Origin of the sequence: Streptomyces sp. M2CJ-2 (genome assembly GCF_016757295.1) — a bacterium.
In the GTDB taxonomy this organism is placed as follows: Bacteria; Actinomycetota; Actinomycetes; order Streptomycetales; family Streptomycetaceae; genus Streptomyces.
The window spans coordinates 112,642-204,210 of sequence record NZ_JAESIF010000006.1 but is presented as its reverse complement, the minus strand read 5'-3'; the positions used below and the strand labels follow the sequence as shown (position 1 = coordinate 204,210).

General features: G+C 72.2%; 81 protein-coding genes, 1 pseudogene and 1 riboswitch (1 of these 83 only partly in view). Of the genes and pseudogenes, 15 read left to right on the top strand and 67 right to left on the bottom strand.

The window, feature by feature from the left end:
- The 8 genes and pseudogenes from JL475_RS08635 to JL475_RS08600 all read right to left on the bottom strand — a co-directional run.
- Window positions 1-1,771, bottom strand: a pseudogene (locus JL475_RS08635) (hypothetical protein); the annotation flags it as partial.
- Window positions 1,772-1,865: 94 nt separating this feature from the next.
- Window positions 1,866-2,747: a hypothetical protein gene (locus JL475_RS08630; protein WP_202276836.1), complete on the bottom strand. Its 882-nt coding sequence runs from the start codon at window positions 2,745-2,747 to the stop codon at window positions 1,866-1,868.
- A gap of 115 nt (window positions 2,748-2,862) precedes the next feature.
- Window positions 2,863-4,389 (bottom strand): hypothetical protein, encoded by a 1,527-nt coding sequence (locus tag JL475_RS08625; RefSeq protein ID WP_202276835.1) that lies wholly within the window; start codon window positions 4,387-4,389, stop codon window positions 2,863-2,865.
- Between the two features lie 206 nt (window positions 4,390-4,595).
- The gene (locus tag JL475_RS08620) at window positions 4,596-5,459 is read right to left on the bottom strand and encodes an SGNH/GDSL hydrolase family protein (RefSeq protein ID WP_202276834.1); all 864 of its coding nucleotides are present in this window, start codon (window positions 5,457-5,459) and stop codon (window positions 4,596-4,598) included.
- Window positions 5,456-6,646, bottom strand: coding sequence for a glycosyltransferase (locus tag JL475_RS08615; protein WP_202276852.1), 1,191 nt, complete (start codon window positions 6,644-6,646; stop codon window positions 5,456-5,458). Before JL475_RS08615 ends, JL475_RS08620 begins: the two co-directional genes overlap by 4 nt.
- A gap of 80 nt (window positions 6,647-6,726) precedes the next feature.
- Entirely contained in the window at window positions 6,727-7,860 is a 1,134-nt protein-coding gene (locus JL475_RS08610; RefSeq protein ID WP_202276833.1) for a glycosyltransferase family 1 protein, read from the bottom strand.
- A gap of 162 nt (window positions 7,861-8,022) precedes the next feature.
- Window positions 8,023-9,441 carry a HEAT repeat domain-containing protein gene (locus JL475_RS08605; protein WP_202276832.1) on the bottom strand — a complete coding sequence of 473 codons (1,419 nt, stop codon included), beginning with the start codon at window positions 9,439-9,441 and terminating at the stop codon, window positions 8,023-8,025.
- 407 nt (window positions 9,442-9,848) lie between these two features.
- Window positions 9,849-10,241, bottom strand: coding sequence for an ankyrin repeat domain-containing protein (locus JL475_RS08600; RefSeq protein ID WP_202276831.1), 393 nt, complete (start codon window positions 10,239-10,241; stop codon window positions 9,849-9,851).
- Between the two features lie 332 nt (window positions 10,242-10,573).
- Between JL475_RS08600 and JL475_RS08595 the strand changes: the two genes are divergently transcribed.
- Both JL475_RS08595 and JL475_RS08590 read left to right on the top strand, forming a co-directional pair.
- On the top strand, window positions 10,574-10,768 hold the full coding sequence (locus JL475_RS08595) for a hypothetical protein (RefSeq protein ID WP_202276830.1): 195 nt from the start codon (window positions 10,574-10,576) through the stop codon (window positions 10,766-10,768).
- A 56-nt stretch (window positions 10,769-10,824) separates the two neighbouring features.
- Complete coding sequence (locus JL475_RS08590; RefSeq protein ID WP_202276829.1) at window positions 10,825-12,498, top strand: hypothetical protein; 1,674 nt, start codon at window positions 10,825-10,827, stop codon at window positions 12,496-12,498.
- A 65-nt stretch (window positions 12,499-12,563) separates the two neighbouring features.
- Here JL475_RS08590 and JL475_RS08585 read toward each other — a convergent pair whose 3' ends face one another.
- Window positions 12,564-14,063 (bottom strand): PLP-dependent aminotransferase family protein, encoded by a 1,500-nt coding sequence (locus tag JL475_RS08585; protein WP_202276828.1) that lies wholly within the window; start codon window positions 14,061-14,063, stop codon window positions 12,564-12,566.
- 99 nt (window positions 14,064-14,162) lie between these two features.
- Here JL475_RS08585 and JL475_RS08580 point away from each other — a divergent pair, with 99 nt between their 5' ends.
- From JL475_RS08580 to JL475_RS08565, 4 genes are all read left to right on the top strand, one after another.
- On the top strand, window positions 14,163-14,828 hold the full coding sequence (locus tag JL475_RS08580) for a YitT family protein (protein WP_202276827.1): 666 nt from the start codon (window positions 14,163-14,165) through the stop codon (window positions 14,826-14,828).
- Window positions 14,825-15,592 (top strand): glycerophosphodiester phosphodiesterase, encoded by a 768-nt coding sequence (locus tag JL475_RS08575; protein WP_202276826.1) that lies wholly within the window; start codon window positions 14,825-14,827, stop codon window positions 15,590-15,592. Before JL475_RS08580 ends, JL475_RS08575 begins: the two co-directional genes overlap by 4 nt.
- Window positions 15,593-15,639: 47 nt before the next feature.
- Window positions 15,640-16,992 (top strand): MFS transporter, encoded by a 1,353-nt coding sequence (locus tag JL475_RS08570; RefSeq protein ID WP_202276825.1) that lies wholly within the window; start codon window positions 15,640-15,642, stop codon window positions 16,990-16,992.
- A 266-nt stretch (window positions 16,993-17,258) separates the two neighbouring features.
- Window positions 17,259-17,633, top strand: a complete 375-nt coding sequence (locus tag JL475_RS08565; protein ID WP_003977404.1) for an RNA polymerase-binding protein RbpA — start codon at window positions 17,259-17,261, stop codon at window positions 17,631-17,633.
- A 108-nt stretch (window positions 17,634-17,741) separates the two neighbouring features.
- Here JL475_RS08565 and fxsA read toward each other — a convergent pair whose 3' ends face one another.
- The 4 genes from fxsA to JL475_RS08545 form a co-directional block, all read right to left on the bottom strand.
- The gene (gene fxsA / locus JL475_RS08560) at window positions 17,742-18,323 is read right to left on the bottom strand and encodes an FxsA family membrane protein (RefSeq protein WP_202276824.1); all 582 of its coding nucleotides are present in this window, start codon (window positions 18,321-18,323) and stop codon (window positions 17,742-17,744) included.
- Window positions 18,324-18,436: 113 nt separating this feature from the next.
- On the bottom strand, window positions 18,437-19,276 hold the full coding sequence (locus tag JL475_RS08555; RefSeq protein ID WP_202276823.1) for a polyprenol monophosphomannose synthase: 840 nt from the start codon (window positions 19,274-19,276) through the stop codon (window positions 18,437-18,439).
- A gap of 550 nt (window positions 19,277-19,826) precedes the next feature.
- Window positions 19,827-21,443, bottom strand: a complete 1,617-nt coding sequence (locus JL475_RS08550) for an amidohydrolase (protein ID WP_202276822.1) — start codon at window positions 21,441-21,443, stop codon at window positions 19,827-19,829.
- A gap of 137 nt (window positions 21,444-21,580) precedes the next feature.
- Window positions 21,581-22,021, bottom strand: coding sequence for an Lrp/AsnC family transcriptional regulator (locus JL475_RS08545; protein ID WP_109379411.1), 441 nt, complete (start codon window positions 22,019-22,021; stop codon window positions 21,581-21,583).
- Between the two features lie 267 nt (window positions 22,022-22,288).
- Here JL475_RS08545 and JL475_RS08540 point away from each other — a divergent pair, with 267 nt between their 5' ends.
- Window positions 22,289-22,723, top strand: a complete 435-nt coding sequence (locus JL475_RS08540) for a hypothetical protein (protein ID WP_202276821.1) — start codon at window positions 22,289-22,291, stop codon at window positions 22,721-22,723.
- Between the two features lie 378 nt (window positions 22,724-23,101).
- On the opposite strand, the gene JL475_RS08535 is transcribed toward JL475_RS08540, so the two are convergent.
- The 4 genes from JL475_RS08535 to JL475_RS08520 all read right to left on the bottom strand — a co-directional run bounded on the left by JL475_RS08535 (window position 23,102) and on the right by JL475_RS08520 (window position 27,101).
- The gene (locus tag JL475_RS08535; RefSeq protein WP_202276820.1) at window positions 23,102-24,277 is read right to left on the bottom strand and encodes an acyl-CoA dehydrogenase family protein; all 1,176 of its coding nucleotides are present in this window, start codon (window positions 24,275-24,277) and stop codon (window positions 23,102-23,104) included.
- A 399-nt stretch (window positions 24,278-24,676) separates the two neighbouring features.
- On the bottom strand, window positions 24,677-25,333 hold the full coding sequence (locus tag JL475_RS08530) for a TetR/AcrR family transcriptional regulator (protein ID WP_202276819.1): 657 nt from the start codon (window positions 25,331-25,333) through the stop codon (window positions 24,677-24,679).
- A gap of 64 nt (window positions 25,334-25,397) precedes the next feature.
- Entirely contained in the window at window positions 25,398-25,556 is a 159-nt protein-coding gene (locus JL475_RS08525; protein ID WP_202276818.1) for an SCO1431 family membrane protein, read from the bottom strand.
- 153 nt (window positions 25,557-25,709) lie between these two features.
- Window positions 25,710-27,101 carry a peptidase C39 family protein gene (locus tag JL475_RS08520; RefSeq protein WP_202276817.1) on the bottom strand — a complete coding sequence of 464 codons (1,392 nt, stop codon included), beginning with the start codon at window positions 27,099-27,101 and terminating at the stop codon, window positions 25,710-25,712.
- A gap of 257 nt (window positions 27,102-27,358) precedes the next feature.
- Between JL475_RS08520 and JL475_RS08515 the strand changes: the two genes are divergently transcribed.
- Window positions 27,359-28,039, top strand: a complete 681-nt coding sequence (locus JL475_RS08515; RefSeq protein ID WP_202276816.1) for a uridine kinase — start codon at window positions 27,359-27,361, stop codon at window positions 28,037-28,039.
- A gap of 432 nt (window positions 28,040-28,471) precedes the next feature.
- The gene (locus JL475_RS08510; RefSeq protein ID WP_202276815.1) at window positions 28,472-30,343 is read left to right on the top strand and encodes an AAA family ATPase; all 1,872 of its coding nucleotides are present in this window, start codon (window positions 28,472-28,474) and stop codon (window positions 30,341-30,343) included.
- Window positions 30,344-30,370: 27 nt separating this feature from the next.
- On the opposite strand, the gene JL475_RS08505 is transcribed toward JL475_RS08510, so the two are convergent.
- The 9 genes from JL475_RS08505 to JL475_RS08465 form a co-directional block, all read right to left on the bottom strand.
- The gene (locus JL475_RS08505) at window positions 30,371-31,513 is read right to left on the bottom strand and encodes a hemolysin family protein (RefSeq protein ID WP_202276814.1); all 1,143 of its coding nucleotides are present in this window, start codon (window positions 31,511-31,513) and stop codon (window positions 30,371-30,373) included.
- On the bottom strand, window positions 31,510-32,856 hold the full coding sequence (locus JL475_RS08500) for a hemolysin family protein (RefSeq protein WP_202276813.1): 1,347 nt from the start codon (window positions 32,854-32,856) through the stop codon (window positions 31,510-31,512). Before JL475_RS08500 ends, JL475_RS08505 begins: the two co-directional genes overlap by 4 nt.
- A 259-nt stretch (window positions 32,857-33,115) precedes the next feature.
- Window positions 33,116-33,595 (bottom strand): PH domain-containing protein, encoded by a 480-nt coding sequence (locus JL475_RS08495; RefSeq protein WP_202276812.1) that lies wholly within the window; start codon window positions 33,593-33,595, stop codon window positions 33,116-33,118.
- 25 nt (window positions 33,596-33,620) lie between these two features.
- Window positions 33,621-34,484 (bottom strand): ATP phosphoribosyltransferase, encoded by an 864-nt coding sequence (hisG, locus tag JL475_RS08490; RefSeq protein ID WP_202276811.1) that lies wholly within the window; start codon window positions 34,482-34,484, stop codon window positions 33,621-33,623.
- A gap of 49 nt (window positions 34,485-34,533) precedes the next feature.
- Window positions 34,534-34,806, bottom strand: coding sequence for a phosphoribosyl-ATP diphosphatase (locus tag JL475_RS08485; RefSeq protein WP_010046365.1), 273 nt, complete (start codon window positions 34,804-34,806; stop codon window positions 34,534-34,536).
- 34 nt (window positions 34,807-34,840) lie between these two features.
- Window positions 34,841-35,326, bottom strand: a complete 486-nt coding sequence (gene ribH, locus JL475_RS08480) for a 6,7-dimethyl-8-ribityllumazine synthase (RefSeq protein ID WP_202276810.1) — start codon at window positions 35,324-35,326, stop codon at window positions 34,841-34,843.
- 58 nt (window positions 35,327-35,384) lie between these two features.
- Entirely contained in the window at window positions 35,385-36,749 is a 1,365-nt protein-coding gene (locus JL475_RS08475) for a bifunctional 3,4-dihydroxy-2-butanone-4-phosphate synthase/GTP cyclohydrolase II (protein ID WP_202276809.1), read from the bottom strand.
- Window positions 36,746-37,390: a nicotinamide mononucleotide transporter family protein gene (locus JL475_RS08470; RefSeq protein WP_202276808.1), complete on the bottom strand. Its 645-nt coding sequence runs from the start codon at window positions 37,388-37,390 to the stop codon at window positions 36,746-36,748. The genes JL475_RS08475 and JL475_RS08470 overlap by 4 nt, the downstream gene beginning before the upstream one ends.
- Window positions 37,387-38,001: a riboflavin synthase gene (locus tag JL475_RS08465; protein WP_202276807.1), complete on the bottom strand. Its 615-nt coding sequence runs from the start codon at window positions 37,999-38,001 to the stop codon at window positions 37,387-37,389. The genes JL475_RS08470 and JL475_RS08465 overlap by 4 nt, the downstream gene beginning before the upstream one ends.
- Window positions 38,002-38,145: 144 nt before the next feature.
- Window positions 38,146-38,276, bottom strand: a riboswitch (FMN riboswitch).
- A 435-nt stretch (window positions 38,277-38,711) separates the two neighbouring features.
- Between JL475_RS08465 and JL475_RS08460 the strand changes: the two genes are divergently transcribed.
- Window positions 38,712-39,470 carry an SDR family oxidoreductase gene (locus JL475_RS08460; RefSeq protein WP_202276806.1) on the top strand — a complete coding sequence of 253 codons (759 nt, stop codon included), beginning with the start codon at window positions 38,712-38,714 and terminating at the stop codon, window positions 39,468-39,470.
- A gap of 37 nt (window positions 39,471-39,507) precedes the next feature.
- On the opposite strand, the gene JL475_RS08455 is transcribed toward JL475_RS08460, so the two are convergent.
- Complete coding sequence (locus tag JL475_RS08455) at window positions 39,508-40,707, bottom strand: ROK family transcriptional regulator (protein ID WP_202276805.1); 1,200 nt, start codon at window positions 40,705-40,707, stop codon at window positions 39,508-39,510.
- A 167-nt stretch (window positions 40,708-40,874) separates the two neighbouring features.
- On the opposite strand from JL475_RS08455, the gene JL475_RS08450 reads away from it, so the two are divergent.
- A complete protein-coding gene (locus JL475_RS08450; protein WP_202276804.1) occupies window positions 40,875-42,080 on the top strand; it encodes an MFS transporter in 1,206 nt (401 codons plus the stop codon).
- Here JL475_RS08450 and JL475_RS08445 read toward each other — a convergent pair.
- A complete protein-coding gene (locus tag JL475_RS08445; protein WP_202276803.1) occupies window positions 42,040-42,498 on the bottom strand; it encodes a thioesterase family protein in 459 nt (152 codons plus the stop codon). The genes JL475_RS08450 and JL475_RS08445 overlap by 41 nt on opposite strands.
- Before the next feature lie 175 nt (window positions 42,499-42,673).
- Here JL475_RS08445 and JL475_RS08440 point away from each other — a divergent pair, with 175 nt between their 5' ends.
- Complete coding sequence (locus tag JL475_RS08440) at window positions 42,674-44,104, top strand: uracil-xanthine permease family protein (RefSeq protein ID WP_202276802.1); 1,431 nt, start codon at window positions 42,674-42,676, stop codon at window positions 44,102-44,104.
- On the opposite strand, the gene JL475_RS08435 is transcribed toward JL475_RS08440, so the two are convergent.
- Window positions 44,086-45,216 (bottom strand): glycoside hydrolase family 6 protein, encoded by a 1,131-nt coding sequence (locus JL475_RS08435; RefSeq protein ID WP_202276851.1) that lies wholly within the window; start codon window positions 45,214-45,216, stop codon window positions 44,086-44,088. The two genes, JL475_RS08440 and JL475_RS08435, sit on opposite strands and share 19 nt — an antisense overlap.
- Window positions 45,217-45,389: 173 nt before the next feature.
- Between JL475_RS08435 and JL475_RS08430 the strand changes: the two genes are divergently transcribed.
- The gene (locus JL475_RS08430; RefSeq protein WP_202276801.1) at window positions 45,390-46,085 is read left to right on the top strand and encodes a DUF5995 family protein; all 696 of its coding nucleotides are present in this window, start codon (window positions 45,390-45,392) and stop codon (window positions 46,083-46,085) included.
- Between the two features lie 69 nt (window positions 46,086-46,154).
- On the opposite strand, the gene JL475_RS08425 is transcribed toward JL475_RS08430, so the two are convergent.
- The 9 genes from JL475_RS08425 to fmt all read right to left on the bottom strand — a co-directional run bounded on the left by JL475_RS08425 (window position 46,155) and on the right by fmt (window position 57,266).
- The gene (locus tag JL475_RS08425; RefSeq protein ID WP_202276800.1) at window positions 46,155-47,867 is read right to left on the bottom strand and encodes an NAD(P)/FAD-dependent oxidoreductase; all 1,713 of its coding nucleotides are present in this window, start codon (window positions 47,865-47,867) and stop codon (window positions 46,155-46,157) included.
- 53 nt (window positions 47,868-47,920) lie between these two features.
- On the bottom strand, window positions 47,921-48,709 hold the full coding sequence (locus tag JL475_RS08420) for a carbon-nitrogen hydrolase family protein (RefSeq protein WP_202276799.1): 789 nt from the start codon (window positions 48,707-48,709) through the stop codon (window positions 47,921-47,923).
- 426 nt (window positions 48,710-49,135) lie between these two features.
- A complete protein-coding gene (locus JL475_RS08415; protein WP_202276798.1) occupies window positions 49,136-50,338 on the bottom strand; it encodes an MFS transporter in 1,203 nt (400 codons plus the stop codon).
- Between the two features lie 344 nt (window positions 50,339-50,682).
- The gene (locus tag JL475_RS08410; protein ID WP_202276797.1) at window positions 50,683-51,135 is read right to left on the bottom strand and encodes an Lrp/AsnC family transcriptional regulator; all 453 of its coding nucleotides are present in this window, start codon (window positions 51,133-51,135) and stop codon (window positions 50,683-50,685) included.
- Window positions 51,136-51,222: 87 nt separating this feature from the next.
- The gene (locus JL475_RS08405) at window positions 51,223-52,665 is read right to left on the bottom strand and encodes a GuaB1 family IMP dehydrogenase-related protein (protein ID WP_202276850.1); all 1,443 of its coding nucleotides are present in this window, start codon (window positions 52,663-52,665) and stop codon (window positions 51,223-51,225) included.
- 271 nt (window positions 52,666-52,936) lie between these two features.
- Window positions 52,937-53,983: a sugar-binding transcriptional regulator gene (locus JL475_RS08400; protein ID WP_109379439.1), complete on the bottom strand. Its 1,047-nt coding sequence runs from the start codon at window positions 53,981-53,983 to the stop codon at window positions 52,937-52,939.
- Window positions 53,984-54,061: 78 nt separating this feature from the next.
- Window positions 54,062-54,748: a ribulose-phosphate 3-epimerase gene (rpe, locus tag JL475_RS08395; RefSeq protein ID WP_202276796.1), complete on the bottom strand. Its 687-nt coding sequence runs from the start codon at window positions 54,746-54,748 to the stop codon at window positions 54,062-54,064.
- A gap of 91 nt (window positions 54,749-54,839) precedes the next feature.
- The gene (locus JL475_RS08390; protein ID WP_202276795.1) at window positions 54,840-56,258 is read right to left on the bottom strand and encodes an RsmB/NOP family class I SAM-dependent RNA methyltransferase; all 1,419 of its coding nucleotides are present in this window, start codon (window positions 56,256-56,258) and stop codon (window positions 54,840-54,842) included.
- A gap of 75 nt (window positions 56,259-56,333) precedes the next feature.
- Window positions 56,334-57,266, bottom strand: a complete 933-nt coding sequence (gene fmt, locus JL475_RS08385; RefSeq protein WP_202276794.1) for a methionyl-tRNA formyltransferase — start codon at window positions 57,264-57,266, stop codon at window positions 56,334-56,336.
- Between the two features lie 233 nt (window positions 57,267-57,499).
- Between fmt and JL475_RS08380 the strand changes: the two genes are divergently transcribed.
- Window positions 57,500-58,069 (top strand): hypothetical protein, encoded by a 570-nt coding sequence (locus JL475_RS08380; RefSeq protein ID WP_202276793.1) that lies wholly within the window; start codon window positions 57,500-57,502, stop codon window positions 58,067-58,069.
- A 21-nt stretch (window positions 58,070-58,090) separates the two neighbouring features.
- Here the strand turns inward: JL475_RS08380 and JL475_RS08375 are convergent, their stop codons facing one another.
- The 14 genes from JL475_RS08375 to pyrR form a co-directional block, all read right to left on the bottom strand.
- A complete protein-coding gene (locus JL475_RS08375) occupies window positions 58,091-60,238 on the bottom strand; it encodes a primosomal protein N' (protein WP_202276792.1) in 2,148 nt (715 codons plus the stop codon).
- Window positions 60,239-60,365: 127 nt separating this feature from the next.
- Window positions 60,366-61,589: a methionine adenosyltransferase gene (gene metK / locus JL475_RS08370; protein WP_202276791.1), complete on the bottom strand. Its 1,224-nt coding sequence runs from the start codon at window positions 61,587-61,589 to the stop codon at window positions 60,366-60,368.
- A gap of 236 nt (window positions 61,590-61,825) precedes the next feature.
- On the bottom strand, window positions 61,826-63,028 hold the full coding sequence (gene coaBC, locus JL475_RS08365; protein ID WP_202276790.1) for a bifunctional phosphopantothenoylcysteine decarboxylase/phosphopantothenate--cysteine ligase CoaBC: 1,203 nt from the start codon (window positions 63,026-63,028) through the stop codon (window positions 61,826-61,828).
- Between the two features lie 232 nt (window positions 63,029-63,260).
- Complete coding sequence (gene rpoZ / locus JL475_RS08360; protein ID WP_006382157.1) at window positions 63,261-63,533, bottom strand: DNA-directed RNA polymerase subunit omega; 273 nt, start codon at window positions 63,531-63,533, stop codon at window positions 63,261-63,263.
- Between the two features lie 83 nt (window positions 63,534-63,616).
- Entirely contained in the window at window positions 63,617-64,210 is a 594-nt protein-coding gene (gmk, locus tag JL475_RS08355) for a guanylate kinase (protein WP_202276789.1), read from the bottom strand.
- 60 nt (window positions 64,211-64,270) lie between these two features.
- Entirely contained in the window at window positions 64,271-64,594 is a 324-nt protein-coding gene (locus JL475_RS08350; RefSeq protein ID WP_003977346.1) for an integration host factor, read from the bottom strand.
- A 257-nt stretch (window positions 64,595-64,851) separates the two neighbouring features.
- Entirely contained in the window at window positions 64,852-65,697 is an 846-nt protein-coding gene (gene pyrF / locus JL475_RS08345) for an orotidine-5'-phosphate decarboxylase (protein WP_202276788.1), read from the bottom strand.
- Window positions 65,694-66,800 (bottom strand): quinone-dependent dihydroorotate dehydrogenase, encoded by a 1,107-nt coding sequence (locus JL475_RS08340; RefSeq protein WP_202276787.1) that lies wholly within the window; start codon window positions 66,798-66,800, stop codon window positions 65,694-65,696. Before JL475_RS08340 ends, pyrF begins: the two co-directional genes overlap by 4 nt.
- A gap of 74 nt (window positions 66,801-66,874) precedes the next feature.
- Window positions 66,875-70,183, bottom strand: a complete 3,309-nt coding sequence (carB, locus tag JL475_RS08335) for a carbamoyl-phosphate synthase large subunit (RefSeq protein ID WP_202276786.1) — start codon at window positions 70,181-70,183, stop codon at window positions 66,875-66,877.
- Entirely contained in the window at window positions 70,176-71,357 is a 1,182-nt protein-coding gene (gene carA / locus JL475_RS08330; RefSeq protein ID WP_202276785.1) for a glutamine-hydrolyzing carbamoyl-phosphate synthase small subunit, read from the bottom strand. The genes carB and carA overlap by 8 nt, the downstream gene beginning before the upstream one ends.
- Window positions 71,354-71,926: a hypothetical protein gene (locus JL475_RS08325; RefSeq protein ID WP_202276784.1), complete on the bottom strand. Its 573-nt coding sequence runs from the start codon at window positions 71,924-71,926 to the stop codon at window positions 71,354-71,356. Before JL475_RS08325 ends, carA begins: the two co-directional genes overlap by 4 nt.
- Window positions 71,923-73,218 (bottom strand): dihydroorotase, encoded by a 1,296-nt coding sequence (locus tag JL475_RS08320; RefSeq protein ID WP_202276783.1) that lies wholly within the window; start codon window positions 73,216-73,218, stop codon window positions 71,923-71,925. The genes JL475_RS08325 and JL475_RS08320 overlap by 4 nt, the downstream gene beginning before the upstream one ends.
- A gap of 4 nt (window positions 73,219-73,222) precedes the next feature.
- The gene (locus tag JL475_RS08315) at window positions 73,223-74,197 is read right to left on the bottom strand and encodes an aspartate carbamoyltransferase catalytic subunit (RefSeq protein WP_202276782.1); all 975 of its coding nucleotides are present in this window, start codon (window positions 74,195-74,197) and stop codon (window positions 73,223-73,225) included.
- 108 nt (window positions 74,198-74,305) lie between these two features.
- Window positions 74,306-74,863 (bottom strand): bifunctional pyr operon transcriptional regulator/uracil phosphoribosyltransferase PyrR, encoded by a 558-nt coding sequence (gene pyrR / locus JL475_RS08310; protein ID WP_202276781.1) that lies wholly within the window; start codon window positions 74,861-74,863, stop codon window positions 74,306-74,308.
- A gap of 274 nt (window positions 74,864-75,137) precedes the next feature.
- Here pyrR and bldD point away from each other — a divergent pair, with 274 nt between their 5' ends.
- Complete coding sequence (gene bldD / locus JL475_RS08305) at window positions 75,138-75,641, top strand: transcriptional regulator BldD (RefSeq protein ID WP_202276780.1); 504 nt, start codon at window positions 75,138-75,140, stop codon at window positions 75,639-75,641.
- Between the two features lie 268 nt (window positions 75,642-75,909).
- Here bldD and nusB read toward each other — a convergent pair whose 3' ends face one another.
- The 15 genes from nusB to JL475_RS08230 all read right to left on the bottom strand — a co-directional run.
- On the bottom strand, window positions 75,910-76,344 hold the full coding sequence (gene nusB, locus JL475_RS08300; protein WP_202276779.1) for a transcription antitermination factor NusB: 435 nt from the start codon (window positions 76,342-76,344) through the stop codon (window positions 75,910-75,912).
- A 2-nt stretch (window positions 76,345-76,346) separates the two neighbouring features.
- A complete protein-coding gene (gene efp, locus JL475_RS08295; protein WP_202276778.1) occupies window positions 76,347-76,913 on the bottom strand; it encodes an elongation factor P in 567 nt (188 codons plus the stop codon).
- A 57-nt stretch (window positions 76,914-76,970) separates the two neighbouring features.
- Window positions 76,971-78,077: an aminopeptidase P family protein gene (locus JL475_RS08290; protein ID WP_202276777.1), complete on the bottom strand. Its 1,107-nt coding sequence runs from the start codon at window positions 78,075-78,077 to the stop codon at window positions 76,971-76,973.
- A 92-nt stretch (window positions 78,078-78,169) separates the two neighbouring features.
- On the bottom strand, window positions 78,170-79,084 hold the full coding sequence (locus JL475_RS08285) for a Pro-rich N-terminal domain-containing protein (RefSeq protein ID WP_202276776.1): 915 nt from the start codon (window positions 79,082-79,084) through the stop codon (window positions 78,170-78,172).
- A 241-nt stretch (window positions 79,085-79,325) separates the two neighbouring features.
- Window positions 79,326-80,420 (bottom strand): 3-dehydroquinate synthase, encoded by a 1,095-nt coding sequence (aroB, locus tag JL475_RS08280; protein ID WP_202276775.1) that lies wholly within the window; start codon window positions 80,418-80,420, stop codon window positions 79,326-79,328.
- On the bottom strand, window positions 80,417-80,899 hold the full coding sequence (locus JL475_RS08275) for a shikimate kinase (protein ID WP_202276849.1): 483 nt from the start codon (window positions 80,897-80,899) through the stop codon (window positions 80,417-80,419). The genes aroB and JL475_RS08275 overlap by 4 nt, the downstream gene beginning before the upstream one ends.
- Window positions 80,900-80,925: 26 nt before the next feature.
- Window positions 80,926-82,110, bottom strand: a complete 1,185-nt coding sequence (gene aroC, locus JL475_RS08270) for a chorismate synthase (RefSeq protein ID WP_202276774.1) — start codon at window positions 82,108-82,110, stop codon at window positions 80,926-80,928.
- A gap of 266 nt (window positions 82,111-82,376) precedes the next feature.
- The gene (locus tag JL475_RS08265; RefSeq protein WP_202276773.1) at window positions 82,377-83,216 is read right to left on the bottom strand and encodes a shikimate dehydrogenase; all 840 of its coding nucleotides are present in this window, start codon (window positions 83,214-83,216) and stop codon (window positions 82,377-82,379) included.
- Complete coding sequence (gene mltG, locus JL475_RS08260) at window positions 83,206-84,936, bottom strand: endolytic transglycosylase MltG (protein ID WP_202276772.1); 1,731 nt, start codon at window positions 84,934-84,936, stop codon at window positions 83,206-83,208. The genes JL475_RS08265 and mltG overlap by 11 nt, the downstream gene beginning before the upstream one ends.
- 124 nt (window positions 84,937-85,060) lie before the next feature.
- The gene (ruvX, locus tag JL475_RS08255; protein WP_202276848.1) at window positions 85,061-85,525 is read right to left on the bottom strand and encodes a Holliday junction resolvase RuvX; all 465 of its coding nucleotides are present in this window, start codon (window positions 85,523-85,525) and stop codon (window positions 85,061-85,063) included.
- Window positions 85,526-85,569: 44 nt separating this feature from the next.
- Window positions 85,570-88,239 (bottom strand): alanine--tRNA ligase, encoded by a 2,670-nt coding sequence (gene alaS / locus JL475_RS08250; RefSeq protein WP_202276771.1) that lies wholly within the window; start codon window positions 88,237-88,239, stop codon window positions 85,570-85,572.
- Window positions 88,239-88,610, bottom strand: coding sequence for a hypothetical protein (locus JL475_RS08245; protein WP_202276770.1), 372 nt, complete (start codon window positions 88,608-88,610; stop codon window positions 88,239-88,241). Before JL475_RS08245 ends, alaS begins: the two co-directional genes overlap by 1 nt.
- Before the next feature lie 7 nt (window positions 88,611-88,617).
- Window positions 88,618-89,061, bottom strand: coding sequence for a DUF948 domain-containing protein (locus JL475_RS08240; protein ID WP_202276769.1), 444 nt, complete (start codon window positions 89,059-89,061; stop codon window positions 88,618-88,620).
- A gap of 295 nt (window positions 89,062-89,356) precedes the next feature.
- Window positions 89,357-89,971, bottom strand: a complete 615-nt coding sequence (rpsD, locus tag JL475_RS08235; protein WP_109379468.1) for a 30S ribosomal protein S4 — start codon at window positions 89,969-89,971, stop codon at window positions 89,357-89,359.
- Between the two features lie 338 nt (window positions 89,972-90,309).
- Window positions 90,310-91,569, bottom strand: the 3' portion of a protein-coding gene (locus tag JL475_RS08230; RefSeq protein WP_202276768.1) for a replication-associated recombination protein A. 96 nt of this gene lie beyond the right edge of the window; only the last 1,260 of its 1,356 coding nucleotides appear in the window; its start codon lies off the right edge, out of view — the gene reads right to left on this strand; the stop codon is at window positions 90,310-90,312.

Sequence of the window (91,569 nt, the reverse complement as noted above, 5' to 3'; positions counted from 1 at the left end):
GGGCGCGGTCGGCCGCCGTGGCCGCGTCCGCCGCGCGGGCGGCGGCGACCGCCGGGCGGTCCAGGGCGGCGGCGGCCTCGCGCGCGTGCTCGGTCGCCCGGCGGGCCGCCTCGCGGGCCGAGTCCCAGGCGGCGACCGCGGTCTTCTCCGCGTCGCTGGCCGCGAGGGCGGCGCGGGCCGGGTCGGCGTCGGGGGTGCTGTCGTCGAGCCAACCGGCCCGGACGGCTTCGGTGGTCTCCTGCTCGACCTCGGTGAGGCGCTGCCTGAGGTGGCCGATCTCGCTGCGGGCCCGCTGTGCCTCGGTGGCGGCGGCGGTGGCGTCGCGGTGGGCGGCGTCGCTGACCTCCTGGAGGGCGGCGGACCGCTCCTCCTCCTCGTTGGCGAGGTTCTCGGCGTTCTGCGCGGCGGTGTGCAGGGCTCGTACGAGGTCGACGGCGGCCTGCGCTCGGGCGGCCAGCGCGGGTGCCGCGTCCCGCTCGGCCTCCTGGATCGCGGCCGAGACCCTGGCTGCCCGGTCGGCGGCGGCGCGGTGGCGCAGCGCCGCCTCGGCGGCCTGCCATGCCGAGTACAGGGTGCGCGCGTCGGCGAGTTCCCGTTTCTGGGCGGCGGCGGACTTCTCTGCCACGGTGAGCGCCAGGGAGGCGTGCCGGTAGGCGATCTCCGCCGAGATCAGTGCGCTGTGTTCACGTGCCGTTCCGGCCTGGGTGACGGCGTGGGCGGCGGCGGTGACGCGCTGCGCGAGGTCGGCGGCGCGGACGCGTTCCTGGTTGCCGCGCGCGGAGAGCCTGCGGGCCAGGGTGCGGGTGCGGCGTTCGGCCGCGGTGTGGATCTCCCGCGCCTGGGTACGGGCACCGGCCGCTTCGACGATCCTGCCGAGCAGTTCGACGGAACCGGCGGTGAAGTCCCGTTCGGCGATCAGCTCGGCGCGTCGGCCCAGCTTGTTGCCGAAGCCGCCGACCAGGTCGGCGAGTCCGTCGGTGTCACGGGTGTCCGTGACGGCCCGCAGCAGCAGATCGGTGAAGTCCGAGTCCTTCTTGACCGCGAAGAGGCCGGCTGCCTCGCCCTCGTCGGCGTTCATTTCCCGCTGGTAGCGGAAGAGTTCGGGGTCAAGGCCCAGGTCGCCGAGGTGCTCGGTCCAGCGCTCGTGGGTCTCCTCCCAGTGCACCTCCAGGTGCGGATACGTCCTGCCCGCCTCCGTGAGGGCGTCCCGGAAGCCCTTCATGGTGCGGCGGCGGCCCTTCGCTCCGGACTGGCCGTCGGCGGGCGGCCGTACGGCGGTGGCCTCGGCGACGGGAAGGTTGTCCAGGCTGAGTCCCGGGCCTGGCCGCAGCGAGTACCAGGCCTCGGCGAACTTCCTCGGGTCGTTGGAGACCTGGCGGCCACGCCATTCACTGGCCTTGCCGACGACGACGCACTCGCCGGTCAGTACGTGCTGCCACTCCAGCGCCACGTGTCCGCAGTCGTCGGCCAACAGGAACTTGCGCAGCACGCCGGAGCTCGCGCCGCCGAGGGTGTTGCGGTGGCCCGGGAGCATCACGGAGAAGATCAGCTTCAGCAGGACGGACTTGCCGCCGCCGTTCTCCAGGAAGAGCACCCCGGCGGGCGCGGGCCGACGGGGCGGGCCCACCGGCTCCTCCGCGAAGAACTCCGCCTGCGTCGGCGCGGGTTCGGGCACGGTCTCGCCGACACCGCGCAGGTCGAGCACGGTGTCGGCGTAGCGCGCGCCGGCGGGCCCGATGGAGTAGAGGCGGACCCGGGACAGCTCGTACATGGCGGACTCTCGAAGTCTTCGGCAGGTCGGGGTGGTTCGGGGACAGGAACGTGGGTGGAGACGGAGACGGGAACGTGCGGTGGCGGGGGACGGCTCAGGCGGAATGGAACGGCAGACCGGCGCCGGCCACCAGTTCCAGGTCCTCACCGCTGTCCGCGGGCAGCAGGGTCGGGGTGCCGTCGGTGACCGGGACGATGCCCAGCTCCAGCAGTTCGGCCATGGCCGCACCGCCTGCCAGGTCGCGCACCTGGAGCTGGTAGCGGGCCGTCGTGCGGTAGGTGCCGCCGTGGTCGTCGCCGGTGCGCTGCAGGAACCCGGAGTCGGTGAGGAACGTGACGGCCTTGGCGACGATGCCGGTGGTCGAACCCGCGAGCCGACGTGCGTCCTTGGTCGCGCCGGTCGCGCTGCGTCTCGCCCAGATCCGCCAGGCCGTCTCCAGCCCCGGGGCGTCGCTGGCCGGGTCGGTGTTCTCGCCCTGTTCCGCGGCCCGCTCCTCCAGCCGGTGGCAGGCCTGGCGTACGAAGGCGTCGACGCCGTTGACGGTGACCCGCCCGATGTAGGCGTCGTCGGCGAGGTCCTCGGGACGCGGGAACGCCATGACGGCGACGGCGAGGTGTGCGAGCCCGTGCAGGAACCGGTCGCCGCCGTCGGCGGAGGTCCGCCGCGCGTAGTCGCCCATACGGACGGCGAACACCGAGTCCTCGGCGGCGGTCACGGCCATCCCCGCGCGCGGGGACACCTCGAGCACGATCAGGCCGAGGCCGGTGGCCACGGCGTCGGCGAGGCGCGCGAACGGCGGGTCCTCGCGGTAGCGGCGCAGCAGGTCCGCGTACTCCTGGTCGCGGGCCGGCTGCAGCTTGGGCTGGAGGCCGAAGGCGACGAGCCGCGCCGCGTCGGCGGCGTCGGCGGGTGTGACGGCGGCGCCGGCCGGTGCGGTGGAAGGCTCCGCCTCGCTCCACTCGGCATGCTCGCTCACGGACACGGTTCCTCCTCGCGCTGGCGAACGACGGTGACGGCGGCAACGACGGTACCGGCGGCCGGCCCGGAGCCTGCGGCCACCGCCGACTCCCCGAGGTCCGGCGGAACGCCCATCAGGCCGCCTCCGTCCGGTCCGCCGCCATCCCCGCCGCGTCCAGCAGAGCCGTACCGACGATGAGATCGGCACCGCCGAACTCGGGGTCGTCCAGTTCCACACCGTCGTCCACCGCGAAGAGCAGGCGCCGCTCGCCCTGGCGGTAGGCGGTGCCGACCGGCGGGCTGGCCGCGTGGACCGCCAGCAGGGCCACCAGGTACGGAAGTTCGGAGTCCTGGCCGCGGGCCTCGGCGAGCAGTCCGGACAGCCGTCGGGGCGCGTCGGCCGGCAGTTCCAGCAGGGTGGTCGCGGCCGCCAGCTGCTCCTCGCTGAAGCGGCTGTCGTCGGGGGTGGCGATCAGGTCGGGTTCCGGCATCTCGGCGCCCAGGTGCTCCCGCTCCACCGCCGGGGTCAGCAGGATGTCGACGAGGTCGGCGACACGGACGGACACCGGTGTACGCAGCCCGGTGCCGCGGGCGAAGAAGGCGTCGGTGACCCGGACCGCCTGCTCCAGGGGCAGCGGGAGCAGGGGGGAGAGGAGGTGTCCGTAGAGGTCCGTGCCCGAGGTCGAAGCCGGCGTGGCGAAGGCCTGCCTGTCCTGTTCGGCCCGGAACAGCGGGCCGGCCTCCAGCAACCGGGACTGCAACTGGGTGTGCCGACGGATGCAGTCCTTGACGATGTCCACCAGCTCGGCGGCCCTGCGTTTGTGCTCGGGGTCCTCCGATTCGTCACGGGCCTTGCGGATGTTGGTGAGGATCGCGTTCTCGTGGCGGTACCGGTCCGCGACGTGGTCCAGGGCCTCGGCGATCATGTCGGGAACGGCGCTCAGCCAGTCCACCGCGCGTACGTTGCGCCGGGTGGCGTCCAGGGCGCGGCGCAGCGATTCGGAGTACTGCACGGTCCGGTAGCGGGCCTGTTCGGCGGCGAGCTGGGCGTCGGCGAGCCTGCCCCGGCTGATCAGCACCTCGAGTTTGACCTCGGCGGCGATCTGGGCACTGGTGACATCGGTGTCCAGGGCGCCGACCAGGACGTTGACCGCCTCGTCCGTGGTCCGCAGGTAGACGGTGCCGCCGGGGCCGGGGACCTCCTCGATCAGCTTGAAGTCGTAGTCGCGGCGGACATAGCTGCCGTCCGCGCCGAACACCCCGTACACCGCGCGGAAGCCGCGGTCGACACTGCCGACGTTGATCAGGTTCTCCAGGACCCAGCGGGCCACCCGCTCGTGCTCGGCGGCCGGTCGGCTGGGTGCCTGGGCGGCGATGCGCGGGACGAGCCGGGCGACTATCTGGTCGTGGTCGGCACCGGTGTCGAAGTCCATGTTCAGTGTGACCAGGTCGATGGCCGCCAGGGCGACCTCCGCCATGCCGTACACCGAGTACTCGCCGGCCAGATTGACCTTGCGGGCGTCCAGGTCGTGCAGCGGCGCGGTGCAGGCGAGTGCGCGCAGCCGCCGGGCCAGCCCCTCGTCGGCCGCCGGGCCCGGCGCGGGCCGCGGGCCCGCGCTGAGCTGGGGCGGAGCACTGTCCGTCGATGCAGGTGAAGTCACGGTGCACAGACTAGGTCCTCGGTCTGACAACGACCCAAACGACGCAGATGCGCCCCGGTGTCACGGTTGTCACACCGCTTCGAACCCACGGGGACCGCCGGGGCCCGCTGACGACCGGTTCGCTCCGGACGCGGTACGCGTCGGGCCGCACACGGCCGGACCCGCACCGGAAGGGCCCGGCCCACCTCATCGCCGTACGGCGCCCCTCACCGCCGTGCGGCGCCCCTGAAGCCCGGGGGCTCCTCCGCCGTCAGCGCGGCCAGTGCCGCCGACACCGCGGCGGAGGTCCGCAGGTCGAGCCGGACGCTCGTCCCCCGCGCGCGGTGCCGCAGGTCGTCGGCGGCGAGCGCGAGGAGCTGGGGCAGCAAATCGGTGCACCGACGGGCCACCCATCCGGTGCCGGCGGTGGCCAGCCACCACAGGCTCGCCGTCAGGGTGGGTGCCGCGGACTCCGGCTCGGGCGAGGGCGCGGGTCCGGGGGCGAGACCGCGTTCCGCCAGCAGCGCGTGGAACCTGACGGCCAGTTGGCGGTGTCCCCGCTCGCCCGGGTGCATCCGGTCCGCGCTCCACATCGTACGGTCGGTGGCCCAGTCACCGTCGCTCGCGTGCAGGTGCACCGCGCCGTACCGGTCGGACAGCGCGTGGACGACGGTGTTGACCGCGCGCTGTCGGCGGGCGAGCGGCCTGGCCAGCGCTCCGGGCAGGCCCATGGTGCCACCGGGGTCGGGCAGGCACGCGGTGAGCAGCACGGCGCCCTGGGCCGCGCAGGCCGCGTACACCTGGTCCAGCCGCCTGGTCACGGCGTAGAGGTCGAAGCCCTGCCGCAGGGTGTCGTTGACCCCGACGACGACCGACACGAGGTCGGGCCGCAGGGCCAGTGCCCCGGGGAGCTGGCCTTCGAGCACGTCTCGCGTCTGCGCCCCGCTCTTCGCCAGGTTGGTGAACCGTACGGGCTGCTCGCCCAGCGACTCGGCGAGCAGTGCGGCCCAGCCCCGCCACCCGTCACCGGCGCGGTCCCCGACGCCCTCGGTCAGCGAGTCGCCGAGGGCCACGAACCGCACGGGTCTCATCTCGGGCCTCCCGGTACCGCGGACACGGGCCGGACCGGCGCCGTGTCCTCCCGCGCGGCCGTCCGCGGGGCCTCGTGGGCGTCGAGGAACGCCGTCACGGCCGCTCCCCACCCGAAGCCCTCCGCACGCGCGCGTGCCGCCGCGCGCCGCTCCGTCTCCGGCCGTCCCAGCAGGAGTTCGACGGCGTCCGCGAACGACTCCCCCCGGTCCCCCGCGACCGCCCCGGCGGAGCCGATCACCTCCGGCAGCGCGGACGAGGTGCTCGCCACCACGGGGGTGCCGCACGCCATCGCCTCCAGCGCGGCGAGCCCGAAGGTCTCCGCGGGTCCCGGCGCCAGGCACACGTCCGCGGAGGCCTGGAGCGCGCCGAGGAGCGCACGGTCGAGGACGTGGCCCAGGAAGACGACAGGCAGTCCGCGTTCCCGGGCACGCTGTTCGAGCCGCGGCCGCAGCGGTCCGTCCCCCGCCACCACCAGCACCGCCCGCCTCCCGCGCCGCAGCAGTGCCTCCAGCGCGTCCAGCGCCGTCCCGGGCCGCTTCTCCACGGACAGCCGGGTGCACGTCACCAGCAGTGTTTCCGCCCCGCGCGCGTGGCGAGCCCGCAGCCCGGGGTCGTGCAGCGAGGGATGCCGCTCCGTCAGGTCGACGCCGAGCGGTGCCCGTACGACGTTGCGGGCACCGATCCTGGCGAACTCCCGCTCGGCGAACTCGGTGGTGCACACGACACGCGCATAGGTGTGGGCGGTGCGGACGTTGAGGGCGTCGGCGGTGCGCCGCGCAACCCCCTCCGGCAGCCCCCAGGTGCGCAGCACGCCGTCGGCGGTCTCGTGGGAGACCATGACCGCGGGCACCCGGGCCCGCCGCGCCCATCTGCCGGTCCAGCGCAGGGTCGTACGGTCGGACACCTCCAGCCGGTCGGGAGCGAGTTCCTCCAGCAGGGCGGCGATCCGCCGCTTGTCGGTGAGGACGCGGTAGCCGCCGGTGCCGGGCAGGAGCGGGCCCGGCAGGGTGAGCACCCGCCCCTGCTCGGTCTCCTGGTCGCTCTCCCGCTCGCCGGGAACGATGAGCACGGACTCGTGCCCCGCCGCCCGGTAGCCCCTGCCGAGCTCCCGCAACGCGGTGCGCAGCCCGCCGGAGGCCGGCGCGACGAAGTTCGCGAGCCGTACGATCCGCAGCGAGCCGTCCACGCCCTGCGGGCACCCGACGCCCTGCGCGCCGTCGGCACCCGGCACACCGGTCGGCAGGGTCCCCGTTCCCAACGGCCCGTTCACGCCGCCACCGCCGTCCTGCGCCCGGCGAGCACATCCGTGTAGTGGCCGATCAGCCGGTCCCCGACGGCCGCCCAGGTACGGCCCTCGACCGTCGCGCGCCCCGCTGCCCCGTAGGCGGCCCGCAGCCGGGGGTCGGCGGCCAGGGACCACACCGCGTCCCGTACCGCGGCTGCGTCGCGCGGCGGCACCAGAAACCCGGTGCGCCCGTGCGCGACCAGGTCCAGCGGGCCGCCCACGGCGGGCGCGACCACGGGCACGCCGCTCGCCATGGCCTCCTGCACGGTCTGGCAGAAGGTCTCGAACGGTCCCGTGTGGGCGAAGACGTCCAGCGAGGCGAAGATCCTCGCGAGTTCGTCACCGGTCCGTCGTCCCAGGAAGACCGCGCCGGGCATGGCCTGCTCCAGACCCGGCCGGCTGGGGCCGTCGCCCACGACGACGACCCGCACTCCCGGCAGGGCGCTCGTTTCGGCCAGCAGCTCGACCTGCTTCTCGGGGGCGAGCCGGCCGACGTAGCCGACGATCAGCTCGCCGTTCGGGGCGAGTTCCCGGCGCAGTGCCTCGTCCCGCAGTTCGGGCCGGAAACGGACGGTGTCCACGCCGCGCGGCCACAGTTCGACCCTGGGGATGCCGTGCTCCCGAAGGTCGCTCCGCGCGGCGCCGGACGGGGCGAGGGTGAGGTCGGCGGCCGAGTGCACGGACCGGATCCGACGCCAGGCCGCGGCCTCGCCCGCGCCCATGTACGTGCGGGCGTACCCGGCGAGGTCGGTCTGGTAGACGGCCACGGCCGGCAGGCCGAGACGCGAGGCCGCCGCCATGCCGCGCGCACCGAGCACGAAGGGGCTGGCCAGATGGACGAGATCGGCCCGGTGCCCGGTGATCGCAGCGGTGACGCGTCGGCTGGGGAGGGCGACGCGGACCTGCGGGTAGCCCGGGAGCGGGAGGGAGGGGATCCGGACGACGGGGCACGGGGCCCGGTCGTCGGGTTCGTCGCCCGCGGCGGTGGGGGCGGCGGGGGCGACGACAACAGGGCTGTGACCGCGGTCCACGAGGTGTCGTGCGGTCTGGAGCGCGCAGTGAGCCACGCCGTTCACGTCAGGGGGAAAGGATTCGGTCACGATGACGACTCGCATACGGGTGTTCTCGCCGCGCCGGACGTGGCCACGTCAACGTGGATCTTTCCGGCCGGGGAACGTCCCATGAGCGTTGCGTCGCACACCCCCAGGGGGCGAACGCCGGCCATGTGCTCCTGTCCCGCGGGTCGTCCGGCGTTCACACCGCGCGCCCCGGGCGGGTCACACGACGGTCTCCCCGGGACCTATCCGGCTGCGCACGGCGGTCTGCACCTCGGCCTCCTCGGCCGGGTCGACGGCGAGCCGGCGCAGGCGCTCGAAGACTCGGGCGTCGCCGGTCTCGGCGTGCCGCGCGGCGATCTCGCGAGTGGACTCCTCGCAGTCCCAGAGGCACTCGACGGCGAAGCCGCTGCCGAAGGAGGGATCGGTGGCCGCGAGTGCGCGGGCGGCCCGGCCGCGCAGATGGGAGGAGGCGGTCTCCCGGTAGACGTGGCGGAGCACGGGAGCGGCACAGGCGATGCCCAGGCGTCCGGCGCCGTCGACGAGGGTCCACAGGGCCGGCGCGTCGGGGCCCTCGCCCCGTACCGCCTCGCGCAGCGCGGCGAGGACCAGGTCCCGGTCCTGTGCGCCGCCCCGAAGGGCGAGGACACGGCCGGCGGCGGCGCCCAGGGCGTCGGGCCGGTGGGCCCAGCGGCGCGCACGGTCGACGGCGGCGAGACTGCGCATGCGTTCGAACGCGTCGACGGCGGTCTCCACGACGGGCGCCGACCCGGTGGCCACGGCGCCCTCGATCAGGGTGAGGGCGTCCGGATCATTGCCGTCGGCGAGATAGCGCAAGGCGGTGCAGCGGGCCCCCTCGGTGCCGTCCTCGGCGGCCCGGACGATCTCCGGCCGGTCCTCCGGGCCTGCCACGGCGCTCAGGCAGCGGGCGGCCGGGACATGCAGGGCGGCGCCACGCTCGATTCCCTGCTGGGCCCATTCGAAGACGGCCCGCACGCTCCACCCGGGGCGGGGACCGGTGGGACGCATCTGCCGCTGCCAGCGGTCGAAGCAGCCGGTCTCCTGGGCGCCGCGCACGCGCGTGGCGACGGATTCGCGTGGATCGTCGGCCCACAGGCGCCAGGGCCGCGGCTCGAAGGCGTCGCGGACGGTGGCGGCCAATTCGGCCTCACCCTCGGCATCGGTGGTGAACCGCGCGAGCACCGGGACGGCGAGTGCGCGCAGACCCGCGTCGTCGTCCCGGAGGGCGAGTTCGTCCAGGGCCCAGGCCCAGTTGGAGCCCTGGGCGGCGTACCTGCGCAGCAGGACGAGCGCATCCCGCCTGCCGTAGGAGGCGAGGTGCCCGAGGACCGCGAGGGCGAGCCCGGTGCGTGACTCCTCGGTGTCGAGGATGTCCTCGGCCTCGAAGAGGTGCGCCTCGATCGCGTCCAGTTCGCCGTGCAGATCGAGATAGAGGCGGGCGTAGTAGAGGGAGCGGTTCTCCACCTGCCAGTCGTGGCGCGGATCGTGCAGCACGCAGTGGTTCAGTGCCGCGAGCGTTTCGGAGCGCGGGGCGGTGAGCGCGTGCAGCGTGCCGTCGCCGCGGCCACGCTGAAGCAGGCCGAGCAGCGTACCGCTGGGCGCTATGACCGGATCGAACATGGGAAACAGCCTCACATCAAGCGTCGACGCAACCGGGGACGTGCATTACCTGGCCGCGTGCCAACACGTCGGGGCGCCCGCCGTTTCCTGCTTGCTGTAGACCATCTTCCTCTGCCTCTCGTCGGTGGCCCGTGCGGACCGCGTCACGGCCCGCGCGGTGCGGCAACACCTGCCCAGCCATCGCGTCCGTGAATCACGTCGTCATGATGACCCGGCGGTCACATCTGCCGCGACCGAATTCCGGCGGCCTCGTACCGCCTACTCCGTTTCCCGCAGATTCCCGCAGATTCTCGCGGTTCCCCGCGGTTTCCCGCGGTTTCCCGCGGTTCCCCCGTGTCCTCGCCGGTCGGAGTGCTCGGCGCGACGTCCGGTTCAGCGCTCGGTCCGGCTTCGGCCCCATGCACGGTTCAGCGTTCGTCGAACAGTTCGAGCAGTTCCGCGCGGTCGAACATCCGGGCCGTGTCGACGGCCGAGGGAGTGCCTGCGGCAGGGTCGGCACCACCGTGCAGAAGGGCCTTGACCACCTCGATCTCGCCCTTGAAGGCGGCCCCGGCGAGCGGGGTCTGTCCCCGGTCGTTGATCCGGTCGGCGTCGGCACCGCGCTCCAGCAGCGCGCGGACCGTCTCGGCATGACCGTGGTAGGCGGCGAGCATCACGAGCGAGTCGCCCCGGTCGTTGGTGAGGTCGGCAGGCACACCCGCGTCGACGTAGGCCACGAGTTCCCCGGTCCGGCCGCGCCGGGCCAGATCGAAGATCTTGGTCGCCAGCTCCACGACCTCGGGGTCGGGGGCTTCAGTCATATCGGCCGGACCGCCTCTCACCACGGATCACTCCGCACATCGGGGACAGGGCGTACGTCTGCGAGCGGTGCAGAGCCGTACGGGTGAATCGCCAGGGTACTGGCTCGTGCGGCACATGAGCAGACGCGTCCGAGGTAAAGATCACGGGGCACCCGGCCGGATGCAGCCGGATGCGACAGCCCACGTCCGCCGGGTCGGGAACGGTCCGCAACGGTCCGCCGACCGGGCGAAACATGAGCCGATTAACCCAGTTGCACCTTTTGTCGTATAGATACATTCTGTGAGCCTGGAAGTACTCATGGTGACTGTCCCCGCGAACCAGGAGAACTCACATGATCCTCTCGATCTCAGGCGTGGTCCTGCTCGGCGTCGTCCTCTTCATCTTCTGCCGCAAGGACGGCCTGAAGCCGTTGCACGCCGTGGTAGCCCTGCTGTTCGGCTTCTATCTGGCCAGTACGGCCATCGCGCCGAGCATCAAGGCGGGCGGCGAAAGCCTGGCCGGCCTCCTCGGTGGAATCAGGTTCTGACCCACCGCGCCCCATCTCCCGACGTACCCGCCCACCCGCACACACTGGAGGCAGCAGTGGCCCGGCGCCCCCTTCCCCACATCCTGAGGAACGGCGGCATCCAGCTCGCCCGGAGCCGGGAGCTGGCCCGGACGGCGGCCGACAGCGCCACGGACGTCCTCCATCCGCTCATCACGATCACGCGCGGACTGCGCCGGCTCGCCTCGGCCGGACGGCGCAGGTGGCTCGCCACCCCCAAGGAGCGGCGCGGAGCTCTGCTCTTCCTGGTGGCATCGGTGGTCCTGGTCGTGGCGCTCCTCCCCTACGGCCCCCTGCTCGCCGTCATCATCCTGATGGCGGCGGCGGCCTGGCAGGGCCGGGACCGTGCCCCAGCCACGCCCGACGGGCCCGACGAGTCGCAGGTCAAGCGCCTGAGGTCGCTGTACCACGCCCTGGTGCCGTACTTCTCGTCCGCCGAGGACCCGGATCCCCTCTACACCCACGGCGGCGCGTGGGAGAACGCCTTCCCCGCGTACGAGTTCGACGGCACCGGCCGCATCACCCACCTGCTGATCAGCTATCCCGCGTACTACACCGACGGCGAACCGGAGTCCCGCGCCCGGATCGAGCGCCTGCTCGCCGCCAAGTCGGGGCGCGGCCGCGAATACCACTTCGCCTGGGACGAGGAGGGCAACCAGCTCACGGTCCGCGTCCTCGCCCCGCTGCCCACCGACATCGCCGCCCAGCGCTTCGTCACGTCCCCCGGCGAGACGGTCCTCGGTTTCACCGATCCCACCCGGGTGCGGCGGACCCTGCCACTCACCCACGGTGAGAAGCAGCGCGACGTTCCCCCCGTCGTCTGGCGCACCGGCATCCGCTCCACCGAGCCCCATCTGCTGGCGGTCGGTCACCCCGGCAGCGGTACCTCCACGCTGCTGCGCTCCGTCGCCCTGCAGGCACTGGTCCACGGCGATGTGATGATCATCGACGGCGGCGACACCGGTGAGTACGCGTGCCTCACCGGCCGGGACGGCGTGCTCTCCGTCGAGTGCGGCCTGGCGGGGGCTCTGGCCAGTCTCCAGTGGGCCGCGCACGAGACGGAGCGCCGTCTGATCGCCGCCAACCGGGCCCACCAGGCGGGCGATCCGCCGCCCGCGGACACCAGGCGGCCGCTCTGGATCCTGCTGGACCGCCCGAGCACGTTCACGCACCTCGCCGCCGCGGACGACCGCGAGGACCCCCAGTCGCTGCTCCAGGTCCCGCTGCGGCACGGCCGCCCGGTGAACGTCACGGTGGTCGTCGCCGATCAGCTCGACAGCATGGAGACCCTCACCGACGCGGTACGGCAGCACACCCGCGCGCGTGTCGTCCTCGGACCCGCGACACAGGAACAGGTGGCGGCCGTCCTGGGCGCTCCCCCGCACACCACACCCGTCGAACACGTCCCCCCGGGTCGCGGCTACGCCCGTCTGGGCACGGGCCCGGTCCACCGGCTCCAGGTGCCGGCCACGCCGAACCCGTACGACGACGCGACCAGCGACGCCCACCGGCAGGCGGTGCTGGACCTGCTCCCGGCCCGGACGACTCCGGCGGAAACGGAGGCGCGGGCGCCCGAGCGCACACGGCCGGTACCCGGCCTCCTGTCCAAGGTCCCTGTCGACGAGACCTCCGTGGACACGGCCCCCACGATGGCCGACCAGCGCACCGAGGACAACGTGCCCGCGGAGGCGGCCGTCGCCGAATCCTCCTGACCGCACACCGCCTGCCGCCGCCCCCCCCTCGGGCACCGCGCGCAGGCGCCGCCCGTCCGCCGTGGCTACGCCACGAAGGAGCGCGGCACCTCCACCCCCGACGTCCCGCCGGTCTCGACGATCCGTGCCGCCGCGGCCAGCCGTACCGCCGCCTCCTCGGCCACCGCGCCGCCCACGGTGAACGGCAGTCGCACATATCCCTCGAACGCCCCGTCGACCCCGAAGCGCGGCCCCGACGGCGCCCGTACCCCGACCCGCTCCCCCGCCTCGGCGATCCGCGACCCCGAGAGCCCACCGGTACGCACCCACAGGGTGAGCCCGCCGCGCGGGACCTCGAACTCCCAGTCGGGCAGTTCCCGGCGCACCGCGCCGACCAGCGCGTCCCGGTTCTCCCGGGCCTGCGCGCGCCGGATCTCCACGGCCCGCTCCCAGCCGTCCGTGCCGAACAGCCAGTTCACCGCGAGCTGCTCCAGTACGGGCGTGCCCAGATCGGCATACGCGCGCGCGGCGACGAGACCGCGGATCACGTCGGGGGCCGCCCGCACCCAGCCGATACGCAGGCCGGCCCAGAACGCCTTGCTCGCCGAGCCGACCGTGACCACCGTGGATCCGGCCGGGTCGAAGGCGCAGACGGGGCGCGGCATCTCCACATCCGGATCGAGCCAGAGTTCGCTCATGGTCTCGTCGGCGACCAGGACGGTCCCCGCCGAGCGCGCCGCGTCCACCAGTCGGCGGCGCTGGTCCTCGTCGGCGAGCGCACCGGTCGGGTTGTGGAAGTCCGCGACGACGTACGCGATGCGCGGCGCCGCTTCCCGCAGCACCTGCCGCCAGCGGTCCAGGTCCCAGCCGGTCAGCCCCTCCGCCATGGCGACGGGGACCAGCCGGGCCCCGGCCTCCCGCATCAGCTGGAGGATGTTGGCGTAGGACGGCGACTCGACGGCGATGCGCTCGCCGCGGCCTCCGAAACGGTGGCAGATGGCGTCGATGGCGCCCATCGCCCCGGTCGTCACCATGATCTGCTCGGGCATGGTCGGGATGCCCCGCGCGGTGTACCGGTCGGCGATCGTCGAGCGCAGCGCCGGCAGTCCGGCCGGGTAGTCGCCGTGGGTGTGCGCGTAGGGCGGCAGTTCCTCGAGGGCGCCCTGTACGGCGCGGGTGAGCCAGGGTTCGGGCGCGGGCAGGGCGGCGCAGCCGAGGTCGATCATCGAGCCGAGGGCCTCGGGGGGCAGCGGTTCCAGTCCCCGCGCGGGCACCGGGTTCCCGGCCGGCACGGCGGTCCAGCTGCCGGCGCCGCGTCGTGACTCCAGGAACCCTTCGCCGCGCAGCTCCTCGTAGGCGGCGGCGACGGTGGTGCGGCTGACGGACAGGGCCAGGGCCAGTTCCCGCTCGGCGGGCAGCCGGGCGGCCACCGGGACGCGCCCCTCGAGCACCAGCAGCCGGATCCCGTCGGCCAGGGCCCGATAGGCGGGCGGGCGGCGGGTGCCCGGGCCGGTCGGCCGGTTCTGCTGGGAATGGAGCAGCCGGGCGAGCTGCGCTGCACCCACCGCCGAGGTCCACTGCGCCATCTGAATCAGTCCACCTTCCTCGAATTGGCCATGGATGACATCCCCCTCCCCGCCACAGGGTGTCACGGGTCAGTCCACTTCCACCACGGGGGGCATGCCTTGTCCAGCCGATCGCCCCGGCACGGGTATCTCGCACGGCGTCTGTTCCAGCTCTACACCGGACTGGCGCTGTACGGCGCGAGCTCGGCCCTGCTGGTCAGGTCCGGACTCGGCCTGGAGCCGTGGAACGTGCTGCACCAGGGCCTGTCCGAGCGGACGGGCCTGTCGATGGGCCTGGTGGTGACCGTCCTGGGCACGGCGGTGCTGCTGCTGTGGATCCCCCTGCGCCAGCGCCCGGGGCTCGGCACGGTCTCCAACGTCCTGGTGATCGGCGCCGCCATGGACGCGACCCTGACCGTGGTGCCCGAGGCGCACGGCACGGCCCTCCGCGCGCTGATGACGGTGGCCGGCATCGTGCTGAACGGCGCGGCGACCGGGCTGTACATCGCGGCGCGCTTCGGACCGGGCCCGCGCGACGGGCTGATGACGGGCCTGAATCAGCGCACGGGGGTGTCGATCCGGCTGGTGCGCACGGCCATCGAGGTCACGGTGGTCGCCACGGGCTTCGTCCTCGGCGGCACCGTGGGCGTGGCGACCCTCCTGTACGCGGTGGCGATCGGCCCGCTCGCCCAGCTCTTCCTGCGGGTGTTCGCCGTCCCCTCGGCATCCGTCGGCCCCACGGCCGTTGCCACCGGTCAACCGCACGGGGTGATACTGCGTCCGTGACCTCACGGATACGCCACCCCTACCTCGACCATCCCGGCCCGATCGCGTTCGCCCACCGCGGCGGGGCGGCGAACGGACTGGAGAACACCGTGCGCCAGTTCCGGTGCGCTGTCGAGGCCGGTTACCGCTACATCGAGACGGACGTCCATGTCACGCGGGACGGCCGGCTCGTCGCGTTCCACGACGCGACCCTGGACCGGGTGACGGACGGGGCGGGCCGGATCGCCGACCTGCCCTGGCGGGACGTGCAGCACGCACGCGTGGCGGGCCAGGAGCCGGTGCCCCTCTTCGAGGAACTGCTGGCCGCCTTCCCCGAGGTGCGGTGGAACGTCGACGTCAAGGCCGAGCCCGCTCTCCTGCCCTTCCTGGACCTGATCGAGCGGACGGACGCCTGGGACCGGGTCTGTCTCGGCTCCTTCTCCGAGGCCCGTGTGGTACGCGCCCAGCGGCTGGCCGGGCCCCGCCTGGCGACGTCGTACGGCACGCGGGGGGTGCTGAATCTGCGGCTGCGCTCGTGGGGGCTGCCGACCGTGGTGCGCCGGTCGGCCGTCGCCGCCCAGGTTCCGGAGGCCCAGTCCGGCGTCCCGGTGGTGGACCACCGCTTCGTGCGCACCGCCCATGCGCACGGGCTCCAGGTGCACGTGTGGACGGTCAACGAACCCGAGCGGATGCACCGGCTCCTGGACCTGGGCGTGGATGGCATCATGACCGATCACATCGACGTACTGCGCACGGTCATGGAGGACCGCGGCCTGTGGGTCTGAGACCCCGCCCGGCCAGTGAGCGCGTTCACGGGGAAGCGAGGGCACGGGTGGGCGACGACACCGTGCGATCACCGGCAGCGGACGAGGCGGCCGGCCGACGGTACGAGCAGCGCGGCTGGTACTTCTACGACTGGGCGTGCTCCGTGTACTCCACGAGCGTCCTCACGGTGTTCCTCGGCCCCTATCTGACGTCGGTCGCCGAGGCCGCGGCGGACGCGAACGGGTTCGTGCACCCGTTCGGCGTTCCGGTGCGCGCCGGGTCGTTCTTCGCGTACTCGGTGTCCCTGTCGGTGATACTGGCAGTACTCGTGATGCCGCTGGTGGGTGCCGCCGCCGACCGCACCGGCCGCAAGAAGCCGCTCCTCGCGGCCGCCGCCTACACGGGTGCCGCCGCCACGGCGTGCATGTTCCTCCTCGACGGCGAGCGCTATCTGCTGGGCGGCGCCCTGCTGGTCGTGGCGAACGCGGCGCAGTCCGTGGCGATGATGCTCTACAACTCCTACCTGCCGCAGATCGCCACTCCCCAGGAACGCGACGCGGTCTCCTCGCGGGGTTGGGCCTTCGGCTACGCGGCGGGCGCCCTGGTCCTCGTCGCCAACCTGATCCTCTACTCCGCCCATGACGGTTTCGGACTCTCCGAGGGCACGGCGGTCCGTATCTGCCTGGCGTCGGCGGGTCTGTGGTGGGGCGCCTTCACCCTGGTGCCGCTGCGGCGGCTGCGCGACCGCCGTGCCCCCGCGCGGGAGGCGTCGTCCGCCCTGTCCGGTTTCCGGCAGCTCGCGGCGACCGTCCGCGACATGCGGCACCACCCCCTCACGCTCGCCTTCCTGCTGGCGTACCTGGTCTACAACGACGGCATCCAGACGGTGATCTCGCAGGCCTCGGTCTACGGCTCGAAGGAGCTGGGGCTCGGGCAGTCCACGCTCATCGTCGCCGTGCTGCTGGTCCAGGTACTGGCGGTGGTCGGCGCGCTGGCGCTGGGCCGGCTGGCCCGGATCCACGGGGCGAAGCGCACGATCCTCGGCTCACTGGTCGCCTGGACGCTGACGCTGGCCGCCGGGTACTTCCTGCCCGCCGGGGAGCCGGTGTGGTTCTTCGTTCTGGCCGCCGGGATCGGCTTGGTCCTCGGCGGCAGCCAGGCCCTGTCCCGGTCGCTGTTCTCCCACCTCGTGCCGCCCGGCAAGGAGGCCGAGTACTTCTCGGCGTACGAGCTCAGCGATCGCGGGATGAGCTGGCTCGGTCCGCTGCTGTTCGGGCTCACCTACCAGCTGACGGGAAGTTACCGGGACGCGATCATCTCGCTGGTGGCCTTCTTCGCCCTCGGTTTCGCGCTGCTCGCGCGGGTTCCGGTGCGCCGGGCGGTCGCCGCCGCGGGGAATCCCGTTCCGGAGAAGATTTAGTACTCGGCGCGAAAGGGCTGTAGTGTACGCGTTTGGCCTGCCAGGTGTACCGTTACTGCGCGTCAAAGATGCCGAAACGCCGTGTTGCATCTGTCATTAGATGTGACAAACCGGGCGCCGGTGGGTACTGCACTGGTTGACAAGGCTGCGGCTACGACGGCGACACATGGCCCGGAACGGGAATCTTTACCGCCGACCGGACGTTGACCGGATGACGACGACAGCGACACCTGTCCTGTGGGCGACAAGCCCGGGAGGCACGATTCATGAGTGAGCGAGCTCTTCGCGGCACGCGCCTCGTGGTGACCAGCTACGAGACGGACCGCGGCATCGACCTGGCACCACGCCAGGCCGTGGAGTACGCATGCGAGAAGGGGCACCGCTTCGAGATGCCCTTCTCGGTCGAGGCGGAGATCCCGCCGGAGTGGGAGTGCAAGGTCTGCGGTGCCCAGGCACTCCTGGTTGACGGCGACGGCCCCGAGGAGAAGAAGGCCAAGCCCGCGCGTACGCATTGGGACATGCTGATGGAACGACGGACCCGTGAGGAACTCGAAGAGGTCCTCGAGGAGCGTCTCGCCGTTCTGCGCTCCGGCGCGATGAACATCGCGGTTCACCCCCGGGACAGCCGAAAGTCGGCTTGATCCCGACGGAGGATCGGACGGGAGCACAGCGCACAGCAGCACACAGGACCGCGGGCGCCGTACCAGCTGGTACGGCGCCCGCGGTCCTGTGTGCGTTCGGCTCGGCCCTCAGCGCGGGAGCGGCGGCCGGGGCTCCTGCGGGAAGTCGCCCGGCGAGGTACCGCGCTCGTCCCTGATCACCTCGCCCTGGACCACCTTGCCGTCGGGCCGGTGGATACGCGCCTGCTGGAAGGCACCGCCCAGGGAGCCCTGGGCGGCCTCGCGCAGCTTGCGCTCGAAGGTGCGCTCGGCGCGGCGGCTCACGGCCTTCTGGACCGGGGGCACCAGCAGGAGCAGACCGGCCGCGTCGGAGACCAGACCCGGGAGGATCAGCAACAGCCCGCCCAGCATCACCAGGCCGTTGCCCTCACTGTTCGGCCGGGGCTCGGGCAGCACGCCGCTCTGTTGCTGCTGCAGCGTCTCGGTGAGGTTCTTGAAGGCGCGTCGGCCGGCTCGCTTGATCACCACCGAGCCGAGGACCAGGCCGGCCAGCAGCACCAGGAAGACCACCAGCCCGTTCGACGCCCCGGCGAGGACCGTGAGCAGCCAGATCTCCAGCACCAGCCACACTGCTACGCCGAGCGGCAGGACGGTGCGCAGCCGGGAGCGCCGGGGCCGGGCGGGGTTCGAGGTCTGAGCGCCAGTCGTCATGCTCCCAGTGTGCCTGGCCCCTGCTCAGCACGGGATAAGCGGGACCGGCGGGCCTCTCTCGGCACGGCGAAACGCACGCACGGCCCGCTCCCCCGCCCGGCGGGCCCTTCCGGCTACCCGCCCTGCTTCGTCCGCTCGCTCCGCTGCGACTGCCCGGTCCGTTTGGCGTCCTCACGTCCCAGGACCTTGCCGATCCTGTCCCCCACGCCCCACGCGGTGACCCGCCACAACGCCTCGACGACGATGTCGCGGCTCATCTTCGAGTCGCCGAGTTCCCGCTCGACGAAGGTGATGGGCACCTCGACGACGTGATAGCCGGCCTTGACCGCGCGACGGGCGAGGTCGACCTGGAAGCAGTAGCCCTGGGAGGCGACGTCGTCCAGACCGAGGCCCTCCAGGGTCTCGCGGCGGAACGCGCGGAAGCCGCCGGTGATGTCACGCAGCGGCAGATCGAGCGCCACCCGCGAGTAGAGGCTGCCCCCGCGCGAGATGTACTCACGGGACTTGGGCCAGTTGACCACCCGGCCGCCGGGCACCCAGCGCGAACCGAGCACCAGGTCGGCGCCCTTGAGGGCGGTCAGCAGACGGGGCAGTTCCTCGGGCTGGTGAGAACCGTCGGCGTCCATCTCGACGAGTACGCCGTAGTCGCGCTCCGCGCCCCAGCGGAAGCCCGCGAGGTACGCGGCGCCCAGGCCTTCCTTGCCCTTACGGTGCAGGACCTGGACGTGGTCGTCCGTGGCGGCCAGTTCGTCGGCGAGCCTGCCGGTGCCGTCGGGGCTGTTGTCGTCGGCCACGAGAACGTGGGCCTCGGGAACGGCCTTGCGCACCCGGCCGACGATCGCCTTGATGTTCTCCGCCTCGTTGTAGGTCGGAATGATCACCAAGGCCGTGCCGAGCGGGCCGAAAGTCCTTCCCTGGGCTTCCGCCGCGCGGGTCCCGTCGCCGTCGTCCACAACTGCCCCTTCATGTCATGTTCAGGGTCCCACCATAGTGGTCACAGCCTGCACTGACATGGCATGACGTTCATATGATGGCGTTAATTTCCGAAGATCGGGTAGAAGTGGGCCTTCCCCCGTACGGGGAGGGCCCGGGCGCGGTGTACGGCGGATGGGGGCCCGGCGCCCTTCGGTCCGACCTGGGACCCGCCGGCTGCGAGTCGACCTGAAGCCGTTGTCTACTGAGCGCCCGGCCCCACCCGGGGCCACACCTTCCCGACCCACCGGAACGTTCCCTCGCGCCGCGCCGACGCTGAGCCTGGCTCCCGGTGACGGTGCCCGGTGCGGCACACCGTCCCTGACCCAGCGGCGCTGCCTCGAGTGGGCGGAACTTCCCCGGCCGGGCGTCCGATGGTGGACCCCGCCGAACCTAGCTTTCCCCCCGCCGCTTCCTGCCAACAGACGTTTGACCTGCGCAATGCGGTTCAGGTGGCCGGCCGGCGGGGAGGATGCGCAGGTCGCGAGACGGGGGCTCGGCACGTGCTCGTCACCGGGCGGTCCGCGTAGATCACTCTCCCGGCCGTACGAAGACCGTGCGTCCGCCGACCACCGTGCGCCGACAGACGGGCAGGTCGCCACCCGGGGTCAGGTCCGGCAGCCCGGGGGTGCCGGAGCGTGGGTCGGTGGACCAGCGCGCCACCCGGTCGTCGGGTGCCTGTACGACGAGGTCACCGGTGTGCCACACGGCGTAGTCGGCGGGAGCCCCCGGCACCAGGGCACCCGCGTCGTCACGACCGATCGCCCGCCAGCCGCCCCGCGTGTGCGCGGTGAACGCGGCCCGCACGGAGACCCGGTGTTCGGGCGTGCGGTGGAAGGCGGCGGCCCGGACGGTGCCCCACGGGTCGAGGGGCGTGACCGGGCTGTCCGAGCCGAAGGCGAGCGGGACGCCGGCGCGCAGCAGGGCCGCGAAGGGGTTCAGGGAGCGGGCCCGCGCCACGCCCAGGCGCCGGGCGTACATGCCGTCCTCGCCGCCCCACAGGGCGTCGAAGGCGGGCTGGACGGAGGCGGTCAGGCCGAGTTCGGCGAACGCGGCGACGGTCTCGGGGGTGAGCATCTCGGCGTGCTCGACCCGGTGCCGGGCGGCCCGCACACGCGCGATGCCCACCTCCTCAGCGGCGGCGCGCATTCCGTCGACCACCGCGCCGTTGGCGGCGTCACCGATGGCGTGGAAGCCCGCCTGGAGGCCCGCCTCGGTGCAGTCGACGACATGGGCGGCGACGGCGGCGGCGTCCAGATGGGCGGTGCCCGTGTGGCCGACGTCGGCGTACGGCTCGTACAGGCAGGCGGTGTGCGAGCCGAGGGCCCCGTCGGCGAACAGGTCGCCCGCGGCGCCGGTCGCGCCCAGTTCGCGGGCCTTGGCGACGTCCCGCTCGGCCCAGTAACCGACGACGCGCGGGCCGCTGCCCTCGGCGGCGAGCCGCAGCAGGCCGGTGAAGTCGTCCTCGGAGGAGATCTCCGGGCCGCCGCACTCGTGGACGGTGCCGATGCCCACTGAGACGGCGTGGGCCAGGGCCGCACGCTGCGCCTCGGTGCGCTGGGCGGGCGTGACGGCGCCCAGGGCGGCGGCGCGTACGACGTGGTGGGCGTCACCGGTGAGCGGCCGGGCCTCGCCGGGTGCCTCGCGGGCGATCTCGCCGGTGACGAGGTCGAGCAGCGCGGTGGTGACGACCGCGGAGTGGACGTCGATCCGGCTGAGGTAGAGGGGGCGCCCGCCGGTGGCCGCGTCGAGTTCGGCGCGGGTCGGGGGGCGGCCGTCCGGCCAGCGGGACGCGTCCCAGCCATGGCCGAGCAGGACCCGGTCGGCCGGGCGGGCCGCGGCGAACTCCCGCACCCGGGCCAGCGCGGCCTCCAGGGAGGGGGCGTCGGACAGGTCGAGGCCGGTGAGGGCCAGGCCGGTGGCCGTGGTGTGCACGTGCGCGTCGGTGAACGCCGGGGTGACCAGTGCCCCGTCGAGGTCGATCACCTCGTCCACGCCGTCCGCGAAGGAGTCGGCGGCGCCCTCGGAGCCGACCCAGGCGATCTGGCCGCCTTCGACGACCATCGCGGTGGCGAAGGGGTCGGCGGGGCTGTGGACCTCGCCGCGGCGGAGCAGGACGGTGTGCGGCGGGGCGGTGCGTTCACTCATGACCCACAGTGTCGCCCCTCGCGGGGCCGGGCCCGCACCCAGGGCCGCTCTTCGCGTCACGTCCGCACCGCTGCGCCCGCGCGCCGCACGTCCGGTCGCGCCGCGCCCGCGCGGCGCACTCCCCGCGCGGGTGCGGGTCAGACGCGCGGCGGACGGGCCTCGTACGGAGTGGACAGGACCACCGTCGTCCGGGTGGAGACGCCCGCCAGCGAGCGCACGCGTGCGAGCAGTTCCTCCAGTTGGCGCGGAGTGGCCACCCGCACCTTGAGGATGTAGTTCTCGTCGCCCGCGACACTGTGGCAGGCCTCGATCTCGGGCACGCCCGCGAGGCGGTCCGCGATGTCGTCGGGGGCACTGGGGTCGAACGGCTTGACCGAGATGAAGGCGGTCATGGGCAGACCGACGGCATCCGGGTCGACGACCGCGGCATAGCCGCGGATGACACCACGCTGTTCCAGTCTGCGCACCCGCTGGTGCACGGCCGACGTGGACAGGCCCGTGGCCTTGCCCAGGTCTGTGTAGCTCATCCGCCCGTCCTTGACGAGCAGCTGCACGATCTGTCGGTCCAGCTCCTCCATGGCGCAAGAACCTACAGTGCCGTCGATCTCCTCGGATACCCGAGCTGTCCAGGTCATGCCCGGTTCGTGATGTGCCGGGCACCCCACCCGGGTCGGGCGGAGGACGAAACCGTCCGCGGGCCGCACCCCCGGACGGCATGTGACGAATACCACACCCCTCGAACAGTCTTCGTGATGTTCTCGTGATTACCCCCGATGGGGGACGGGAAGTGCTTGCTGTGGTCGAGGCCGCAGCGCCTTCACGGCCCAGCCCGAGGGGGAGAACCCATGCAGAGTCTTAAGCGCCCTGGTCGCACCACGCCCAAGCGGCAGCAGCCCGTCGTCGAGCTCGTCCCCGAGTACGTCGACCCCGACGCTCTCGACGACGAACTCGACGCGTACGACACCTTCGAGATGTACCGGGTCGTCTGCCCGGACTGCGCGCAGCCGATCGCACTGCTCGCGGACGAGGAGGTCCTGCCGGAGCACGCGCTGTGCGCCTCGCCGTGGAACCCGTTCGGGCTCACGGTCTGCACCGGCACCGGCCGCAGTGCCGACGAGGCCCGGCCGGCGGACGAGTCCGCCACGCTCCAGGAGCAGGACACCGCCCTGCTGTTGACGCTCCCTCAGGGGCTCGACTGGCGGACCCAGCCCTTCTCGCACGTCGGCGGTCCGGCTTCGCGCCCGATCAGGGTGCCCGTCATACGGCGCCACGCCGCCTGAGCCGCCCCGGCCCGGCCGGGGCGGCCCGCCGAGCGCACCGCGACGGGATTCCGTGCGCGGTGCGTCGCCCGGCACGGGCGGCCGGACCGGACGTCCGCGAACGCACGCCCTATTCGGGCGGTCGGTGACCTGCCCGGTCGTTCCCGCGTTGCCCAGGCATGACGACCCCCACGCGCTCGACGACCGGGCGTCAATGCCGTGCCCTCGCTCCGTCGCCCGTACCGCAGCCCGCCGGGCACACCACCTCCCCGCCGCCGCTCCCGGATCCGCCGATCTACCGCGATCTGATGCGGGCCTGGGCCGACAAGGGCCGCGCCCTGCCGGGCCGGCACGACCCGGAGTGGGCGCGGCTCGCGGCGCCCTGGCGAGGAAGCCGGGTCAGCTCGTCGGCGGCCCCGCGAGATGGCGGGCGATGACCATGCGCTGAATCTGGTTCGTCCCCTCGACGATCTGGAGCACCTTGGCCTCGCGCATGTAGCGTTCGGCCGGGAAGTCCGCGGTGTAGCCGTAGCCGCCGAGGATCTGGACGGCGTCGGTGGTGACCCGCATCGCCGTGTCGGTGCAGTGCAGTTTGGCCATGGCCGCCTGCTTGGCGAACGGCCGCCCGGCGTCCCGCAGTCGGGCCGCCGCGAGGTACAGCGCGCGTCCCGCCTCGATCTGCGTGGCCATGTCGGCGAGCATGAACCGCAGTCCCTGGAAGTCGGCGATGGGCCGTCCGAACTGCCGCCGCCCGGCCGCGTACCCCAGCGCCTCGTCGAGCGCCGCCTGGGCCAGGCCGATCGCGCAGGCCGCTATGCCGAGGCGTCCGCCGTCCAGCGCGGACAGGGCGATCGCGAAGCCCTGGCCCTCCTCGCCGATCCGCCGGTCGTCCCCGACCCGTACGCCGTCGAAGTGGACCTGCGCGGTGGGCGAGCCCTTCATGCCCATCTTCTTCTCGGGAGCGGCGGCGCTCAGCCCCTCGGCGTCGCCGGGCACCAGGAACGCGGTGATCCCGCGCGGGCCGTCCTCACCGGTGCGGGTCATGGCGGTGTAGAAGTCGGCGATGCCGCCGTGCGTGATCCATGCCTTGGTACCGGTGATCGCCCAGTCTCCCCCCGCCTCGCGCACCGCCTTGGTGCGCAGCGAGGCCGCGTCCGACCCGGAGGACGGCTCGGAGAGGCAGTAGGCGCCGAGCAGGCCACCGCCGAGCATCGCCGGCAGGTGCTCGGCCTGCTGCTCCTTGGTGCCGTGGGTGGCGAGCGCGTAGGAGGCGAGGGTGTGCACGCTGACGCCGAGGCCGACGGTCAGGCGTGCCATGGCGAGCTCTTCGAGAACCTGGAGGTAGACCTCGTACGGCTGGTCTCCGCCGCCGTACGCCGAGTCGTAGGGCAGTCCGAGCAGTCCGGACTCGGAAAGCAGGGTGAAGACCTCGCGCGGGAAACGGCCCGCGTCCTCCTCCTCGGCCGCCTTCGGAGCGACCTCGCGCTGCGCGATGTCGCGGACGAGCGAGATCAGGTCCCGCGCCTCGTCCGTGGGCAGTTGCCGGTCCACCGGCTGCGGGGCGTGGTCGGACATGGCGACGCTCTCCTCCCTGTTCGGGCACATCGGCGGGTGTGCGCCTTGGATGGGGGCGGCTCCGCCGGGTGGTTCCGGTGCCTGGCCGATGCCGTCGCCCCCGGGTCTCGGGAGCTGCTGACCAGCCGCTGTGAGCTGTGAGTATGCCCGATCAACCCGGGCACGTCACTTGTTAACGACCGCTTACTGCAAGAATTTCCCGGAGGTCGAAATCGGTCCGCACCATTGATCTCATCGGCCCGGTCCCCCCTGCCGTTCCGCTCCGACAAAGTCGCCACGCTCATGCCGATCCGCTTCCGGGTCCCTTCCCCTACCAGGAGACCCGCCGGACTCGATCCCCACCGCATCGCGATCGCGGACGTCGGCGTCCCGGGCGTCGAGCCCGCGGACGCCGCCGCGTCAGCCGTCGCGGCGGGCGGGCTCCGGGGCCGGGTGCGCGGGGTCCAGTTCCTCGATGGCGCGCATGGCCCCGCCGAGCATCTTCACCAGCAGCTCGCGCATGGTCCCGCGGGGCAGTCCGGGACGGTCGATCCAGTCGAGAGTGGCGCCCTCGACGCTGCACACCCAGGACAACAGACCCATCCGCGCCAGCGGTGTGATGTCACTGGTCCCGTAGGCGCCTTCGGCGATGGTCTCGACGATCACCTCGCGCACCCCGTCCCGGATGGCATGGACCTCGGCGTCGAAGCCGACACCGCCGCTGACGATCGTGCGGTACGCGGCCTGGTTGTGCTCGGCGTAGCGCAGATAGCTGTCGACGGTGCGGTGCACCCGCTCCGCGGGCGGCAGTTCGACGCCGCCCGCCGCGAAGGTGACCAGGCCGGCCACCGAGTCCTGGATGATGGAAAGGTAGTAGCCCCGCTTGGAGTGGAAGTAGTAGTAGATCAGCCCCTTGGCGACATGCGCCTGGCGTGCGATGTCGTCCATCGAGAGCGCGTCGTACGACGTGTCGGCGAACAGTTTTCGCCCGATGGCGATGAGTTCGGCACGGCGTGCCAGCGAACGCTCGGTACTGCGCGCGCCGGGGCGCGCGGCAGGCTGCTGACTGATGTTCAATCTTGACCCAGGTTTCCTGCGGGGGCGGACCCCCGCAGTATGTCAGGTTGTCTCCCGGGTCAGGTCAGAGCATTCCGAGCCGGGTCACGAGCATCGCGACGACCACCACGAGAACCCATCCCATGATGTGCTCGAGGATGTCCGGGCCGTCCTCCCGGGGGCCGCCGGTGCGAACACCGGGGGCGGCGACAGGAGCGGTGACGGTGGCTGCGTTCGCGGTCATGGCTTCTCGCTGATCTCGGATCTCGGTGGTGTGCGCTGGACCTCCGCGCGACGTTGTCCACCTTGCCACCGTCGGCGGCTTTTGCGGCCGAGAGCTCGGTCACACGGCGGGGGCGGCCCCGTGCGGCGGACGGAGCCCGCCGCACGGACCGGTTCAGCGCACGCCGACGGCCGCGAGCGCCTTGCGCATGCGCGGGGTGGGACGCGCCGGAAAGTACAGGTAACAGACGCCGCCGGTGCCGGAGACGACCTTGCCCGAGGCGTTGTACCGCTTGGTCCTGAGCCAGATGTTCTCCCACTCGCGCCGCCGGTAGACACGCCGGACGGCCACGTTGTCCGGGGAGGCCGGGTCGTTGGCGATCACGTCGCCGTCCTCGGTGAACCCGATCACGGTCATCAGGTGCCCGGACGTCCCGTACCCCGCTCCGGTCAGTTCCTCCTCGCGGAAGGACTGGGACGTGATGGCCGGGATGCCCGCCCCGATCAGGGTCTCCAGGTCGCTCAGCGAGCCGAGCCGGGTGACGACGCCCTGCAGGCCCTCGAAGGTGGCCGCGTAGGCCGCGTTGAACGGCCAGTTGCCGCAGCCGGCGTACTGGTGGTCGTAGGTGTGGCGGGCCGCGTGGCACACCTGCGGGTCGGCGTAGGACGGGTCGACCCAGGCCAGTTGCTCCTCGGTGAGCCGGCCGCCCCAGTATTCGATGATCATCTGTGAGGAGGTCGGGCTGCACCAGGCCTCGCCGCCGTTGTCGTACTCCGGGTACCGGCCCTTGTGGATCTCCTGCGAGTAGCGCGGGACGATCAGCTCCCGGGCCCGGCCGGGCGTGGAGGCCGGTACGGTGAAGCGGTCGGGGACGTCGGAGCCCATCGCGCCGAGTCGCCACACGATCGGGGTGAGTGCCGTCCCGGGGCGGCGGTGGAGGGTCAGCCGCAGCCGGTACGAGACCAGGCGCAGCCCCGAAGCGGAGTCGTCGACGGCGAGGGTGTCGGTCCACACCGTGCTCCGGCCGTCGCTCTGGTCGTCCACCGAGGTGCGCCGGATGTCCTGGTCGCCGGCCGCCCAGCGGCCCATCACGTACCAGGGTGTGTCGGTGCCGTCCGTGTAGGTGCCCTTCAACTCGACCTGGATCCAGGTGCCGTCGGGGGTGCGCGCGTTCCAGGAGACGATCGCCTCCGTCGCCGGCACGGTGAGCCGGTGGACGGGGGAGGTCCAGGTCGCGTACTCCCAGGCGGCGGTGTCGCCGGTGTGCGGGTCGGTGTGATCGGTGGTGCCCGCGGCCTTCGCGACCACCAGGCCGGGACGGACGCCCGCGACGGCCCGGGTCCCCTCGGCGGTGCCGCCACGCCAGTCGCTGTAGGAGGTCCAGGCCCTGTTGTCCACGGGGCGGACCCCCGCGGCCCGTTCGGGGTCCGCGGAGCCGCCTGCCGGGCCGGCGGCGGACCGGCCGGTCGCGGTGCCGGCGAACGCCGGGCCGGCGTTCGACACGACGGCGGCGACGGCCGCTGCGGCCAGAAGGGTTCTGCGGGACGGCTGTTCGGCTCTGCTCATGGGTGGGGGACCCCCAGGTGTCGGAGTCGGTGCAGGTCCGGAGCGCGGCGGGCCGTACGGCGTACGTCCACCGGGTGGAGCGGGTGCCCGCCCACTATGAACACACCGGGGCCGACCCCGCCAGCACCCGGGACCGTGCCGCGCCGACCAATATGGGACTCGACCAATGGCACACACGCCGACGGGCCGAGGGGCCGGCGGATCGCTCCGGGGCGCGGGCGCCGGCCGCCGGGTCCCGGCCAGGTTCTAGAGTGCTCGTGTCACCGTCTCTCCGTACGCCGTCCCGTCCCTCCCCCCAGGAATCAGCCATTCACGATCTCGTCTCCCGCATCCGCGGTCTCGCCCCCTCCTGCGGACCCGTCCGGCTCGTCGGTGTCGACGGGCACGCCGGTTCCGGGAAGTCCACGTTCGCCGGCCGGCTGGCCGGAGCACTGGGCGGCGCCCCGGTGCTGCGACTCGACGACATCGCCAGTCACCAGGAGTTGTTCGGCTGGACCGGACGGCTGTTGAGCCAGGTGATCGGTCCGCTCGGCCGCGGTGAGCGGGCGTACTACACCCCCTACGACTGGCGGGCCCGCGTCTTCGGGCAGCCGCACCCGCTGCCGCCCGCCCCGGTGGTCGTCGTCGAGGGCGTCGGAGCGGGACGCCGGGCGCTGCGGCCCCATCTGGCGCTGCTGCTGTGGATGGAACTTCCCGCGGAGGCCGCCTGGTCGCGGGGGCGGGCACGGGACGGGGCGGAGCAGCGGGAGTTCTGGGAAGGATGGGTCGAGGCGGAGCGCCGGCACTTCGCCGAGGACCCTTCTCGCCCCTTCGCCGACCTTCTGGTGCGGGAGCGCGGGGAGCTCAAGGAGGGGTACGAGGTACTCGCGGGGCCTGCCGGGACGGCTGAACCCCCCTCTCCACTCACGCACGGTGACGAGCCATCTGCAATGTGCTGAATTCGTGAAGGGCCTTGCCGGACAAGTCGCCGGAGTGCTTCAACTCCGCTTGACCAGGGGCCCGTACAGGTCTTACGTTCTGAATGTGCGGCTATTCGGAGCCGCCCGCAGACGCGAAGCCCCCGGTTGTTCCCCCGTGATCGGGGGCTTCGTTCTGCCCTCTTCGCCCTTTCCGGCTGCCGAGCGGCACACATCGATCACTCTCGGTCACGACGCGCCGCCGAAGCTCTCCCGCCCGCCTCGGCTCTTCGACGGGTGCGGCACCCCTACGGAGGCGGCGCCGCCGCAGGTACGATGCCTTCGGTGCGACCTACGGACGCCGCTTCGCGCACCGTGCAACTCCGGTCCGCAGCACAGCGGTTCGCCTCACGGCAGCCGGCGGGCGAGGGCCGGTGGGGCATACCGACGGGGCACGGTTTGTGGGGGGACGTGATGAACTTCGGCACGCAGGGCCCGCAGGCCCCGGCCGACCTCGCCTGGCTGCGGGGCGTGGACGCCTACACCATGGGCGCCTATCCGCAGGCCGAGGAGGAGTTCCGGGCCGCGGTACGGACCGACCCGGGGATGGCGGACGGCTGGCTCGGGCTGCACGCGCTGCGCGTCGACACGACGGCCTCGCTGCTGCGCATGTTCCGGCACCGGGACCGCTTCGGCGAACAGCGCGCCCGCCACCGCCGTACCCTCAATTCCTGGTACTGGCTGGGCTGGTGGGTGCAGCCGGTGCTGGAGAGCCCCCGCGATCTGCTGCTCGCGCACGCCTCCCACTGGCTGGACGGCCGCCACGTCCCCGAACTGGACCGTGCGCTCGCCGGCCTGCCTCCCGTGGACACCGATCCGCAGGTCCGCTTCCTGCACGCCTGCCGCGCCTATCTGGTCAAGGACTGGGAGCAGTTGGTCCGGCACACCGACCCGCTGCACGGCGATCCGCTGCTCGGCATCGAGACGGGCCTGTTCGGCGGTATGGCACGGGTGCGCCTGGAGATGTACGGGCAGGCCGAACCGCTGTTGTCGGCGGCCCTGATGCGCTGCCGCAGTGAGCAGCCGCAGCGCAAGGAGCTGCGGTACTGGCTGGCACGCGCCCACGAGGGCACCGGTCGCAGTGCCGCCGCGGTCCCCCTGTACCGGGCCGTGCACCGTGTCGACCCTGCCTTCATGGACACCTCGGCCCGGCTCGCCGCCATCGCCGAGGGGGACGGCTACGACGACCCCGCCGATCTCGGCTCGCTCACGCTCGGCGGGGCGGGCCCGGACCTGCTGGACGGTCCGGACACACTCGATCCGCTGTTCGGCACCGAGGGCCGCGATCTGATGCTGTCCGAGCCGGACCCGCAGCCCGCAGCCCCGCGGCCGGCCACGGGGCCTTCGGTGCGCGAGCGGACCGGCGACCCGGTGCCGTCACTTCCCACGGGCCCCACCGACCCCGCCTTACTGGAGGAAGCGCTCGCCGAGCTGGAGCGCATGGTGGGGCTGGAGCCGGTGAAGCGCCAGGTCAAGGCGCTGTCGGCGCAGTTGAACATGGCGCGGCTACGGGCCGGGCAGGGGTTGCCGGTGCAACCGCCGAAACGGCACTTCGTCTTCTCCGGCCCGTCCGGTACCGGCAAGACCACGGTGGCCCGCATCCTGGGCCGGGTCTTCTACGCCCTCGGGCTGCTCGGCGGGGACCATCTCGTGGAGGCCCAGCGGGCCGATCTGGTCGGCGAGTATCTGGGGCAGACGGCGGTGAAGGCCAATGAGTTGATCGACTCCGCGCTCGGCGGGGTCCTCTTCGTCGACGAGGCCTACGCGCTCTCCAACTCCGGGTACGGCAAGGGCGACGCGTACGGCGACGAGGCGCTCCAGGTGCTGCTGAAGCGGGCCGAGGACAACCGCGACCACCTGGTGGTCATACTGGCCGGCTACCCGGAGGGCATGGACCGTCTGCTCGGCGCCAACCCGGGGCTGTCCTCCCGCTTCACGACGCGCGTCGACTTCCCGTCCTACCGGCCACTCGAACTCACCGCGATCGGCGAGGTGCTGGCCGCGGAGAACGGCGACGTGTGGGACGAGGAGGCGCTGGAGGAGCTGCGGTCCATCGCCGGTCACGTGGTGGACCAGGGGTGGATCGACGAGCTGGGCAACGGGCGGTTCCTGCGGACGCTGTACGAGAAGAGCTGCGCGTACCGGGATCTGCGGCTGTCGGCGTACCCGGCGTACCCGGGCACGCTGACCCGGGAGGACCTGGCGACGCTGCGGCTGCCGGATCTGATGCAGGCGTACGGGGAGGTGCTGTCCGGGCGGGGCCCGCAGGATCCGCCGGCGCCCTGACACCGACGGATCCCGCGACGCCGGAGGTCAGCGGGTGAGCGCTCCCGCCGGGGCACCGTTCCTGGAATCGGCCGATCCGATGCCCGCCCCGGCGTCCGGAGACGTCCCGGAATCGGGGTGTGTCCCGGTGTCCGGCCGCGCGCCCGGCATCCTGCGGTGTGCCGGGTCCCGTACCTCGCCGACCAGCAGCTCCAGTACGTCCTCCAGGGCCACCAGGCCCTGTGTCCGGCCGGACGCGTCGGCCACCTGAGCCAGGTGGGTGGCGGCGCGGCGCATCACGGTGAGGGCGTCGTCCAGCGGGAGTTCGGGGCGGAGGGTGGGCATGCGCCGCCAGAGCCGCTGCGGCACGGCCCGGTCGGTCTCCTCCAGGTCGAGCACGTCCTTGACATGCAGATAGCCCATGAAGGCGCCGCTCTGTGCGGCGACCGGGAAACGGGAGTACCCGGTGCGGGCGGTGAGTTCCACGATCCGTGCGGGGGTGGCCTCGGGGCCGACCGTCACCAGTGACTCGCGGGGCAGCAGGACGTCCGTCACCGGGCGGGAGCCCAGCTCCAGGGCGTCCTCCAGGCGCTCGGCCTCCTCGGGGTCGAGGAGGCCCGCCTGCCCGGCGTCCTCCACCAGCCGGTTCAGCTGCTCGCTGGTGAAGGCGGCCTCGACCTCGTCCTTCGGCTCGACGTGGAAGGCCCGCAGGACGGTCTCGGCGCAGGCGCCGAGCGCGGTCGTGACGGGCCGGCACAGCCGGGCGAACCAGACCAGGCCGGGGCCCAGCCACAACGCGGCCTTCTCGGGGGTGGCCATCGCGAGGTTCTTCGGGACCATCTCGCCGATGACGAGGTGGAAGAAGACCACGGCGGCGAGTGCGACGACGTAGCCGAGCGGATGGATCATGGCGTGCGGCAGACGGATCCACTCGAACACCGGCTCCAGCAAGTGGGCGACCGTCGGTTCGGCGACCGCTCCGAGGGTCAGCGAGCAGACGGTGATGCCGAACTGGGCCGCCGCCATCATCCGCGGCAGATGCTCGAGCCCGTACAGGACCTGGCGGGCGCGGGCGGTGCCGAGCGGTTCGATCTGGCTGCGGCGCACGGAGACCAGCGCGAACTCGGCGCCCACGAAGAATCCGTTGGCGAGGACGAGCAGGGCGGCGAAGAGGAGGGGCAGCACGCTCATCGGGCTGCCTCCACGAGTGGCGGCGGGGCCGCCTCGACCAGGCGGACGCGCTCGGCTCGGTAGTGGCCGACGCGGCGGACCGACAGCCGCCAGCCGGGCAGTTCCGCGTGGTCGCCGACGGCCGGGATCCGGCCGAGCAGGTCGGCGACCAGGCCGGCGACGGTCTCGTAGGGCCCGTCGGGCACGTCGAGGCCGATGCGGAGCAGGGTGTCGACGCGGATGCTGCCGTCGACGTCCCAGGCGGGGCGGCCGTCCTCCGGCGGGGCGGCGACGAGTTCGGGAGCCTCGCCGAGGAGCTCGTCGTGCTCGTCGTGCTCGTCCAGGATCTCGCCGACGATCTCCTCGACGATGTCCTCCAGCGTGACGACTCCGGCCGTGCCGCCGTACTCGTCGACGACGACCGCGATGGGCTGCTCGTTGCGCAGCCGCGTCAGCAGCGGCCGGACGGGCAGGGTCTCGGGGACGAGCAGCGCCGGGCGGGCGATGTCGCCGACGGGGGTACGCAGCCGGTCCCGCGGGGGCACCGCGAGGGCGTCCTTGAGATGGGCCATGCCGACGACTTCGTCGATCCGCTCCGTGTGGACGGGGAACCGGGACAGGCCGGTGGCCCGGGTCAGGTTCACCACGTCCTCGGCGGTCGCGGAGGACTGCAAAGCGCTGACCTTCACACGCGGGGTCATGACGTGCTGCGCGGTCAGCTCGCCCAGGGACAGGGTCCGTACGAAGAGGTCCGCCGTGTCCTGTTCCAGGGCGCCGGCCCGCGCGGAGTGCCGGGCCAGGGAGACCAGTTCGCCGGGCGTGCGGGCGGAGGCCAGCTCCGCGGTCGGCTCGATGCCCAGGGTGCGCACCACCTGGTTGGCCACGGCGTTCAGTCCGGCGATGACCGGGCGGAACAGGCGGGCGAAGACGTGCTGCGGGCCGGCGACGAACCGCGCGACCTGCAGCGGCCGGGACACCGCCCAGTTCTTGGGCACGAGCTCGCCGATCACCATCTGCACGGCCGAGGCCAGCAGCATGCCGACGACCACGGCGACGGTGGAGACGGCGCCTTCGGGGACACCCGTGCCGGTGACGGGGCCGCGCAGCAGCTCGGCGAGCGCCGGTTCGGCGAGCATGCCGACGACCAGGGAGGTGATGGTGATGCCGAGCTGGGTGCCGGAGAGCTGGAAGGACAGCTCCTTGAGTGATTCGACGACCCGGTGGGCGCGTCGGTCGCCGTCGGCGGCGGCCTGTTCGGCGTCCGGTCGTTCGACGGTGACCAGGCCGAACTCGGCGGCCACGAAGAACCCGTTGGCGAGAATCAGCAGGAATGCGGCTGCGAGGAGCAGCAGGGGGGTGGTCATGATGCCGCCGCTCGTGCACGGTCACGAGCCTCGTGGAACGGGTTCGCGCTATGTCGACAGGGGGCGGCGCAGGTACTGCAGGACGATCCGTCCATCGCCGGAGAGGGTCACTCCTCGGTTAGCTGGAGCCCCTGGGCCACCGGGCGGGGCGGCAGGGGCGGAGGCGCTGTCGGCGCGCCTCCGCCCACCAGATTAGTCAAGACATGGGTGACCGCGTCAGGTTGGACGACCCCGATGTCTCCCCGAGATGTCCCCCGGGTCAGCCCCGTGACGCACCGGGGTCGGCCAGGGAACGCGCCACGGCGAGTGCTCGCAGGGCCTGCGCGTCGGCGATGGCGCGTTCCCTGGCGATGCCCGGCTGGATGCCGAGCACGGGCATGCTGGTGCCGTCGCTGAGGTCGAGGAAGACCCAGGGGTCACCCGGACGGAGGTTCACCTGAAGGATCTGAGCCCATTCGAGGCGGCGCCTGCCGACGATGTTGACGACGGTGATGCCGGACTCGTCGGCGTCGACCCTCGGCCGGGCCAGCAGCACCAGCACGCCGGCCAGCAGGGCGCCGGTGAACACGAAACTGATCCGCTCGCCCGGGTCGACCTGCTCCAGCAGCAGGGCGAGCAGGGAGAGGGCCCCGAAGAGCGCGGCGGCCGCACCGAGCAGCACCGCGCGGGTGCGGCCGGGGCGGAAGGTGACGGGCAGGGCAGGCATGTCGGACGGCTGGTCCGAGGGGGTGTCCGGCATGGTGCGGCTCCGGGATCGGTCCGGGTCAGAGACGGCAGGCGTGGATGGCCGTGGTGAGGATGGCGCGGGCACCGATGTCGTAGAGGTCGTCCATGATGCGCTGGGCCTCCTTGGAGGGGACCATGGCGCGGACGGCGACCCAGCCCTCGTTGTGCAGCGGGGACACGGTCGGGGATTCCAGACCCGGGGTCAGCGCGACGGCCTTCTCCAACTGCTCGACCCGGCAGTCGTAGTCCATCATCACGTAGGTGCGGGCGACGAGGACGCCCTGGAGACGCCGCAGGAACTGCCCCACCTTGGGCTCGACGGTCTCGTCGGGCTCGGCCGCGGCGCCGGTGCGGCGGATGACGACCGCCTCCGAGGTCATGATCGGTTCGCCGATCACCTCCAGGCCCGCGTTGCGCAGGGAGGTGCCGGTCTCGACGACGTCCGCGATGATCTCGGCGACGCCCAGTTCGACGGCGGTCTCGACGGCGCCGTCGAGGTGGACGACGGAGGCGTCGATGCCCCGTTCGGCGAGGTGCCGGGCGACGATCCCCTCGTAGGAGGTGGCGACCGTCCTGCCGCCGAGGTCCGTGACGCTCCGCACGACATCGGGCTTGGCGGCGAAGCGGAAGGTGGAGCGGGCGAAGCCGAGGGGCAGGATCTCCTCGGCCTCGGCGCCCGAGTCCACCAGGAGGTCCCGGCCGGTGATGCCGATGTCGAGGCGGCCGGAGGAGACGTAGATCGCGATGTCCCGGGGGCGGAGGTAGAAGAACTCGACCTCGTTGACCGGGTCGACGATCCTCAGTTCCTTCGACTCCCGGCGCTGCTGGTAGCCGGCCTCATGCAGCATCTCCGCCGCAGGGCCTGCCAGTGAACCCTTGTTGGGGAGTGCGATGCGCAGCATGAGGTCGGCTTCCTTTGCGGTGTGGGTGGTGGTGGGTGGGCGCCTGCGATCACAGGTGGGCGTAGACGTCGTCGAGGGAGATGCCGCGGGCGACCATCATCACCTGGACGTGGTAGAGCAGCTGCGAGATCTCCTCGGCGGCCGCTTCCTTGCCTTCGTGCTCGGCGGCCATCCAGACCTCGGCGGCCTCTTCGACGACCTTCTTGCCGATGGCATGGACGCCCTTTTCCACCAGTTCGGCGGTGCGGGAGGTGGCGGGGTCGCCGTGCGCGGCCTTGTGCTGGAGCTCGGTGAAGAGCTCCTCGAACGTCTTCTTGGACATGGTGGTCCTTACCCTACGCGGTGTCGGGGCCTGCTCACCGCCAGGGTTCGGATACTGAACGCAGCGTGGCCGCGGTCGCCACCGCCGCCGTGACCGCCTCGTGCCCCTTGTCCTCGGTGGAGCCGGGCAGTCCGGCGCGGTCCAGGGCCTGTTCCTCGGTGTCGCAGGTGAGCAGGCCGAAGCCGACGGGCACCCCGGTGTCGACGCTGACCTGGGTGAGGCCCTGGGTGACGCCCTGGCACACGTACTCGAAGTGGGGCGTGCCGCCCCGGATGACGACGCCGAGGGCGACGACCGCGTCGTAGCCGCGTCCGGCGAGGACCTTGGCGACGACCGGGAGTTCCCAGCTGCCGGGGACCCTCAGCAGGGTCGGTTCGTCGATGCCGAGGTCGTGCAGGGCGCGCAGGGCGCCGTCGACCAGTCCGTCCATCACCTTCTCGTGCCACTGTGCCGCGACCACGGCGACGCGGAGGTCCCCCACGTCGCGTACGGACAGTTCCGGTGCACCCTTGCCGCTCACGTCTCTCCTCGGTTTCCTCTCGGTTCTCTTGGTTCTCTCACTGGCTGCCGCAGGCCGGCTACTGGCTGCCGCAGGTAGGCACGGTCGGCGTGTCCAGCCAGGGCAGGTCGTGGCCCATCCGGTCGCGCTTGGTGCGCAGGTAGCGGATGTTGTGCTCGCCGGCGGTGACGGGCATCGGTTCGCGGCCGGTGACCTCTATGCCGTGCCGGACGAGCGCGTCGGACTTGTCGGGGTTGTTGGTCAGCAGGCGGACGCCGCGCACCCCGAGGTCGGCGAGGATCTGCGCGCCGGCGCCGTAGTCACGGGCGTCGGCCGGGAGGCCGAGTTCGAGGTTGGCGTCGAGGGTGTCACGCCCGCGTTCCTGGAGTTCGTAGGCGCGCAGTTTGGACATCAGGCCGATGCCGCGTCCCTCGTGTCCGCGCAGGTAGACGACGACGCCCCGGCCCTCCTTCTGGATGCGGTCCAGGGAGGCGTCCAGCTGGGGGCCGCAGTCGCAGCGCTGGGAGCCGAAGACGTCGCCGGTGAGGCATTCGGAGTGGACGCGCACGAGGACGTCCGCGCCGTCGCCGATCTCGCCGTGGACGAGGGCGACGTGCTCGACGCCGTCGACGGTGGAACGGTAGCCGTAGGCGGTGAAGGTGCCGTGCGAGGTGGGCAGCCGGACCTCGGCCTCACGGCGGACGGTGGGCTCGGACGGGGGTCCCCCCTGCTCATGGGGGTCCCCCCGCTCGAGCGAAGCCGAGAGTGGGGGAGAAGCCGAGAGCTTGGGGGAGCGGCGGTAGGCGATCAGGTCCTCGATGGAGATGATCGTCAGGCCGTGCTTGCGGGCGAACGGGATCAGCTCGGGCAGGCGCAGCATCTGCCCGTCCTCGCCGGCGATCTCGACGATGGCGCCGGCCGGGCGCAGTCCGGCGAGGCGGGCCAGGTCGACGGCGGCCTCGGTGTGGCCGTCGCGCACGAGCACGCCGCCGGAGCGGGCGCGCAGCGGGAAGATGTGGCCGGGGCGGACGAAGTCGTCCGGCTGGGCGGTGCCGCTCGCGAGCAGCCGGATGGTGGTGGCGCGGTCGGCGGCCGAGATGCCGGTGCTCACGCCGTGGGCTGCGGAGGCGTCCACGGAGACGGTGAACGCGGTCTTCATCGACTCGGTGTTGTCCTCGACCATCTGCGGGAGCCGGAGCCGGTCCAGCTCGTCGCTCTCCATGGGGGCGCAGATCAGTCCGCGGCATTCGCTCATCATGAAGGCGACGATCTCGGGGGTGACCTTCTCGGCGGCGATGACGAGGTCGCCCTCGTTCTCGCGGTCCTCGTCGTCGACGACCACGACCGGGCGGCCGGCCGCGATGTCGGCGACGGCCTGTTCGACCGGGTCGAGCGTCAGGTCCTCGGCGTCCTCGGTGCTGTACAGGATCGGTGCCGTGCTCATGCCGGCGCTCCTTCCAGGGCGGGCCGTGCGTCCCCGCGGGAGCGCAGCCACCAGTCGCGCAGCCCCCACAGGACCAGCGCGCCGTAGATGATGTAGACGAAGCCGGAGAAGGCGAAGCCGTTGGCGAAGTTCAGCGGTACGCCGACGAGGTCGACCAGCAGCCAGGCGAACCAGAACTCGACCATGCCGCGGGCCTGGGCGTACATGGCGACGACGGTGCCGACGAAGATGTACGCGTCCGGCCAGGGGTCCCAGGACAGGGACGGGTACAGCGTGAACAGTCCGCCCACCGCGAGGGTGCCGAGCACCGCCGCGCCCGCCAGGATCCCGCGCTCGCGCCAGGTGGCGAACCGGACGGCGATGGAGCCGTCCTGCGCCTGCTGCCGGCCGCGGTTCCACTGCCAAAAGCCCCAGGCGGCGACCAGCATGACGACGATCTGCTTGCCCGCGCTGCCGGAGAGATGGGCGGTGGAGAAGGCCGCGAAGAGGATCAGGCCCGAGACGAACTGGGCGGGCCAGGTCCAGATGGAGCGTCGCCAGCCGAGGGCGAGGGCGATCAGACCGATCACGTTGCCGATCATGTCCGACCACTTGATGTGCTGGTCGAAGAGGGTGAACGCCTCGGAGTTCAGCCAGTTCACCGCGTGGCCCCCTCACCGATGACCCGGTCGCCGATCAGCCGCTCGACGTACTTGGCGATGACGTCCACCTCGAGGTTGACCGGGTCGCCGCTCTGCTTGACGCCGAGGGTGGTCAGGGCGAGCGTGGTGGGGATCAGACTGACGGTGAAGAAGTCGGGTCCGGCGTCGACGACGGTGAGGCTGATGCCGTCGACGGTGATGGAGCCCTTCTCCACGACGTAGCGGGAGAGTTCGGCCGGCAGCGAGATCTTCACGATCTCCCAGTTCTCGGACGGCTTGCGCTCGAGGATCCGGCCGGTCCCGTCGACGTGTCCCTGCACGATGTGGCCACCGAGGCGGGCGCCCAGGGCCATGGGGCGTTCGAGGTTGACCCGGGAGCCGACGGTGAGGGCGCCGAGGCTGGAGCGGTTCAGGGTCTCGGCCATCACGTCGGCGGTGAACTCGTCGCCCTCGTGGTCCACGACCGTGAGGCAGACGCCGTTGACAGCGATCGAGTCGCCGTGCTTCGCGCCCTCGGTGACGAGGGCGCCGCGCAGGCGGAAGCGACAGGCGTCGTCGAGAGTCTCGACAGCGGTGATCTCGCCCAGTTCTTCGACGATTCCGGTGAACACTTCCCGGGTCCTCCTGCCTCTTCGGGCACGGACTCCGGGGCTGTCGATGACGACAGAAGTACGGGCAGGTACACCGGGGGCGACGCCGGACGGAGTTCGCCCCCAGGACGAACCGATACGGCGGCGCGCACGAATGCCCGCCCGCCGCGCACTGCCTCCCATCCGGACTTTAACCGTCGGTCCAGGAATTTCACCTGGTCAACCGGCCACTGGAAGCGGCCGGGTCGCGGACTGTAACCGCCGGTTCGGACTTTCACCGACCCCGGAGTGCGCTGCTGCTGGTACAGGGCCCAGTGTGCCATGCCCCACCGCCACCCATACAGGTGAGGGCTGTGGGGTGCCTCACAGGTGGAGGTGTCGTACGCGCCGCCCGCCCACGGTCGACCCTCGGCCACCGAGCGCCACCGGCGCACAACCGGCGCACGGCAGACCAGCCCGCGCCCTGCCCTGCCCCCTTGAACGCCGCCGAACGCCCCCCGACCGGCGCCCACCCATTGACCATAGTGGTCTAGTCCTCTTAGCGTCTGATGCGGCCTCCGCACAGACCGGCCCGGCGGCGGTGACGACGGCCCTTGCCCGCCGCCGGGCCTCACCATGCCGTCCGCCGGGATCACCCGTGATCCCGTGTCACATTCGGGGCCGCCGATCCGTCCCTGTGGACGAGGGCGCTCCAGCGGGGAGTTCCCGTATCTCCCAAGGGGCTGAGCAGCATGACCACGATCCTGGTGACCGGCGGTACCGGAGCCCTCGGCCGGCATCTCACCGATCGGTTGCGGACGGACGGGCACGAGGTGCGGGTACTCAGCCGGCACTCCCGTCCGTACGCCGTCGACCTGCGCCGGGGCGGCAGCACGCTGGACGAGGCCGTCACGGGGGTGGACACGGTCGTCCACTGTGCGACCACACCACGCGGCGGAGACGAGCAGGCGGCGAAGAACCTTCTCGCGGCGGCGCGGCGGGCCGGGGTGGGGCACCTCGTGTACATCTCGATCGTCGGTGTCGACCGGGTGCCGTTCGGCTACTACCGGACCAAGTTCGCGGTGGAACGGCTGATCGAGGAGTCGGGGATCGGCTGGACCGTACTGCGCACGACCCAGTTCCACGACCTGCTGCTCACGGTGTTCGAAGGGCTGGGCAGGCTCCCGGTGCTGCTGCTGCCGTCCCGTGTGAAGGACCAGCCGATCGACGTGACCGAGGTAGCGGACCGCCTGGCCGAGCTGTCCCGGGGCGGGCCCGCGGGGCGCGTCGAGGACATGGGCGGTCCGGAGGTGAGGACGTTCGACTCCCTGGCGCGCTCCTACCTCCGGGCGACGGGGCGACGCCGCGCGGTGGTCGGGGTTCCGCTCCGGGGCGCCGCCTACCGCGCCTTCCGCGCCGGCGGCCACCTCGCCCCGGAGCGCGCGGTGGGCAAGGGCACCTTCGAGGAGTTCCTGGCGGCACGGGCGGGGCGTGGACGCGTCGGCAAGTAGGCGCGCGAGCCGGAGGGGCCGCGGCGGGCGCCCGGCGTCAAGGTGCGGCGGACGGCCCGAAGAGCTCGTCCTGGGCGCGGTCCCGGGCCGTCAGGAGGGCACCGCGCAGCACCGCGCCGCCGCCCAGGAGGCTCGCGCGCACCTCGGTGGACAGCGGTGACATCCGGGCCGTCCGGTCCTGTACGCGGGCGGCGAGTTCCGTACCGCCGGCCTGGCCGATCTCCCCGCCGAGCACCACGCATCCGGGATCCAGCAGCGCCGCCACCGCCGCGACCCCCACGGCGACGCGGTCCGCGAGGGCGTCGAGGAAGCGCGCGTCCGCCGAGGCCGGCTCCTCGCGTGCCCTTGCGGCGGCCGCCCGTACCGCCCCCGCCGCCACCGGTTCCGTGTCCGGCTCGGCCACGACCCCGTGCTCCCCCGCCAGTTCCGCGATCGCCGCCGCGGAAGCGAGGGAGTGGAAGCCGCCGCCGCAGTCGGCGGCCGACGGCAGACCGGAGGTGCCCGGGACCGGCAGGAAGCCGATCTCGCCCGTGCCGCCGGAGGCGCCCCGGCGCAGGGAGCCGTCCAGGATCACGGCCGCACCGGTGCCGCGGCCCAGCCAGAGCAGGACGAAGGTGTCGCGGTCCTGGGCGGCGCCGTCGCGCTGCTCGGCCAGGGCGGCGAGGTTGGTCTCGTTCTCGAGGCTGACGCGTGCCTCGGGCAGCCGCCCCTGGAGCGCGGCCACCAGCAGGCGGTGCCATTCCGGCAGCCCCTTGGACACCCGCAGTTCGCCGCTCGCGGGGTCGATCAGCCCGGGGGCACCGATGCCGACGGTGTGCAGTCGGCCGGCGCCCGCCTCCTTCACCGTCCGCTCGACCAGCGCCACCGCCCGCTCCACGGCCGGAACGGTCCCGGCGTCCACCGCGATCGGCACCCAGGCCTCGGCCAGAACCGCACCGACGAGGTCGGACACGACCACGGCGACACCCTCGGTGCGCACGTCGAGCGCCGCCAGCTGCGCCCGGTCGGCGACGATCCCGTACACCTTCGCGTTCGGCCCGCGCCGCCGCTCCCCGGCCTCCCCGACCACCGTGATCAGCCCGGCCGCGGTCAGCCGCTCGACGAGGTCGGCGACGGTCGGCCGGGACAGGCCGGTCAGCTGCTTCAACCGCCCTGCCGTCAGCGGGCCTTCCTGCTGGAGCAGCCGCAGGGCGTTCCGGTCGTTGATGGCTCTGGCGGTGCTGGGGGATGCGGCCATGGCGTGATCCTTCCAGATCGGCGGCCCGTGGTCGGCGGGCGGTGAACGGCGGGACCGGATCGGCACGGGGCCCGGGAGACCGGCGAAAATTCCCTTATTCATCAGGCACCCTTCCTGATAGTTTACGGCGGCGCATGAGGGCCACTGGCGACCGGAGGGGCGGGACCATGACCGCAGAGGTGTACGGGCAGCGCGAGGTACGGAGGGCGCGGTACGCCGTGGGCGCCGTGTTCGCCGTGCACGGCGCCGTGACCGGCTCGTTCGCCACGCGCGTGCCCTGGATCCAGGACCATGCCGGTGTGAGCCCGGGGCAGTTGGGGCTCGCGCTCGCCTTCCCCGCGATCGGCGCGTCCCTCGCGATGCCGCTGGCGGGGCGGGTCAGCCACCGCTTCGGCGCCCGTACCGCGCTGCGTGGACTGATCTCCCTGTGGACGCTCGCGCTGGTCCTGCCGTCGGTCGCCCCGAACCTGCTGACGCTCTGCCTGGTCCTGTTCGTCTACGGCGCCACGGCCGGCATGTCCGACGTGGCGATGAACGCCCTGGGGGTGGAGGTGGAGAACCGGCTCGAGCGGTCGATCATGTCCGGGTTGCACGGCATGTGGAGCGTCGGTGCCCTGATCGGCTCGGCGGCCGGCACACTCGCCGCGCACCTCGGCACGGACGCCCGGCTGCACCACACGCTCGCGGCCGGTGTCCTGACGGTGGTGGGCGTCGCCGCCGCGGGCCACGTGCTCGATCTGCAGCCCGCCGAGGACGAGGAGCCGCCGCCGAGGTTCGCGCTGCCGCCCCGCTCCGCGCTGCTGATCGGCGCCATCGGCTTCTGCGCGGTCTTCGCGGAGGGCGCGAGCCTCGACTGGTCGGCGGTCTATCTGCGTGACCAGTTGGAGGCCTCGGCGGGGCTCGCCGCGGCCTGCACCACCGGGTTCACGCTCACCATGGCGCTCGTCCGGCTCGCCGGGGACCGGGTGGTGGACCGTTACGGCGCGGTGCGCACGGTGCGCACGAGCGGTGTCGTCGCCGTCACCGGCGGACTGCTGATCGTGCTCGCGCAGCACCCCGCGGCGGCGATGGCCGGCTTCGCGCTGATGGGGCTCGGCATCGCGGTGGTGGTGCCGCTGTGCTTCGCCGCGGCGGGCCGCAGTGGCGGCAACCCGAGCCTCGCCATCGCGGGCGTCGCGACCATCACGTACACCTCGGGCCTGATCGCTCCGAGCGCGATCGGCCTGCTGGCCCAGGCGACCAGTCTGATGGTGTCGTTCGTCCTGGTCACGGTGTTGTCGTGCGGTCTGGCCGGCCTCGCGGGCGTGCTGCGCTCCGGGGACCGCGTGAAGGTCATCCGCCCGGACGCAGCAGTTCCCGGCCCGCGGCCCTGAACGTCTCGCTCCAGGGCGCCGGGCGCAGGGTTTCCGCGTCCAGCCGTACCAGCACCCGGCTCCCCCGTGCGTAGCTCACCGCCCCGTCCCGCGAGCAGAAGCGGAAACCGTAGGTCAGCCCGGTCGTCCCCAGCCGTTCCAGCCACAGGTGGACGGCGTACGCGCCGGTCCGGGTCACCGGGGCCTCGTAGCTGATCCGCAGTTCCTTGACCGCGTTGCAGGCGTCGCCGGCCGCCGTCCAGTCGCCCTCGAAGCGGATGCCGTGTTGCTCCCACAGTTCGGCCCAGGCCCGCTCGACCATCAGCGGATAGCGCGCGTTGTGCAGCAGCCCCAGCGCGTCGAGGTCGTCGAAGTGGACGGTCACGGGGACCAGCCGGCCGTACGACAGGGCGGGGGCGGTCGGGGCTTCGGCGGTCACGGGCGGAACTCCTGGTGCGTACGGGATGAGTGCCGCCTACACGAACCAACGGCGTGCCCTCATCCTAAGCAGACGCTCAGGCAGCCGGAGCACGTCCGTCCAGGTGTACGAAGCACACCTGCTCAGCCCCGACAATGGTCCGGACACGCTGCACGAACGACGAAAGCGACAGCCCATGGATCTCGGCGTCCGCTGGACACTGCACGGAGACGGACGCACCCCGGCTCCCGGCGCGGTGGTCCGTCCCGACGAACGGCTCTCCTGGCCCCGTACCGCGGGGCTCGGCGCCCAGCACGTCGTGGCGATGTTCGGGGCGTCCTTCGTCGCTCCGGTACTGATGGGCCTGGACCCCAACCTCGCGATCATGATGTCGGGCGTCGCGACCATCGTCTTCCTGCTGGCCACACGCGGCCGGGTACCCAGCTATCTGGGCTGCTCGCTCTCCTTCGTCGGCGTCGCCGCGGTCATCCGGGCCCAGGGCGGGTCGAGCGCCACCGTGACCGGCGCGGTGTTCGTGGTCGGGGCCGCGCTGTTCCTGGTGGGGCTCGCGGTGCGGCGTTTCGGGGCGCGGATCATCCACGCCACGATGCCGCCGATCGTCACCGGCGCGGTGGTGATGCTGATCGGCTTCAACCTGGCGCCGGTGACCGCCGCCACGTACTGGCCGCAGGACCAGTGGACCGCCCTGTCCGTGATGCTGTTCACCGGCCTGGCGGTGGTGTGCCTGCGGGGCTTCTGGTCCCGTATCGCGATCTTCCTCGGGCTGGTCTTCGGGTACGCGCTCTCCTGGGTCCTCGACCTGCTCTTCGGCCGGATCCACTCCGCGGACGCGAGCGGCAAGGTCACCGACCACTGGCGCCTGGACCTGTCCGGCGTGGGTCAGGCCGACTGGATCGGTCTGCCGAACCTGCACGGCCCGTCCTTCGAGTGGTCGGCGATCCTGGTCGCCCTGCCGGTCGTCATCGCGCTGATCGCCGAGAACGCCGGGCACGTCAAGGCCGTCGGCGAGATGACCGGCGACAACCTCGACGACAAGCTGGGCACGGCCATCTCCGCCGACGGCGTCGGCTCCATGCTGTCCACCGCCGTCGGCGGCCCGCCCAACACCACCTACTCCGAGAACATCGGCGTGATGGCGGCGACCCGTGTCTACTCGACCGCCGCGTACTGGGCCGCCGCGTGCTTCGCCCTGCTGTTCGGCCTCTGCCCGAAGTTCGGCGCGGTCGTGGCCGCGATCCCCGGGGGTGTGCTCGGCGGGATCACCGTCATCCTGTACGGCATGATCGGCCTGCTCGGCGCCCAGATCTGGATCAACGCCAAGGTGGACCTGCGCAATCCGCTGAACCTGGTGCCGGCCGCCGCGGGCATCATCATCGGCGTCGGCAACGTCACCATGGAGTTCACCGACACCTTCTCGCTCAGCGGCATCGCGCTCGGCACCCTCGTCGTCATCACCGGGTACCACGCGCTGCGCGCCTTCGCCCCGGCACACCTCAAGACCCAGCCGCCGCTGCTCGACGCCGGCACCTCGGCCTACGACGAGAACGGGGGCGAGAACGGCGGGGGCGAGGCGGACGGCGGGAGCACTCAGCGCGCCAAGTCGTAGGCGTACGACGGGGTGAAGGTGCCCGGCGCGCCCTTGCAGCCGTCCGACTCCCCCGGCAGTTTCACCCAGAGGTAGGCGTCGATCCCGGCCTCGCCGGTGCTGAGCGTCGGGGTCCGGCCGAGCTTGCGGCCCGCGGGGTCGCACCATTCGCCGTCGGCCGGGGCGCCGTTGCCGTTGCGGCTGGTGTCGATCACCGCGCCCAGGCCGGGCGGGCCGCCGAGCGCGTCGAGCACCTGCCGGTTGTGGGCGATCTCGTCGGCCGTGTCGTGGAAGTTGGAGACGTTGCTGAAGACGCCGTCGGAGGAGGCCGCCGACGCGGCCCCGGCCTGCCGCAGCCAGTCGGCCTGGCGCGCGGGCGCGTTCCAGCCGGAGTGTCCGGCGTCGTAGTAGACGCGTGCCCGGGGGTTGGCCTTTTTCAGCACCCGTCCGGCGCGGGCCAGTGAGGCGAAGCGGTCGGCGCGCTGCCCCGCGGAGAGGCATTCGACCTGGGCGAGGGAGTCCGGCTCCAGGATCACGATGACCTCGCCGGACCCCAGCCCGGCGGCGAACCGGTCGATCCAGCCGTCGTAGGCGGCCGGATCGGGTGCCCCGCCCCGGGAGTGCCCGCCGCAGTCGCGGTCGGGGATCGTGTACGGCACGAGGACGGGCACCCGGCCCCGCGCGGCGCCGGCCGAGGTGATCGCGCGCACCCGCGCGGTGACCGTGTCCGGTGAGTGGTCGGCGAACCACACGGCCGCCGGCCGGTCACCGATGCGGGACTCTATGACCGCGCGGCGCGGATCGCCGGGGTGGGCCCGCACCCAGTCCAGGACCTGGGACTCAGGGTGGCGGTAGAGCCGGGAGGGCACCGGGGCCGACCGCGGCTCCCGCGCGCTGGGCGACGCGGACGGCGTGGCACTCGTCTTCCTCGCACGGGGCTCGGGAGAGGCCGACGCGGAGGGGGACGGCGCCTCGGGCGACGGGGACGCCGACTGCACGACGGGCAGTGCTTCCAGCCGCGGCGACGCGGTCGCCGCGGGCCGTGCCTCGTCCGAGGCGCGTCCGTCATCCACCGAAGAGACCACCCCGGTCGCGGTGCCGACCGCGACCACCAGGGAGGCGGCCGTGACCATAGCGGCGCGCCGGGCCACGCCTCTGCGCGCGGACCGCCGGGCAGCCAGGCGTTGGGCACGCGTGCCTGACACTGTGCTGCTCCCCCTCCCCCACGACGGGCGCGTTCCCCCGATCCGGGGAAACGTCGGGCCCGCCGCCACCGGCACCACACTAAAGGTGCGACTCTGCGCTCATGGCGCAATGCGAACAAGTCCGTCAAGTCTGCACCCCCGTAGACGCGGTCGTCTCCCGGATGCGCGCCCTCGACTCCGCCCTGCCCCGCCGGGACGGGATCGCTGTCTTCAACCGTGTCTACCTCGCGGTGACGACGGAGGTGGACCGGCGCATCGACGCCGGTCTGCCGACGGACACACGGGCGGCGGTCACCCTGGACGTGCTGTTCGCCGAGCGCTATCTGGCCGCCGTCGAGGCGGTGTCCGAGGGCCGCCGCCCACCGGCCTGCTGGCGCCCGCTGTTCCAGTTCCGCCACCATCCGGGCGTACGTCCGCTGCAGTTCGCGCTGGCGGGCATCAACGCGCACATCGGCCACGACCTGGCGCTCGCCGTCGTGGACACCTGCCGTACGCTCGACTGCGAACCCGCCCGTGTGGAGGACGAGTTCGACCATGTGGGCGACCTCCTGGTCACACTGGAGGAGCGCATCCGCGAGGACCTGATGCCGGGCCCCGACCTGCTCCAGCTCGCCGACCCGATGACCCATCTGCTCGCTTCGTGGAGCCTGGACCGCGCCCGGGACGCCGCTTGGACGGCGGCCCGCGCGCTGTGGGCGCTGCGCGGACTGCCGGACGTCGCCGAGGAGTTCGCCGCGCGGCTGGACATGGCGGTCGGCTTCGCCGGACGCATGCTGCTCACGCCCCTGCCCGACTGACCCGGGCGGTCCGGCGGCCGCGAGCCGGGCGGGCTCCGGAGGCCGAGGGGTTCCGGGGGCGCCGGGGGCTCAGTCGTCGGAGAGTTCCACCGGCGCGATCTCGTCGTAGACGTCACCGGGACCGGGGTTGGTCGCGTCGGTCGCTCCACCGAAGTGGTGCATGACGCCCCAGACCGCGTTCAGCGCGGTCTGGACGGCACCCTCGGCCCAGCCGGCCGTCCAGGAGATGTCGTCGCCGGCCAGGAAGACTCCCCGCTTGTCCTCGGGCAGCCGGTCCTGCATGAAGTGCGTGAACAGGCGCCGCTGATAGCGGTAGTGGCCGGGCAGGTTGGCCTTGAAGGCACCCATGAAGTAGGGCTCGTTCTCCCAGGAGACGGTCACCGGGTTGCCGATGATGTGCTTCCTGATGTCGACCGTCGGGTAGATCTCGCCCAGCGACTTCAGCATGACCTCCATCCGCTCGTTCGGCGACAGCGGCAGCCACTTCAGGCTGTCGTCGCACCAGGTGTACGAGAGGCAGATGACGGCGGGCCGGTCCGGACCGTCGTCGAGCAGGTAGGTGCCGCGGGTCATCCGGTCGGTGAGCGTCATCGACATGACGTTCCGCCCCGTCGGGTTCCCGTTCTCGTCGACGGCCTCGTCCAGCCAGAAGGGCCGGTCCACGGGCACGAAGAGCTTGGAGCTCTCCATGTAGTGGGTGCGCTCGATGGCGGTCCAGTGGTCGATGGGGAAGAGCGATTCGTCGCAGGCGATCTTGGAGAGCAGCATCCAGGACTGGGCGGTGAAGACGGCCGCCCGGTAGGTGCGGATGTCCCCGTTCGCGTCCGTCACCGTGATGTGCCGGCCGGCGGTGCGGTGCAGCCGTGTCACCGCCGGGCGGGGCTCGCCGTCGGTGTGCAGGGACTTCAGCGAGGTGCCGTACGGCCAGTGGACGATCTTCTCCGGCTCTCGCTCCCACAGGCGCAGCGGCAGTTGCTGGGAGCCGCCGACGATGCCGCGGTGGTGGTCGTCGGCCTCGGTGTAGACGACCCGCAGGATCTCCAGGATGGAGTTGGGGAAGTCGGTGTCCCAGCCGCCGGTGCCGAAGCCGACCTGGCCGAAGATCTCGCGGTGCCGGAAGGACCTGAAGGCCTCGGAGTCGCAGAGGAAACCGTAGAAGGTCTGGTTGTCGAGCTTCTCCACCAGCCGCGACCAGATCTCGCGGATGCGCGGAACGTCCCGTTCGCGCAGGGCGCGGTTCATGTCGGAGAAGTCGGCGCCCTCCTCCAGACAGCGGTTCCAGGCGTCCGCCACGTCCCGGTAGACCTGCGGCAGGTCGTCGAGCGTCTCGGCGTAGTGCGACTCGCCCTTGAGGTCGACGACGGTCGAAGGCGTCACCTCGGCAAGGGGGTTGGGGAAGGGACGGGTCTCGAGTCCCACCAGGTCGATGTAGTGCTGGAGGGCGGTGGAGGACGGCGGGAAGCGCATCGCGCCCATCTCGGCGGTGAGCGAGGGGTCGCAGCCCTCGAAGCCGACGGTGCGCAGCCGGCCGCCGATCCGGTCGGCCTCGTACACGACGGGCTTGAGGCCCATCTTCATCAACTCGTAGGCGGCGATGATCCCGGACAGGCCGCCGCCGACGACCGCGACCTCGGTGCCGTGCTCGGTCGCGGGGATCTGGCCGAGGCCCGCGGGGTGGGCGAGGAAGTCGTCGTACGCGTAAGGGAAGTCCGGGCCGAACATGGTGATCGGCGGCTGCTGCTCGTCGGCGTGCTCGACGGCGTTGGGCACCGTGGACGTCATGGGGTGCGGACTCCTTGCGCGAACGGTCTTCGAGGGGTCGGGGGAAGCGGGGTTCAGCCGCGGGGCCCGTACAGGCCGGGGCGGCGGTCCCGCAGATACGGGTTGTTCTCACGGGAGGCGGCGAGGAGGGCGGGGTCCACGTCGGCGAGGACGAGTTCCTCGCCGCGGCCCGCCCGGGTGCGGGCGACTCCGTCCGGTCCGGCGAGGGTGGACAGTCCCGCGAACTCCAACTCGCCCTCCTGGCCGACCCGGTTGACGTACGCGATGTACATCTGGTTCTCGAACGCCCGCACCGGCACGACGGATTCGGCGACGAACTGGAACGGGTGCATCAGCGCCGTGGGCACCAGGAGGAGGTCGGTGCCCGCCAGGGCGTGGGCGCGCGCGTTCTCCGGGAACTCTACGTCGTAGCAGATCAGCAGGCCGACGGTGAGGCCGTCGAGCTCGGCCTGGACGACCGGCTGGTCGCCCGGGGTGAAGTGCTCGTGCTCGAAGCCGCCGAAGAGGTGGGTCTTGCGGTAGTTCGCGAGGCGGGTGCCGTCGGCGGAGACGAGCTGGACGGAGTTGTGGACCGTGTCGTCGGTGCGTTCCGGGTAGCTGTAGGCGATGGCGAGTCCGTGCCGGGCGGCCGTCCGTGCGATCGCGTCGGCCGCGTCGCCGTCGGCGGGCTCGGCGAGCACCGTGATGTCGTCGCCTATGGCGTACCCCGTCAGGAACAGCTCCGAGGTCACGAGCAGCCCGGCGCCGGCCGCGGCGGCGCGGTCCGCGGCCTCGTCGAGGACCTTGAGGTTCTCGGCGACGGATCCGGGCCGGCCGGAGCTCTGGAGCAGGGCGGTGCGCATGCGTTTTCCTCATCGGTACGCGGGGTTTCGGGGGTCGCACAGACGCTACGTCCGGTCGGCTCGGCCGGACAAGAAGGAGCCGTTGCGCGCCCATGAGCGAACTGTTGCGTCCGTCGCGGGGCCGGCGGCGATTCGTTGCACGCCCCCGGTTCGGCGCCCGTGTCGGGGAGGTGGAGGCGACGCCGGGGGCCGTCCTGCCCGTCCGTTCCACCTGCGTGAAGACCGCCGTGGACCGCCGTGCGAAGCACCCGGGGCCGCCGCGTGGGCGGGGCGAGCGCCGGAGCGAACGCGAGCGCGACGACGCGGACGCGGACCCTGGTGGGCCGGCCCGATGAGGTGGCGCTCCTCTCCCCCAGGACGCCCGGGTGACCGGGCGGACGAAGCGGCCGCCGGCCGGTGTCACCGGCCGGCGGCGAGGCGCACGGCCTACGGGACGCCGCGCGGCGAGCGCAATGGCCTCATGAGCATCAGGAGCAACGCTGTCACCAGATACGGCAGCGCGAACACGGCGAAGGCCGTGCTGTGTCCGCCGTGTGAGGCGATCACCGCGTAGCCGCCGAACACCGCGACCGTGGCCAGCTCGGTGCCCAGTCCCGCGACCGAGGTCAGGGTGGCCCGCCCGGTGTCCGCGATCCGCCGCTGGAGGCGCGCGTCGGCCAGTACGGTCGCCGCCTGGAAGCCGCCGAAGGCAAGGGCGACGAACACGAGCCCGGCCGTCGTGCCCGCGGCGGAGCCGACGGCCAGGGCCAGCCCGGAGCCCGCGAGCAGGCTCGCGAGTCCGGTCGTGCCGAGGCGTTCGCCCTCCCCGGCCAGCAGGCTTCCGGCGGTGGCACCGGCCCAGATCAGCAGGAGCAGCCAGGGGACCGTCTCGTCCGCGACGCCGGTGTCCCGCACCAGCAGCGGCGTGTACTCGTCGAGGGCGCCCCAGACGGCGCCCACGGCCGGTACCAGCAGCAGCGCGCCGCGCACCGACCGGTCGGTGCGGGCCTCGGCGAGCCCGGCGCGCAGAGTCGCGGTCCAGCCCTCGTGCCCGGTCGCCGGGCGGCGGTGCTCCGGGAACCGGAGGGCCGTGACCGCGGTCAGCACGCACCCCAGGACGCTGGCGGCGCCGACGGCGGTGTGGCCGCCCCAGGCCAGCACCGGACCGGCGAGCCCCATGGCCGCCATCACGGCGGCCAGTCCCGCCGCGCGGGCGCGGCCCATGACGCGGGCGTAGCGGTCGGCCGCGTCGAGCCGCTCCAGTTCGTCGTAGACCAGGGCCTCCAGCGCACCGGACGCGAGCGCTCCGCCGGCGCCCCACAGCACGAAGCCGGCCGCGAAGGCGCCGTAGGAGGGCAGCAGTGTCCACAGGGCGAAGCCGGCGGCGGTGAGCAGCGGACCGAGCCACAGCAGCAGGCGCCGGGACACGGCGTCCGCCCAGACACCGGAGGGGACCTCCAGCAGGACACCGGTGACCGACCAGAGGGCGAACAGGGAGGAGATCTGCCAGACCGTCAGACCGGTGTCGCTGAACAGCAGCGCGTACACCGGGTAGAGCAGCACGAAGTCTTCGAGGAACGCGTAGCCGTACAGCGTGGTCGTCAGCCGTCGGACGCGGGGGTCGGGCGCACGCGTGGGCGTGAGAGTCATGAGGCCTTCCCGTAAGGGCGGTTCGGACACCGGACGTGGAGGACGTACGGCGCCCGGGGCGGCCCACGGGAGGCACGACGGGTGGATCAATGTCGCCAGGTCATGACCCGATGGTAGACGCCTGAGCCGGATGCGGTCCGTCATTTCCGTGTCCGGCCGACGTGTCCGGCCGGACGGTCACGGCTCCGGGACGGAGGGCCGAGGTGGCAGCAGCACGTCTCCGCCGCGCCTGAGCCGCTGCCGGGCGGCCGGGACCGCCACATGGCCGATCCGGTACCGGTGCGGGATGTCCCGGGCCGCGTTCCGGTCGGCGTCCGCCTCGAAGACGCAGCCGGGGTTCTCGCCTAGGTGGGCGACCCCGACGAGAAGCGGCGCAGCAGCGGTGACAGCACCAGCACGGACTTGGTCCGCTCGACGAACGGCTCCCCCGCGATCCGTTCCAGGACCCGTTCGAAGTGCCGCATGTCGGCGGCGAAGACCTGGGCGACCGCATCCGCCTCCCCGGTGACGGTGGAGGCGGACACGACCTCCTGGTAGCGCTCCAGGCCCCGCTGGATGGTCTCCGGGGAGGTGTTGCCGCGGCAGTAGATCTCGACGAACCCCTCGGTCTCCCAGCCGAGGGCGGCGGGGTCCACCCGTACCGTGAAACCGGTGATGGCGCCGGTGGCGCGCAGCCGGTCCACGCGCCGCTTCACCGCGGGCGCGGACAGGCCGACGAGCCCGCCGATGTCCGCGTAGGAGCGGCGGGCGTCCTCGGCGAGGGCGTGCACGATGCGTTCGTCGAGATCGTTCAGCACTGCGGGCGGTTCACTTCGCTTCTGGGAGGTCCACAACGGGATGGCGGGCCGGGCCGGTACGGAATCGGCCGGGCCGGCCGGGGGCGGTCAGGTCCAGCTGGCGTGCAGCGGCTTGCCCTCGGCGTAGCCGGCGGCGCTCTGGACGCCGACGACGGCCTTCTCGGCGAACTCCTCCAGGGAGCCGGCGCCCGCGTACGTGCAGGAGGAGCGGACGCCCGCGATGACCGAGTCGATCAGGTCCTCGACGCCGGGCCGGGCCGGGTCGAGGAACATGCGGGAGGTGGAGATGCCCTCCTCGAACAGCGACTTGCGGGCCCGGTCGTAGGCCGACTCCTCCGAGGTGCGGTTGCGCACGGCGCGTGCGGAGGCCATGCCGAAGGACTCCTTGTAGGGGCGGCCGTCCGCGTCGTGCTGGAGGTCCCCGGGGGACTCGTAGGTCCCGGCGAACCAGGAGCCGACCATCACGTTGGACGCACCGGCCGCGAGCGCCATCGCGACGTCGCGCGGGTGACGGACACCGCCGTCGGCCCACACGTGCTTGCCGTACTTCCTCGCCTCCGCCGCGCACTCCAGCACCGCGGAGAACTGCGGCCGGCCGACGCCGGTCATCATGCGGGTGGTGCACATGGCGCCGGGGCCGACACCGACCTTGACGATGTCCGCGCCGGCCTCGATCAGATCGCGCACCCCCGCGGCGGCGACGACGTTGCCCGCGGCGACCGGGACCTGCGGATCGAGGTCGCGCACCAGCTTCAGCGCGCTGATCATCGACTCCTGGTGCCCGTGCGCCGTGTCGATGACGAGCGTGTCGACGCCCGCCTCCAGCAGCTGCTGGGCCTTGCCCGCGACATCGCCGTTGATGCCGACGGCCGCGGCGATCCGCAGCCTGCCCTGCGCGTCGGTGGCCGGCGTGTACAGGGTGGCCCGCAGGGCGCCCTTGCGGGTGAGGATGCCGGCGAGACGGCCGTCCTCGTCGACGGCGGGGGCGTAGCGCCGGTTGGCACCGTCCAGGGTGTTGAAGGCCTCGCGCGGGTCCATGCCGGCGTCGACGAGCAGCAGGTCGCGGGACATGACCTCGGTGAGCTGCGTGAACCGGTCCACGCCGGACAGGTCGGTGTCGGTGACCACGCCGACCGGCCGGTGCTCGTCGTCCACGACGACGCCCGCGTTGTGCGCGCGCTTGGGCAGCAGGGCGAGCGCGTCGGCGACGGTCTGGTGCGGGGCGAGAACGATGGGGGTGTCGAGGACCAGGTGGCGGCTCTTGACCCAGGAGACGACCTCGGTGACGACCTCGATCGGGATGTCCTGCGGGATGACCACGAGACCGCCCCGGCGGGCCACCGTCTCGGCCATGCGGCGGCCTGCGATGGCCGTCATGTTGGCGACGACGAGCGGGATGGTGGTGCCCGTACCGTCCGGGGAGCTGAGGTCCACACTCTGCCGGGAACCGATGGCGGACCGGTTCGGCACCATGAAGACGTCGTCGTACGTCAGGTCGTACGGGGGCTCGATGTCGTTGAGGAAACGCACGTGCTGCACATCCCAGTCGTTCAGAGGTGGCCCCCGGACAGGTCAGCCAGGGGGAAGAGCACGTACTTCATTGTCCCATGACGGCCGGAACGCCTTCCCCGGTCGGATCGTCCAGGTCGCGCCGTCAGGGACTGGGAGGAACCTCCGAGCGCACGGGCGACGGGGTGCGCAGAGCAGGCAGGCAGGCAGGCAAGGAGACGGGGACGAGCCGTGGCACCATGCGCCCGCATGCTGCCACTCCCGCCCCGGGCCCACGCGTCGTCGGGGTCGGTCAGGGGCCGTCGGGGTCCGAGCGGTTGAGGGCGGACCTGGGGGCCGGTCCCGCCGCCATCAGGTAGTCCGCGGCCGAGGTGTCCGTCACCAGGCTGGTGACGAGCCCGGAGCGCAGCACCGCGTCGATGGCGGGGCCCTTGCGCTGCCCGCCGGCGATCGCGACGACCTCGGGGACCCGGCGGAGCTGGTCGGCCTTGACCGTGATGCACCGCTCGCCCAGGTCGCGGCCGACCCGGCGTCCGTCGGAGTCGAAGAGATGGGCGGACATCTCGGCGGCGACACCGAGCGAGGCGTAGTGCGCACGCTCCTCGTCCGAGAGCATGTCGTGCACCGTCGAGATGCCCGGCTCCCACGATCCGATGGAGACGCAGGCGACCGTGACCTTGTCGAAGTACTCGAAGGCCCGCGCGATGCCCGTCTGGTGGCGCAGCGCCTGAGCGGTGGCCGCGTCCGGCAGCAGCATCGGCGCGTAGATGGGGTGGGCGTCGCCGCCCGACACCTGTGCGGCCCGCCGTACGGCCTCCACCGAGCCGCGCTCGGCGGTCCCGGCGTCGTACACGCCCGTCAGCTGCACGACCGTGCAGGGCGGCAGCCGGTCCAGGGCCGCCGCCATGTGGATGGTGGACCGGCCCCAGGCCAGGCCCAGCACGTCACCCTCGTCGACCAGTTCACCGAGCAGGTCGGCTGCCACCTCTCCGAGGTTCTCGGGGTCGGGTGTCTCCTCGGCCTCGGCCGGGGACTCCACCACGACGGCGTGCCGCAGGCCGTAGCGGGCACGCAGCGCGTCGGAGCGCTCCGCGTCCAGCTCGGCGGGCACACGGATCTCGATGCGTACGAGATCCCGTTCGAGGGCGGTCTCCAGGACCCGGGCCACCTTGAAGCGGCTGACGCCGAACTCCTCGGCGATCTGGATCTTGGACTTGCCCTCGAGGTAGAAGCGGCGGGCCATGGCCGCCGCCTGCACCAGCTCAGCGGGTCCCATCCGCATGGCTGAACGGCCCGCCGCCGACATACCCGACACGGCGTTCTCCTCACTGCTGTTCACACTCTGGATTCGCCGTTCATCCTCGCAGATCCGGCGCGGTCGATCAGCCCTGCTGAAAGCCGTTCATGTTCTCGTGGCTCAGTGGTCGCATGCCCAGGACGCCTGGCTCGTGGCGGCCTCGGCCTGGCGGCGCAGTGCGCGGACCGCCTCGGCCGGGTCCGCCGCCCCGTACACGGCGGATCCCGCGACGAAGACGTCGGCGCCTGCGTCGGCGCACTGCTCGATGGTGGACGCCGAGACCCCGCCGTCGACCTGCAGCCAGAGCTCCAGGCCGTGCTTGCTGATCAGCTCACGGGTGCGGCGGATCTTCGGCAGCATGATGTCGAGGAAGGCCTGGCCCCCGAAGCCCGGCTCGACCGTCATGATCAGCAGCATGTCGAGCTCGGGGAGCAGGTCCTCGTACGGCTCGATGGGGGTCGCGGGCTTCAGCGCCATGGAGGCCCGCGCCCCCTTGGCCCGGATCTCGCGGGCCAGCCGCACCGGTGCGGCGGCCGCCTCTACGTGGAAGGTGACGGAACCGGCCCCCGCCTCGACGTACTGGGGCGCCCAGCGATCGGGGGCCTCGATCATCAGGTGGCAGTCCAGCGGAGTGTCCGTCGCACGGGCGAGCGACTCCACGACCGGCACACCGAGCGTGAGGTTCGGGACGAAGTGGTTGTCCATGACGTCGACGTGGAGCCAGTCGGCTCCCGCGACCGCCCGCGCCTCGTCCGCGAGGCGGGCGAAGTCGGCGGACAGAATACTGGGGTTGATCTGCGCGGCCATGCACCAAGCCTGCCATGCCCTTCGGGGGAGGGCGGCATCGGTCGGGTACCAATACGGTCGCGTGCGGACCGGCCGCCGCTTCGGGGCGGGGTCAGCCGGTCCGGCGGATGAGCGCCAGATACATGGCATCGGTTCCGTGCAGATGCGGCCACAGCTGTACGTCGGGGCCCTCGCCCAGCTCCGGGACTCCGGGCAGCAGTGGCCGGGCGTCGAGGAGCTCGGTGTCCGGGAACTGTTTGAGCAGGTCGGCGACCACGGCCCGGGTCTCGGCGAGGTGCGGCGAGCAGGTGGCGTAGCCGACGACGCCGCCGACCCGTACGGCTTCCAGGGCGCCGCGCAGCAGCCCGCGCTGCAGCGGGGCGAAGCCGTCCAGGTCGTCCGGCCGGCGGCGCCAGCGCGCCTCGGGCCGGCGGCGCAGGGCGCCGAGCCCGGTGCACGGCACATCCACCAGCACCCGGTCGAAGCTGCCGGGCCGCCACGGCGGCCGGGTCCCGTCGGCGGCGACGACCTGGTACGGCCCGGGGTTCCCGGCCAGCGCCTTCGCGACCAGTCCGGCCCGGTGCGGCTGCTTCTCGGAGGCCAGCAGGGCGGCGCCCCGCTCGGCGGCGAGCGCGGCGAGCAGCGCGGCCTTGCCACCGGGGCCGGCGCAACCGTCCAGCCACCTGTGGTCCGGCCCGTCCAGCGGAGCGTTGGCGACGGCGAGCGCGACGAGCTGACTGCCCTCGTCCTGCACTCCGGCCCGGCCGTCCGCCACGGCCGGGATCGCGCCCGGCTCGCCGCCCTCGCTCAGCCGCACCGCGTACGGCGACCAGCGGCCCGGGAGGGCGGCCTCCTCGCCGAGCAGTTCCTCGGGGGTGGCGCGCCCGGGGCGGGCGACCAGGGTCACCTCGGGCCGCTCGTTGTCCGCCCGCAGGAGTTCCTCGATGCCGGCACGGCCACCGCCGAGGGAGTCCCACAGCGCGGAGACGATCCAGCGCGGGTGCGAGTGCACGACGGCGAGATGGTCCTCGGGGTCCTCGTCGTAGGGCGGCGCGACCCGCTCCAGCCAGCCGTCGAGATCGTGCTGCGCGACCTTGCGCAGCACGGCGTTGACGAACTTCGCCCGCCCGTCGCCGAGCACCACGCGCGCGAGCTCGACGGAGGCGGAAACCGCGGCATGCGTGGGGATCCGGGTCCCGAGCAGCTGGTGCGCGCCCAGGCTGAGCACGTCCAGCACGGGCGGGTCCACCTCCCGCAGCGGCCGGTCGACGCAGGCCGCGACGACCGCGTCGTACGTGCCCTGCCGGCGCAGCGTCCCGTACACCAGCTCGGTGGCGAGCGCCGCGTCCCGGGCGTCGAAGTCACCGCCCTCACGGGCCCTGCGCAACAGCGGCGGCAGGACGAGGTTGGCGTAGGCGTCCCGCTCGTCCACGGCCCGCAGGGCCTCGAAGGCGAGGATGCGGACGGGGTCCTTCTTGGGCCGACGGTAGGGCTTGCCGGGCTTGCGGGGCCGACGGGGCTGGTCGCTCACGAAAAAGGTGCTCCGGGTGTGGGGTGAAGTGCGCGGTCCAGCCTACGTCGTCAAGGGGGCCGGGGTCCCGCGGTGTCAGGCGCCCATTGTCTCCTCCGCGCCGATCCGCGCGCCGCGCGCCCAGTCCGCCGCCCGCATCGGCTTCTTGCCCTGGGCCTGCACCCACAGCAGCTCCACGGCGTGCGAACCGGTGCCGACGTACACGTTGTTCTTGCCCGCGGACACCCGGCCCGGGGCGAGGTCCGTGCGGTCGGGAGCGGGGACGACCTGGACGAGCTTGAGCCGCTCGCCCCGGAAGGTGGTCCAGGCGCCGGGCGCGGGGGTACAGCCGCGCACGATCCGGCCGACGCGCAGGGCCGGGGCGTTCCAGTCGACGTGGGCGTCCTCGACGGAGACCTTCGGGGCGAGGGTGACCCCGTCGGCGGGCTGCGGTACGGCCTTCAGGGTGCCGTCCGCGATGCCGTCCATGGTCGCGGCGAGCAGCCCGGCACCGGCGAAGGCGAGCCGGGTGAGCAGGTCGCCACTGGTGTCGGTGGGGCGGATCTCCTCGGTGACGGTGCCGTAGACCGGCCCGGAGTCGAGCCCTTCCTCGATGAGGAAGGTGGACGCACCGGTGATCTCGTCCCCCGCCATGACGGCGTGCTGCACGGGCGCCGCACCGCGCCAGGCGGGCAGCAGCGAGAAGTGCAGGTTGACCCAGCCTCGCTCCGGGATGTCGAGGGCGGCCCGGGGCAGCAGGGCGCCGTAGGCGACGACGGGGCAGCAGTCGGGGGCGATCTCGCGCAGCCGCTCCAGGAACTCCGGGTCCCGGGGCTTCACGGGCTTGAGCACCTCGATCCCGGCCTCTCGCGCCCGCTCGGCGACCGGAGAGGCCACCAGCCTGCGGCCCCGCCCGGCCGGCGCGTCGGGCCGGGTGACGACGGCGGCCACCTCGTGCCGCTCCGAAGCGAGAAGAGCGTCCAGGGCGGGAACGGCGACCTCGGGGGTACCGGCGAAGACGAGCTTCATGGAGTGGTTCGGGCCTCTCGGGCAGGGACGGATGCGGGCAGCGCACCAGTCTATGGGGGGACGACGCGCCGGACGAAGCCGAGGCGCACGCTCCCGCACGGGGGCGCACGCATATGCCGCCGCGCCCCTACCCCGTGACTCACGGGGCGAATCCGCGTTGGTCAAGGAAGAGTTGACCACATCGGGCCCGGACGCGGCCCGTTCCTTTCAACGCCGGCTCGAGAGGCTTCTTCATGGCCGACCACGCAACCCACGACGCCCAGGCTCGCGCCAGCCTGCACTTGCTGGTGCGGGACATCGAGCGGGTCCGCCGACAGGTGGACGCACTGCGCACGCTCACCGCCCAGCTGGGCAACGTCTACCGCCCGCGCCGCTCCGGCCCCTCCACGGGCTTCGTCGTCTACGGACGTGCCCCGGCTCCGACGGTCCGCCTCGCCCAGGAGCTGCGGGACAGCGTCGAGACCCTGGTCACCGCGGCCGTCGACTTCGACCGTTCGCTGGGCTTCTCGTGGGACGCGGTGGGATCCGCGCTCGGCGTCACCAAGCAGGCGGTGCACCGCCGCTACGGGGCCCGCCGCGCCGCGGCCGCCCGGACCGCCCCGGCCGTGGAGGCGGAGCGCACCGCGGAGCCGTCGGGGAACCGCACGGTCAACGTGGGCGCCGGAGTCTCCACCGTGCCGACGGTCCCGGCCGCCCGTTCCATGCCGACCCAGCCCACAGCGAGCAGTTCGTCCCTCCGTAACGACCCCCGCCCCACGGTGTTCCCCGCTCCCCCGACCTTCCCGGGCCCCCGCAACGGCTGACCGACGGTCGTACGGCGCCGTTCAGCCGATGTCGGGTGGGTCGATCCGCACCCGTACCGGCGCCTCGCCCCCGCGGGCCATACGCGCCGCCTGGGCCGACTTCAGTGCGCCGGTGAGCGCCGCTCCCCTGCCCGGCGGTACCCGGATCAGCGCCCGCTCCCAGTGGTCCCCGGGCGGCGAACCGCCTGGTCGCCGGGGGCGATCGGCGGGGGCGAGGGGCAACGGGACGGGTCCCAGTACCTCCGCCTCCCCCGGCAGTTCGGCCGCGCGGAGAAACTCCGCCACGGCCTCCCCCGGTCCCGACACGGCCGCCATCCGCGACACCGGCGGAAAGCCCAGCTCGGTCCGCTCACTCAGCTCCCGCACCGCGTGTCCCACCGGGTCCCACCGCACCAGCGCCTGCACGGGCCGCAGCGTCGGCTCGGCGATCACCACCACCGTGCCGCCGGCCGCCTGCGGACGCACCAGCGCCGCCGCACCGATCCACCGGCGCAGCGCGTCCTCCGCGGCCCGCAGGTCGGGCCGGCCCAGCATCGCCCAGCCGTCCAGCAGCAGCGCCGCCGCGTAGCCGCCCTCCGCGACCGGCTCGGCCCCGGGTGTGCTCACCACCAGCGCGGGCGCGCCCGGCACCGTGTCCAGCACATGCTCGCGCCCTGAGGTGCGCACCGGCACGGCGGGGAAGGCCCGCCCCAGCTCCTCGGCGGTCCGGCGGGCCCCCACCACCTGGGCCCGCAGCCGGAACCCGCCGCACTCCGGGCAGTGCCAGCCGGCCTCCTCACGCCCGCACCACCCGCACCGCAGATCGTCGGCACCGTGCGCCTCCAGCGGCCCGGAGCAGTGCCGGCACCGCGCCGGGGTACGGCAGTTGGCGCACGCCATCCGGGGGACATAGCCGCGCCGGGGCACCTGCACGAGCACCGGCCCGTGCCGCAGCCCCTCCCTGACGGTCTGCCAGGCGAGCGTCGGCAGCCGGGCGGCACGGGCGGCCTCGTCCCGCGCAAGGTCCCCGTCGCCGACGGTCCGCACCAGCGGCGCGGCGGCCCGCACCCGGTCCCTCCCGGCGACCAGCGGTCCGGCCCAGCCGGTCTCGACCAGCTGGGCGGCCTCCACCGTGCAGCTCCAGCTCCCCAGCAGGAAGCCGCACTTGTCCTGTGCCGCCCGCAGCAGCAGCACTTCTCGCGCATGCGGCTGCGGGGCGTGCTGCTCGCTGTGGCTGGTGTCGCCGTCGTCCCAGAGCGCGATCAGTCCGAGATCCCGGACGGGCGCGAACATCGCCGCCCGGGTGCCGATCACGGCGCGCACGGATCCCCGCCGCACGGCGAGCCACTGCGCGTACCGCTTCTCGGGTCCGGCGTCGGCGGTCAGTACGGCATGCCGTCCCTCGCCGAGGAGCTCGGTGAGCGCGGCGTCGACACGGGCGACGGTTCGTCCGTCCGGCAGGACGACGAGCGCGCCGCGCCCCGAGGCCAGCGTCGCCGCGACGGCACGGGCCAGTTCCTCGCTCCACAGCGGTCCGGGCAGCGCGTTCCACACGGCGCGCGGAGCGCCGCCGGAGGCCAGCGACCGGAGGAAGGCCTCCCCCTGTTCGTACCGGGACCAGGAGCCCGGCTCGGGCATCGGGGGCGGCGGCGCGGGGTCGGGCGAGGGACGCCGCTCGGCGCGGGCGTTGCGCGGCGGCACGGCGAGCTGAAGCACGTCGGCGAGGCTGCCCGCGTACCGGTCGGCGACCGCGCGGGCCAGCCCCAGCAGCTCCTCGCTCAGGACCGGCTCGGGCGACACCACCTGGGCGAGGGCGGCCAGCGGGCCGGAGTAGTCGGACTCGGCGAGTCGCTCGACGAGGAACCCGTCGATCAGCCCCCCGCCCTCGCGGCGTCCCTCGCGCACCCGGTGCCGGCCGGCCCCGAACCGCACCCGCACGCGTACGCCCGGCTGCGCGTCGGCGTCGAGTTCCTCGGGCACCGCGTAGTCGAAGTACCGGTCGAGGTGCAGCACGCCCTTGTCGACCAGGACGCGCGCGACCGGCAGTTCCCTGGCGAGCGCGGCGCCCCGCCAGGTCCGCGGCTTGGCCCGGGGCGTGTCCGCCTTGCTCACGGTCTCGCGGATGAGCGCGAGCTGCTCCGGCGGGGCGCCCCGCGCACCACCGTCCACCTGCCCGTTCTCGCTGCTCACGCTTGCATTCTTACCAAACGCGACTGACAACCGGCGGCGTTCCCACCTCCCGGGAACGCGCCGAGGCCCGGCGCCCCCGAAGGGGCGCCGGGCCTCGGCGGACGTGCCGTGGGTGCGGGCGTGCGGTCTACAGACCCGCCGCCTTGCGCAGCGCGTCCACGCGGTCGGTGCGCTCCCAGGTGAAGTCGGGCAGCTCCCGGCCGAAGTGGCCGTAGGCGGCGGTCTGCGAGTAGATCGGGCGGAGCAGGTCCAGGTCGCGGATGATGGCGGCCGGACGGAGGTCGAACACCTCGTCGATCGCCCGCTCGATCAGCTCGGTGTCGACCTTGGCGGTGCCGAAGGTCTCCACGAACAGACCGACCGGCTCGGCCTTGCCGATGGCGTACGCCACCTGGACCTCGCAGCGGGCGGCCAGGCCGGCCGCGACCACGTTCTTGGCGACCCAGCGCATCGCGTACGCCGCCGAGCGGTCCACCTTGGAGGGGTCCTTGCCGGAGAAGGCGCCGCCGCCGTGCCGGGCCATACCGCCGTAGGTGTCGATGATGATCTTGCGGCCGGTGAGGCCCGCGTCGCCCATCGGTCCGCCGATCTCGAAGCGGCCGGTGGGGTTGACCAGCAGACGGTACTTCTCGGTGTCCAGCTTGATGCCCTCGTCCAGCAGCGCCTTCAGCTCCGGCTCCACGACGAACTCGCGGATGTCCGGGGCGAGCAGCGACTCGAGGTCGATGTCGGAGGCGTGCTGGGAGGAGACGACCACGGTGTCGAGGCGGACCGCCTTGTCGCCGTCGTACTCGATGGTGACCTGGGTCTTGCCGTCCGGGCGCAGGTAGGGGATCGTGCCGTTCTTGCGCACGTCGGACAGGCGCTTGGACAGGCGGTGCGCGAGGAAGATCGGCAGCGGCATCAGCGTCGGCGTCTCGTCCGACGCGTAGCCGAACATCAGCCCCTGGTCGCCGGCGCCCTGCTTGTCGAGTTCGTCCGTTTCCCCACCTGCGGCGGCACCTTCGACCCGGCTCTCGTACGCGGTGTCGACACCCTGCGCGATGTCCGGGGACTGGGCCCCGATCGACACCGACACGCCACAGGAGGCGCCGTCGAAGCCCTTCTTCGAGGAGTCGTAGCCGATCTCCAGGATCTTCTCCCGCACCAGCTGCGGGATCGGCGCGTAAGCCTTGGTCGTGACCTCTCCGGCCACGTGCACCAGGCCGGTGGTGATCAGGGTCTCGACGGCGACGCGCGAGGTCGGGTCCTCACGGAGGAGTGCGTCAAGAATGGTGTCGCTGATCTGGTCAGCGATCTTGTCGGGGTGACCCTCGGTCACGGACTCCGAGGTGAAGAGACGACGGGACACAACGCTCCCTGGGGTTGCAGCGGCTGCTGGCTGATCATTGGCGGACGGCGGGGGCTGCACCTCACGCCGTCCGTGGAACAGTTTATCTGTCGCGCCTCGACACGGGGCCCCCTGTCTCGCCTCTCGGGAGCGCCATGACCTGCGGCACGGGCATTCTGCCCATGCCGAGGCGGGTTGGCCAGAGGCGCCACACCCCGGCGGGCGGCATTTCCGGCCCGTACACCGGATGTTCCCGTTCAGCCCAGGCGTTCGGCGACCAGGTCCCAGACCGTGTCGGCCAGGGCTTCCTTGGGGCCGTGGGCCACCGGCGTCTCGCTGCCGTCGGCCCCCAGCACCACCGCCTCGTTCTCCTCCGAGCCGAACGTCCTGTCCTCGCCGACCTCATTGACCACGAGCAGATCGCAGCCCTTGCGCTTCAGCTTGGCGCGGCCGTTGGCGAGTACGTCGTCCGTCTCCGCGGCGAAGCCCACGATCACCTGTCCGGGGCGGGCCCGGTCGGCGGAGATCTCGGCGAGGACGTCCGGGTTGCGCACCAGGGTGACGGGCTCGGGCTCCTGGCCGTCCTTCTTCTTGATCTTGCCGGCCGCGTAGGCCGCGGGCCGGAAGTCGGCGACGGCGGCGGCCATGACCACCGCGTCGGCGTCGGCGGCGGCACGCAGTACTTCCGCACGCAGCTCCACGGCGGTCCCGACGGGGACGACGTCGACCCCCGCGGGGTCGGGCAGGGACGCGTTGGCGGCGATCAGCGTGACGCGCGCGCCCCGCGCGGCGGCGGTACGGGCGAGGGCGTAGCCCTGCTTGCCGGAGGAGCGGTTGCCGAGGAAGCGGACCGGGTCGAGGGGCTCGCGGGTGCCGCCGGCGCTGACCACGACATGCCGTCCCTCGAGGTCGGGCTCGGTCGCACCCCGGGCCAGCACCCGGCGGCAGACCTCGAATATCTCGCCGGGGTCGGGCAGCCGGCCCTTGCCGGTGTCCACGCCGGTGAGCCGGCCGACCGCCGGCTCGATGACCACGGCACCGCGCCGGCGCAGGGTCGCCACGTTCTCCCGGGTGGCCGGGTGCTCCCACATCTCGGTGTGCATGGCGGGGGCGAAGACCACCGGGCAGCGGGCGGTGAGCAGGGTGTTGGTGAGGAGGTCGTCGGCCAGGCCGTGCGCCGCCTTCGCCAGAATGTCCGCGGTGGCCGGGGCGACGACCACCAGGTCGGCACGCTGCCCGATACGGACGTGCGGCACCTCGTGGACGTCGTCCCAGACCTCGGTCGTGACCGGGTTCCCGGAGAGCGCGGACCAAGTGGCGGCGCCGACGAAGTGCAGCGCGGAGGCGGTGGGGACGACACGCACGTCGTGCCCCGACTCCGTCAGCCGCCTGAGCAGCTCACAGGCCTTGTACGCGGCGATGCCGCCGGTGACGCCCAGAACGACCTTCGGCTTGTCCATGCCTCTCCGTCTCTTTCCGTCTCTTTCCGGCTCTTTCCGGTTGCCCGGCCCCTGTGCGCGCCTCGGGCGGGCGCACACCTCTCATGCTGCACCACCGCGGGGAACGGTCCTCACTCCCCCCAACAAGATCACAGGCCCGGCAGCCGTGCTGCCGGGCCTGTGGAAAAGTCGGTTGAGAGTCGCTGATACGACGTTGCGACCGCAGTACCGAATGACTGCGCGACGGTACGACTTACTGAGCGGGGCCTTCGACGGCCTCGGAGGTCAGCAGTCCCGCGTTGATCTCACGCAGGGCGATCGAGAGCGGCTTCTCGTGGACGTGGGTGTCGACGAGGGGACCGACGTACTCGAGGAGCCCTTCACCGAGCTGCGAGTAGTACGCGTTGATCTGGCGAGCCCGCTTGGCCGCGTAGATCACGAGGCTGTACTTCGAGTCCGTGGCCTCGAGAAGCTCGTCGATCGGCGGGTTGATGATGCCCTCGGGCGTGGAGATGGAAGAGGACACGCTCTACCTTCCGATGGATGGGAAAGATGGGTGCAGATGAGGTCTGCGTGATCGTGGGACGGTCGCTGAGGAAACGCTGACGATCACACGACGTTCATCAAGGCTAGCAGCTCGCGAGCCACGTCCTCGACGGAGGTGTTGACCAGGGTCGTGTCGAACTCCGGCTCGGCGGCCAGTTCGATCTTCGCGGCCTCCAGCCGGCGCTCGACCACCTCGGGCGACTCGGTGCCCCTGCCCGTGAGCCGACGCACCAGCTCCTCCCAGGAGGGCGGGGCCAGGAACACCAGCTGGGCCTCGGACATGGACGTACGGACCTGCCGGGCGCCCTGGAGGTCGATCTCCAGGAGGACGGGCAGGCCCGACTCCAGGTGCTCCAGCACCGCCGCGCGGGGGGTGCCGTAGCGGTTGCCCGCGAACTCGGCCCACTCCAGCAGCTCGCCGTTGGCGATCAGCTTGTCCATCTCGTCGTCGGTGACGAAGAAGTAGTGGACCCCGTGCTGTTCCCCGGGGCGCGGCTTGCGGGTCGTCGCCGACACCGAGAGCCACACCTCGGGGTGGGCCTTGCGCATATGGGCGACGACCGTGCTCTTGCCGACCCCCGAGGGGCCGGAGAGCACGGTCAGCCGCGGACGAGCGTCCGGGGGTGCGGGGGTCGTCCCCCGGGGTGTTGCAGCCATGCGGCGATTATTCCAGCAATCCCGGGGTGCCCGGGACGCCGGTCCCGGGCCGCCCGGTACTCAGGAGCCGGTGCTGCCGAACTCGCGCTCCAGGGAGGCGATCTGGTTGGAGCCGAGGCCGCGCACCCGGCGGCTCTCGGAGATGCCCAGTCGCTCCATGATCTGCTTGGCGCGGACTTTGCCCACGCCCGGCAGGGACTCGAGCAGCGCGGAGACCTTCATCTTGCCGATGACGTCGTTCTCCTGGCCCTGCTTGATGACCTCGTGGAGGGAGGCACCGGAGTGCTTGAGTCGATTCTTGACCTCGGCCCGCTCCCGGCGAGCCGCGGCGGCCTTTTCGAGCGCGGCTGCGCGCTGTTCAGGGGTAAGGGGCGGAAGAGCCACGCCTACGTCACCTCGGATGTCGAACTGTCGGATACGGACCGGTGAGGAACCTGGTCGCCCCACACCTGGGAGCCACGGGCAACATACTCTTACCCGTTCACTCTCCGTCGGAGACTAGCGTCCAACTCCGCCAGAGTCAGCGAGAACAGCGGAAAAGTCCAGGTCAGCCTCGATCAGGGCAAACATTTGGGGCAAATCGCCCTGGATTTGTCACCCTGTCCAGGCCTCGGCAGGCTCCTGCGTCCCTCGTCGGAGGCTCAAGCCGGTGCCACGGCCGCCCTGATCTCCTCCGCGAACCGCTCCGCGGCGTCACGCAGCGCGACCACATCGGCACCGTGGCGCAACACGCCCCGGCTCACGTTCGGCACGACATTGCGCACCGCCTTCCCGAAGACCGCCGGGAGATCCGCCGCCGTGGCCCCCTGGGCACCGATGCCGGGGGCGAGAAGCGGACCGTTGATCTCCAGGTCGTACGACGACAGGTCGCCGAGCGTCGCGCCGACCACCGCGCCGAAGGACCCCAGGGGCGCCTCCCCCGCGTTCTCGGCGGCCAGGTGGGCGAGCACGGTCGCCGCGACGCTGCGCCCGTCGGGGCGCACCGCGTGCTGCACCTCACCGCCCTCCGGGTTGGAGGTCAGCGCCAGGACGAACAGTCCCGCGCCGTTCTCCCGGGCCGTCTCCACCGCCGGGCTCAGCGAGCCGTAGCCGAGGTAGGGGGAGACGGTCAGCGCGTCCGAGAACAGCGGGGAGTCCCGGTGCAGGAAGGACTCGGCGTAGGCCGCCATGGTCGAGCCGATGTCGCCGCGCTTGGCGTCCATGACGACCAGCGCGCCGGCCTCCCGTGCCTCGGCGACCGACCTCTCCAGTACCGCGACGCCGCGTGAGCCGAAGCGCTCGAAGAAAGCGCTCTGCGGCTTGAGCACGGCGACCCGGTCCGCGACCGCCTCGACGACCGTGCGGCTGAACCGCTCCAGACCGGCCACGTCGTCGTTCAGGCCCCACTCGGCGAGCAGGGAGGCGTGCGGGTCGATGCCGACGCACAGCGGACCGCGCGCGTCCATGGCACGGCGCAGGCGCGCGCCGAAGGGGTCGAGTCCGCTCATGCCGTCTTCCTCACGTCGGCGCCCACCGCGTCGGCGAGCGTGCTGTACGGACTGGTGCGAAGCCGCGCGGCGAGTCCCTTGTGGACGGCACGGCTCCAGAAGGGGCCCTCGTAGATGAGGGCGCTGTAGCCCTGGACCAGCGTGGCGCCGGCCAGGATGCGCTGCCAGGCGTCCTCGGCGTTCTCGATGCCGCCGACCCCGATCAGGGTGATCCGGTCCCCCACGCGCGCGTACAGGCGGCGCAGCACCTCCAGGGAGCGTGCCTTCAACGGAGCGCCGGACAGGCCCCCGGTCTCCGCGACCAGGGCGGGCTCGGAGGTCAGGGAGAGTTCCGCGCGCGCGATGGTGGTGTTGGTGGCGATGATCCCGTCCAGGCCGAGTTCGACGGCGAGGTCGGCGACCGTGTCGATGTCCTCGTCGGCGAGATCGGGGGCGATCTTGACCAGCAGCGGTACCCGGCGGCCGGGGGCGCTGCGGTCGGCGGCCTCGCGGACGGCGCCCAGCAGCGGGCGCAGCCGGTCCGCGGCCTGGAGGTCGCGCAGCCCCGGCGTGTTCGGGGAGGAGACGTTGACCACCAGGTAGTCGGCGTACGGTGCCAGCCGCTCGGCGGACTTCACGTAGTCCGCGACGGCCTCGTCCTCCGGCACCGCCTTGGTCTTGCCGATGTTGACGCCCACCACGGTCCGGAAGACGGGTGTGCGGGAGGCCAGGCGGGCGGCGACGGCCAGCGAGCCCTCGTTGTTGAATCCCATGCGGTTGATCAGCGCCCGGTCCGGCACCAGCCGGAACAACCGCTTCCCGGGGTTCCCGGGCTGCGGTTCCCCGGTCACCGTGCCGATCTCGACGTGGTCGAAGCCGAGCATAGCCATCCCGTCGACGCCGACGGCGTTCTTGTCGAAGCCGGCGGCGAGTCCGAAGGGGCTGTGCAGACGCAGCCCGAACGCCTCGGTGCGCAGTTCCTTGATGCGGGGGGCGAGCACGGCGGCGACGAAGGTGCGCAGCACGGGGATGCCGGCCACGCGGCGGATCCAGCGGAAGGCCAGCCGGTGGGCCCGCTCCGGGTCCATGCGCCGGAAGATCAGGCGGAAGAAGTACGTGTACATCGGGTGTCCTGTCCCAGGTGGTCCTCATGAAGAGGGGGACACCGTCATCGGTGTCCCCCTCCGGCGGCTCGGCCCTAGTCGCGGGCCGCTGTCAGATGGTGCGCGTGTTCCTGGAGCGAGCGGACGCCCACCTCGCCGCGGTTGAGGGCGTCGATGCCCTGGACCGCCGCGGCGAGCGCCTGGACCGTCGTCAGGCACGGCACGGACCGCGCCACCGCAGCCGTACGGATGTCGTAGCCGTCGAGACGGCCGCCGGTGCCGTACGGCGTGTTGACGATGAGGTCGACCTCGCCGTCGTGGATCAGCTGGACGATGGTCTTCTCTCCGTTCGGGCCGGTGCCCTCGGACTGCTTGCGCACCACGGTGGCGTTGATGCCGTTGCGCTTGAGGACCTCGGCGGTGCCGGAGGTGGCGAGCAGTTCGAAGCCGTGGGCGACCAGTTCACGCGCCGGGGAGATCATCAGGCGCTTGTCCCGGTTGGCGACCGAGATGAAGGCGCGGCCCCGGGTGGGCAGCGGCCCGTAGGCGCCGGCCTGCGACTTGGCGTAGGCCGTGCCGAAGACGGAGTCGATGCCCATGACCTCGCCGGTGGAGCGCATCTCCGGGCCGAGGACCGTGTCGACGCCGCGGCCGTGGATGTCGCGGAAGCGTGACCACGGCAGGACGGCCTCCTTGACGGAGATCGGCGCGTCCAGGGGCAGCGTGCCGCCGTCCCCCTGGGCGGGAAGCAGGCCCTCCGCGCGGAGTTCGGCGACGGTCGCGCCGAGGGAGATCCGGGCGGCCGCCTTGGCCAGCGGCACCGCGGTCGCCTTCGAGGTGAAGGGGACGGTGCGGGAGGCGCGCGGGTTGGCCTCCAGGACGTAGAGGATGTCGCCGGACAGCGCGAACTGGATGTTGATCAGGCCGCGCACACCGACCCCGCGTGCGATGCCCTCGGTGGAGGCGCGCAGCCGCTTGATGTCGAAGCCGCCGAGCGTGATCGGGGGCAGGGCGCACGCCGAGTCGCCGGAGTGGATGCCGGCCTCCTCGATGTGCTCCATGACACCGCCGAGGTAGAGCTCCTCGCCGTCGTACAGCGCGTCGACGTCGATCTCGACCGCGTCGTCGAGGAACCGGTCGACCAGCACCGGCCGGGAGGGGCTGATCTCGGTCGACTCGGCGATGTACGACTCCAGCCGGTTCTCGTCGTAGACGATCTCCATGCCGCGTCCGCCGAGCACGTAGGACGGGCGCACGAGGACCGGGTAGCCGATCTCGTCGGCGATGGCCTTGGCCTCGGCGAAGGTGGTGGCGGTGCCGTGCTTGGGGGCCGGCAGGCCGGCCTCCGCCAGGACGCGGCCGAAGGCCCCTCGGTCCTCGGCGGCGTGGATGGCCTCGGGGGGTGTGCCGACGATCGGCACACCGTTGTCCTTCAGCGCCTGGGCCAAGCCCAGCGGGGTCTGGCCGCCGAGCTGGACGATCACGCCCGCGACCGGTCCGGCCTGCTGCTCCGCGTGGACGATCTCCAGGACGTCCTCCAGGGTGAGCGGCTCGAAGTAGAGCCGGTCGGAGGTGTCGTAGTCGGTGGAGACGGTCTCCGGGTTGCAGTTGACCATCACGGTCTCGTACCCGGCGTCGCTCAGTGCGAAGGAGGCGTGGACGCAGGAGTAGTCGAACTCGATGCCCTGGCCGATGCGGTTCGGGCCGGAGCCCAGGATGATCACCGCGGGCTTCTCACGCGGGGCGACCTCGGTCTCCTCGTCGTAGGAGGAGTAGAAGTACGGCGTGTCCGCGGCGAACTCGGCGGCACAGGTGTCGACCGTCTTGTAGACCGGGCGGATGCCCAGTGCGTGCCGGACCTCGCGGACGACGTCCGCGCGCAGACCGCGGATCTCGCTGATCTGCTCGTCGGAGAAGCCGTGCCGCTTGGCCTCGGCGAGCAGGTCCCGGGTCAGCTCGGGCGCCTCGGCGAGCTCGTCGGCGATCTCCTTGAGGAGGAAGAGCTGGTCGACGAACCACGGGTCGATCTTGGTGGCGTCGAAGACCTCCTGGGGGGTGGCTCCCGCGCGGATGGCCTGCATGACCGCGTTGATGCGGCCGTCGGTCGGGCGGATCGCCTCGTCGAGGCGGATCGCCTTGTCCCCGGGGTCGCCCACGAAGGTGAACCGGCTGCCCTTCTTCTCCAGCGAGCGCAGCGCCTTCTGGAGGGCCTCGGTGAAGTTGCGGCCGATCGCCATGGCCTCGCCGACCGACTTCATGGTGGTGGTGAGGGTGGAGTCGGCGCTCGGGAACTTCTCGAAGGCGAACCGCGGGGCCTTGACGACGACGTAGTCGAGGGCCGGCTCGAAGGAGGCCGGGGTCTCCTTCGTGATGTCGTTGGGGATCTCGTCGAGGGTGTAGCCCACGGCGAGCTTCGCGGCGATCTTGGCGATCGGGAATCCGGTCGCCTTGGAGGCCAGGGCCGAGGAACGCGACACACGCGGGTTCATCTCGATGACGATGACGCGCCCGTCCTCGGGGTTCACCGCGAACTGGATGTTGCAGCCCCCGGTGTCGACGCCGACCTCGCGGATGACGGCGATGCCGATGTCCCGCAGGGTCTGGTACTCGCGGTCGGTCAGCGTCATCGCGGGCGCGACGGTGATCGAGTCGCCGGTGTGCACGCCCATGGGGTCGAAGTTCTCGATGGAGCAGACGACCACGACGTTGTCGTGCTTGTCGCGCATCAGCTCCAGCTCGTACTCCTTCCAGCCGAGGATGGACTCCTCCAGGAGCACCTCGGTGGTCGGCGACAGGGTGAGGCCCTGTCCGGCGATGCGGCGCAGTTCGTCCTCGTCGTGGGCGAAGCCGGAGCCGGCGCCGCCCATGGTGAAGGACGGGCGGACGACGACGGGGTAGCCGCCGAGCTCCTCGACGCCCTTGAGGACGTCGTCCATGGAGTGGCAGATGTAGGACCGGGCGGACTCGCCGTGTCCGATCTTCTTGCGGACCTCCTCCACGACCGCCTTGAACAGGTCGCGGTCCTCGCCCTTGTGGATGGCCTCCACGTTGGCGCCGATCAGCTCGACGCCGTACTTCTCCAGGACGCCGTTCTCGTGCAGGGAGATCGCGGTGTTCAGGGCCGTCTGGCCGCCCAGGGTGGGCAGCAGGGCGTCCGGCTGCTCCTTGGCGATGATCTTCTCGACGAACTCCGGGGTGATCGGTTCGACGTAGGTGGCGTCGGCGATCTCCGGGTCGGTCATGATCGTCGCCGGGTTGGAGTTGACCAGGATGACGCGCAGGCCCTCGGCCTTCAGCACCCGGCACGCCTGGGTGCCGGAGTAGTCGAACTCGGCGGCCTGGCCGATGACGATCGGGCCGGAGCCGATGACCAGGACGGACTGGATATCGGTGCGCTTAGGCACGCTGGCCCTCCATCAGGGATACGAAGCGGTCGAACAGGTAGGCGGCGTCGTGCGGGCCCGCTGCCGCTTCCGGGTGGTACTGGACGCTGAAGGCCGGCCGGTCGAGCAGGCGGAGCCCCTCCACCACGTTGTCGTTGAGGCAGACGTGGGACACCTCCACCCGGCCGAACGGGGTGTCGGAGACCTTGTCGAGCGGGGCGTCGACGGCGAAGCCGTGGTTGTGCGAGGTGACCTCGACCTTGCCGGTCCTACGGTCCTGCACCGGCTGGTTGATGCCGCGGTGGCCGTACTTCAGCTTGTAGGTGCCGAAGCCGAGGGCGCGGCCGAGGATCTGGTTGCCGAAGCAGATCCCGAAGAGCGGGGTGCCGCGCTCCAGGACGCCCCTCATCACGGAGACGGGGTGGTCGGCGGTGGCGGGGTCGCCGGGGCCGTTGGAGAAGAACACCCCGTCGGGGTTGACGGCGTAGACGTCGTCGAGGGTGGCGTTCGCGGGCAGGACGTGCACCTCGATGCCGCGCTGTGTCATGCGCTGGGCGGTCATGCCCTTGATGCCGAGGTCGATCGCGGCGACGGTGAACTTCGCGGTGCCGACCGGGAGGGCAGCGCCGTCGGGGCCGACGGCGGGGACGACGTACGGCTCGGTGGTGGCGACCTCGGCGGCGAGGTCGGCGCCCTTCATCTCGGGGGCTTCCCGCACGTCGGCCAGCAGCGCGGCGTCGTCCCGTACGGCGTCGCCGCTGAAGATGCCGACGCGCATGGCGCCCCGTTCGCGCAGGTGCCGGGTCAGTGCGCGGGTGTCGATGCCGCTGATGCCGACGACGCCCTGGGCGGCGAGCTCCTCGTCCAGGGCGCGGCGGGAGCGCCAGTTGGACGGCACGCGCGCGGGGTCGCGCACGACGTAGCCGGCGACCCAGATCCGCTGGGACTCGGGGTCGTCGTCGTTGACGCCGGTGTTGCCGACGTGCGGCGTGGTCATCACGACGACCTGGCGGTGGTAGGAGGGGTCGGTGAGGGTCTCCTGGTAGCCGGTCATCCCGGTGGAGAACACCGCTTCGCCGAAGGTCTCCCCCACCGCCCCGTAGGCACGGCCGCGGAAGACCCGGCCGTCCTCCAGGACGAGTACGGCGGGAAGCACCTTCTTGCGAGAGGTGGTTCCCCGGGTGGAGGTTGTCATCGTTCGGCGCCTTCCGTTGTGACGTTCGTCTTGCTCATGGAGTTGATGGCCGGGACCCACTCGTTGTGGTCGGCCGCGTGGTCGAAGCGGAAGCCGGAGTCGATCAGCCGCTCGCCGTGTGCCCAGGTGACGACGAGCAGACCGCCCTCGGTGAGCACTTTGCCGGCGATGCCCTTGTCGAGCCGGGCCCCGCGCAGCGCGTCGGCCGGGACGAAGAAGTCGCCGGCTCCGGGGCGTACGACGTCCAGGCCCGCGTCGGTGAGGGTGAGCTCCATCCGGCTGCGGGTGCCCAGGCCGTGCGCCACGATGCGGTCGAGCCACTGACCGGCGGTGGTGGAGCCGTGGTAGCGGCCGCTCGCGCTCAGTTTCGCCGGGCCGGGGTCGTCCGGGGTCGTGGGCAGCCCGGGGAGGTCGCTCTGGAGGGTGCCGCGCCACTTCCAGCCCTCGCGCATCAGCCAGTAGACGAGCGCGACGAAGAGGGCGAGTCCGACGACCCAGCCGATCCTGGCCGCCCAGTCGGTCACTTCCGCCGATCGTTTCTCGGCGGCCAGCAGGATTACAGGTGTCACGTGAGCTTCCCGTCGACGAGCGTGGCCGTGCCCCGGAGCCAGGTGTGCGTGACACGGCCCGGCAGCTCACGGCCCTCGTACGGGGTGTTGCGGCTGCGCGAGGCGAAGCCCGCGGGGTCCACGGAACCACGGTATGCCGTGTCGACGAGGGTGAGGTTGGCGGGCTCACCCACCGAGACGGGACGGCCGTGGCCCTCGGCCCGTCCGATGCGCGCGGGGGCGAAGGACATCCGGTCGGCCACGCCGGCCCAGTCCAGCAGGCCCGTGTCGACCATCGTCTCCTGGACCACCGACAACGCGGTCTCCAGGCCGACCATGCCCATGGCCGCGGCCGCCCACTCGCAGTCCTTGTCCTCGTGCGGGTGCGGGGCGTGGTCGGTGGCGACGATGTCGATCGTGCCGTCGGCGAGCGCCTCGCGCAGCGCCAGGACGTCCCGCTCGGTGCGCAGCGGCGGGTTGACCTTGTAGACCGGGTTGTAGGTGCGCACCAGTTCGTCGGTGAGGAGCAGGTGGTGCGGGGTGACCTCGGCGGTGACGCGGATGCCGCGGGCCTTGGCCCAGCGCACGATCTCGACGCTGCCCGCCGTCGACAGGTGGCAGATGTGGACGCGGGAACCGACGTGCTCGGCGAGCAGGACGTCCCGGGCGATGATCGCCTCCTCGGCGACGGCCGGCCAGCCGCCCAGGCCCAGCTCCGCGGAGACGACGCCCTCGTTCATCTGGGCGCCCTCGGTCAGCCGGGGTTCCTGCGCGTGCTGGGCGACGACGCCGTCGAAGGCCTTCACGTACTCCAGGGCGCGCCGCATGATCACGGCGTCGTGGACGCACTTGCCGTCGTCGGAGAAGACGGTGACGCCGGCCGCGGACTCGTGCATGGCGCCCAGTTCGGCGAGCGTGCTGCCCTCCAGGCCGACGGTGACGGCACCGATGGGCCGTACGTCGCAGTAGCCGTGCTCCTTGCCGAGCCGCCAGACCTGCTCGACGACGCCGGCGGTGTCGGCGACCGGGAAGGTGTTGGCCATGGCGAACACGGCGGTGTAGCCGCCGCTCGCCGCCGCGCGGGTGCCGGTCAGCACGGTCTCGGAGTCCTCGCGGCCCGGCTCGCGCAGATGGGTGTGCAGGTCGACCAGGCCGGGCAGCAGCACCTTGCCTGCAGCCTCGACGACCTCGGCGCCCTCGACGGTCTCGGCGCTCAGTCCGGTGCCGACGGCCGCGACGGTCCCGCCGTCGATCAGCACGTCCCGCGGGTCGCCGCCGAGCACCTTCGCACCGCGGATCAGGGTCTTGCTCATGGTGTTACTTCTCCTCCGTGGTGCGGGTGAGGGCGGGTCCGTTGCCCCCGAGCAGCAGGTACAGGACGGCCATCCGGATGGAGACCCCGTTGGTGACCTGCTCGACGACGGTGCAGCGGCCGGAGTCGGCCACCTCGGCGGTGATCTCCATCCCGCGGACCATGGGGCCGGGGTGCATCACGATCGCGTGCTCGGGCATCCGCCGCATGCGCTCGCCGTCGAGGCCGTAGCGCCGTGAGTACTCGCGCTCGGTCGGGAAGAACGCGGCCTTCATGCGCTCGCGCTGCACGCGCAGCATCATCACGGCGTCGGACTTGGGCAGGGTGCGGTCGAGGTCGTAGGAGATCTCGCAGGGCCAGGACTCGATGCCGACCGGCAGCAGGGTCGGCGGGGCGACGAGGGTGACCTCGGCCCCGAGGGTGTGCAGCAGGTCGACGTTGGAGCGGGCGACCCTGCTGTGCAGGACGTCGCCGACGATCGTGATGCGCCGGCCGGCGAGGTCCTGGCCGATGCCGGCGTCCGGGCCGACGAGTCGGCGGCGCATGGTGAAGGCGTCGAGCAGGGCCTGGGTGGGGTGCTGGTGGGTGCCGTCGCCGGCGTTGATGACGTGTGCGTCGATCCAGCCGGAGGTGGCCAGCCGGTACGGGGCCCCCGAGGCGCCGTGCCGGATGACGACGGCGTCGACCCCCATGGCCTCCAGGGTCTGCGCGGTGTCCTTGAGGGACTCCCCCTTGGAGACGCTGGAGCCCTTGGCGGTGAAGTTGATGACGTCCGCGGACAGCCGCTTCTCGGCGGCCTCGAAGGAGATCCGGGTCCGGGTGGAGTCCTCGAAGAAGAGGTTGACGACGGTCCGGCCGCGCAGGGTCGGCAGTTTCTTGATCGGCCGGTCGGCGACCCGGGCCATCTCCTCGGCGGTGTCGAGGATCAGGACGGCGTCGTCGCGGGTGAGGTCGGCGGCCGAGATGAGATGACGGTGCATCTGTCAGGCTCCGTAAGACGGTTCAATCGGAAGAACGGGAGAATCCGGGCATCCGGAGGCGCGGAGGCGCCCCGGGCCGGCGCACGTCGACGTCGTGCGCCCGGATCGCTACGGGGAGGGTCGCTTGGCGCCGAGCAGCACGGTGTCGCGACCGTCCTCCTCGGCGAGCAGGACCTTGACCGTCTCCCGCAACGACGTGGGGAGGTTCTTGCCGACGTAGTCGGCGCGGATGGGCAGTTCGCGGTGGCCGCGGTCGACGAGAACGGCGAGCTGCACCGCGCGGGGGCGCCCGATGTCGTTCAGCGCGTCGAGGGCGGCGCGGATGGTGCGCCCGGAGAAGAGCACGTCGTCGACGAGGACGACCAGCCGGCCGTCGATGCCGTCACCGGGGATCTCGGTGCGGGCCAGCGCACGCGGCGGGTGCATGCGCAGGTCGTCGCGGTACATGGTGATGTCGAGCGAGCCGACCGGGACTTTGCGTTCGGTGACCTGCTCGAGCTTGGCGGCGAGCCGCTGGGCGAGGAAGACGCCCCGGGTCGGGATGCCGAGGAGAATCACGTCGTCGGCGCCCTTGGCGCGCTCGACGATCTCGTGGGCGATGCGGGTCAGTACCCGCGCGATGTCGGGGCCTTCGAGAACGGGCCGCGCATCGGCGTGCGTGTCCATGTGAACGGACCTCCTTCTCCGCCTCACGGGACGGACCTTAAAGGACGTCGGAATTGCGTCGCCCACGTTATCAGGTCGGCAGCGACACCCCTGTTCACCCCTCCGCCCGCCGCCCCTCACCCCCCTGGCGCAGCCGATCCGGTGTAGCACGGAAGAGTCGGTGTGGACCATTCGGCTTGACGGGCGAGAGTAACTCTGCGTAACCTCACAGTGAGTTACCAGCCGCGCGGCCTGGAAACATGCCAGCCGCGTCGACACAGTGCCGGGGAGCTATATGTCCAGCGAATACGCCAAACAGCTCGGGGCCAAGCTCCGAGCGATCCGCACCCAGCAGGGCCTTTCCCTCCACGGTGTCGAGGAGAAGTCCCAGGGCCGTTGGAAGGCGGTCGTGGTCGGTTCGTACGAGCGCGGCGACCGCGCCGTGACCGTGCAGCGTCTTGCCGAACTGGCGGACTTCTACGGCGTCCCGGTACAGGAGCTCCTGCCCGGCACCACTCCGGGCGGAGCCGCCGAGCCGCCGCCCAAGCTGGTCCTCGACCTGGAGCGGCTGGCCACGGTGCCGCCGGAGAAGGCGGGCCCGCTGCAGCGGTACGCGGCGACGATCCAGTCCCAGCGCGGCGACTACAACGGCAAGGTGCTCTCGATCCGTCAGGACGACCTGCGCACCCTCTCCGTGATCTACGACCAGTCCCCTTCGGTTCTCACCGAGCAGCTGATCAGCTGGGGCGTCCTGGACGCGGACGCACGCCGTGCGGTCGCCTCGCACGACGAGAGCTGATCCCGGAGCGCTCTGCGGGTTGAGCAGAAACGTACCGCCGGGGTGGCCCGAACCTGTGAGGTTCGGGCCACCCCGGCGGTCTTCGTTCGGCCGACCCGTCATCCCCGTCGTCCCCGTCGTCCGGGTCTCCCGTCACCGGGGGGCCTGACGCACCGAGTACGCCGGAGGGCCCGCAGCCGATCGTGCTGCGGGCCCTCCGGCGTGTCTGTGCCGGCGCGGATGCCTGCCGGGTGCCTGTACCGGTTCCTGTCCCGGTGGCGGTGTCCGCTCAGCTCTCGTCGCGGCGCAGCGAGGGCTTGAGTTCCTTGAGCCGGCCGAGGAGGCCGTTGATGAACGAGGGCGACTCGTCCGTGGAGAACTCCTTCGCCAGCTGCACCATCTCGTCGAGGACGACGGCGTCCGGGGTCTCGTCGACCCAGATCAGCTCGTACGCGCCGAGACGCAGGAGGTTGCGGTCGACGACCGGCATCCGGTCCAGCGTCCAGCCGACCGAGTACTGGGCGATCAGCTCGTCGATGCGCGTCGCGTGCTCCGCGTAGCCCTCGACCAGCTGCATCGTGTACTCGCTCACCGGCGGCTGCCGGGTGTCGGACCGGGAGTGCCGGACCCAGTCCGCGAGGACTGTCAGAACGTCGGCGCCGCGCTGGTCACCCTCGAAGAGGATCTGGAAGGCGCGCTTGCGGGCCGTGTTACGGGCAGCCACGGTTAGCTGTTCACCCGGCCGAGGTAGTCGCTGGTGCGCGTGTCGACCTTGATCTTCTCACCGGTGGTGATGAAGAGGGGGACCTGGATCTGGTGACCGGTCTCCAGTGTGGCCGGCTTGTTGCCGCCGGTGGAGCGGTCGCCCTGGACGCCGGGCTCGGTCTCGGCGACGGTCAGCTCGACGGCGGCCGGCAGCTCGACGAAGAGCACCTCGCCCTCGTGCTGGGCGACCGTGGCCTCGAAGCCCTCGACGAGGAAGTGGGCGGCGTCACCGACGACCTTGCGGTCGATGTGCATCTGCTCGTAGGTCTCCATGTCCATGAAGACGAAGTAGTCGCCGTCCATGTAGGAGAACTGCATGTCCCGCTTGTCGACGGTGGCCGTTTCGACCTTCACGCCGGCGTTGAAGGTCTTGTCGACGGTCTTGCCGGAGAGCACGTTCTTGAGCTTCGTGCGCACAAAGGCCGGGCCCTTGCCGGGCTTGACGTGCTGGAACTCGACTACGGACCAGAGCTGGCCGCCTTCGAGCTTGAGCACCATGCCGTTCTTGAGGTCGTTCGTGGAAGCCACGTTGCGGAATCTCCTGGACTGACGTGAGACGACCCGGGGCAGGCACTCGGCGCGAGGCTAGAGCGCCAGCAGCTCCTTGGTCGTGATGGTGAGTAGCTCGGGTCCGCCGTCCGCCTCGGGGCGTACGACGAGCGTGTCATCGATCCGGACACCGCCCCGGCCCGGGAGGTGAACCCCTGGTTCGACGGTGACCGGCACACAAGCGTCCAGTTTACCCATGGCCGCCGGGGTCATTTGCGGGTCCTCGTCGATTTCGAGTCCGACTCCGTGTCCGGTGACGGCCGGAAGGGCCTCGGCGTACCCGGCCCCGTCCAGCACCTGACGGGCCGCGCGGTCCACGTCACGACAGGCGGCGCCGGGTACGAGGGACTCCCGTCCGGCCCGCTGAGCGGTGAAGACGAGGTCGTACAGCTCGATCTGCCAGTCCGCGGGGGCGGTGCCGATGACGAACGTACGGCCGATCGCGCAACGGTATCCGCGGTAGGCGGCGCCGAGACAGACGGAGAGGAAGTCGCCCTCCTCCACCCGCCGGTCCGTGGGCCGGTGACCGGGCCTCCCGGAGTTCGAGCCGGTGGCGACGGAGGTGGCGAAGGCGGGGCCGTCGGCGCCGTGGTCGACCAGCCGGCGCTCCAGCTCCAGCGCGAGATGCCGCTCGGTGCGGCCGACGAGGATCGACTCCAGCAGCTCGCCCAGGGCCTGGTCGGCGATCTCCGCGCCGATGCGCAGGCAGGAGATCTCTTCCTCGTCCTTGACCACCCGGAGCTGCTCGACCGCTGTTCCGACGTCGGCCAGACGCAGCCGGGGAGCGGCCGAGCCGAGGGCGCGGTGCCGGGTCACGGTGAGGTGGTGCTCCTCGACGGCCAGGGAGTCGGCGCCCTGGCCGTCGGCGAGACCGGCGGCCAGGGCGGCCGGATCGCCGCCGGCCGCCGGCACGACGTGAACACGCAGCGCCTCGTCGGGCCGGGCCTGCGGGAAGCGGTCGTCGAGAGGCGCGGCGCACACCAGCAGGTCCTCGGCCGGGCCCAGCAGCAGCACGGTGTCCTCGGGGACGGCACCCGCGAGATAGCGCACATTGGCGGGCCGGGACACCAGCGCCGCCGCGCTGCCGCCCGCGTTGCAGCACTCCCTCAGCCGCGTCCGGCGGACCGCGTACACCTCAGACATGACCCGAGCCTATGAGCGATGGCCGGATACCGCCGGTCGAGAGGTCCGAGTGGGCGGGCCGGGCCGGGGGCGGCGGCGCCGTGGGGCGGGATTCACCAGGCCGGAGGGCTGGCGATGGACCGGGCCAGGACGTCGTCCAGGACCGCGGCCGTTTCCGGTATGCCGAGCTGGGAGTTGTCGATGATCGGGAGGCCCGAGCCGTACCAGCCGGCCATGCGGCCGTGGATGCGGGCGACCTCCTCGTCGCCGAGGCGGCGGTTGCCGGATCGCTCCGCGTTGCGTTCCAGGACGATGTCCAGGCCCGGCAGCAGGACGACGGGCAGCAGGCCCGGCCCCACGTGCCGTTTCCAGCCACCGAGGCCGACGACGGGGCGGTCGGGGAAGACGGCGTCGTCGAGGATGCAGGAGATGCCGTTGGCGAGGAAGTTGCGCGCGGCGAAGCCACAGGTGCGGCGGGCGAGCCGGTACTGCGCCTCCGAGTGGTCGTTCCACCCGGTCTGCGGGTCGGCGAAGCCCGACCTCACCCACTCCCGTACGTCGTCCAGGCTGATGTGCGCGGTCGGCACCCGACGGTGGTCCGCCCAGTACTTGGCGACACTGGTCTTCCCCGCTCCCGCCGGGCCTATCAGCAGCACCGCGAGAGTCGTACCGGCCGGGTCGGGGGCCGCGGGGGCCTGCGGGGCGCTGGGCACGGCCACGGGGCCGCCGGGCGGCAGCGGCACATGACCGGTGGTCTCCGGCGGCGGAACCGAGGGATGCCCGGCCTGCGGGGGATGCCCGGCCCGCGGAACGCCCGCGGGGCGGGGTGCCGGCCCGGACGGGGGCGCGGGGTACCCCGAAACAGGAGGGGCAGGAGGGGCAGGAGGTGGTGGGGGTGAGGGTGGTGGGGGCACCGGGGCGGGCCCCTGGTGCGCTCCCGGGTGGTGTGCGGCCGGTGACCAGCCGTCGGCCGGTCCGTGCCCCGGTCGGTGGGGCGGCGGCAGCGGAGAACCCACTGCGTGCTGCATCCGGTGCCACTCCGTCTCGGTCTGCTGGGCTCGATTCACGCGCCACAGGCGACAAGCACTGAAGGCAGGGTGGGTCCCCGCTCTCCCCCCACCCTAGAGCGTCGGGGCGGCTGTTCGAACGGTACGGCCCACTGCCGTTGCCGGGTGAACGGCCGGGGATGCCCCCCCGAGTGACCCGGTCGCCGGGCCGAACGGCCCGGCGACCGGGTCCGGGGGGTCTGCTCCGGGTCTGCTCCGGGGGCTACTCCCCCACTTCTCCGTAAGCGGCGAGCAGCACCGCCGGGTCCGGGCCCTCCAGCACGGTGGGCCGGGCGAGACCGTCGAGGACGATGAAGCGCAGCAGGTCGCCGCGGGACTTCTTGTCGACCTTCATGGTCTCCAGCAGCTTGGGCCACTGGTCGTAGCGGTAGTGCAGGGGCAGCCCGACCGACTCAAGGACGGCGCGGTGCCGGTCGGCGGTGGCGTCGTCCAGACGGCCGGCGAGCCGGCCGAGCTCGGCGGCGAAGTGCATGCCCACCGACACCGCCGCGCCGTGGCGCCACTTGTAGCGCTCGTTCTTCTCGATGGCGTGGCCGAGGGTGTGCCCGTAGTTGAGGATCTCCCGGCGGCCCGCCTCCTTCAGATCGGAGGAGACGACCTCGGCCTTGACCCGGATCGAGCGCTCGATGAGCTCGGCGGTGTGCGGGCCCGCCGGAGTGCGGGCGGCCCGGGGGTCGGCCTCGATGAGGTCCAGGATCACCGGGTCGGCGATGAAACCGGCCTTGATGACCTCCGCCAGCCCGGAGACGTAGTCGTTGACCTGGAGGGAGTCCAGGGCGGCGAGGTCGCACAGCACACCGGCGGGCGGGTGGAAGGCGCCCACCAGGTTCTTGCCCTCGGCGGTGTTGATGCCGGTCTTGCCCCCGACGGCCGCGTCCACCATGGCCAGCACCGTGGTCGGGACCGCGATCCAGCGCACCCCGCGCAGCCAGGTCGCGGCCACGAAACCGGCCAGGTCGGTGCTGGCGCCGCCGCCCACGCCGACGATGACGTCGGTGCGGGTGAATCCGGACTGGCCGAGCGCCTTCCAGCAGTACGCGGCGACCTCGGCCGTCTTGGCCTCCTCCGCGTTGGGCACCTGGATGGCGATGGCCTCGTAGCCCTGCTCGGCGAGGTCGGCGCGGAGCACGTCGCCGGTCTCGGCAAGCGCCTCGGGGTGCACGATCGCGACCCGCTTGGCCTTGTCCCCGATCAACCCGCCGAGCTCGCCCAGGAGCTGACGGCCCACCAGGACCTCGTACGGGTCGGTGCCCGCGGTGCCGCCGATGTGGATCCGCGTCACTGCCTCGCTGCTCATGCTTGCTTCATCTCCAGTGCGTCCAGGGCGGAGCGGGTGACTTCTTCCGGCGTGCGGCCGTCCGTGGCCACGACGGCCGTCGCGACCTCCTCGTACAGATGGCGCCGGGCCTCCATCAGCTCGCGCCACTGCTTGCGCGGATTGACCGCGAGCAGGGGGCGGGCGGCGTTGAGCCCGGTGCGCTTGACCGCCTCCTCGACGTCCATCGACAGATAGACGACCCGCTCCCCGGCGAGCAGCGCACGCGTGTCGGCGTCGAGGATGGCGCCGCCCCCCAGGGCCAGGACCCCCTCGTGCTCGGCGAGCGCGGTGCGCACCGCCTGCTTCTCGATCGCGCGGAAGGCGGACTCGCCCTCGTCCACGAAGATCTCGGCGATGCTGCGGCCCTGCGCGGCGACGATGTCGTCGTCGGTGTCCCGGTGGTCGACGCCCAGCCGCTCGGCCAGCAGCCGCCCGACGGTGGACTTGCCCACGCCCATCGGGCCGACCAGCACGATCAGCGGGGTCACCGGACGGCCAGGTTCTCGAGGTAGGACGTCACGTTGCGGCGGGTCTCGGTGACGCTGTCGCCGCCGAACTTCTCCGCGACCGCGTCCGCGAGGACCAGTGCCACCATGGCCTCGGCGACGATGCCGGCCGCCGGCACGGCGCACACGTCGGAGCGCTGGTGGTGGGCGGCGGCCTCCTCGCCGGTGGCGACGTCCACGGTCCTCAGCGCCCGCGGCACGGTCGCGATGGGTTTCATCGCGGCCCGCACCCGCAGCAGCTCACCGGTGGTCAGGCCGCCCTCGGTGCCGCCGGAGCGGCCCGAGGCGCGCCGGATGCCCTCGTCGGTGGGGACGATCTCGTCGTGCGCCTTGGAGCCGGGCACCCGGGCCAGGTCGAAGCCGTCGCCGACCTCGACGCCCTTGATCGCCTGGATGCCCATGAGGGCGGCGGCCAGCCGGGCGTCGAGACGCCGGTCCCAGTGCACGTGCGAGCCCAGCCCGACGGGGACGCCGTACGCCAGCACCTCGACCACACCGCCGAGGGTGTCGCCGTCCTTGTGGGCCTGGTCGATCTCGGCGACCATCGCCTCCGACGCGCCGGCGTCCAGGCAGCGCACCGGGTCCGCGTCCAGCTTCTCCACGTCGGCCGGGGTCGGGTACACCCCGTAGGGCGCCTTGGCGGCGGCCAGCTCCACCACGTGGGAGACGATCTCGATGCCGGCCGTCTCCTTCAGGTACGACCGGGCCACCGCGCCCAGTGCCACGCGGGCCGCGGTCTCGCGCGCGGAGGCCCGCTCCAGGATCGGCCGGGCCTCGTCGAAGCCGTACTTCTGCATGCCGGCGAGGTCGGCGTGGCCGGGGCGCGGGCGGGTCAGCGGGGCGTTGCGGGCGAGGCCGGCCAGCACCTCGGGGTCGACCGGGTCGGCCGCCATGACCTGCTCCCACTTCGGCCACTCGGTGTTGCCCACCATGACCGCGACCGGGGAACCGAGGGTGAGGCCGTGCCGGACGCCGCCGAGGAAGGTGACCTCGTCCCGCTCGAACTTCATCCGGGCGCCGCGACCGTAGCCCAGCCGCCGCCTCGCGAGATGATCCGCCACCATGTCCGTGGTGATCGGTACGCCGGCGGGAAGACCCTCCAACGTCGCGACGAGTGCGGGGCCGTGGGACTCCCCCGCGGTCAGCCAGCGCAACCTGCTCAACGGTGCTCCTCGGTACTCGCGCCCTGGTACTGCTCTGCGCACGCGCGTCCTCGCGTACGGCTACGGCGCGACGGGGTGCGTGGCCCCGGCCCGCCGTTTCCGATCCTCCCACGTCCGGGCGGTGCGTCCGGCCGCCGGTCCATCAGACGGACGGGCCGCGGCGGAGCGCAGGCCCCGAGGAAGCCGGCCCCGCGTCCCTTGCCCGTGTCCGGCCGCCCGCGGCCAGGAGAGGTGTGCCCCTCCCCCCGCGGGGCCGGGACGGGGCCCTACCGGGCCGCGAGAGCGCGCTCGCCCGCTTCTCGCATGACGGCCACCGGCGCCGGGGCACGTCCCGTCATCTGCTCGACCTGGAGCACCGCCTGGTGCACCAGCAGGTCGAGCCCGCCGACCACGGCGCCGCCGGACGCCGACCAGCGGGCCGCCAGGGCGGTCGGCCAGGGGTCGTAGAGCACGTCGAAGAGGGCCGCGGGACGTTCCGGTACGGCTCGGACGAGGGTGTCGGTGACGCCCGCCGGGGTGGTGGCGATCACCAGCGGAGCATGCAGGGCCTGCTCGGCGTCGTCCCAGTCGGCAATGCGCACCGCGACGCCGAGCCGCTCGGCCCACTGCCGCATCTCGGCGGCGCGGGCCGCGCTGCGGACGTGGACGGAGACCTCGCCCGTGCAGATCCGCGCCAGCGCGGCCAGCGCGGACGAGGCGGTCGCTCCGGCGCCGAGGACGGCCGCGGTGTCCACCTTCTCGATGCCGTGCTCGCGCAGGGCCGCGACCATGCCGGGGATGTCGGTGTTGTCGCCGGTCCGGCGGCCGTCCTCGGCGAACACGACGGTGTTGACCGCGTCGACCGAGGCCGCGGTCCGGCTGATCCCGTCCAGCAGCGGGATCACGGCCCGCTTGAGCGGCATCGTCAGCGACAGGCCCGCCCACTCGTGCCCGAGCGTCTCGAAGAAACCCGGCAGGGCCTGCTCGTCGATCTCGAACCGGTCGTACGTCCACTCCCTCAGCCCCAGCTCCGCGTACGCGGCACGGTGCAGCACCGGGGAGAGGGAGTGGGCGATCGGGGAGCCGAGAACGGCTGCCCGTCGTGCCCTGGCCGCCCTAACTGGCATTGAACTTGTCCTTCAACTTCAGGAACTCGTCGTGCGTCTTGGCGAACTCGGTCTTGCTTATTCCGTCGGTGGCCACGAAGTAGATCCAGCCGTCCTTGGTCGGCTTCAGGGCCGCGGTCAGCGCGTCGTCCCCGGGGTTGCCGATGGGGCCGGGCGGCAGACCCTTGTTGGTGTAGGTGTTGTACGGGTCCTTGTTGCGGTTGATCTCGGACTCGCTGATGCGGATGTTGCTCGCGCCCTTCAAGTAGTTGAAGGTCGAGTCGAACTGCAGCAACTGGTAGGTCTCGGTGTTGGTGGGCTTGAGGCGGTTGTAGATGACCTCGGACATCTTGCGGAAGTCGTCGTGGGTCTTGCCCTCGGCCTGCACCAGACTCGCGACCGTGACCAGTTCCCACGGTCCTTCGAGACCGAGGCTCTCGGCCTTCTCGGGGAACTGCAGCCCCTCGTACTTCTCGGTGGCCCGGCCCACCATCTCCTTCAGCACGTCCGCGGGCTTCGCGTCCTTGCCCACCGCGTAGCTGGAGGGGTAGAGGAAGCCCTCCAGCGGGTCCTTGACGTCCCCGCCGTTCACCGCCCAGTCGGGCAGGCCGAGCTTCTTCCAGTCCTTCTCTGCGACCTTCTCGGTGGTGCCGTCGTCGAGCTTGAGGCGTTTGTCGATGAGTTCGTAGACGGCACCGTTGCGCAGGCCCTCGGCGATGATCAGGTTGCTGCGGCTCTTCGGGCTGAGCATGAGCTCGACGGCGGCGTCGGCCGACATCTCCTTCTCGAGCGTGTAGACGCCGTCCTGGATCGTGCCGCCGTTCGGGTTGCCCTGCTGAGCCGCGACGAAGGCGTCGACGCTCTTGACCACGCCTTCCTTCTTGAGCACCTGGCCGATGGCGTATCCGCCCGCGCCCTTGGGGATCACGACGGTGACCTGTTCGCCGTTCCCGTCGCCCGCGAAGTCCGGGGCGCTGCCGAAACGCTCCTGGAAGAACTGCCAGCCGAAATAGCTCACACCGGCCAGACCGCCGCCGAGGACCAGCACCACCACGAGGCAGGCGGATCCGTTGCGTCGTTTCTTGTCCTTGCCGCCCTTGCCGCCCTTGCCCCGGCGCTCACCGCGGCCGCGGCGGTCGCCCGGAGCGTCGTCATCGTCCGCGTCGTCATCGCCATCGCCCGAGAAGAAGGCGTGTTCGCCCTGGTCGGGACCGGGGTCCCAGTCGGTGTCCGGCTCCGGGTCCGCCTCCCGCTCCGGCCGCCGCTCGGGTTCGGCGTTCCGGTGGGCCGGGGGCTCCGGCGGCGGATAGGCCTCCGGTGTGCCGTAGTGGTCGGACTGCTGGGCGCCGTACGCACCGCCCTGCGGCCCGTACGGGTCCGTCGGATCGGCCGCCGCGTACGGGTCCTGCGGCTGGCCGCCGGTGTGCCAGCCGCCGGTGTCGTACGGCTGCTGGCCGGGCTGCTGCATCTGCTGGGGAGCGTACTGCTGGTCGTACTGCTGCTGACCGTACTGCTGCTGGTCGTGCTGCTGCGGGTACTGCTGCCCGCCGTACCCGCCCTGCTCGGCACCGCCCCAGTCGCCGTACTGCTGCTGCGGGTAATGCTGCGCTTGGCCCTCGTAGGGGGACTGCTGACCCGGCTGGGCCTGCTGGGCCTGCTGCCCGGTCCACCCGCTGTCGCCGTACAGCGGGTCGTCCGGGTGCCACGGTTCGGAGCCTTGGCCCCGGCCATACTCAGTCATCGATCCCCTAGAGCCGCGAGGCGGCGGTCGCGCGGCCGTGGGGGCGCCGGCACCCGTCCCGCCTCTCTCTGTGCGGTGGCTGTTCGAACGCCACCGCATCGCGCGGAACGTTACCGTACCGCGATCAGATGACCACTTCGACGCCCTCACCAGGTGGGTTGCCTGACACCCGTTCGGATTCGAGTGCCTGCTGGAGGATGATCACCGCGGCGGCCTGGTCGATGACGGAGCGTCCCTTCTTGGACTTCACGCCCGAGGCACGCAGCCCCTGACTCGCCGTCACCGTGGTCATGCGCTCGTCCACGAGCCGCACCGGTACCGGTGCGATCCGGCGGGCCAGTTCCTGGGTGAAGCCGCGGACCTTGGCCGCGGCGGGGCCCTCGCCCCCCTTGAGGGAGCGAGGGAGTCCGACGACGACCTCGATCGGCTCGTACTCCTCCACAAGCTGCTGGAGGCGCCGGTGAGCCGCCGGGACGTCCCGGCCGGGGACGGTCTCGACCGGGGTGGCCAGGATCCCGTCGGGGTCGCACGATGCGACCCCGATACGGGCGTCCCCGACGTCGATCGCGAGCCGGCGCCCCCGGCGCATCGCGGGGCCGTCCCCGCCCGGCCTGGGGCCGGCCACGGGCTCGCTCACTTGGCCGTGTCCGCCACGAGCCGCTCGACGGCGTCGACGGCTTCACCGATGGCGGCCGGGTTCTGGCCGCCGCCCTGGGCGACGTCCGGCTTGCCGCCACCGCCGCCGCCGAGGGTCTTGGCGGCCGTGCGGACCAGGTCACCGGCCTTGAGACCACGCTCGCGGGCGGCCTCGTTGGTGGCGATCACGGTGAGGGGCTTGCCGTTGTTGACCGTGAACAGGGCGACGACGGCGGCCCGGCCCCCCTGGATGCGGCCGCGTACGTCCAGCACCAGCTTGCGCAGATCGTCGGCGCCGGTGCCGTCCGGGACCTGGCCGGTCACCAGGGCGACCCCGTGGACGTCCTTGGCGGACTCGGCGAGGCCTCCGGCGGCCTGGAGCACCTTCTCGGCGCGGAACTTCTCGATCTCCTTCTCGGCGTCCTTGAGCTTGCCGAGCATGGCGGAGACCTTCTCCGGGAGCTCCTCCGGGCGGCCCTTGATCAGCTCCTGGAGCTGGGCGACGACCGTGTGCTCGCGGGCGAGGAAGTTGTAGGCGTCCACGCCGACCAGAGCCTCGATGCGGCGCACACCGGAGCCGATGGAGGACTCGCCGAGCAGCTTGACCAGGCCGAGCTGGGCGGTGTTGTGCACGTGGGTGCCGCCGCACAGCTCCTTGGAGAAGTCACCGATGGTCACCACGCGCACGCGCTCGCCGTACTTCTCGCCGAACTCGGCGATGGCGCCCTGCTTCTTGGCCTCGTCGATGCCCATGACGTCGGCACGCACGTCGAGGTCGCGGGCGAGCACCTCGTTGATCTTCTGCTCGACGTCGGTCATCACGGCCGTCGGAACGGCGGACGGCGAGCCGAAGTCGAAGCGGAAGCGGCCGGGCTGGTTCTCGGAACCGGCCTGGGCGGCCGTCGGGCCGAGAGCGTCGCGCAGGGCCTGGTGGGTGAGGTGGGTGGCGGAGTGGGCGCGGGCGATGGCCTTGCGGCGGCGGTCGTCGATGGAGGCGTGGGCCTTGGCTCCGACGGTCACCTCGCCGACCTGGACGACGCCCTTGTGGACGTACACGCCCGGAACCGGCTTCTGGCAGTCGCGGACCTCGATGACGGCACCGGAGTCGGCCCTGATCCGGCCGGTGTCGCCGATCTGGCCGCCGCCCTCGGCGTAGAACGGGGTGCGGTCGAGGACGATCTCCACCTCGTCGCCCTCGGTGGCGGCCGGTGAGGAGACGCCGTCGACGAGGATGCCCACGACGGTGGACTCGCCCTCGGTGTCGGTGTAGCCGGTGAAGTCGGTGGCGCCGGCCCGGTCGGCGATCTCGCGGTAGGCGCCGAGGTCGGCGTGGCCGGTCTTCTTGGCCCGGGCGTCGGCCTTGGCCCGCTCCCGCTGCTCCTTCATCAGCCGTCGGAAGCCGTCATCGTCCACGGACAGCCCCTGCTCGGCGGCCATCTCCAGGGTGAGGTCGATCGGGAAGCCCCAGGTGTCGTGGAGCAGGAAGGCCTTGTCGCCGGCCAGGACCGTGCCACCGGACTGCTTGGTCTCGGTGACGGCGGTGTCGAGGATGTTGGTGCCGGCCTTCAGCGTCTTGAGGAAGGCGTTCTCCTCGGCGACGGCGACCTTCTCGATCCGCTCGCGGTCGGTGATCAGCTCGGGGTACTGCTGCCCCATCATCTCGATCACGACGTCGATGAGGTCCTTGACGACCGGGCCGGTGGCGCCGAGGAGGCGCATGTTGCGGATGGCGCGGCGCATGATGCGGCGCAGCACGTAGCCGCGGCCCTCGTTGCCGGGGGTGACCCCGTCGCCGATGAGCATCACGGAGGTGCGCATGTGGTCGGTGACCACGCGCAGCGAGACGTCGGAGGCCCGGGCGTCGCCGTAGGCCACGCCCGTCAGCTCGGTGGCCTTCTTGATGACGGCCATGGAGGTGTCGATCTCGTACATGTTCTGCACGTCCTGCAGAATCATGGCGAGCCGCTCCAGGCCGAGGCCCGTGTCGATGTTCTGGCTCGGCAGGTCCCCGAGGATCGGGTAGTCCTTGCCCGGCCCCTCGCCCCGCTCGTACTGCATGAAGACGAGGTTCCAGATCTCCACGTACCGCTCGTCGTTGACGGCGGGGCCGCCCTCGACGCCGAACTCGGGGCCGCGGTCGTAGTTGATCTCGGAGCAGGGACCGCAGGGGCCGGGGACGCCCATGTCCCAGTAGTTGTCCTTCTTGCCCAGGCGCTGGATGCGCTCCTCGGGCACGCCGACGACGTCGCGCCAGATCCGCTCGGCCTCGTCGTCGTCCTGGTAGACGGTGATCCACAGACGCTCGGGGTCCAGGCCGTAGCCGCCCTGCTCCTGGGAGCTGGTGAGCAGCTCCCAGGCGAGCTTGATGGCGCCTTCCTTGAAGTAGTCACCGAAGGAGAAGTTGCCGCACATCTGGAAGAACGTGCCGTGCCGGGTGGTCTTGCCGACCTCTTCGATGTCGGGGGTGCGCACGCACTTCTGGACGCTGGTGGCGCGGTCGAAGGGCGGCTTGACCTCACCCAGGAAGTAGGGCTTGAAGGGCACCATGCCGGCCGGGACGAGCAGCAGAGTCGGGTCGTCCGCGATGAGCGACGCCGAAGGGACGACGGTGTGCCCGCGCTCCTCGAAGAAGCTCAGCCAGCGGCGGCGGATCTCGGCCGACTCCATCAGTGGTCCTCATTCCGGTTGTACGGGTGCGTCAGGTACGTCGATCCCTCGACGTACCGGGGGTTGCGCTTCGGGCTGTTTCGGTTCTCGATGGCGGCGTAGCGGCGGGCCGCCGGGAGTTCCCGGTCGGCGGGGGCGTCGATGCCGAGGGCGTCGGTCAGTTCGGCCTCGCGCCGGGCCATGTTGTCCCGGACGTCGAACGCGAAGTCCACTGCCCGGTCCTTGAGCCGGCCGCCCGCCTCGAGCGCCTTGTTCGCCGCGGTCACGGCGAGGTTCTCGGGGGTCAGCTGCTTCAGCTTGCGGTTGACCTTGGTGGTGGCCCACACCCCGGCGGCGACGCCGGTGCTGAACCAGAAGGTACGGCGGAACATCGCTGCGTCAGTCCTTCTTTCCCCGGGTGCGCCCCGCCCGCCGCATGCCCGGGACGGCGCGGCCCACGATCACGGTGCGTCCCGGTGTCCTGGCGGACGTGTCCTCCTTGCGGCCGCTGACGGCCCGGCGCACGCCGTAGCCGAAGGCGGCGACCTTGACCAGCGGGCCGCCGAAGGTGGAGGCGACGGTGGTCGACAGCGCGGAGGCGTTGGAGGTGACCTCCTGGACGTCGGAGGCGATCGCGTCGACCCGTTCGATCTGGGTCTGCGCGGAACGCACCGCCGAGGAGGCGTCCGCCAGCAGCGGGACGGCCTGGTCGGTCACGTCCGCCACGAGCCTGGTGGTCGCCCGGAGCGTCTGGGCCAGCCTCGCCAGTGCGACGGCGAGGAAGGAGACCAGGATCGCCCAGAACACGGCCACCAGGATTCCGGCCACCTCTCCACCGGACACTGTGTGCACCTGCTCCCTGAGAAACGTGCCTGCCACATCGAAGACCCTCGAAGAACCTCGAGGACCCTCAAGGAACACCGAGGGACACCGAGGGACACCGAGAACTTCGAGAAACACCGAGAACGTCAAGAAATTCGTGCACCGAGCCTATCGCGCCGGTGGCGGGACTCCGTACCTGATTACCGTCCGGCGGGGTCGACACGTCGTGGGCGGGGCGCCCACGCAGCAGCCCGCCGCCCCGCCCGCCCTGGAGGGCGGGGAGACGGCGGGCTGGGGTACCGCCTGCCTGCTGGGGTCAGCGGGCGTAGAACTCGACGACGAGCTGCTCGTCGCAGATCACCGGGATCTCCTTGCGGTTCGGCTCACGGTCCAGGCGGAACGCCAGGGCCTTGAGGTTCACCTGGAGGTAGCGCGGGGTCTCGCCGTCGGGGGCGAAGCCACCCTCGCGGGCGATCGTGAAGAGCGTCTTGTCCTTGCTGCGCTCACGGACCTGCACGACGTCGTCCGGGCGCAGGAGGAAGGAGGGCTTGTCGACCTTCTTGCCGTTGACCTGGATGTGGCCGTGGGTGACCATCTGACGGGCCTGGTAGATCGTGCGGGCGATGCCCGAACGCAGGACCAGGGCGTCGAGACGGCGCTCGAGCTCGATGACGAGGGCGTCACCGGTCTTGATCGTCGTCTTGGCGGCACGCTCGTACGCGCGGACGAGCTGGCGCTCGCTGATGTCGTACTGGGCGCGCAGGCGCTGCTTCTCCAGCAGACGGACCTTGTAGTCCGAGTTCTGCTTGCGGCCGCGGCCGTGCTCACCCGGGGGGTAGGGGCGGGCCTCGAAGTACTTGACGGCCTTCGGGGTCAGCGCGATACCCAGGGCACGCGACTTCTTGACCTTGGGGCGGGACTGGTTCGCCATGAACCAAACACCTCGTGTTCTCTGTGCGAATACGGCTTCACCAGGGTTAAGGGAGGTCGCATCCGCAGCCGGGGAAACCCCGCGGGTCCGTGGCCGGACCTGCCGGGCAGCCGCTCCCCTGATCTGGGCACATACGTGCAGCACGCGAGTGGCCCACCGACCGCTCCCGGGATTCCGGGTGGTGGTGGGCTGCCCGCGACACCGTTCGACGGTGCGCGACGCTCCTGGAGATTCCTGCCCGGGGGCAGGCCCTCCTGCTGGATGTCCCGCTCTGGTGGTGCCGGTTTCCCTTGCGGGGCCGGACACGGGACGCAGCTTTGGAAAATTCTACAGGGTGCTCACGGCTGCTTCCGACCGAGGTGCTTCCTGGTCCATTCCGCCGCGTCGGCGTACCGCGCCTCGGCTCCGTGCCGGGTGGGCTCGTAGTACGCGCGGTCCTTCAGGGCGTCCGGGGCGTACTGCTGCCGCGCGATGCCCTCGGGCAGGTCGTGCGGGTACACGTACCCCTGCGCGTGGCCCAGTTTGGCCGCGCCCTTGTAGTGCCCGTCGCGCAGATGCCGCGGCACGGGCCCGGCCAGTCCCTTGCGCACGTCGTCCAGGGCGGCGCCGATCGCGGTGGTGGCCGCGTTGGACTTGGGGGCCAGGGCGAGGGCGATGGTGGCGTGGCTCAGGGTGAGGGCGGCCTCGGGGAAGCCGATCATGGCGACGGCCTGGGCGGCGGCGACCGCGATCGGCAGCGCGTTCGGGTCGGCGAGGCCGATGTCCTCGCTGGCGGAGATCATCAGGCGGCGGGCGATGAAGCGGGGGTCCTCGCCGGCCTCGATCATCCGGGCCAGGTAGTGCAGGGCTGCGTCGACGTCGGACCCGCGGATGGACTTGATCAGGGCGCTGGCGACGTCGTAGTGCTGGTCGCCGGAGCGGTCGTACTTCACGGCGGCCCGGTCGACCGTCTCCTCCAGGGTGGCCAGCGAGATCGTCGTCTCGCCCTTGTCCAGCGCGGCCCCCGCGGCGGCCTCCAGGGCGGTCAGGGCACGGCGGGCGTCCCCGCCGGCGATGCGCACCAGATGGTCCCCGGTGTCCTCGGGGAGAGCGACGGCGCCCTTCAGGCCCCGTTCGTCGCCGAGCGCGCGGTGCAGCAGGCCGCGGACGTCGTCGTCGGTGAGGGGTTCGAGGGTGAGCAGGAGGGAGCGGGAGAGCAGGGGGGAGATGACCGAGAAGTAGGGGTTCTCGGTGGTCGCGGCGATCAGCGTGACCCAGCGGTTCTCGACCGCGGGGAGCAGGGAGTCCTGCTGGGCCTTGCTGAAACGGTGGATCTCGTCGAGGAAGAGGACGGTCTCCGTGCCGTACCCGCCGGAGGCGCGGCGGGCGCCGTCGATGACCGCGCGGACCTCCTTGACGCCCGCGGTGATCGCCGACAGCTCGACGAAACGCTTGTTGGTGGCCTTGGAGACCACGTAGGCCAGGGTCGTCTTGCCGGTGCCGGGAGGCCCCCACAGGAACACCGAGGACGGGCCCGCGGGACCCGAGGCGCCCTCGCCGACCAGTCGGCGCAGGGGTGAGCCCGGCTTCAGCAGATGCTGCTGGCCCACCACCTCGTC

Bases quoted from the DNA above. Each gene is read 5' to 3' on its own strand.
- JL475_RS08290 (WP_202276777.1), bottom strand. From the start codon at position 78,077: ATGTCTGAGGTGTACGCGGTCCGCCGGACGCGGCTGAGGGAGTGCTGC.
- JL475_RS08455 (WP_202276805.1), bottom strand. From the start codon at position 40,707: ATGGCCGCATCCCCCAGCACCGCCAGAGCCATCAACGACCGGAACGCC.
- JL475_RS08460 (WP_202276806.1), top strand. From the start codon at position 38,712: ATGACCACGATCCTGGTGACCGGCGGTACCGGAGCCCTCGGCCGGCAT.
- JL475_RS08620 (WP_202276834.1), bottom strand. From the start codon at position 5,459: ATGAGACCCGTGCGGTTCGTGGCCCTCGGCGACTCGCTGACCGAGGGC.
- JL475_RS08485 (WP_010046365.1), bottom strand. From the start codon at position 34,806: ATGTCCAAGAAGACGTTCGAGGAGCTCTTCACCGAGCTCCAGCACAAG.
- JL475_RS08245 (WP_202276770.1), bottom strand. From the start codon at position 88,610: ATGTTCCGCCGTACCTTCTGGTTCAGCACCGGCGTCGCCGCCGGGGTG.
- fmt (WP_202276794.1), bottom strand. From the start codon at position 57,266: ATGAAGCTCGTCTTCGCCGGTACCCCCGAGGTCGCCGTTCCCGCCCTG.
- fxsA (WP_202276824.1), bottom strand. From the start codon at position 18,323: ATGACGACTGGCGCTCAGACCTCGAACCCCGCCCGGCCCCGGCGCTCC.
- JL475_RS08565 (WP_003977404.1), top strand. From the start codon at position 17,259: ATGAGTGAGCGAGCTCTTCGCGGCACGCGCCTCGTGGTGACCAGCTAC.
- JL475_RS08540 (WP_202276821.1), top strand. From the start codon at position 22,289: ATGCAGAGTCTTAAGCGCCCTGGTCGCACCACGCCCAAGCGGCAGCAG.
- JL475_RS08510 (WP_202276815.1), top strand. From the start codon at position 28,472: ATGAACTTCGGCACGCAGGGCCCGCAGGCCCCGGCCGACCTCGCCTGG.
- JL475_RS08600 (WP_202276831.1), bottom strand. From the start codon at position 10,241: ATGACTGAAGCCCCCGACCCCGAGGTCGTGGAGCTGGCGACCAAGATC.
- JL475_RS08545 (WP_109379411.1), bottom strand. From the start codon at position 22,021: ATGGAGGAGCTGGACCGACAGATCGTGCAGCTGCTCGTCAAGGACGGG.
- alaS (WP_202276771.1), bottom strand. From the start codon at position 88,239: ATGGAGTCGGCCGAGATCCGCCGCCGCTGGCTGAGCTTCTTCGAGGAG.
- coaBC (WP_202276790.1), bottom strand. From the start codon at position 63,028: ATGGACAAGCCGAAGGTCGTTCTGGGCGTCACCGGCGGCATCGCCGCG.
- carA (WP_202276785.1), bottom strand. From the start codon at position 71,357: ATGACAACCTCCACCCGGGGAACCACCTCTCGCAAGAAGGTGCTTCCC.
- JL475_RS08380 (WP_202276793.1), top strand. From the start codon at position 57,500: ATGGCCGACCACGCAACCCACGACGCCCAGGCTCGCGCCAGCCTGCAC.
- JL475_RS08585 (WP_202276828.1), bottom strand. From the start codon at position 14,063: ATGGCGCAGTGGACCTCGGCGGTGGGTGCAGCGCAGCTCGCCCGGCTG.
- JL475_RS08505 (WP_202276814.1), bottom strand. From the start codon at position 31,513: ATGAGCGTGCTGCCCCTCCTCTTCGCCGCCCTGCTCGTCCTCGCCAAC.
- JL475_RS08535 (WP_202276820.1), bottom strand. From the start codon at position 24,277: ATGTCCGACCACGCCCCGCAGCCGGTGGACCGGCAACTGCCCACGGAC.
- JL475_RS08415 (WP_202276798.1), bottom strand. From the start codon at position 50,338: ATGACTCTCACGCCCACGCGTGCGCCCGACCCCCGCGTCCGACGGCTG.
- JL475_RS08595 (WP_202276830.1), top strand. From the start codon at position 10,574: ATGATCCTCTCGATCTCAGGCGTGGTCCTGCTCGGCGTCGTCCTCTTC.
- JL475_RS08285 (WP_202276776.1), bottom strand. From the start codon at position 79,084: ATGCAGCACGCAGTGGGTTCTCCGCTGCCGCCGCCCCACCGACCGGGG.
- JL475_RS08475 (WP_202276809.1), bottom strand. From the start codon at position 36,749: ATGAGCACGGCACCGATCCTGTACAGCACCGAGGACGCCGAGGACCTG.
- pyrF (WP_202276788.1), bottom strand. From the start codon at position 65,697: ATGAGCGGACTCGACCCCTTCGGCGCGCGCCTGCGCCGTGCCATGGAC.
- aroB (WP_202276775.1), bottom strand. From the start codon at position 80,420: ATGAGCAGCGAGGCAGTGACGCGGATCCACATCGGCGGCACCGCGGGC.
- JL475_RS08435 (WP_202276851.1), bottom strand. From the start codon at position 45,216: ATGGTCACGGCCGCCTCCCTGGTGGTCGCGGTCGGCACCGCGACCGGG.
- JL475_RS08495 (WP_202276812.1), bottom strand. From the start codon at position 33,595: ATGCCGGACACCCCCTCGGACCAGCCGTCCGACATGCCTGCCCTGCCC.
- JL475_RS08425 (WP_202276800.1), bottom strand. From the start codon at position 47,867: ATGACGTCCACGGTGCCCAACGCCGTCGAGCACGCCGACGAGCAGCAG.
- pyrR (WP_202276781.1), bottom strand. From the start codon at position 74,863: ATGGACACGCACGCCGATGCGCGGCCCGTTCTCGAAGGCCCCGACATC.
- JL475_RS08275 (WP_202276849.1), bottom strand. From the start codon at position 80,899: ATGGGCGTGGGCAAGTCCACCGTCGGGCGGCTGCTGGCCGAGCGGCTG.
- mltG (WP_202276772.1), bottom strand. From the start codon at position 84,936: ATGACTGAGTATGGCCGGGGCCAAGGCTCCGAACCGTGGCACCCGGAC.
- gmk (WP_202276789.1), bottom strand. From the start codon at position 64,210: ATGGCTGCAACACCCCGGGGGACGACCCCCGCACCCCCGGACGCTCGT.
- JL475_RS08420 (WP_202276799.1), bottom strand. From the start codon at position 48,709: ATGCGCACCGCCCTGCTCCAGAGCTCCGGCCGGCCCGGATCCGTCGCC.
- hisG (WP_202276811.1), bottom strand. From the start codon at position 34,484: ATGCTGCGCATCGCACTCCCCAACAAGGGTTCACTGGCAGGCCCTGCG.
- JL475_RS08605 (WP_202276832.1), bottom strand. From the start codon at position 9,441: ATGTTCGATCCGGTCATAGCGCCCAGCGGTACGCTGCTCGGCCTGCTT.
- JL475_RS08430 (WP_202276801.1), top strand. From the start codon at position 45,390: ATGGCGCAATGCGAACAAGTCCGTCAAGTCTGCACCCCCGTAGACGCG.
- JL475_RS08500 (WP_202276813.1), bottom strand. From the start codon at position 32,856: ATGACCACCCCCCTGCTGCTCCTCGCAGCCGCATTCCTGCTGATTCTC.
- bldD (WP_202276780.1), top strand. From the start codon at position 75,138: ATGTCCAGCGAATACGCCAAACAGCTCGGGGCCAAGCTCCGAGCGATC.
- JL475_RS08610 (WP_202276833.1), bottom strand. From the start codon at position 7,860: ATGCGAGTCGTCATCGTGACCGAATCCTTTCCCCCTGACGTGAACGGC.
- JL475_RS08525 (WP_202276818.1), bottom strand. From the start codon at position 25,556: ATGACCGCGAACGCAGCCACCGTCACCGCTCCTGTCGCCGCCCCCGGT.
- JL475_RS08520 (WP_202276817.1), bottom strand. From the start codon at position 27,101: ATGAGCAGAGCCGAACAGCCGTCCCGCAGAACCCTTCTGGCCGCAGCG.
- JL475_RS08450 (WP_202276804.1), top strand. From the start codon at position 40,875: ATGACCGCAGAGGTGTACGGGCAGCGCGAGGTACGGAGGGCGCGGTAC.
- JL475_RS08340 (WP_202276787.1), bottom strand. From the start codon at position 66,800: ATGTACACGTACTTCTTCCGCCTGATCTTCCGGCGCATGGACCCGGAG.
- ruvX (WP_202276848.1), bottom strand. From the start codon at position 85,525: ATGCGCCGGGGGCGCCGGCTCGCGATCGACGTCGGGGACGCCCGTATC.
- JL475_RS08265 (WP_202276773.1), bottom strand. From the start codon at position 83,216: ATGCCAGTTAGGGCGGCCAGGGCACGACGGGCAGCCGTTCTCGGCTCC.
- rpsD (WP_109379468.1), bottom strand. From the start codon at position 89,971: ATGGCGAACCAGTCCCGCCCCAAGGTCAAGAAGTCGCGTGCCCTGGGT.
- rpe (WP_202276796.1), bottom strand. From the start codon at position 54,748: ATGGCCGCGCAGATCAACCCCAGTATTCTGTCCGCCGACTTCGCCCGC.
- JL475_RS08320 (WP_202276783.1), bottom strand. From the start codon at position 73,218: ATGAGCAAGACCCTGATCCGCGGTGCGAAGGTGCTCGGCGGCGACCCG.
- JL475_RS08315 (WP_202276782.1), bottom strand. From the start codon at position 74,197: ATGCACCGTCATCTCATCTCGGCCGCCGACCTCACCCGCGACGACGCC.
- JL475_RS08550 (WP_202276822.1), bottom strand. From the start codon at position 21,443: ATGAGTGAACGCACCGCCCCGCCGCACACCGTCCTGCTCCGCCGCGGC.
- JL475_RS08440 (WP_202276802.1), top strand. From the start codon at position 42,674: ATGGATCTCGGCGTCCGCTGGACACTGCACGGAGACGGACGCACCCCG.